101 protein-coding genes, 1 tRNA gene and 2 pseudogenes (2 of these 104 only partly in view) are annotated in these 114,171 nt (G+C 74.4%); 64 read left to right on the top strand and 40 right to left on the bottom strand.

Annotation, left to right across the window (positions count from 1 at the left end; all coding sequences use genetic code 11):
* On the bottom strand, positions 1-1,429 hold the 5' portion of the coding sequence (ftsH, locus tag MF406_RS08245; protein ID WP_242897543.1) for an ATP-dependent zinc metalloprotease FtsH. The gene continues 569 nt to the left of window position 1, outside the view; the window shows 1,429 of its 1,998 coding nt (coding positions 1-1,429); its start codon is at positions 1,427-1,429; its stop codon lies off the left edge, out of view.
* Between the two features lie 115 nt (positions 1,430-1,544).
* On the opposite strand from ftsH, the gene uvrB reads away from it, so the two are divergent.
* Both uvrB and MF406_RS08255 read left to right on the top strand, forming a co-directional pair.
* Positions 1,545-3,641 carry an excinuclease ABC subunit UvrB gene (gene uvrB / locus MF406_RS08250; RefSeq protein WP_242897544.1) on the top strand — a complete coding sequence of 699 codons (2,097 nt, stop codon included), beginning with the start codon at positions 1,545-1,547 and terminating at the stop codon, positions 3,639-3,641.
* 286 nt (positions 3,642-3,927) lie between these two features.
* A complete protein-coding gene (locus MF406_RS08255) occupies positions 3,928-5,157 on the top strand; it encodes a TerC family protein (protein ID WP_371744638.1) in 1,230 nt (409 codons plus the stop codon).
* An 89-nt stretch (positions 5,158-5,246) separates the two neighbouring features.
* Here MF406_RS08255 and MF406_RS08260 read toward each other — a convergent pair whose 3' ends face one another.
* Entirely contained in the window at positions 5,247-6,242 is a 996-nt protein-coding gene (locus MF406_RS08260) for a bile acid:sodium symporter family protein (RefSeq protein WP_242897545.1), read from the bottom strand.
* Entirely contained in the window at positions 6,242-6,529 is a 288-nt protein-coding gene (locus MF406_RS08265) for a YciI family protein (RefSeq protein WP_242897546.1), read from the bottom strand. Before MF406_RS08265 ends, MF406_RS08260 begins: the two co-directional genes overlap by 1 nt.
* Positions 6,530-6,901: 372 nt before the next feature.
* Here MF406_RS08265 and MF406_RS08270 point away from each other — a divergent pair, with 372 nt between their 5' ends.
* Both MF406_RS08270 and MF406_RS08275 read left to right on the top strand, forming a co-directional pair.
* Complete coding sequence (locus MF406_RS08270) at positions 6,902-7,291, top strand: OsmC family protein (RefSeq protein ID WP_242897547.1); 390 nt, start codon at positions 6,902-6,904, stop codon at positions 7,289-7,291.
* 460 nt (positions 7,292-7,751) lie between these two features.
* The gene (locus MF406_RS08275; RefSeq protein ID WP_242897548.1) at positions 7,752-10,625 is read left to right on the top strand and encodes an HNH endonuclease signature motif containing protein; all 2,874 of its coding nucleotides are present in this window, start codon (positions 7,752-7,754) and stop codon (positions 10,623-10,625) included.
* A gap of 69 nt (positions 10,626-10,694) precedes the next feature.
* Here MF406_RS08275 and MF406_RS08280 read toward each other — a convergent pair whose 3' ends face one another.
* Positions 10,695-11,366 (bottom strand): MBL fold metallo-hydrolase, encoded by a 672-nt coding sequence (locus MF406_RS08280; protein ID WP_242897549.1) that lies wholly within the window; start codon positions 11,364-11,366, stop codon positions 10,695-10,697.
* 146 nt (positions 11,367-11,512) lie between these two features.
* Here MF406_RS08280 and MF406_RS08285 point away from each other — a divergent pair.
* From MF406_RS08285 to MF406_RS08355, 15 genes and pseudogenes are all read left to right on the top strand, one after another.
* Positions 11,513-12,106, top strand: a pseudogene (locus MF406_RS08285) (YdeI family protein); the annotation flags it as partial.
* A gap of 286 nt (positions 12,107-12,392) precedes the next feature.
* Complete coding sequence (uvrA, locus tag MF406_RS08290) at positions 12,393-15,278, top strand: excinuclease ABC subunit UvrA (protein ID WP_242897550.1); 2,886 nt, start codon at positions 12,393-12,395, stop codon at positions 15,276-15,278.
* A gap of 51 nt (positions 15,279-15,329) precedes the next feature.
* On the top strand, positions 15,330-15,812 hold the full coding sequence (locus MF406_RS08295) for an OsmC family protein (protein WP_242897551.1): 483 nt from the start codon (positions 15,330-15,332) through the stop codon (positions 15,810-15,812).
* A 71-nt stretch (positions 15,813-15,883) separates the two neighbouring features.
* Positions 15,884-18,340 (top strand): excinuclease ABC subunit UvrC, encoded by a 2,457-nt coding sequence (uvrC, locus tag MF406_RS08300; RefSeq protein ID WP_242897552.1) that lies wholly within the window; start codon positions 15,884-15,886, stop codon positions 18,338-18,340.
* Positions 18,341-18,344: 4 nt separating this feature from the next.
* Entirely contained in the window at positions 18,345-19,541 is a 1,197-nt protein-coding gene (gene rapZ / locus MF406_RS08305; protein ID WP_371744640.1) for an RNase adapter RapZ, read from the top strand.
* Entirely contained in the window at positions 19,538-20,557 is a 1,020-nt protein-coding gene (gene yvcK, locus MF406_RS08310) for a uridine diphosphate-N-acetylglucosamine-binding protein YvcK (RefSeq protein ID WP_242897553.1), read from the top strand. Before rapZ ends, yvcK begins: the two co-directional genes overlap by 4 nt.
* Positions 20,558-20,577: 20 nt before the next feature.
* The gene (gene whiA / locus MF406_RS08315) at positions 20,578-21,558 is read left to right on the top strand and encodes a DNA-binding protein WhiA (RefSeq protein WP_242897738.1); all 981 of its coding nucleotides are present in this window, start codon (positions 20,578-20,580) and stop codon (positions 21,556-21,558) included.
* Between the two features lie 412 nt (positions 21,559-21,970).
* Entirely contained in the window at positions 21,971-22,684 is a 714-nt protein-coding gene (locus MF406_RS08320; RefSeq protein WP_242897554.1) for a FadR/GntR family transcriptional regulator, read from the top strand.
* Between the two features lie 37 nt (positions 22,685-22,721).
* On the top strand, positions 22,722-23,882 hold the full coding sequence (locus tag MF406_RS08325; RefSeq protein ID WP_242897555.1) for a DUF4185 domain-containing protein: 1,161 nt from the start codon (positions 22,722-22,724) through the stop codon (positions 23,880-23,882).
* A 133-nt stretch (positions 23,883-24,015) separates the two neighbouring features.
* Positions 24,016-25,299: an ABC transporter substrate-binding protein gene (locus MF406_RS08330; RefSeq protein ID WP_242897739.1), complete on the top strand. Its 1,284-nt coding sequence runs from the start codon at positions 24,016-24,018 to the stop codon at positions 25,297-25,299.
* 55 nt (positions 25,300-25,354) lie between these two features.
* Positions 25,355-26,281, top strand: a complete 927-nt coding sequence (locus MF406_RS08335) for a carbohydrate ABC transporter permease (protein WP_242897556.1) — start codon at positions 25,355-25,357, stop codon at positions 26,279-26,281.
* Positions 26,281-27,096: a carbohydrate ABC transporter permease gene (locus tag MF406_RS08340; protein WP_242897557.1), complete on the top strand. Its 816-nt coding sequence runs from the start codon at positions 26,281-26,283 to the stop codon at positions 27,094-27,096. The genes MF406_RS08335 and MF406_RS08340 overlap by 1 nt, the downstream gene beginning before the upstream one ends.
* 13 nt (positions 27,097-27,109) lie before the next feature.
* The gene (locus tag MF406_RS08345) at positions 27,110-27,922 is read left to right on the top strand and encodes an SDR family NAD(P)-dependent oxidoreductase (protein WP_242897558.1); all 813 of its coding nucleotides are present in this window, start codon (positions 27,110-27,112) and stop codon (positions 27,920-27,922) included.
* A complete protein-coding gene (locus MF406_RS08350; RefSeq protein ID WP_242897559.1) occupies positions 27,919-29,187 on the top strand; it encodes an enolase C-terminal domain-like protein in 1,269 nt (422 codons plus the stop codon). The genes MF406_RS08345 and MF406_RS08350 overlap by 4 nt, the downstream gene beginning before the upstream one ends.
* A gap of 59 nt (positions 29,188-29,246) precedes the next feature.
* Entirely contained in the window at positions 29,247-31,346 is a 2,100-nt protein-coding gene (locus MF406_RS08355; protein WP_242897560.1) for a hypothetical protein, read from the top strand.
* Positions 31,347-31,359: 13 nt separating this feature from the next.
* Here MF406_RS08355 and MF406_RS08360 read toward each other — a convergent pair whose 3' ends face one another.
* On the bottom strand, positions 31,360-32,211 hold the full coding sequence (locus MF406_RS08360; protein WP_242897561.1) for an SMP-30/gluconolactonase/LRE family protein: 852 nt from the start codon (positions 32,209-32,211) through the stop codon (positions 31,360-31,362).
* A 341-nt stretch (positions 32,212-32,552) separates the two neighbouring features.
* Between MF406_RS08360 and gap the strand changes: the two genes are divergently transcribed.
* The 6 genes from gap (at position 32,553) to MF406_RS08390 (ending at position 38,458) form a co-directional block, all read left to right on the top strand.
* The gene (gene gap, locus MF406_RS08365; RefSeq protein WP_242897562.1) at positions 32,553-33,560 is read left to right on the top strand and encodes a type I glyceraldehyde-3-phosphate dehydrogenase; all 1,008 of its coding nucleotides are present in this window, start codon (positions 32,553-32,555) and stop codon (positions 33,558-33,560) included.
* Positions 33,561-34,148: 588 nt separating this feature from the next.
* A complete protein-coding gene (pgk, locus tag MF406_RS08370) occupies positions 34,149-35,339 on the top strand; it encodes a phosphoglycerate kinase (RefSeq protein ID WP_242897563.1) in 1,191 nt (396 codons plus the stop codon).
* A complete protein-coding gene (gene tpiA / locus MF406_RS08375; protein WP_242897564.1) occupies positions 35,339-36,133 on the top strand; it encodes a triose-phosphate isomerase in 795 nt (264 codons plus the stop codon). Before pgk ends, tpiA begins: the two co-directional genes overlap by 1 nt.
* Positions 36,134-36,417: 284 nt before the next feature.
* On the top strand, positions 36,418-36,663 hold the full coding sequence (gene secG, locus MF406_RS08380) for a preprotein translocase subunit SecG (RefSeq protein ID WP_242897565.1): 246 nt from the start codon (positions 36,418-36,420) through the stop codon (positions 36,661-36,663).
* A 9-nt stretch (positions 36,664-36,672) separates the two neighbouring features.
* A complete protein-coding gene (locus MF406_RS08385; RefSeq protein WP_256463947.1) occupies positions 36,673-37,020 on the top strand; it encodes an RNA polymerase-binding protein RbpA in 348 nt (115 codons plus the stop codon).
* 115 nt (positions 37,021-37,135) lie between these two features.
* Positions 37,136-38,458, top strand: a complete 1,323-nt coding sequence (locus MF406_RS08390) for a CoA transferase (protein ID WP_242897567.1) — start codon at positions 37,136-37,138, stop codon at positions 38,456-38,458.
* Between the two features lie 104 nt (positions 38,459-38,562).
* Here the strand turns inward: MF406_RS08390 and MF406_RS08395 are convergent, their stop codons facing one another.
* Complete coding sequence (locus MF406_RS08395) at positions 38,563-38,835, bottom strand: hypothetical protein (RefSeq protein ID WP_242897568.1); 273 nt, start codon at positions 38,833-38,835, stop codon at positions 38,563-38,565.
* Here MF406_RS08395 and MF406_RS08400 point away from each other — a divergent pair.
* Together MF406_RS08400 and MF406_RS08405 are read left to right on the top strand one after the other, a co-directional pair.
* Positions 38,828-39,145, top strand: a complete 318-nt coding sequence (locus tag MF406_RS08400) for a hypothetical protein (protein WP_242897569.1) — start codon at positions 38,828-38,830, stop codon at positions 39,143-39,145. The genes MF406_RS08395 and MF406_RS08400 overlap by 8 nt on opposite strands.
* A gap of 59 nt (positions 39,146-39,204) precedes the next feature.
* The gene (locus MF406_RS08405) at positions 39,205-40,092 is read left to right on the top strand and encodes an arginase family protein (RefSeq protein ID WP_242897570.1); all 888 of its coding nucleotides are present in this window, start codon (positions 39,205-39,207) and stop codon (positions 40,090-40,092) included.
* Positions 40,093-40,279: 187 nt separating this feature from the next.
* Here MF406_RS08405 and MF406_RS08410 read toward each other — a convergent pair whose 3' ends face one another.
* The 5 genes from MF406_RS08410 to tkt form a co-directional block, all read right to left on the bottom strand.
* A complete protein-coding gene (locus tag MF406_RS08410; protein ID WP_242897571.1) occupies positions 40,280-41,254 on the bottom strand; it encodes a glucose-6-phosphate dehydrogenase assembly protein OpcA in 975 nt (324 codons plus the stop codon).
* Between the two features lie 91 nt (positions 41,255-41,345).
* Positions 41,346-43,016, bottom strand: a complete 1,671-nt coding sequence (gene zwf, locus MF406_RS08415) for a glucose-6-phosphate dehydrogenase (protein ID WP_242897572.1) — start codon at positions 43,014-43,016, stop codon at positions 41,346-41,348.
* Complete coding sequence (locus MF406_RS08420; protein ID WP_242897573.1) at positions 43,013-44,701, bottom strand: glucose-6-phosphate isomerase; 1,689 nt, start codon at positions 44,699-44,701, stop codon at positions 43,013-43,015. The genes zwf and MF406_RS08420 overlap by 4 nt, the downstream gene beginning before the upstream one ends.
* On the bottom strand, positions 44,698-45,831 hold the full coding sequence (gene tal, locus MF406_RS08425; RefSeq protein WP_242897574.1) for a transaldolase: 1,134 nt from the start codon (positions 45,829-45,831) through the stop codon (positions 44,698-44,700). The genes MF406_RS08420 and tal overlap by 4 nt, the downstream gene beginning before the upstream one ends.
* 173 nt (positions 45,832-46,004) lie before the next feature.
* Complete coding sequence (tkt, locus tag MF406_RS08430; RefSeq protein ID WP_242897575.1) at positions 46,005-48,191, bottom strand: transketolase; 2,187 nt, start codon at positions 48,189-48,191, stop codon at positions 46,005-46,007.
* A gap of 917 nt (positions 48,192-49,108) precedes the next feature.
* Here tkt and MF406_RS08435 point away from each other — a divergent pair.
* The 7 genes from MF406_RS08435 (at position 49,109) to MF406_RS08465 (ending at position 55,936) form a co-directional block, all read left to right on the top strand.
* Complete coding sequence (locus MF406_RS08435; RefSeq protein ID WP_242897740.1) at positions 49,109-50,011, top strand: heme o synthase; 903 nt, start codon at positions 49,109-49,111, stop codon at positions 50,009-50,011.
* A 119-nt stretch (positions 50,012-50,130) separates the two neighbouring features.
* Complete coding sequence (xerD, locus tag MF406_RS08440; protein WP_371744643.1) at positions 50,131-51,117, top strand: site-specific tyrosine recombinase XerD; 987 nt, start codon at positions 50,131-50,133, stop codon at positions 51,115-51,117.
* A gap of 289 nt (positions 51,118-51,406) precedes the next feature.
* On the top strand, positions 51,407-52,234 hold the full coding sequence (locus tag MF406_RS08445) for a ParA family protein (protein WP_242897742.1): 828 nt from the start codon (positions 51,407-51,409) through the stop codon (positions 52,232-52,234).
* A complete protein-coding gene (locus MF406_RS08450) occupies positions 52,224-53,357 on the top strand; it encodes a ScpA family protein (protein WP_242897576.1) in 1,134 nt (377 codons plus the stop codon). The genes MF406_RS08445 and MF406_RS08450 overlap by 11 nt, the downstream gene beginning before the upstream one ends.
* Positions 53,350-53,949, top strand: a complete 600-nt coding sequence (locus MF406_RS08455) for an SMC-Scp complex subunit ScpB (RefSeq protein WP_242897577.1) — start codon at positions 53,350-53,352, stop codon at positions 53,947-53,949. Before MF406_RS08450 ends, MF406_RS08455 begins: the two co-directional genes overlap by 8 nt.
* Positions 53,946-54,689 carry a pseudouridine synthase gene (locus MF406_RS08460; protein ID WP_242897578.1) on the top strand — a complete coding sequence of 248 codons (744 nt, stop codon included), beginning with the start codon at positions 53,946-53,948 and terminating at the stop codon, positions 54,687-54,689. The genes MF406_RS08455 and MF406_RS08460 overlap by 4 nt, the downstream gene beginning before the upstream one ends.
* A gap of 326 nt (positions 54,690-55,015) precedes the next feature.
* Positions 55,016-55,936, top strand: a complete 921-nt coding sequence (locus MF406_RS08465) for an LLM class flavin-dependent oxidoreductase (RefSeq protein ID WP_242897579.1) — start codon at positions 55,016-55,018, stop codon at positions 55,934-55,936.
* Positions 55,937-56,025: 89 nt separating this feature from the next.
* Here MF406_RS08465 and MF406_RS08470 read toward each other — a convergent pair whose 3' ends face one another.
* Positions 56,026-57,276, bottom strand: a complete 1,251-nt coding sequence (locus tag MF406_RS08470; protein ID WP_242897580.1) for a trans-acting enoyl reductase family protein — start codon at positions 57,274-57,276, stop codon at positions 56,026-56,028.
* 174 nt (positions 57,277-57,450) lie between these two features.
* Here MF406_RS08470 and MF406_RS08475 point away from each other — a divergent pair, with 174 nt between their 5' ends.
* Genes MF406_RS08475 through der form a run of 4 tightly spaced genes read left to right on the top strand, consistent with a single transcriptional unit; the run spans position 57,451 to position 61,872 of the window.
* Positions 57,451-58,581: a prephenate dehydrogenase gene (locus MF406_RS08475; RefSeq protein WP_242897581.1), complete on the top strand. Its 1,131-nt coding sequence runs from the start codon at positions 57,451-57,453 to the stop codon at positions 58,579-58,581.
* A complete protein-coding gene (gene cmk / locus MF406_RS08480) occupies positions 58,578-59,456 on the top strand; it encodes a (d)CMP kinase (protein ID WP_242897582.1) in 879 nt (292 codons plus the stop codon). Before MF406_RS08475 ends, cmk begins: the two co-directional genes overlap by 4 nt.
* Positions 59,453-60,397: a 1-acyl-sn-glycerol-3-phosphate acyltransferase gene (locus MF406_RS08485; RefSeq protein ID WP_242897583.1), complete on the top strand. Its 945-nt coding sequence runs from the start codon at positions 59,453-59,455 to the stop codon at positions 60,395-60,397. Before cmk ends, MF406_RS08485 begins: the two co-directional genes overlap by 4 nt.
* Positions 60,394-61,872, top strand: coding sequence for a ribosome biogenesis GTPase Der (der, locus tag MF406_RS08490; protein WP_242897584.1), 1,479 nt, complete (start codon positions 60,394-60,396; stop codon positions 61,870-61,872). The genes MF406_RS08485 and der overlap by 4 nt, the downstream gene beginning before the upstream one ends.
* Before the next feature lie 444 nt (positions 61,873-62,316).
* Here the strand turns inward: der and MF406_RS08495 are convergent, their stop codons facing one another.
* On the bottom strand, positions 62,317-62,502 hold the full coding sequence (locus MF406_RS08495) for a hypothetical protein (RefSeq protein WP_242897585.1): 186 nt from the start codon (positions 62,500-62,502) through the stop codon (positions 62,317-62,319).
* Between the two features lie 269 nt (positions 62,503-62,771).
* Positions 62,772-64,214, bottom strand: a complete 1,443-nt coding sequence (locus MF406_RS08500) for a serine hydrolase (RefSeq protein ID WP_256463948.1) — start codon at positions 64,212-64,214, stop codon at positions 62,772-62,774.
* Between the two features lie 225 nt (positions 64,215-64,439).
* On the opposite strand from MF406_RS08500, the gene MF406_RS08505 reads away from it, so the two are divergent.
* The 6 genes from MF406_RS08505 (at position 64,440) to MF406_RS08525 (ending at position 69,876) form a co-directional block, all read left to right on the top strand.
* On the top strand, positions 64,440-65,123 hold the full coding sequence (locus MF406_RS08505; RefSeq protein ID WP_242897587.1) for an HAD family hydrolase: 684 nt from the start codon (positions 64,440-64,442) through the stop codon (positions 65,121-65,123).
* A gap of 165 nt (positions 65,124-65,288) precedes the next feature.
* A tRNA-Pro gene (locus MF406_RS08510) sits at positions 65,289-65,362 on the top strand.
* 132 nt (positions 65,363-65,494) lie between these two features.
* The gene (locus MF406_RS08515) at positions 65,495-65,635 is read left to right on the top strand and encodes an SDR family oxidoreductase (RefSeq protein ID WP_242897588.1); all 141 of its coding nucleotides are present in this window, start codon (positions 65,495-65,497) and stop codon (positions 65,633-65,635) included.
* Positions 65,636-65,837: 202 nt separating this feature from the next.
* Positions 65,838-66,503 (top strand): nucleotidyltransferase domain-containing protein, encoded by a 666-nt coding sequence (locus MF406_RS08520; protein ID WP_242897589.1) that lies wholly within the window; start codon positions 65,838-65,840, stop codon positions 66,501-66,503.
* 32 nt (positions 66,504-66,535) lie between these two features.
* Positions 66,536-67,228: a DUF86 domain-containing protein gene (locus MF406_RS19080; protein ID WP_371744644.1), complete on the top strand. Its 693-nt coding sequence runs from the start codon at positions 66,536-66,538 to the stop codon at positions 67,226-67,228.
* Positions 67,229-67,773: 545 nt separating this feature from the next.
* Positions 67,774-69,876, top strand: coding sequence for a DEAD/DEAH box helicase (locus tag MF406_RS08525; RefSeq protein WP_242897590.1), 2,103 nt, complete (start codon positions 67,774-67,776; stop codon positions 69,874-69,876).
* Between the two features lie 57 nt (positions 69,877-69,933).
* On the opposite strand, the gene MF406_RS08530 is transcribed toward MF406_RS08525, so the two are convergent.
* Together MF406_RS08530 and MF406_RS08535 are read right to left on the bottom strand one after the other, a co-directional pair.
* Positions 69,934-70,344 carry a DUF4870 domain-containing protein gene (locus tag MF406_RS08530; protein WP_242897591.1) on the bottom strand — a complete coding sequence of 137 codons (411 nt, stop codon included), beginning with the start codon at positions 70,342-70,344 and terminating at the stop codon, positions 69,934-69,936.
* Between the two features lie 163 nt (positions 70,345-70,507).
* Positions 70,508-71,719 (bottom strand): Fic family protein, encoded by a 1,212-nt coding sequence (locus tag MF406_RS08535; protein ID WP_242897592.1) that lies wholly within the window; start codon positions 71,717-71,719, stop codon positions 70,508-70,510.
* Positions 71,720-72,115: 396 nt separating this feature from the next.
* On the opposite strand from MF406_RS08535, the gene MF406_RS08540 reads away from it, so the two are divergent.
* Both MF406_RS08540 and MF406_RS08545 read left to right on the top strand, forming a co-directional pair.
* Positions 72,116-72,355, top strand: coding sequence for an addiction module protein (locus MF406_RS08540; RefSeq protein WP_242897593.1), 240 nt, complete (start codon positions 72,116-72,118; stop codon positions 72,353-72,355).
* Positions 72,356-72,878: 523 nt separating this feature from the next.
* Positions 72,879-73,382 carry a ClbS/DfsB family four-helix bundle protein gene (locus tag MF406_RS08545; protein ID WP_242897594.1) on the top strand — a complete coding sequence of 168 codons (504 nt, stop codon included), beginning with the start codon at positions 72,879-72,881 and terminating at the stop codon, positions 73,380-73,382.
* Between the two features lie 107 nt (positions 73,383-73,489).
* On the opposite strand, the gene MF406_RS08550 is transcribed toward MF406_RS08545, so the two are convergent.
* Positions 73,490-74,170, bottom strand: coding sequence for a TetR/AcrR family transcriptional regulator (locus MF406_RS08550; RefSeq protein WP_242897595.1), 681 nt, complete (start codon positions 74,168-74,170; stop codon positions 73,490-73,492).
* A gap of 111 nt (positions 74,171-74,281) precedes the next feature.
* Between MF406_RS08550 and MF406_RS08555 the strand changes: the two genes are divergently transcribed.
* Entirely contained in the window at positions 74,282-75,076 is a 795-nt protein-coding gene (locus MF406_RS08555; protein WP_242897596.1) for an alpha/beta fold hydrolase, read from the top strand.
* Positions 75,077-75,083: 7 nt separating this feature from the next.
* Here MF406_RS08555 and MF406_RS08560 read toward each other — a convergent pair whose 3' ends face one another.
* The 4 genes from MF406_RS08560 to MF406_RS08575 all read right to left on the bottom strand — a co-directional run bounded on the left by MF406_RS08560 (position 75,084) and on the right by MF406_RS08575 (position 79,235).
* Positions 75,084-75,719, bottom strand: coding sequence for a hypothetical protein (locus MF406_RS08560; protein ID WP_242897597.1), 636 nt, complete (start codon positions 75,717-75,719; stop codon positions 75,084-75,086).
* 272 nt (positions 75,720-75,991) lie between these two features.
* Positions 75,992-76,975 carry a D-glucuronyl C5-epimerase family protein gene (locus MF406_RS08565; RefSeq protein ID WP_242897598.1) on the bottom strand — a complete coding sequence of 328 codons (984 nt, stop codon included), beginning with the start codon at positions 76,973-76,975 and terminating at the stop codon, positions 75,992-75,994.
* A 446-nt stretch (positions 76,976-77,421) separates the two neighbouring features.
* Positions 77,422-78,084: a response regulator transcription factor gene (locus MF406_RS08570; protein ID WP_242897599.1), complete on the bottom strand. Its 663-nt coding sequence runs from the start codon at positions 78,082-78,084 to the stop codon at positions 77,422-77,424.
* Entirely contained in the window at positions 78,081-79,235 is a 1,155-nt protein-coding gene (locus MF406_RS08575) for a sensor histidine kinase (protein WP_242897600.1), read from the bottom strand. Before MF406_RS08575 ends, MF406_RS08570 begins: the two co-directional genes overlap by 4 nt.
* Positions 79,236-79,448: 213 nt before the next feature.
* Between MF406_RS08575 and MF406_RS08580 the strand changes: the two genes are divergently transcribed.
* Both MF406_RS08580 and MF406_RS08585 read left to right on the top strand, forming a co-directional pair.
* On the top strand, positions 79,449-80,387 hold the full coding sequence (locus MF406_RS08580; RefSeq protein ID WP_242897601.1) for an ABC transporter ATP-binding protein: 939 nt from the start codon (positions 79,449-79,451) through the stop codon (positions 80,385-80,387).
* Positions 80,384-81,157 carry an ABC transporter permease gene (locus MF406_RS08585; protein ID WP_242897602.1) on the top strand — a complete coding sequence of 258 codons (774 nt, stop codon included), beginning with the start codon at positions 80,384-80,386 and terminating at the stop codon, positions 81,155-81,157. The genes MF406_RS08580 and MF406_RS08585 overlap by 4 nt, the downstream gene beginning before the upstream one ends.
* 71 nt (positions 81,158-81,228) lie before the next feature.
* On the opposite strand, the gene MF406_RS08590 is transcribed toward MF406_RS08585, so the two are convergent.
* Together MF406_RS08590 and MF406_RS08595 are read right to left on the bottom strand one after the other, a co-directional pair.
* Entirely contained in the window at positions 81,229-82,071 is an 843-nt protein-coding gene (locus MF406_RS08590) for an SDR family NAD(P)-dependent oxidoreductase (protein ID WP_242897603.1), read from the bottom strand.
* A 41-nt stretch (positions 82,072-82,112) separates the two neighbouring features.
* Complete coding sequence (locus MF406_RS08595; protein ID WP_242897604.1) at positions 82,113-83,075, bottom strand: alpha/beta hydrolase; 963 nt, start codon at positions 83,073-83,075, stop codon at positions 82,113-82,115.
* 82 nt (positions 83,076-83,157) lie between these two features.
* Here MF406_RS08595 and MF406_RS08600 point away from each other — a divergent pair, with 82 nt between their 5' ends.
* The gene (locus MF406_RS08600; RefSeq protein WP_242897605.1) at positions 83,158-83,832 is read left to right on the top strand and encodes a TetR/AcrR family transcriptional regulator; all 675 of its coding nucleotides are present in this window, start codon (positions 83,158-83,160) and stop codon (positions 83,830-83,832) included.
* Between the two features lie 11 nt (positions 83,833-83,843).
* On the opposite strand, the gene MF406_RS08605 is transcribed toward MF406_RS08600, so the two are convergent.
* On the bottom strand, positions 83,844-84,473 hold the full coding sequence (locus tag MF406_RS08605) for a dihydrofolate reductase family protein (RefSeq protein WP_242897606.1): 630 nt from the start codon (positions 84,471-84,473) through the stop codon (positions 83,844-83,846).
* Positions 84,474-84,538: 65 nt separating this feature from the next.
* Between MF406_RS08605 and MF406_RS08610 the strand changes: the two genes are divergently transcribed.
* Positions 84,539-85,534, top strand: coding sequence for a helix-turn-helix domain-containing protein (locus tag MF406_RS08610; RefSeq protein ID WP_242897607.1), 996 nt, complete (start codon positions 84,539-84,541; stop codon positions 85,532-85,534).
* A 156-nt stretch (positions 85,535-85,690) separates the two neighbouring features.
* On the opposite strand, the gene MF406_RS08615 is transcribed toward MF406_RS08610, so the two are convergent.
* On the bottom strand, positions 85,691-88,174 hold the full coding sequence (locus MF406_RS08615; RefSeq protein WP_242897608.1) for an MMPL family transporter: 2,484 nt from the start codon (positions 88,172-88,174) through the stop codon (positions 85,691-85,693).
* A 96-nt stretch (positions 88,175-88,270) separates the two neighbouring features.
* Between MF406_RS08615 and MF406_RS08620 the strand changes: the two genes are divergently transcribed.
* Positions 88,271-88,876, top strand: coding sequence for a TetR/AcrR family transcriptional regulator (locus MF406_RS08620; protein WP_242897609.1), 606 nt, complete (start codon positions 88,271-88,273; stop codon positions 88,874-88,876).
* A 108-nt stretch (positions 88,877-88,984) separates the two neighbouring features.
* Here MF406_RS08620 and MF406_RS08625 read toward each other — a convergent pair whose 3' ends face one another.
* A complete protein-coding gene (locus MF406_RS08625) occupies positions 88,985-89,719 on the bottom strand; it encodes an OBAP family protein (RefSeq protein WP_242897610.1) in 735 nt (244 codons plus the stop codon).
* On the opposite strand from MF406_RS08625, the pseudogene MF406_RS08630 reads away from it, so the two are divergent.
* Positions 89,718-90,572 (top strand): annotated as a pseudogene (locus MF406_RS08630) (phosphotransferase). The gene MF406_RS08625 and the pseudogene MF406_RS08630 overlap by 2 nt on opposite strands.
* 128 nt (positions 90,573-90,700) lie before the next feature.
* On the opposite strand, the gene MF406_RS08635 reads toward MF406_RS08630, so the two are convergent.
* Positions 90,701-91,894: a transposase family protein gene (locus MF406_RS08635; RefSeq protein WP_242894381.1), complete on the bottom strand. Its 1,194-nt coding sequence runs from the start codon at positions 91,892-91,894 to the stop codon at positions 90,701-90,703.
* Positions 91,895-92,071: 177 nt separating this feature from the next.
* On the opposite strand from MF406_RS08635, the gene MF406_RS08640 reads away from it, so the two are divergent.
* Positions 92,072-92,620: a type 1 glutamine amidotransferase domain-containing protein gene (locus MF406_RS08640; RefSeq protein ID WP_242897611.1), complete on the top strand. Its 549-nt coding sequence runs from the start codon at positions 92,072-92,074 to the stop codon at positions 92,618-92,620.
* A gap of 173 nt (positions 92,621-92,793) precedes the next feature.
* Here the strand turns inward: MF406_RS08640 and MF406_RS08645 are convergent, their stop codons facing one another.
* Both MF406_RS08645 and MF406_RS08650 read right to left on the bottom strand, forming a co-directional pair.
* Positions 92,794-93,006 carry a YbdD/YjiX family protein gene (locus MF406_RS08645; protein WP_242897612.1) on the bottom strand — a complete coding sequence of 71 codons (213 nt, stop codon included), beginning with the start codon at positions 93,004-93,006 and terminating at the stop codon, positions 92,794-92,796.
* Positions 93,007-93,029: 23 nt separating this feature from the next.
* On the bottom strand, positions 93,030-95,351 hold the full coding sequence (locus tag MF406_RS08650) for a carbon starvation CstA family protein (protein WP_242897613.1): 2,322 nt from the start codon (positions 95,349-95,351) through the stop codon (positions 93,030-93,032).
* Between the two features lie 571 nt (positions 95,352-95,922).
* Between MF406_RS08650 and MF406_RS08655 the strand changes: the two genes are divergently transcribed.
* The 4 genes from MF406_RS08655 to MF406_RS08670 all read left to right on the top strand — a co-directional run bounded on the left by MF406_RS08655 (position 95,923) and on the right by MF406_RS08670 (position 99,083).
* A complete protein-coding gene (locus tag MF406_RS08655; protein ID WP_242897614.1) occupies positions 95,923-96,486 on the top strand; it encodes a dihydrofolate reductase family protein in 564 nt (187 codons plus the stop codon).
* Between the two features lie 15 nt (positions 96,487-96,501).
* On the top strand, positions 96,502-96,915 hold the full coding sequence (locus tag MF406_RS08660; protein WP_242897615.1) for a DoxX family protein: 414 nt from the start codon (positions 96,502-96,504) through the stop codon (positions 96,913-96,915).
* 134 nt (positions 96,916-97,049) lie between these two features.
* On the top strand, positions 97,050-97,505 hold the full coding sequence (locus MF406_RS08665) for a hypothetical protein (RefSeq protein WP_242897616.1): 456 nt from the start codon (positions 97,050-97,052) through the stop codon (positions 97,503-97,505).
* A gap of 666 nt (positions 97,506-98,171) precedes the next feature.
* Positions 98,172-99,083, top strand: a complete 912-nt coding sequence (locus tag MF406_RS08670; protein ID WP_242897617.1) for an alpha/beta fold hydrolase — start codon at positions 98,172-98,174, stop codon at positions 99,081-99,083.
* A gap of 98 nt (positions 99,084-99,181) precedes the next feature.
* Here MF406_RS08670 and MF406_RS08675 read toward each other — a convergent pair whose 3' ends face one another.
* The 4 genes from MF406_RS08675 to MF406_RS08690 form a co-directional block, all read right to left on the bottom strand.
* Positions 99,182-100,285, bottom strand: coding sequence for a helix-turn-helix domain-containing protein (locus MF406_RS08675; protein ID WP_242897618.1), 1,104 nt, complete (start codon positions 100,283-100,285; stop codon positions 99,182-99,184).
* Between the two features lie 313 nt (positions 100,286-100,598).
* Positions 100,599-101,087, bottom strand: a complete 489-nt coding sequence (locus MF406_RS08680; protein WP_242897619.1) for an SRPBCC family protein — start codon at positions 101,085-101,087, stop codon at positions 100,599-100,601.
* Positions 101,084-101,467: a helix-turn-helix transcriptional regulator gene (locus MF406_RS08685; protein WP_242897620.1), complete on the bottom strand. Its 384-nt coding sequence runs from the start codon at positions 101,465-101,467 to the stop codon at positions 101,084-101,086. The genes MF406_RS08680 and MF406_RS08685 overlap by 4 nt, the downstream gene beginning before the upstream one ends.
* 265 nt (positions 101,468-101,732) lie before the next feature.
* Positions 101,733-102,488 carry a ZIP family metal transporter gene (locus MF406_RS08690; RefSeq protein ID WP_242897621.1) on the bottom strand — a complete coding sequence of 252 codons (756 nt, stop codon included), beginning with the start codon at positions 102,486-102,488 and terminating at the stop codon, positions 101,733-101,735.
* A 294-nt stretch (positions 102,489-102,782) separates the two neighbouring features.
* Between MF406_RS08690 and MF406_RS08695 the strand changes: the two genes are divergently transcribed.
* Positions 102,783-103,001: a DUF1918 domain-containing protein gene (locus MF406_RS08695; protein ID WP_242897622.1), complete on the top strand. Its 219-nt coding sequence runs from the start codon at positions 102,783-102,785 to the stop codon at positions 102,999-103,001.
* A 233-nt stretch (positions 103,002-103,234) separates the two neighbouring features.
* Entirely contained in the window at positions 103,235-104,230 is a 996-nt protein-coding gene (locus MF406_RS08700) for a ribonuclease Z (protein WP_242897623.1), read from the top strand.
* A gap of 19 nt (positions 104,231-104,249) precedes the next feature.
* Here the strand turns inward: MF406_RS08700 and MF406_RS08705 are convergent, their stop codons facing one another.
* The 4 genes from MF406_RS08705 to MF406_RS08720 all read right to left on the bottom strand — a co-directional run bounded on the left by MF406_RS08705 (position 104,250) and on the right by MF406_RS08720 (position 109,508).
* Positions 104,250-104,702 (bottom strand): YccF domain-containing protein, encoded by a 453-nt coding sequence (locus MF406_RS08705; protein ID WP_242897624.1) that lies wholly within the window; start codon positions 104,700-104,702, stop codon positions 104,250-104,252.
* Between the two features lie 113 nt (positions 104,703-104,815).
* A complete protein-coding gene (locus MF406_RS08710) occupies positions 104,816-107,080 on the bottom strand; it encodes a transglutaminaseTgpA domain-containing protein (RefSeq protein WP_242897625.1) in 2,265 nt (754 codons plus the stop codon).
* Positions 107,081-107,256: 176 nt separating this feature from the next.
* Positions 107,257-108,525: a DUF58 domain-containing protein gene (locus tag MF406_RS08715; RefSeq protein WP_242897626.1), complete on the bottom strand. Its 1,269-nt coding sequence runs from the start codon at positions 108,523-108,525 to the stop codon at positions 107,257-107,259.
* A complete protein-coding gene (locus tag MF406_RS08720; protein ID WP_242897627.1) occupies positions 108,522-109,508 on the bottom strand; it encodes a MoxR family ATPase in 987 nt (328 codons plus the stop codon). The genes MF406_RS08715 and MF406_RS08720 overlap by 4 nt, the downstream gene beginning before the upstream one ends.
* Positions 109,509-109,615: 107 nt before the next feature.
* Here MF406_RS08720 and MF406_RS08725 point away from each other — a divergent pair, with 107 nt between their 5' ends.
* A complete protein-coding gene (locus MF406_RS08725; RefSeq protein ID WP_242897628.1) occupies positions 109,616-110,062 on the top strand; it encodes a hypothetical protein in 447 nt (148 codons plus the stop codon).
* Here MF406_RS08725 and MF406_RS08730 read toward each other — a convergent pair.
* Both MF406_RS08730 and MF406_RS08735 read right to left on the bottom strand, forming a co-directional pair.
* A complete protein-coding gene (locus MF406_RS08730; protein ID WP_242897629.1) occupies positions 110,035-110,232 on the bottom strand; it encodes a hypothetical protein in 198 nt (65 codons plus the stop codon). The genes MF406_RS08725 and MF406_RS08730 overlap by 28 nt on opposite strands.
* Positions 110,233-110,505: 273 nt before the next feature.
* Positions 110,506-111,003 (bottom strand): DUF6328 family protein, encoded by a 498-nt coding sequence (locus MF406_RS08735; RefSeq protein WP_242897630.1) that lies wholly within the window; start codon positions 111,001-111,003, stop codon positions 110,506-110,508.
* 235 nt (positions 111,004-111,238) lie between these two features.
* Between MF406_RS08735 and MF406_RS08740 the strand changes: the two genes are divergently transcribed.
* A complete protein-coding gene (locus MF406_RS08740; protein WP_242897631.1) occupies positions 111,239-111,520 on the top strand; it encodes an STAS domain-containing protein in 282 nt (93 codons plus the stop codon).
* 352 nt (positions 111,521-111,872) lie between these two features.
* Here MF406_RS08740 and MF406_RS08750 read toward each other — a convergent pair whose 3' ends face one another.
* On the bottom strand, positions 111,873-112,076 hold the full coding sequence (locus tag MF406_RS08750) for a hypothetical protein (protein WP_242897632.1): 204 nt from the start codon (positions 112,074-112,076) through the stop codon (positions 111,873-111,875).
* Positions 112,077-112,521: 445 nt separating this feature from the next.
* On the opposite strand from MF406_RS08750, the gene MF406_RS08755 reads away from it, so the two are divergent.
* Both MF406_RS08755 and MF406_RS08760 read left to right on the top strand, forming a co-directional pair.
* A complete protein-coding gene (locus MF406_RS08755; protein WP_242897633.1) occupies positions 112,522-114,069 on the top strand; it encodes an L-fuculokinase in 1,548 nt (515 codons plus the stop codon).
* Positions 114,066-114,171, top strand: partial view of a hypothetical protein gene (locus MF406_RS08760; RefSeq protein ID WP_242897634.1) — the beginning only. Its footprint extends 812 nt past the window's final position; 106 of the gene's 918 nt are visible here — the first part of the coding sequence; the start codon lies at positions 114,066-114,068; its stop codon lies off the right edge, out of view. The genes MF406_RS08755 and MF406_RS08760 overlap by 4 nt, the downstream gene beginning before the upstream one ends.

The raw sequence follows: 114,171 nt of genomic DNA on the forward strand, positions 1-114,171 counted from the left end.
GCAGCGCGTGCCCCGACTCGTGGTAGGCGGTGCGGCGCCGCTCGGACTCGGGGAGGACGACGGCACGCTCCGCGCCGAGCTGGATCCGCTCGAGGGCGTCGGCCAGGTCCTTGGCGTGCACCGCGTCCTGGCCGAGCCGGGCGGCCTGCAGCGCCGCCTCGTTGGCGAGGTTGGCCAGGTCCGCGCCGGTCAGCCCGGGGGTGCTCTGGGCCACCCGGCGCAGGTCGACGTCGTCGGCGAGCGGGACCGAGCGGGTGTGCACCTTCAGGATCTCCTCGCGGCCCTTCTGGTCCGGCGGGGAGACGGTGATCTTGCGGTCGAACCGGCCCGGCCGGGTCAGCGCCGGGTCGAGGACGTCGGCGCGGTTGGTCGCGGCGAGGACGACCACGCCCTCCTTGCCGGAGAAGCCATCCATCTCGGTGAGGATCTGGTTGAGGGTCTGCTCCCGCTCGTCGTTGCCGCCCACCGACTGCGCGCCGGCCCGGGACCGGCCGATGGTGTCGATCTCGTCGATGAAGACGATCGCGGGGGCGACCTTGCGGGCCTCCTCGAAGAGCTCGCGGACCCGCTGCGCGCCGACGCCGACGATCATCTCGATGAACTCCGCGGCGCTGGCCGAGAAGAACGGCACGCCGGCCTCCCCGGCGGTGGCCCGGGCGAGCAGCGTCTTGCCGGTGCCGGGCGCGCCCTCGAGGAGGACCCCGCGCGGGGCCCGGGCGCCGAGCCGGGTGTACCGGTCCGGGTCCTTCAGCAGGTCGACGATCTCGGAGACCTGCTGCTCGACCTCGTCGATGCCGGCGACGTCGTCGAAGGTGACCCGCACCTCCTCGGGCTCGACCCGCCGGGACTTCCGCCGCCCGAACATCCCGCCCGCCATCGCCGACTGCCGGCGGAACAGCCAGACGTAGAACAGGACGAGCAGCGCCAGCGGCAGCAGGGAGATGAGCAGGTTGGACAGCACGCCGCGCTGCTGCGTGACCGGGGTGGCCCGGACGACGGCGCCCGCGTCCTCCAGGTCGGTGAGCAGGTCGTCCTGGGCGAAGGCCGGCCGCTCGGTGACGAACTGGTCGTAGCTGCCGTCCCCGTCCGGCACGTCGGCCGGCTCCTCGAGCATCCCCTCGATCGTCTGCCCGCGGGCGAACACCTCGGTCACGTTGTGGTCGGCGACCTGGTCGGTGAACTCGGTGTAGGGCACCTGGACGACGTTCGAGCTCGCCACGTCCTGGATCGTGGTGATGCCGAAGAAGACCAGCCAGCCGATCAGGACCCAGGTGAGCACCCGGCCCCACCGCGGGCCCGACGGTGCGCCGTCGTCGCTCGGCGGCATGCCCTCCGTCCGCCAGGGCCGCCAGCCGTCGTCCTGCCCGCCGGGGTCGGCTCGACGCCGCCGGGCGGAGCGGGTGCTGCCGGCGTCCTGCTGATCAGCCATGACGAGCTCCTGACCTTGGTTGTCGCACGAGCGTACTGTCCGCCCTCGGCGGACGCCGACCGGGCGCCGTCGGCCGCGCCCCCCGGGTGTGGGTGCGGCGCCGTACCGTTGACCCATGCGCCCCGTGACCGACCTGCAGCGAGCCGTGGCTCCGTTCGAGGTCGTCTCCGACTACCAGCCCTCCGGCGACCAGCCGACCGCCATCGCCGAGCTGGCCGAGCGGGTCCGGGCGGGGGAGAAGGACATCGTCCTGCTCGGCGCGACCGGTACCGGGAAGTCGGCGACCACCGCCTGGCTGATCGAGCAGGTGCAGCGGCCCACCCTCGTGATGGCCCCGAACAAGACCCTCGCCGCGCAGCTCGCGACGGAGTTCCGCGAGCTCCTCCCGCACAACGCCGTGGAGTACTTCGTCTCCTACTACGACTACTACCAGCCGGAGGCCTACGTCCCGCAGTCGGACACCTACATCGAGAAGGACTCCTCCATCAACGACGAGGTGGAGCGGCTGCGGCACAGCGCCACCAACTCCCTGCTGACCCGGCGGGACACGGTGGTGGTGGCCTCGGTGTCCTGCATCTACGGCCTGGGCACCCCGCAGGAGTACGTCGACCGGATGGTCCGGCTGGAGGTGGGCCAGCAGATCGAGCGGGAGGAGCTGCTCCGCCGGTTCGTGCAGATGCAGTACACCCGCAACGACATGGCCTTCACCCGGGGCACGTTCCGGGTGCGCGGGGACACCATCGAGATCATCCCGGTGTACGAGGAGCTCGCGATCCGGATCGAGATGTTCGGCGACGAGATCGACGCCCTGTCCACCCTCCACCCGCTCACCGGGGACGTCATCCGCACCGAACAGGCCGTCCACCTCTTCCCGGCATCGCACTACGTCGCCGGCCCGGAGCGGATGGAGCGCGCCGTCGCCGGGATCGAGGCCGAGCTGGTCGAGCGGCTGGCGGAGCTGGAGCGGCAGGGCAAGCTGCTCGAGGCCCAGCGGCTGCGGATGCGCACCACCTACGACATCGAGATGATGCGGCAGATCGGCACCTGCTCCGGGATCGAGAACTACTCCCGGCACATCGACGGCCGCGCCCCGGGCAGCGCCCCGAACACCCTGCTCGACTACTTCCCGGAGGACTTCCTCCTCGTCATCGACGAGTCGCACGTGACCGTGCCGCAGATCGGGGCGATGTACGAGGGGGACATGTCCCGCAAGCGGACCCTGGTGGACCACGGCTTCCGGCTGCCCTCGGCGATGGACAACCGGCCGCTGCGGTGGGAGGAGTTCCAGGACCGGATCGGACAGACGGTCTACCTCTCGGCCACCCCCGGGCCGTACGAGCTGAGCCAGGCCGACGGCGTGGTGGAGCAGATCATCCGGCCCACCGGGCTGGTGGACCCCGAGGTGGTGGTCAAGCCCACGAAGGGCCAGATCGACGACCTGCTCGGGGAGATCCGGGACCGGACCGAGCGGGACGAGCGGGTGCTGGTGACCACCCTGACCAAGAAGATGGCCGAGGACCTCACCGGCTATCTCCTCGAGCGGGGGGTGCGGGTGCAGTACCTGCACTCCGACGTCGACACGCTGCGCCGGGTGGAGCTCCTCCGCGAGCTGCGGCTGGGCCAGTTCGACGTGCTCGTCGGCATCAACCTGCTGCGCGAGGGCCTGGACCTGCCCGAGGTCTCCCTCGTCGCCATCCTCGACGCCGACAAGGAGGGCTTCCTGCGGTCCTCCACCTCCCTCATCCAGACGATCGGCCGCGCCGCCCGCAACGTCTCCGGCCAGGTGCACATGTACGCCGACACGGTCACCCCCTCGATGGCCCAGGCCATCGAGGAGACGAACCGGCGGCGGGCGAAGCAGGTCGCGTTCAACACCGAGCACGGCGTCGAGCCGACGGCGCTGCGCAAGCGGATCGCCGACGTCACCGACATGCTCGCCCGGGAGGACGTGGACACCGAGGAGCTCCTCGCCGGCGGCTACCGGGGCGCCGGCACCGGCCCGGGCCGCAAGGAGCGGCGCAGCGCGGGCGGCTCGGCGCGGGAGCGGCTCGCCGGCGCCGCGGCCAGCGACCTCGCCGACCTCATCCAGGACCTCTCGGCCCAGATGCACAACGCCGCCGAGGAGCTGCAGTTCGAGCTCGCCGCCCGGCTGCGGGACGAGATCGCCGACCTGAAGAAGGAGCTGCGGCAGATGACGGCGGCGACCGCCTGAGTCCGGGGCGCCGGCTGCGCGCCCCGGATGCCGCTTTTGCCCGAGTCGCATCTCACGGCTGGCACGCCCGGGCGGCTGTCGCGCGGCGTCGGGGCGTGACGTAGGCTGCGACGAGCGGAGGGGAGTATTCCCCCAACGGTGACGCCGTCATCACGGCGGGCGCGTGCCTGCTCGGTGCACCGGTCCGGACCTCGACGGCGGGCGCCTCCTTGAGCGGACGCGCCGGCCCGGCCGGGCGGAAGAGACCTCCGGTACCTGCCCGCACGTACCGGAGGAGCTTCTCGCAGTGGATGTTCACGCCCTTGGCTGGGCCGTCCTCATCGCCATCATCCTGGTGATGATCACGGTCGACATCGTCGGCCACGTCCGTACCCCGCACGCCCCGTCGCTGAAGGAGGCGGCCTGGTGGTCCGTGGCCTACGTGGCGATGGCCATCATCTTCGGCTTCATCATCTGGGCCGTCTACGGCGGCCGGTACGGCGGGGAGTACTTCGCCGGGTACGTCACCGAGAAGAGTCTGTCGATCGACAATCTCTTCGTCTTCGTGATCATCATCGCGGCGTTCCGGATCCCCCGGAAGTACCAGCAGGAGGTCCTGCTCGCCGGCATCGTCATCGCCCTCGTGCTCCGCGCCGTGTTCATCGCGGTCGGCGTGCAGGTGATCGAGGCATGGTCCGGGGTGTTCTACCTCTTCGGCGCCTTCCTCATCTGGACCGCGATCTCCCAGGCCCGGCAGGGCGTGGAGGATCCAGACGAGAAGGAGGAGTACCACGAGAACGGCTTCGTCCGGCTCGTCCGCCGGTTCCTGCCGGTCACCGAGGGCTTCGTCGGCGGCAAGCTGCTCCACCGTCACCACGGCAAGACCTTCATCACCCCGATGCTGCTCGCGGTCCTCGCCATCGGCAGCGCGGACGTCCTCTTCGCCGTCGACTCGATCCCGGCCATCTTCGGCCTCACCCACGAGCCGTACCTGGTGTTCGCGGCCAACGCCTTCTCGCTGCTGGGGCTGCGCCAGCTGTACTTCCTCATCGACGGCCTGCTCGACCGGCTGGTCTACCTGCACTACGGCCTGGCGGCCATCCTGGGCTTCATCGGGGTCAAGCTGGTCATCCACGCCCTGCACACCAACGAGCTGCCGTTCATCAACGGCGGCGAGGAGTGGCACGCCATCCCCGAGCCCACGATCGTCGTCTCCCTGGGCTGGATCATCGGCGTGCTCGCCATCACGGTGATCGCCAGCGTGCTCCGGAACCGCAAGGACGCCGCGGTGGCCGCCGCCGAGCGGGACGCCGTCGCCGCGCCGGAGGACGTACCCAGCAGCGCGGACAGCCGCCTGCAGCCGGGGCAGGCCGACGGCGGCCCGAGGGTGTCCGGCGACGGCCTCGGTCGGGGCGGTCCGGCCGACGGCGGTCCTGGCGGTCCGGCCGACGGCGGCCCGGACGGCCGGACCGCGGGTGGCGCCACCACCGCGCGGACCCGCCACGACGACGGCCCGGCCGCCAGGTCCGGGGACTGACGCCAGCGGCCGACGCCCGGCGCCGGCCGCCTCAGCCGACGGGACGGGAGCCGCGTGCGCCCGGACGAGCGCCGGACGGGGCGGCCGCCTCAGCCCGCGGGACGGGCCCGCGGCGGGACCGGCCCGCCCGGCCGCCGTCGGGCGAGGTGCCGTGCCAGCGCCGCGCACACGATGAGCTGCAGCTGGTGGAAGAGGATGACGGGGACGGCCACCGTGGCCGCGGCCGCCGTCGAGAAGAGGACGGCCGCCATCGGCAGCCCGGTGGCGAGGGACTTCTTCGAGCCGCACATGAGCAGCGCGACCCGGTCGGGCAGGTCCAGGCCCAGCGCCCGGCCGCCCCACCAGGTCGCGGCGAGCATGCCGGCGAGCAGCACCGCGGAGAGGCCGAGCAGCGCGGCCACCATCGGCCAGGACACCGCGTCCCACACCCCGGAAGCGGTCGCGGCCGTGACGGCGGCGAGGACGACCACCAGGATCGTGCCCCGGTCCACCCCGAGGGTGAGCCACCGCCGGGCGCGGACCCAGCCGCCCGCCCACGGCTGGAGGAGCTGGCCGACCGCGAACGGCACGAGCAGCTGCAGGAGCACGTCCCGCAGGCCGCCCAGCCCCACCGAGCCGGACCGGCCCATCAGCAGCAGGACCAGGACCGGGGTCAGCACCATCCCGAGCACGTTGGACACGGTGGCCGCGCAGACCGCGCCGGCCACGTTGCCGCGTGCGAGGGAGGTGAACGCGACCGAGGACTGCACGGTCGAGGGGAGCAGGCTCAGGTACAGCAGCCCGTCGGCCAGCGCCGGGCCGACCAGCGGCCCGGCGAGGGCGTGCAGGGCGAGGCCGAGCGCGGGGAACAGCAGGTACGTCGCGGCGAGGATCGCGCCCTGCAGGCGGACGTTCCGCAGCCCGGCGAGCACCTCGCGGGTGGACAGCCGCATCCCGTAGACGAGGAACAGGACCGGCACGGCGACGTCGGCCGCGACGGCCACCACGCGCTGCGCCGGCGCCGGGAGCGGGACGGCCAGGCCGAAGGCCAGGGTGGCGACCAGGGCCACCACGAAGGGGTCGACCCAGCGCAGCACCCGGCGCATCAGGTCAGCTTGCCGACCACCGGATCCCACGCCCGGGCCGTCCGGCTGGTGATCAGCCCCGCCCGGTGGAACGGGTCCGGGTCGAGCGCCTCCAGGGCGGCGTCGTGGTTGATCGCACGGACCATGAGCAGCGCGCCCGGGGCGGCGGCGTCGAGCCAGGGGCCCGAGACGACGAGGACCCCGGCGTCGTGCAGCCCGGCCAGGAACTCCCGGTGCTCGGGCCGCAGCTTGTCCAGGTCCTCGGTCCGGGTGGTGTCGTAGGCGTACTCGACGGCGAAGATCGGCATGGCGGCCAGGGTAGCGGTGGGTGGTCGGGGTCACGCCGGGACGGCGGTTCTCGTGGTGCCTCGCCGGGTGCGGCGACGGGGGTGCGCGGGCGGGACCGGCGTCCGGCCGCGGCCCGGTGGCTAGACCGGCACGGCGTTCGGCCGTGGTCAGGTGGCCGGACCAGGATCGGGTTCGGCCGGCGCCCGGAATCCAAACCGGCACGGCGTTCGACCGTGGTCAGGCGGCCAACGCCGGCGTAGGCTCGAGCGCGGACCGGGAACCCCGAACGGCCGCCGCTGGAGACGCCGTCGGGATGGCCGTCGGGGTCGTCGGCCGGCTCGTCCGCGCCCCGCTCGGGAGGAACGATGGGCACCTACCGTGCAGCGGTGCGCATGGCAGACCCGACCGCGCCGGGCGTCCCGCTGGGGTCCGTGACCGTCGAGCACCACCGCACCCCGCGGGCCGAGGTCACCGCCGAGGTGCTCTCCGGCGGCCACGTGCTGCACCTCGCCGTCGCCTGCTGCCTGTTCAACGACATCCTCGCGCTGGCCGCCGAGCGCGGCGTCGAGGTCACCGACCTCACCGTCTCGGCCGACGGCGGGTTCCGGCCCGCGCCCCCCGACCCGCCGGTGGTCAGCTACGACATCCAGGTCGCCGGCCGTGCGCCGCAGGACGTGCTGCGCCGCCTCGTCGCCGACGCCGAGGCCGACGCGTCGGTCCCGGGGCTGCTCCGCCGCGGCGCGGAGGTGGTGCCCGGCGAGGTCACGGTCCGCTCCGCCTGAGCCGCGGGCAACGCGCTCGCGAGCGGCCTGCCGCCCGGGCTGCTGAGCATTGAGTCGACCCGGCGCCGGCTGGCGACCTGTCGCTTCGATGCAGGGTCAGCCGCAAGAGTGGGCCAGTCCCCAGGGCTGGGGACAAGCCCGGGTGGATGTCGGTGGCCGGTCCCACAATGGACACATGTTCGAGGAAGAGCGAGGCGAGCCAGGAGCAGATGCTGCCGCTTGCCCCTCCGGCCGTCCTTCCGCCCAGTTCCCCAAGGGTGAGGACGGGCCGGGGCCCGATGTGGGTGGCCGGTCCCACGATGGACACATGTTCGAGGATGAGCGGGATGAGCCGGGGGCCGATGATGCTGCTGGCTCGGTGGGTGGTGCTGCCGGCCGCTCCGGTAGCACTGCCGGTCCGGTCCCTGACGGTGGGGACGGACCGGGGCCCGATGTCGTACCCTCCGCTTACGCTGGACATATGTTCGAGGCGGAGCGGGACGAGCCGGCAGTAGGTGCTGCCGCCGGCGCCTCCGGCCGTGCGGCCGGGCGGTCTCGGCGGGCTGCTCCTGGGCCGTTCGACAGTGGCTGGGACGGTCCGGGTCCGGAGGGGTGGCTGGTGTGGTCCCCGGCGGACGAGGCGGCCCAGGCGCGGGGGTTCTGCTGCGCGCAGGACGCCGAGTCGAACCAGCCGTGCCGGCACATGCGCCACTTCGCGGCGATGATGGCCGCCCAGGACCGGGTCGCCGCGGTGCGGGCGGCGGCCGCGGGGGAGCTGTGGGACGAGGACGACCTCGACGACCCGGACGGCGCCGACCCGGAAGATCCTCACGCCCGGGTGCGGGTGCGGGTGTGGCTGGTGGCCTACCAGGTTCTCGCCGACGCCGCGGTCGCGGCCGGGGTGGCCCGGACCTCGGAGATCACCGGGGACGTCGCCCTCGCGCCCGGTGAGGTGGAGGAGACCGCCGCCCGGCTGGCCCGGGCGGCGGAGGCGGCGACCCGGGCCCGCGGGGAGGAGATCACCCCGGAGGTGGCGGAGTTCTTCAAGTTGGCGGCGGCGATGGCACCCCGCGAGCCGCTGACCGACGCCGAGCGCACGGTGGTGCTGTCGGGTGAGGAGGTGGCGGCGGGGGTCGAGCTGTTCCTGGCGGTGGCCCGCGGCGAGACCGACGTGGTGATCCCCGACGAGCCCGGCCCGGCGCCGGTGACCGAGGCGCCGTACAGCCCATGGGAGGCGGCCGGGGCGGCCGGGGACGGCTGCCTGCTCACCACCATCGGGGTGGACACCGACTCCCTGGCCAGGTGCCCGGCCGGGCCCGAGCTCGCCGCCCTCCTCGCCGGGGTGAACCTGGCCGACCTGGACGGGTTCGCCGCGGTGGAGGCCCTCGCCGCGATACGCCGGGTGGAGGCCTGGGCCGCCGCGAAGTCCGCCGAGCTCGCCGACGCGGTCGCCACCCGGTGCCGAGACATCTACGACGCTAGAGCGGTGAAGGGTCCGGGCGGGACGGTGCTGGACGGCTCCGCCCAGGAGATCGCCATGCGCCTGGGCATCTCGGTGACGGAGGCGAACCGGCTGATCCGCACCGGACGGGGCATGCGGGGGGCGTTCACCGACACCGCCCAGGCGCTGCGGTCCGGGGCGATCGACTACCGCAAGGCCGCCACGATCATCACCACCCTGGCCGAGCACGCCCTGCCCGTCGCGGTCCTGGCCGAGGCCGAGGTGCTGCCCACCGCCCCCACCCGCACCCACGCCCAGCTCGTCAAGGACCTGGCCGCGGCCCTGGTCAAGGTCGACCCCACCGCCGCCACCGAACGCCACCACCGCGCCCGCGCCGGCCGCAAAGTGACCCACCCGCAACCACTGGCGGACGGGATGGCCTCGCTGTACGCGGTCCTGCCCGCCGAGGACGCCGTCCGGGTCGACCTCGCCCTGGAGGCCATGACCACCACCGCCCGCGCCCACGGCGACGACCGCACCCGCGACCAGCTCCGCGCCGACGCCCTCGCCGTCCTCGCCCACGGCGCCCTGACCACCGGCTGGGCCGGCCCCCCACCCGGAACCCAACCACCACACCTCAACCACCCAGGCGACAGCCCCGCAGGCGACGCCGGCGACGATGCCGCGACCGCTGGCGGTGACCACGACAGCGGCCACGACGCGGGCGACGAGACGAACGCAACCGACGCGATCGACGCAACCGACGACGGTGCGGGCGCGGGCGACGACGGTGAGATGCGTGCAACCGATGAGGACGCGGGCGCGGGCCCGCCCGGCCCGGGAGCCGAACCCAGCGTCGAGGACCGTGCAGCGCCCACGGCGGGTGCACCGCCTGACCCTGGCCCGCCGGGCACGCCGCCCGAATCTGGTCCGCCTGGCTCACCGCCTGACCCTGCCCTGTCACGCCCTGACTGGCCGACCCGCACCCAGGAGCCGTCGGCACCGCCGGGCTCACCGCCCGACCCGGCGCCCGCCAGCGGACGGCAGGCGTCCGAGCGAGACGGGACGGGTGCCTGGGTGGAGTGCCCGGGCACCGGGGAGATCCCCGACCTGCACCTGCTGCTGTCCTGGCGCTCAGGCATGCCGCTGGGCGACCCCGGCACCAACCGCACCCAGATCCGCGTGACCATCCCCCTGTCCGTCGCCCTCCCCCCGCAGGATGAGGCGCCTACCGGCACGAACGGTGACACCACCGGCATCACCACCGGCGGGAGCAGCAACGCCGCCGTCGGTGACGGTGACGGTGACCGGGCCACCGCAGGGATGACCGAGAACGACGCCACCACCGGCACCGGTAGTGGTGTGCCCGCAAGCACGGCCGGGCGGGACCTGGACATTGACCCCGAGCCGGGGGAGGTCGCCGAGCTCGCCGGGTACGGACCCATCAGCCCCGACGTCGCCCGCGCCCTCGCCGCCGGCGGGACCTGGCGCCGCCTGATCACCGACCCCCTCTCCGGCACCGTCCTCGACGTCGGCCGCACCCGCTACCGGCCCCCCGCCGACCTCGCCGAGCACGTCCGCACCCGCGACCGCACCTGCGTCCGCCCCGGCTGCACCACCCCCGCCGAGCGTTGCCAGATCGACCACACCCGCGCCTTCTCCCAGGGCGGCAAGACCGCCGCCGACAGCCTCGGCGCCCAGTGCACCACCGACCACGCCCTCAAGAGCGCCGGGACGTTCAAGACCACCCAGCCCACCCCCGGGGTCTTCGAGTGGCTCACCCCCACCGGCCACGCCTACCGCCGCAACCTCGACGGCACCACCACCCACCTCAACACCTGGCGAGGACGCCCCAGCACGATCGCCGCCGCCGGGAACCACGGCGACGACGAGTACGGCGACCCGCCGTTCTGATCTGGAACCGCCTGTCGCGGTCCTTCGAGGCAGGGGCCGCGTCGCTCCGCGGCTGGCGCGCGGCGGGGGTCACCAGCCGCGGGCGCGCCAGGCGGCGATCTGCGGCCGCTCAGTCCCGAGGGTGGTGTCCGTGCCGTGCCCGGGGTAGACCACGGTGTCGTCCGGGAACCGGCCGAAGACCCGCGCCTCCAGGTCGTACATGAGCGAGGTGAAGTCTTCCGGGCTGGTCGTCCGCCCTGGACCGCCCGGGAAGAGGGAGTCGCCGGTCAGCAGGTGCACCCGCCCGGGGTGCGGGCCGTCGGCGGGCTCGGTCAGCGCGAGTGCGACCGATCCCGGGGTGTGCCCGCGCAGGCAGATAACGTCCAGCGCGACGTCGCCGAGCCGCACCGTGTCCCCGTGCTGCAACCGCCGGTCCACCGGCACGGGCAGCGCATCGGCATCGTCCGAACCGGCCAGGACCGCTGCGCCGGTGGCCGCGACGACCTCGGCCAGGGCACGGTGGTGGTCCCAGTGGCGGTGCGTCGTGACGACGGCGGTGAGCGGGCCGCCGCCCTCGGCAACGAGGGCGAGCAACCGGTCGGCGTCGTCGGCCGCGTCGACGAGGAGCTGCTCCCCGCCGGCGGTGAGGAGGTAGGCGTTGTTGTCCTGCGCCGACACCGACGCCTTACGGAGCACCACCAACCCGAGGTCGTGCACTGCGGCGGGGCCGCCGGGGATCACGCGGGCGTCGTCAGTCGTCATCGTCCCTCCGTCCAGGATGCGCCACCGCGGCCGCTGCCGGCAGCACTGGCGCAGGGGTAGGCCGAGCCACCGGTCTCTAGAGGTATCACGCCGTCCGATCCACCGGCCGGTGTTGACCTGTCTGCCTGCGGCACGAGGATGGGGCAATGGCTGCCGACCTGCCCGAGCTGGTGCTGCCCGACGCCGCTGCCTGGCGCGCCTGGCTGGTGGCCAACCACGCCGACTCCCGCGGGGTCTGGCTGGTGCTGGGCAAGAAGGGCGGGACGGTGACCACGCTGACCTACGCCGAGGCGCTGGACGAGGCGCTCTGCTTCGGCTGGATCGACGGCCAGGTGGCCAAGCGGGACGCCGAGAGCTACCGCCAGCGGATGACCCCGCGGCGGCCGCAGAGCATGTGGTCGGCCCGGAACGTCGCGCACGTCGCCCGGCTGGAGGCGGCCGGCCGGATGCACGAGGCCGGCCGGGCCCAGGTGCGCGCGGCGCAGGCGGATGGCCGCTGGGAGCGGGCCTACGCCGGCTCGGCCAGCATCGAGGTGCCGGCCGACCTCGCCGCCGCTCTCGCCGCAGAGCCCCGCGCCCAGGAGATGTTCGACGCGCTCACGGCGACCAACCGGTTCGCGGTCATCTACCGGGCGACTACCGTCAAGCGGCCGGAAACCCGGGAGCGCCGAATCGCCGAGTTCGTCGGCATGCTCGCCCGCGGGGAGACGCCGTACCCGCAACGACGCCGGCCCCCGGGCTGGGACCAGCCGGTCGCTGCTGGCCCGCCGACCGGTGACCACCCACTGACCGTCGACGCGCCACCGAACGCCGACGGCCCACCGAACGCCGACGACCCACCGACCACCGACGCCCCACCCACCGCCGACGACCGGTAAGCGCCGGCACGCTCCCGCCGGCCGCCGTCGGCCAGGCCAGCACGCCCGGGCCGGGCACGCCTGGCAGCCGAGCGCTGGTGCCCGAGATCACCCCCGCCACCCTCGAACAGGCGTGCGGTTGTGGGTGGTGGGCGTCTATCATCTTCCGGTGGCCGACCAGCTCCTCGTGCGCGGCGCGCGCGAGCACAACCTCCGCAACATCTCCCTCGACCTCCCGCGGGACAGGCTCATCGTCTTCACCGGCCTGTCCGGCTCGGGCAAGTCGTCCCTCGCGTTCGACACCATCTTCGCCGAGGGACAGCGGCGGTACGTGGAGTCGCTGAGCTCCTACGCCCGGCAGTTCCTCGGGCAGATGGACAAGCCCGACGTCGACTTCATCGAGGGCCTGTCCCCGGCGGTGTCTATCGACCAGAAGTCCACCAACCGCAACCCCCGCTCGACGGTCGGCACCATCACCGAGGTCTACGACTACCTCCGGCTGCTGTACTCCCGGGCCGGCACCCAGTACTGCCCGGTGTGCGGGGAGCGGGTCACCGCGCAGACCCCGCAGCAGATCGTCGACCGGCTCCGGGAGATGCCCGAGGGCACCCGGTTCCAGGTCCTCGCCCCGGTGGTCCGCGGCCGCAAGGGGGAGTACTCCGAGCTCTTCCGGGACCTGCAGAGCCAGGGCTTCGCCCGCGTCCGGGTGGACGGGCAGGTCGTGCCGCTGGCCGAGGCGCCGGTGCTGGAGAAGAAGCTCAAGCACAACATCGAGGTGGTCGTGGACCGCCTGGTGGTCCGCGAGAACGTCCGCCAGCGCCTGACCGACTCGGTGGAGACGGCGCTGCGGCTGGCCGACGGGCTGGTCTTGGTGGACTTCGTCGACCTCGACCCGGAGGACCCCGGCCGCGAGCGGCGCTTCTCCGAGAAGCGTGCCTGCCCCAACGACCACCCCCTCACCCTGGAGGAGATCGAGCCGCGCACCTTCTCCTTCAACGCCCCCTACGGCGCCTGCCCGGAGTGCACCGGCATCGGCTCCCGGCTCGAGGTGGACCCCGACCTCGTGGTGCCCGACCCCGAGCTCAGCCTGGCCGACGGCGCCATCGCTCCCTGGGCGAGTCAGCCCGAGTACTTCCTGCGCCAGCTCCGCGCGCTCGGCGACCAGCTCGGCTTCTCCGTCGACGTGCCCTGGCGAGCGCTGCCCCAGCGGGCCCGCACGGCGGTGCTGCGCGGGCAGGACTACGAGGTCAAGGTCCGCTACCGCAACCGGTGGGGCCGGGAGCGGTCCTACACCTCCGGGTTCGAGGGCGCCATCGCGTTCGTCGAGCGCAAGCACGCCGAGACCGAGTCGGAGTGGTCCCGCGAGCGGTACGAGGGGTACATGCGGGAGGTGCCCTGCCCGGTCTGCGGCGGCGCCCGCCTCAAGCCCGAGGTGCTGGCCGTGCGGGTGGGCGACCTGTCCATCGCCGAGCTGTGCGACCTGGCCATCACCGATGCCAAGGCCTACCTCGACGGCCTCACCCTCGGTGCGCGCGAGGCCGCCATCGCCGGGCAGGTGCTCAAGGAGATCCACGCCCGCCTGGGGTTCCTCCTCGACGTCGGCCTTGGGTACCTCAGCCTGTCCCGGGCCGCCGCCACGCTCTCCGGCGGGGAGGCCCAGCGGATCCGGCTGGCCACCCAGATCGGCTCCGGCCTGGTCGGCGTGCTGTACGTGCTGGACGAGCCGAGCATCGGGCTGCACCAGCGGGACAACCGGCGGCTCATCGAGACCCTCACCCGGCTGCGGGACCTGGGCAACACCCTCATCGTCGTCGAGCACGACGAGGACACCATCCGCACCGCCGACTGGATCGTGGACATCGGCCCCGGCGCCGGGGAGCACGGCGGCCACGTGGTCCACTCCGGGGACCTGGCCGGCCTGCTCGCCACCGAGGAGTCGGTCACTGGCGCCTACCTCTCCGGCCGGCGGACCATCCGCACCCCGGCCCGACGGCGGCCGGTGGACAAGAAGCGCCAGCTCACCGTCGTCGGCGCCCGGGAGAACAACCTCCGCGGCGTCACCGTGTCCTTCCCGCTCGGCTGCCTCGTCGCCGTGACCGGGGTGTCCGGGTCGGGCAAGTCCACCCTCGTCAACGCCATCCTGTACCGGGTGCTCGCCGGCGAGCTCAATGGCGCCCGGTCGGTGCCCGGCCGGCACACCCGGGTCACCGGGCTGGACGGCCTGGACAAGGTGGTCCACGTGGACCAGTCGCCGATCGGCCGCACCCCGCGGTCCAACCCGGCCACCTACACCGGCGTCTGGGACCACGTGCGCAGGCTCTTCGCCGAGACCACCGAGTCCAAGGTCCGCGGCTACGGCCCCGGCCGGTTCTCCTTCAACGTCAAGGGCGGGCGGTGCGAGGCCTGCAAGGGCGACGGCACCATCAAGATCGAGATGAACTTCCTGCCCGACGTCTACGTCCCCTGCGAGGTCTGCGAGGGCGCCCGGTACAACCGGGAGACCCTCGAGGTCCGGTTCAAGGGCAAGACGGTCGCCGACGTGCTCGCCATGCCGATCGAGGAGGCCGCCGACTTCTTCGGGGCGGTGCCGGCGATCACCCGGCACCTGCGCACGCTGGTCGACGTCGGGCTGGGCTACGTCCGGCTCGGCCAGCCCGCGCCCACCCTCTCCGGCGGCGAGGCGCAGCGGGTCAAGCTCGCCGCCGAGCTGCAGAAGCGCTCCTCCGGGCGGACCGTCTACGTGCTGGACGAGCCGACGACGGGCCTGCACTTCGAGGACATCCGCAAGCTGCTCGGGGTGCTCCAGGGGCTGGTGGACAAGGGCAACACGGTCATCGTCATCGAGCACAACCTCGACGTGGTCAAGAGCGCCGACTGGATCGTCGACATGGGCCCGGAGGGCGGGTCCGCCGGCGGGACGGTGGTCGCCACCGGCACCCCCGAGCAGGTCGCCCGGGTGCCCGGGTCGTACACCGGGCAGTACCTGGCCGGGGCCCTGGGCCTGCCGGTCGACGGCGAGCTGGCGGTCGCCGCGTCCGGGCGCGCCAGCCGCTGAGGCGAGCCGAACCTCCTCGTCGCGGCCGGGCCCGGCCGCTACGGTGTGCCCATGGGTGGACTGCAGACGTACAACGTCACCGTCGACTGGACCGGGGCCGACGAGCGCGGGACCGCGAGCTACACGAGCTACTCCCGGGACCACGAGGTCCGCGTCGAGGGCAAGCCGACCCTGCTCGCCACCTCCGACCTGAAGGTGCGCACCGACGTCAGCCGGTACCGCGCCGAGGAGCTGTTCGTCGGCTCGATCTCCCAGGCCCAGATGCTGTGGTTCCTCCGCACCGCCGCCAAGCACGACGTCGTCGTGCTGTCCTACGCGGACAAGGCGACCGGGACCCAGCGCGTCGAGGGGGCCGGCTCCGGCCCGTTCGTCGAGGTGGTGCTGCGGCCCCAGGTATCCTTCGCCGAGCCGGGGCTGAGCGAGGAGGCCGCCGCCCGGCTGCACCGCGAGGCCCGCGAGCACAACCACGTCGCCCGCTCGGTGAGCTTCCCGGTCCGGGTCGAGCCGGCCGCCGTCGGCGTGCCCGTCGCCTGACCTCTCGCCGCGCCGTCGACGGCGCCTAGCGCCGACGCCCGCCCCCGCCGGCCGACGTAGGCTGGACGATCATGGCCGACCCGTCCACCTACCGGCCCCGCCCCGGCGAGGTCCCCGACGCCCCCGGCGTCTACCGGTTCAAGGACCCGCAGGGCCGGGTCATCTACGTCGGCAAGGCCAAGAGCCTGCGGAGCCGGCTGGCGAGCTACTTCCAGGACCTCAGCGCCCTGCACCCGCGGACCCAGCAGATGGTCACCACCGCCGCCGCGGTGGAGTGGACGGTGGTGGGCACCGAGGTCGAGTCTCTCGCCCTGGAGTACGCCTGGATCAAGGAGTTCGACCCGCGGTTCAACGTCAAGTACCGCGACGACAAGTCCTACCCCTTCCTCGCCGTCACGATGGGGGAGGAGGTGCCCCGGGTGCAGGTCATGCGCGGCGCCAAGCGCAAGGGCACCCGGTACTTCGGCCCGTACACCCACGCCTGGGCGATCCGCGACACCGTCGACCAGCTCCTCCGCGTCTTCCCGGTCCGCACCTGCTCCCCCGGGGTGTACCGCCGGGCCCAGTCGGCCGGCCGGCCCTGCCTGCTCGGCTACATCGACAAGTGCTCCGCGCCCTGCGTCGGGCGGATCTCGGTGGCGGACCACCGGGCGCTGGCCGAGGACTTCTGCCGGTTCATGGAGGGCGAGACCGGCCCGTACCTGCGGCGGGTGGAGCGGGAGATGCGGGCCGCGGCCGGCGCGCAGGACTACGAGCGCGCGGCCCGGCTGCGGGACGACGCCGCCGCGCTGCGCAAGGTCGTCGAGCAGAACGCGGTCGTGCTGCCGGACGGCACCGACGCGGACGTCTTCGGCCTCGCCGCCGACGAGCTCGAGGTCAGCATCCAGGTCTTCCACGTCCGCGGCGGGCGGATCCGCGGCCAGCGCGGCTGGGTGGGGGAGCGGGTCGAGGAGCTCGACGACGCCGGCCTCGTCGAGCACCTGCTCCAGCACGTCTACGGCGCGGCCGAGACGGCCCCGGTCGCCCCCCGCGACGCACGCGCCGCCGGCAAGGCCCGCGCCCGGCGCGCCGACGGGGAGGCCACCAGCGTCGACGACGTCCCGCACACCCCGACCACCGCCGTGCCGCGTGAGATCCTCGTGCCCGCCCTGCCGGAGAACGTCGCCGACCTGCAGGAGTGGCTCGGCCGGCTCCGCGGCGGACGGGTGCAGGTCCGGGTGCCCCGCCGCGGGGACAAGCGCACCCTCGCCGAGACCGTCCGCGCCAACGCCGAGCAGGCCCTGAAGCTCCACAAGGCCCGGCGCGCCGGCGACCTCACCACCCGCTCCCAGGCGCTGCGCGAGCTGCAGGACGCCCTCGACCTGCCCGACTCCCCGCTGCGGATCGAGTGCTACGACATCTCCCACACCCAGGGCAGCCACCAGGTCGGCTCCATGGTCGTCTTCGAGGACGGCGTGCCCAAGAAGTCCGAGTACCGGCACTTCGTCGTCCGCGGCGAGCACGGCACCGGCGCCCGGGACGACACCGCCGCCATGGAGGAGGTGCTGCGCCGCCGGTTCACCCGGTACCTGGCCGAGCGGGACGCCGACCAGACGGGCGGCGGCGGACCCGTCGCGGCCGGTGCCGCTCCGGCCGGTACCGACCGGGCCGGTGAAGGGACCGGTGCCCGGACCGCCGCCGACGGCGACCCGGCGGCCCGCGCCGTCGGCGCCGCCCTGGTCGGGGACGACCCGGACCGGGCGGACCCCGACCAGGTCCAGCCCGCGCAGGTCGACCTGGACGCCGTCGACGACGACGGGGTGCCGCTGCGGTCCGGGCCGGTGGACCCCGCCAGCGGCCGGGCCCGCAGGTTCGCCTACCCGCCCAACCTGGTGGTGGTCGACGGCGGGCAGCCGCAGGTCGCGGCGGCGCAGCGGGTCCTGGACGACCTCGGCATCGACGACGTCGCGCTCGTCGGCCTGGCCAAACGGCTGGAGGAGGTCTGGCTCCCCGGCGAGGACTTCCCCACCGTGCTGCCGCGCACCTCGCCCGCCCTGTACCTCCTGCAGCACCTGCGGGACGAGTCGCACCGGTTCGCCATCACCCACCACCGCTCCCGCCGCGCCAAGGCCATGACGCGGTCGGTCCTCGACGGGGTGCCCGGCCTCGGCCCGGCCCGGCAGGCCGCGCTGCTCAAGGCGTTCGGGTCGGTGAAGAACATCCGCGCCGCCAGCCTGGAGGAGGTCGCCGCCGTTCCCGGGATGGGCCCGGCCACCGCCCGGGCCGTCCTGGCGGCGCTCGGCGCCCCGCCGGCGGGAGCCGACGGCCCGGACGATGCCGACGGCGCCCGGCCCGGCAGCTCCGACGACGGTGCCCGCCCGGGCGGTGCTGCCGACGGCGCCCGCGTGGGCGGCTCGGCGGACGGCGCGCAGCCCGATCGCTCCGACGACGGTGCCCGCCCCGACGGTCCCGACGGCGCCGATCCGGACGGTGCTGACGGCGTCCGCCCCCGGGCCGACGCGAAGGCGGATGACCACCTGGCATCCTGACGGTATGGACGACGCCGGGCCCGAGCAGGCACCACCACCGACCACCCCGGCGGGCACCGAGCGCCCCGACGAGGCCCAGCCACTCGTCGGCGCACCGGCGGACGGGGGCGCCCCGACCGCGGCAGGCGCACCGGCGGACCTGCCGGCCCGGCCGGACGCCGACGTGCTGCCGGACGCGGACGCCGAGACGGACCCGGGCGTACTGCCGGACGCGGACGCTGCGGCCGACGCAGACGCACCGGCGGACCTGGCTGACCCGACGGACGCGGACCCGGCCCGCCCGCCGACCGTCCCCGAGGGCATCCCGCAGCTCGACGAGCAGGCCCGCCTGCCCGAGAACGACCCGCCCGAGCTGCTCATCATCACCGGCATGTCCGGCGCCGGCCGGTCCCGGGCGGCGGCCGCCCTGGAGGACCTGGACTGGTACGTGGTGGACAACCTGCCGCCGCGGCTGCTCGGCGCGCTCGCCCGGCTGATGGCCCCCGGCAAGGGCGGCATCCACCGCCTCGCCGCCGTCGTGGACGTGCGCAGCCGGGCGTTCTTCGCCGAGCTCGTGGAGGTCCTGGAGCGGCTGGGCCGGACCGGCACCGACTTCCGGATCGTCTTCCTCGACGCCGACGACTCCGAGCTGGTCCGCCGGTACGAGTCCAACCGCCGGCCGCACCCGCTGCAGGGCGAGGGCCGCCTCCTCGACGGCATCGCCGCCGAGCGCCAGCTCCTCGCCCACCTCCGCCGCCGGGCCGACGTCTTCATCGACACCACCGACCTCTCCGTGCACGACCTCGCCCGCAAGGTCCGCGACGCCGTCGCCGGCGAGGCCGACCGGCCCCTGCGGGTGACCGTCATGTCCTTCGGGTTCAAGTACGGCCTGCCGCTCGACGCCGACCACGTCGTCGACGTCCGGTTCCTGTCCAACCCCTACTGGGTCGGCGAGCTCCGCCACCTCACCGGCCAGGACGAGGCGGTGCGCCGCTACGTCCTCGGCCAGGACGGCGCCACCGAGTTCGCCGACCGGTACGTCGACGCCATCGCCCCGGTGCTGGACGGCTACGTCGAGGAGCTCAAGCCGTTCGTCACCATCGCGGTGGGCTGCACCGGCGGCAAGCACCGGTCGATCGCGATGGCCGAGGCGATCGCCGAGCGGCTGCGCCAGCGGGGGCAGCCGGTCCGGACCCTGCACCGCGACCTGGGCCGGGAATGACCCTGGACAGCCTCGCGCTCGAGCCGGGCGCCCGCGGGCCCGCCGTCGTCGCCCTGGGCGGTGGCCACGGCCTGTCCGCCACGCTCGGGGCGCTGCGGCACCTCTCGGCCAACCTCACCGCCGTGGTCACGGTCGCCGACGACGGCGGGTCCTCCGGCCGGCTGCGGCACGAGCTGGGCGTCCTGCCGCCGGGGGACCTGCGGATGGCCCTGTCCGCGCTGTGCGACGACGGCGAGTGGGGCCTGATCTGGCGCGACGTCCTGCAGCACCGGTTCCGCTCCGAGGGCCCGCTGGACAACCACGCCGTCGGCAACCTGCTCATCGTGGCGCTCTGGGAGCTGCTCGGCGACGAGGTCTCCGGGCTGGACCTGGTCGGCCGCCTCCTCGGGGTCCGCGGCCGGGTGCTGCCGATGGCCGCCGTCCCGCTGGAGATCGAGGCCACCGTCACCCGCGACGGCGCCTCCCGCACCGTGCGCGGGCAGTCCCAGGTCGCCGTCGCCCCGGGCCGGGTGGAACAGGTGCGGCTGCTCCCCGACGCCCCGCCCGCCTGCCCCGAGGCCGTCAGCGCCGTCCGCGACGCCGACTGGGTGGTCCTCGGGCCGGGCTCCTGGTACACCTCGGTGATCCCGCACCTGCTGGTCCCCGAGCTCGCCGCCGCCCTGCAGGGCACCGCCGCCCGGCGGGCCCTCACCCTCAACCTCTCGCCCCAGGCGGGGGAGACCGAGGGGATGACCGCCGCCGACCACGTCCGCAGCCTGCACGACCACGCGCCCGGCCTGCGGCTGGACGTCGTCCTGGCCGACCCGGCGGCGGTGGAGGACCTCGACGACCTCGCCGCCGCCGCGACCGCGTGCGGGGCCCACCTGCTCCTGCGCCAGGTCGCGGTGGGGGACGGCACGCCCCGGCACGACCCGCTGCGGCTGGCCGCCGCCTACCGGGACGCCTTCGCCGGCGTCCTCGGTGACGTGCCGCTGACCCGGCCGGGGCGTCCGGCGGACGGCGGAGGACCCCGCTGATGGGTGGGAAGATGTCCGGCATGTCGATGACCGCCGCCGTGAAGGACGAGCTCGCCCGGCTCCGGGTGGAGAAGGTGTCGGCCCGGAAGGCGGAGGTGGCCGCGACGCTGCGGTTCGCCGGCGGCCTGCACATCGTCTCCGGCCGGATCGTGGTGGAGGCCGAGCTCGACACCGGCATCGCCGCCCGGCGGCTGCGGCACACCATGCACGAGGTCTACGGCCACGTCAGCGACATCATCGTCGTCTCCGGCTCGGGCCTGCGCCGCGGCAACCGGTACGTCGTCCGGGTCGTCAAGGACGGGGAGTCCCTGGCCCGCCAGACCGGGCTGCTGGACACCCGCGGCCGGCCGGTCCGCGGGCTGCCGCCGCAGGTCGTCTCGGCCGGGGTGGCGGAGGCCACCGCGGCCTGGCGCGGGGCGTTCCTCGCGCACGGCTCCCTCACCGAGCCGGGCCGGTCCAGCTCCCTGGAGATCACCTGCCCGGGCCCGGAGGCGGCCCTGGCGCTGGTCGGCGCCGCCCGGCGGATGGACATCGTCGCCAAGGCGCGGGCCGTGCGCGGCGTCGACCGGGTGGTCCTGCGCGACGGCGACGCGATCGCCGCGATGCTGACCCGGATGGGCGCCCACGACACCGTGCTGGTGTGGGAGGAGCGGCGTACCCGGCGGGAGGTCCGCGGCACCGCCAACCGAATGGCGAACTTCGACGACGCCAACCTGCGTCGGTCCGCCCGGGCGGCCGTGGCCGCCGGGGCGCGGGTGGAGCGGGCCTTCGAGATCCTCGGCCCGGACATCCCCGACCACCTCGTCCAGGCCGGCCGGCTCCGGCTGGCGCACAAGCAGGTCTCGCTGGAGGACCTCGGCCAGCTCGCCGACCCGCCGCTGACGAAGGACGCCATCGCCGGTCGGATCCGCCGGCTGCTCGCGATGGCGGACCGGCGCGCGCAGGAGCTCGGCATCCCGGACACCGAGGCGGTCCTCACCCCGGACATGCTCGACCTCTGAGGACGACGGCGCCCGGCCGGCGGCGGGCCGCTGAGACGTATCCGCGAGCAGTCGCGTCCTGCGCGGTCGGGACGGCAGCACCGGTGGGTGGATCGATGGGTCGCGCCTGCCCCTGGGTCGTGGCGCACGCCGGCGGAGGCCGCGCGGCGCGCGTCTCCGGTGCCCGTCGCACCTCGCCACCGCCTGCACCTCCGCGTGGCCGCGCCTCCCCACCGGCTGCGCCGCCGCCCGGCCGCGAGAGAGGCGACGCCCCCGCGCGGGCTGGCAGACCGCCGTCACCGACGCGAGGCCGAGCGGTCGCCGCATGGCCGAGCGGCCGCCGCCTGGCCCAGTGGCCGCCGCCTGGCCGAGGGAGCGGCCGCCGCGGGCGTCCTTCTTGCCTGGCAAGAGATCAAGTGATTAGATCACTTCCATGTCAGGCGCTGAGTCGCACGTCACACCCCCGCCGCGGCCGGACCTCACGTCCAGCCTCGCCGGCGCCGTGGTGGAGATGATCAGCGAACGCGGGCTCGAGGCCGGGATGAAGATCGGGCCGCTCCGCGACCTTGCGGCACGGTTCGCCGTGGCCGTCCCGACGATGCGTGAAGCCCTGCGACGCCTCGAGGGCCTGGGCATCCTCACGTTCAAGCACGGCTCCGGCATCTACGTCGGCCCGAACTTCAACCGCAGCGTGCTCCTCAACAGCATCGCTCCGCGGCCGGACCGCGCACGGCTCGTCGAGCTCATCCGGGCCCGCCTGCTGATCGAGCCGCCGATCGCCGCGCAGGCGGCCACCGTGCGCCACCCGCGCGGGCTCGCCGCGCTGGAGCGGACCCTCGCGGAGGCGCGCGAGTGCCTGGCCCGCGGCGACGACAGGTTGTGGCGAGTGAACATCGACCTGCACCGGGCCATCGGCGTCACCGCCGGGAACCGGATCGTCGAGGAGATCTTCGACGCGATCCTGCTCATCCACGCCGAGGAGCAGCAGCAGATCCTCGTGCTCCACGGGGATCCGCGCTCCGATCACGCCGAGCACGAGCAGATCGTCCGGCTCATCGCCGCGGGTTCCGCGGACGAGGTGCAAGAGGTCGTCCGCCGACACCTCCGCGACGTCGCGGAGGTGATCGGCGGGCCCCACGAGCCGTAGGACCGACCAGCACGACGGATCACAACGAGGTGACAACGTGACAAAGAACCTGAGGGTGACTGGCGCGCTCTGCGCCGGAGCCCTGCTCCTGACAGCGACCACGGCGAGCGCGGCGGCGGCCGGCCCACCGGCCGCCGATCCGGTCGACGAGTGCTCGCTCACCTCGGCCACCATCACCGCCACCGCCCGGATCGAGCCGGGGCTCACCCAACTCTTCACGGCCTACGGCAACACGGGCGAGGGGTGGACCGGTGCCGACAGCACCTACTCCGTTCCGCTGCGGGACGGCACGACCGCGTGGATCTTCTCCGACACCTTCCTCGGCCCGGTCGAGGCCGACGGCGGCCGGCCCCTGTCCACGCCGTTCCTCAACAACTCGATCGTTCTCCAGGACGGCGGAAACCTCACCACCATCACCGGCGGCACGGCGGAGCACCCGGAGAGCCTGGTCGGCCCCGGCCCGGACACCGACTGGCACTGGTTCGGCGCAGGTCACCGCACGCGCACCGGAGACCTCCAGGTCGGGGTGCTCGGGTACGCCCGGTTCGGTGAGGGCCCCTGGGACTGGGCCTGGGCCGGGAACTCCCTGGCCACCGTCGACAGCACCACCTGGGACGTCGTCGCGATCGACCCGCTGCCCTCCGCCGCGGGGATCCAGTGGGCCTCCTGGTACCAGCAGATCGGCGGGCACGTCTACGTCTACGGCGTCGAGGACCTCGGCGCCGAGAAGTACCTGCACGTGGCCAAGGTGCTCGGCGGCGGCCTCACCGACCTCAAGCGCTGGCGGTACTGGGACGGTCAGGGCTGGAGCCGCGAGGAGACAGCCTCCGCGCGGGTGCTCGACGACGTCGCCAACGAGTACAGCGTCACCCCGTACCGGGACGGCTACCTCCTCGTCACGCAGGACACCTCTGTGCCCTTCAGCGCCGAGATCCACGCCTACGTCGCCTGCTCGCCCCAGGGCCCGTTCGTGCACGCGACGAAGCTCTACGACATGCCCGAGGTCGGGCCGTCGGGCACCTACGGCAACCCCAACATCATCGGCTACAACGCCCACGAGCATCCGGAGCTCCGCGAGGACGACACGCTGCTCCTGACCTACAACGTGAACTCCGTGGACCCCACCGAGCTCTACGACGACGTCTCGATCTACCGCCCCCGGTTCGTCGAGGTCTCCCTCGACGTCGACCCATCCTGACCGACCCCGTCGACCCGTCCTGACCGTTTCCGTCGATCCATCCTGGCCGATCCCGTCTGCCCGTCCTGACCAACCGCGTCAACCCTGTCCTGACCGATCCCGTCTGCCGCCCGGCAGCGACCACAACGAGGTGATGTTCGTGAAGAAGACCCTGTGCCTGACGGCCGCCGCCACGACCGCGGCCCTGACCCTGGCAGCCTGCTCCGGCGGCGGCGGAGGCGAGACCACCGCCGGCGGCGGCGGGCGCGCCGAGGACGTGATGCTCGGCTTCTACACCGACAAGGCCGCGTGGGAGCCCAGCTTCGACACGATGAACGAGGCCTCCGCGGCCGAGGGGCTGACGCTGGACTTCACCGGCTACTCCGACCCCACCGCCTTCGACTCCTTCGTCAAGCAGGCGTTCCGCACCGACCAGGTGCCCGACCTGTTCACCTGGCACACCGGCAGCCAGCTCGCCGAGCTCGTCGAGCAGGGCCTCGTCGCCGAGACCACCGACCTGTGGGCCGAGGCCGAGGCCAACGGCGACGTCCCCGAGGGCCTCATCGACAACTACACCTACGACGGCAAGCAGTACTGCGTGCCCCTGAACGTCGCCTACTGGACCATGTACTACAACAAGGCGACGTTCGAGGAGTACGGCCTCGAGGTCCCCGAGACCTGGGACGACCTCATGACGATCGCCGACACCCTGGTGGAGAACGGTGAGGTCCCCTTCCACCAGATGAACATCATCTTCGAGTTCGTCTGGTTCCAGGCCATGCTCGCCGGCAACGCGCCCGAGACCTACCGGGGCCTGCAGACCGGCGAGGCCTCCTACACCGACCCCGAGGTCGTCGAGGTCATGGAGCAGTGGGGCGAGATGATCGACAAGGGGTACTTCATCGATCCGGGCGTCAGCACCGACCCGCAGACCCTGCTGTCCACCGGGGACGTGGCGATGGCCTACTTCGGCACCTTCTTCACCGGGCAGCTCGACGGGATCGGGGCCGAGTCCGGCACGGACTACGGCATTTTCCCCGTCCCGAACATGAACCCGGACGTCGAGCAGCGGCAGATGATCCTCGAGACCGGCCCGCTGTGCGTGGGCACCGGCTCGGCGAACGAGCAGGCCGCCCTCGACTACAGCGCCTGGTGGCTGACCGAGGAGGCGCAGAACGAGTGGTCCTCCTCCCGCGGGGACGTCTCCTTCAACCCCAAGGCCGACGTCGCCGACCCCGAGCTCGCCGCCCTCGTGGAGGAGGTCACCGGTGAGGGCTCGGACTTCGAGATCCAGCAGCGGTACCTGGAGGCCAACCCCCTGCCGGTGTACACGCTCTCGACCGAGATCTTCGGCGACTTCGTCACGAACGCCCCCGACCCGCTGCCCGGCCTGGAGCGGCTGCAGGCCGAGGCCGAGGCGTACTGGGCCGAGCAGTGACCCGCGGCTCGGCGGCACCCCCGCTCCCCGCGCCCCGAACCGGAAGGGCACCGCGATGACGACGCTCACCGCTCAACGAACGGTCACCGACGAGCGCCCCCGCCTCAACAAGCCGCCGGACAAGTTCCGCTGGTCCGCCCGCGGCTTCGCCCTCCCGAGCCTGGCCATCGTGGCGGTGATGCTCTACCTGCCCTTCCTGTGGACGGCGTACCTCAGCTTCACCGAGTTCAACGGCCTGGGCGACCCCGAGTGGGTGGGCCTGGAGAAGTACCGGGAGATGTTCGCCGACGCCGGGTTCCTCACCTCGGTGCAGAACACGCTCATCTGGGTCGTCGGCACCCTCGTCCTCCCCGTCGGGCTCGGCCTGCTCATCGCGGTGCTCGCCCACGAGATCAAGGGCTCCTTCTGGTACCGGCTGCCGTTCCTGCTGCCCTACGCCATCTCCGGGGTCGCCGTCGGCGTGATCTGGACCTTCATCCTGCAGACCGACGGGGCGCTGAGCGAGGCGCTGCGGTTCCTGCACCTGCCCGGCGCCGAGCTGCGCTGGCTGCTCGACGCCCCGCTGAACACCCTGGTGATGATCGTCGCGGCCACCTGGCAGGGGGCCGGCGTCAACGCCCTGCTCTTCGGGATCGGGCTGCAGTCCATCCCCAAGGAACCGATGGAGGCCGCCCGGCTCGACGGCGCCTCCGGCTGGACGCTGTTCCGGACGATGACCTGGCCGATGCTCGCCCCGCTGACCACCGTCGTCGTCGGCCTCGCGATCGTCGGGTCCCTCAAGACCTTCGACATCATCTGGGCGATGACCAAGGGCGGTCCCGGCCGTGTCTCGGAGACCCTGGCGCTGACCATGTACAAGGAGACCTTCGTCAACAACGATTACGGGCTCGGCGCCGCGGTGGCGCTGTTCCTCACCGTCGTGACGGTGGCCGCCTCGATCATCTACCTGCGTCGTCAGCTCTCCGACTCCAAGGAGCTGTGATGGCCGACAAGATCCGCAAGGGTGTCCTCGTCGTCCTCGGGCTGGTGTGGCTCGCCCCGGTCTACCTCATGCTCGCCAACGCCGCCAAGACCGACGACCAGTACGGCGTGGTCTCGGTGTGGCAGGCGGTCGGGATCTCCGGCCTGCTGGAGAACGTGGCCACCGCCTGGGACCGCGGCAACATCTCCGAGGGCATCGCCTCGACGGCGCTGTACAGCGTCGTCTCCCCCGGCCTCGCCGTGCTCGTCGGCGCGGCCGCCGGGTTCGCGATCGTCGCGCTGCGGCTGAGGCACGGCTTCTTCTGGTTCGTGCTGATCTTCTCCAGCACGGTCTTCCCGCTGCAGATGATCCTCATGCCCCTGTTCATCGGCTACGTCGAGGCCGGCCTGTACGACACCCGGGTGGGGATGATCTTGATCTACACGGTCATCTCGGTCCCGTTCTCGGCGTTCGTGATGCGCAACTTCTTCTCCGGGGTCGCCCGCCAGGTCTTCGAGGCGGCGGTGGTCGACGGCGCGTCGACGTGGCGGATCTTCTGGCGCATCTACCTGCCCATGTCCGGCTCCGCGCTCGCGGCCGTCTTCATCCTGCAGGCCACCTTCGTCTGGAACGACCTGCTCCTGGGGCTGACGCTGACCCAGTCCGCCGAGACCCGCCCGGTCATGACGGCCCTGTCGGCCCTGCAGAGCACCTACGGCGGCTCCACCATGCCGACGGTGCTCGCCGGCGGCCTCATCGTGTCCGTCCCGACCGTCGCGCTGTTCCTGCTGACCCAGCGTGCCTTCACCCGGGGCCTGTCCCTGGGCCAGTTCTGAGGAGATCCACCACATGACCACTCACCTGCCGTGGCAGGACCGCACCGTCCTGGTTACCGGGGCCGGCGCCGGCATCGGCGCCGGCGTCGCCGAGCTGCTGGCCGCCCGCGGCGCCACCGTCGTCGGGATCGACCGGGACGCCGCGGCGCTGGACGCCGTGACCCAGCACCTGGATGCCATGCCCGGGCGGCTGCTGCCGGTGGTCGCCGAGGTCACCGACGGCGACCGGCTGGCCGAGGTGGCCGCCACGGTGCACGCCGAGCACGGCGGCCTGGACGCCCTCGTCTGCGCCGCCGGCGTCCAGCGCTACGGCACCGTCGAGAGCACGGACCCCGGCACCTACCACGAGGTCATGGCGGTCAACGTCGGCGGTGCGTTCAACGCCTGCCGGGTGGGCGTGCCGCTGCTGCGGGCGCGGGGCGGCGGGGCGATCGTCCTGGTCGCCTCCGTCCAGGCCTTCGCCGCCCAGCGCGACGTCGCGGCCTACGCGGCCAGCAAGGGCGCGCTGCTCTCCCTCACCCGTGCCATGGCGGTGGACCACGCCGCCGAGGGGATCCGGGTGAACGCCGTGTGCCCGGGCTCGGTCGACACGCCCATGCTGCGCTGGGCCGCCGAGCTGTTCCGCGAGGGCCGGCCGGTCGAGGACCTGCTCGCCGACTGGGGCCGGGCCCACCCGCTGGGCCGGGTCGCCCGCCCGGGCGAGGTCGCCGAGGCCGTGGAGTTCCTCCTCAGCGAGCGGGCCTCCTTCATCACCGGCGCGGATCTGAAGGTCGACGGCGGGCTCACCGCCGGTCTGGCCGTGGCACTGCCGGAGACCCGGCAGTGAGGGGCAGCGCCCTGCGCATCGCGGACGTGCGGGCGACGACCGTCACGGTGCCCCTGCAGGCGCCGCTGCGGCACAGCAACGGCGCGCACTGGGGGCGGTTCGTGCGCACGCTGGTCGAGGTCGAGACCGAGGACGGCATCGTCGGCCTCGGCGAGATGGGCGGTGGCGGCCAGAGCGCCGAGGCCGCGGTCGTGGCCCTGAAGGACTACCTGGTCGGGCACGACCCCGCCCGGACCGAGGTCCTGCGGTTCATGCTCGCCAACCCCACGGCCAGCCTGTACAACAACCGCACCCAGCTGCTGGCCGCCGTGGAATTCGCCTGCCTCGACATCCTCGGCAAGTACACCGGGCTTCCCGTGCACGCGCTGCTCGGCGGGGCGGTGCGGGATGAGGTGGAGTTCGCGTCCTACCTGTTCTTCCGCTACCCCTCCGCCGACGGCTCGGGCGAGGTCCGCACCCCCGACCAGCTGGTCGAGCACGCGCGGGCGCTGCGGGCCGAGCACGGCTTCCGGGTGCACAAGCTCAAGGGCGGGGTCTTCGAGCCCGGCTACGAGCGCGAGGCCTACCGGGCGCTGGCCGGCGCCCTCCCCGGGGACCGCTTCCGTTACGACCCCAACGGGGTGCTCAGTCCCGAGCAGGGCATCGAGTTCGCCCGCGGCATCGAGGACCTGGCCAACGACTACCTCGAGGACCCGTGCTACGGGTTCAACGGCATGCGCCGGGTCCGGGAGAACACCCGGATCCCGCTCGCGACGAACACCGTGGTGGTCGACTTCGAGCAGCTCGCCACCAACGTGCTGGCTCCCGCCGCCGACGTCGTCCTGCTCGACACCACGTTCTGGGGCGGCATCCGGCCCTGCCTCCGGGCGGCCGGGGTGTGCGAGGCCTTCCAGCTCGGCGTCGCGGTGCACTCCTCGGGCGAGCTCGGCATCCAGCTCGCCACGATGCTGCACCTCGGTGCGGTCGTCCCCAACCTCTCGTTCGCGGCCGACGCCCACTACCACCACCTGCGCGACGACGTCATCGCCGGCGGGAAGATGACCTACCGCGACGGGCGCATCGCCGTGCCGGACGGGCCCGGACTCGGGGTGACGCTCGACGCCGACAAGGTCGCCGAGTACGCCGAGCTCTACCGCGAGCTCGGTCCCTACCCCTACGACCGGGACCCCGGACGGGCCGGGTGGTACCCGATGCTGCCCAACCGCGACTTCGCCGACCCCACCGCGCCGGGCCGTCCGGCCGCGATGGACCACGAACCGTACTGACCGAGGAACGAACCCCCTGACCGAGGACTGGCGGCCGCGCGCCGCCAGGGAGGACATCGATGAGCCCCCGCACGATCCCCACCGTCGAGGACTTCACCAGCGCCGTCGTCGTCGACCGCTTCGACGACATGATCAACCCGCCGGGCCTGACCAACCACCTCGCCACCGCCCAGGTCGACCACGACGTGCTCGCGGTGCGGTCGCTGAACGTCCCCCCCGTCTCGCAGGGCGACTGCATCACCGGTCAGCTCTACCTCGGCGGCCGGCTGGCCCGGTCCTACGGCGAACCCGTCGAGGTCGTCTGGCGCCCGGACCAGGTGCGGCGCCGCACCACAATCGACGACTGGGTCGTGGAGACCACCACCGTCTGCCCGCCCGGCGAGGCCGGCGTCGTCGTCCAGATCGGGGCCACCAACGCCGCCGCCGTGGCGCGCGAGCTGCGCCTCGGTGCCTGGATCGACTCCACCGTGACCCGGTCGCCGGAGCCGTGGCTCGCCGCCCCGCCGCCGCAGGCGGCCAACGAGGTGCGGGTGGACGGCGCACGGCGCACCGGCCGACCGGCCGACCGCTCCGCGGTGAGCCTCCAGGGCCTGGTCGACGGAAGCGGGCGGGACGTCCGCGACGCCGCCGGCACGCCGCGGCTCGTCGAGGTCCGCCAGGAGGTCGGGCCGGGGGAGGCCTGCACGCTCGGCTACCTGCACATGGTGGGCGCCGGACCGGGCGCCGAGGCCGAGGTGCGGGCGGCCTACGAGCGCGTGGCGGCCGACGTGCCCGGCGCCGTGGCGGCGTCCCGCGTGGCCTGGGACGCCAGCCTGGCCGCCATGTTCACGCCGGGCAACGAGGAGTTCGGCGGCTCGCTGCCCGTGCTGGAGACGAGCAACGACGCCCTGCGGACCCTGTACTGGTGGGGCGCGATGGGCGTGCTGTGGTTCCGGCGCGACAACCCCGCCTCGGTGCTGGGCCGCACCTACGACACCCTCATGCCCCGCTACTGGCAGACCACCACGTTCATCTGGGACTACTCGCTCAGCTCGATGGTGCACGCCCTCCTCGACCCCGGCGTGATGCGCCGGCAGATCGCGCACTGGGTGGGGCTGGACATCGACGAGCACTTCGGCACCGAGTGGCTCACCGGCGGACCGGTGGGCAACTGGTACTCCGTCAACCACTACGCAATGACGCGCCTGGTCAACGACTACCTCCGGCTGCACGGGGACCACGCGTTCCTCCGCGAGGAGCTGACCACCCCGAGCGGGCAGACCCGTTCCCTCGGGGACCACGTGCGGTACTGGGCGCGGGCCTGGCACCGCCTGCGCTCGGCCTCGGGCCTGGCCGACTACGGCGAGATCGACAACCTCCTCGAGTGCGTGAGCACCTACGTGCACGAGGTGGCCAGCCTCAACGCGGCCAACGTGTGGTGCCTGCGCACCGCGGCGGAGATCAGCGCCGCGCAGGGCCAGGGCGACGTCGCCGCCGACCTGGTGGCCGAGGCCGAGGAGCTCCTCCCGCTGGTCAACGCGCTCTACCTGCCCGGGAGCGGCTACTTCCGCGCCCGCCAGCCCGACGGGACCCTGGTCGAGACGCGCCACTGCTACGACTTCTCCACCGTCGGCACCACGATCGCCGCGGACCTTCCCGAGCAGCAGCGGGACGAGATGGTGCGCTTCTTCGTCGAGGAGCTCCGCACGCCGTCGTGGATGCGTGCGCTCTCGCCCTGGGACGAGAACGCCGGCTACTCCCTGCGCGCGGACCACCAGTGGAACGGCGCCTACCCGGCCTGGCCCGCCGACTCCGCCCGGGCAGCGATCGCGCTCGGCCACCCGCGCGTCGCGCTGGAGTGGCTCGACGGGCTGGCCCGCACGACGAACCAGGGGCCGCCCGGGCAGGCGCACTTCGTCGAGGAGGCCGCCAGCCCGATCGACGGCGGCGCCCGCAAGACCCCGCCCCAGCTGCCCTACCTCATCGACTGGTCGTGCTCCTCGGCCGGCGCCTGGTGCGAGCTGGTCATCGGCTCCATCTTCGGCGTCGAGGTCTCCCTCGACGGCGAGGTCCGGGCGGGCGGCTGCATCGACGAGCTCGACGCCCGCGCGCGGCTGACGAACCTCGTAGTCCAGGGCCGCACGTACGACGTCGCCGGCGGAGAGGTCCTGCCTCACTAGCGTCCAAGGGTCGCTAACCGCCGAAGGGCACCACCGGCAGACCGGGGACGTCGACCGAGACGCGGAAGAGCGCGCCGGCCGCCGGGTGGGCGCCCGGACCGAGACCGCCGCGCGAGGTGGTGACGAACAGGTCGGTCATGTCCGCGCCGCCGAGGGTGCAGGCCGTGACGTGCGGAACCGGCAGGTCGACCCGCTCCAGCAGGTTCCCGGCCGGGTCGAAGCGCAGCACCTGACCGGCGCCGTAGACCGCGACCCAGATCGTCCCCTGCGCGTCGACGGCCAGGCCGTCCAGGTCGCCGTCCTCCCGGCCGCGCTCGACCAGGGGCCGCCGGTCGGTGAGCCGGCCGTCCGCGACGTCGAACACGTCCAGCCGGCCGGTGCCGCTGTCGACGTAGTACGCGCGCGACCCGTCCGGGGAGAACCCCATCCCGTTGGAGATCGTCACGCCGTCGAGCACCTGCTCGACCTTGAGGGCGGGGTCGATCCGGTACAGGCCCGCGGCCCCGGGAGCCTGGTCCCAGGCGCTGGTGCCGACGTACAGGCTGCCGTCCGGAGCCGCGGTGCCCTCGTTCATCCGGATCCCCGGCGCGCTGACCACTGGGACCAGGCGGGTGGGGGCGCCGTCGACGTCGTCCGCGAGCTCGACGCCGAGCTCGGTGGCCACCACGTAGCCGCCGACGCGACGCGGGCGGACGAACGCGGCCACCCGCCCGACGTGCCTGCGGTCCACGCCGCCGTCCGGCCGCAGGGTGAGCAGGTCCCCGACCAGCATGTCGACGAGGCGGAGCCCGCCCCAGGCCGGGGACCAGACGGGGCCCTCACCGTGGTCGGTGACGGCATCGGTGATCTGCTCGACGGCGCGCATCCGCCCAGTCTTGCCCACCGTGGACCGGTCCATCGACCGCCGTGCGCGCCGCCCGGGCCGACAGGAGGTCGAGCGATGCAGGGGTGCTCGCCCGACGCCGGCGCCGCCGGGCCCGAATGCGGCCCCGCGGAACGGGCCGCCGCCGGGTGAGTGCGCTCACACCGGCGGCCGTGCCGGACCATCGTCCCCGGGCGACTTGCCCTGGGATGAGTAGTCTGGAGGCTGTTGGCGACGGTCCGAGCGTGGCGCGCCGCGCACGCGGGCAGTCGCCAGGAGCACCACCTGCGGTGCTGACGGAACCGGACAACTCGTGCGCCCAGGGCGCACGCCAGGAGGACACAGTGACCATCCGCGTCGGTATCAACGGCTTCGGCCGCATCGGCCGCAACTTCACCCGCGCCGTGCTGGACTCGGGGGCGGACATCCAGATCGTGGGCGTCAACGACCTCACCGACAACAAGACCCTCGCGCACCTGCTGAAGTACGACTCGGTCTTCGGCGCCCTCAAGGAGGAGGTGTCCTACACCGAGGACTCCATCACCGTGGGCAAGCAGACCTTCCGGGCGCTGGAGGAGAAGGACCCGGCCGCCCTGCCCTGGGGCGAGCTCGGCGCGGACATCGTCATCGAGTCCACCGGCCGCTTCACCGACGCCACCAAGGCCAAGGCGCACATCGACGCCGGCGCGAAGAAGGTCATCATCTCCGCGCCCGGCAAGAACGAGGACGCCACCTTCGTCGTCGGCGTCAACCACACCGAGTACGACCCGGCGAACCACAACGTCATCTCCAACGCGTCCTGCACCACCAACTGCCTGGCTCCGATGGCCAAGGTGCTGGACGAGGAGTTCGGGATCGTCCGCGGCCTGATGACCACGATCCACGCCTACACCGCCGACCAGAACCTCCAGGACGGCCCGCACCGCGACCTGCGCCGCGCCCGCGCCGCCGCGCTGAGCATCATCCCCACCTCGACCGGTGCGGCCAAGGCCGTCTCCCTGGTCCTGCCCCAGCTCAAGGGCAAGCTGGACGGGTACGCCCTCCGCGTGCCGGTCCCCACCGGCTCCGCCACCGACCTGACCTTCCAGGCCGCCAAGCCGGTGAGCGTCGAGGCCGTCAACGCCGCGATGAAGAAGGCGGCCGAGAGCGAGGAGCTCAAGGGCATCCTGGCCTACACCGAGGACCCGATCGTCTCCGCCGACATCCAGGGCGACCCGCACTCGAGCATCTTCGACTCCGGGCTGACCAAGGTGATCGACGACCAGGTCAAGGTGGTCTCCTGGTACGACAACGAGTACGGCTACGCCTCCTCCCTGGTGAAGCTCACCAGCTACGTCGGCGACCGGCTCTGAGCCGACCGGCGCCGGGGCGGCGCTGAGGCGCGGCGCCCGCGCCGAGCCCTCGGTGCCGAGCGCGGGGCTCACGCTGAGCCATCGTCCGGCGCTGAGCGGAGGTGCACGACGCCGAGGCGGTGCCGCGCCCCACGCTGAGCCGATCCGCCCGGCGGCGGGCCTCGCGCCCGCTGCCGGGCGGGGAGGCGGCGACCGGAGCGGCGCCGGGCAGGAGCCGGGGCCGCCCGCGGGAACGCCACCCCTCGGCGGCGCCCCCGCCTGACGGCCTCGGCGCCCGCACGACGACGGCCCGCCGCGCGACCCGGCGGCGACGCCGGGCCCACCGGCCCACCCGCGTCAACCTCGCGGGCGGCGGCGACGCCGGCACCGCCGACGGTGCAGGCGGGCGGCGAACGGCGTCGGCGGCACCCGCTCGCGCCGTCGACGGCGCTGGCCAGGTCCCGGCACGGGCCTGCTGCGCCAGGCCGTGCCGCACTGCCCCCGGCCGTGCCGCACTGCGCCACGGCCGTCCCGCACCGGCCCCGCCCCCGGCCCGTCCACCCCGGCCCGGCCCCCCGACCCCCATCCGGCCCCACCGCAAGGAGAACCATGAAGACCCTGCAGGACCTGGGCGAGCTGCGCGGCAAGCGCGTGCTCGTCCGCTCCGACTTCAACGTCCCGCTCGACGGCACCACCATCACCGACGACGGCCGGATCCGGGCCGCGCTGCCCACCCTCACCGCGCTGACCGACGCCGGCGCCCGGGTGGCCGTGGTCGCGCACCTCGGCCGGCCCAAGGGCGTCCCGGACGAGAAGTACTCCCTCGCCCCGGTCGCCGCGCGGCTCGGCGAGCTCCTCGGCAAGCAGGTGACCCTGGCCAAGGACACCGTCGGGCCGGACGCCCGCGCCGTCGTCGAGGGCCTGGCCGACGGCGACGTCGCCCTGCTGGAGAACGTCCGGTTCGACCCCCGCGAGACCGCCAAGGACGACCTCGCCCGCGGCGAGCTCGCCGACGAGCTCGCCGCCCTGGCCGACGCCTACGTCTCCGACGGCTTCGGCGTCGTGCACCGCAAGCAGGCCTCCGTCTACGACGTCGCCCAGCGGCTGCCGCACGCGGCCGGCCAGCTCGTCGTGAAGGAGATCGAGTCCCTGCGCCGGGCCACCGACAACCCCGAGCGGCCCTACGCCGTCGTCCTCGGCGGCTCCAAGGTCTCCGACAAGCTCGGCGTCATCGCCAACCTGCTCGGCAAGGCCGACCGGCTGCTCGTCGGCGGCGGCATGGTCTTCACCTTCCTCGCCGCGCAGGGCCACGGCGTGGGCAAGTCCCTGCTCGAGGAGGACCAGGTCGAGACCGTCAAGGGCTACCTCGCCCAGGCGGCCGAGCGGGGCGTGGAGATCGTCCTGCCCACCGACATCGTCGTGGCCCCGGAGATCAGCGCCGACGCGCCCGCCACCGTGGTGGCCGCCGACGCCATCCCGGCGGACCAGATCGGGCTGGACATCGGCCCGGAGTCCGCGCGCGCGTTCGCCGCGAAGATCGCCGACGCCCGCACCGTCGTCTGGAACGGGCCGATGGGCGTCTTCGAGCTCGCCCCGTTCGCCGCCGGCACCCGCGCGGTGGCCCAGGCCATGTCCGACGCCCCCGGCTTCACCATCGTCGGCGGCGGGGACTCCGCGGCCGCGGTGCGCACCCTCGGCTTCGACGAGTCGACCTTCTCCCACATCTCCACCGGCGGCGGCGCGTCCCTGGAGTTCCTCGAGGGCAAGACCCTGCCCGGCATCGCCGTCCTGGAGGACTGATGGCCACCCGCACCCCGCTGATGGCGGGCAACTGGAAGATGAACCTCGACCACCACGAGGCCATCGCCCTGGTCCAGAAGCTCGCCTGGACCCTCGACGACGCCAAGCACGACTACGCCGCCGTGGAGGTCGTGGTCCTCCCGGCGTTCACCGCGCTGCGGTCCGTGCAGACCCTGGTCGACGGCGACAAGCTGGGCGTGCGCTACGGCGCCCAGGACGTCTCCGCCCACCAGGCCGGCGCCTACACCGGCGAGGTCTCCGCGGCCATGCTCGCCAAGCTCGGCGTGACCTACGTCGTCGTGGGCCACTCCGAGCGGCGGCAGTACCACGGCGAGGACGACGCGGTCGTCAACGCCAAGGCCAAGGCCGCCCTCGGCGCCGGGATGACCCCGATCATCTGCGTCGGGGAGGGCCTGGAGGTGCGCAAGGCGGGCAACCACGTCGAGCACACCCTCGCCCAGGTCGACGGCGCCTACGCCGGGCTGAGCCAGGACGAGGCCGCTCGCACCGTCGTCGCCTACGAGCCGGTCTGGGCGATCGGCACCGGCGAGGTCGCCACCCCGGAGAACGCCGAGGAAGTCTGCCAGGCGATCCGGGCCCGGCTCGCCGAGCTCTACACCCAGGGCCTGGCCGACAAGGTCCGGGTGCTCTACGGCGGCTCGGTGAAGTCCGGGAACGTCGCCACGATCATGGCGCAGGAGGACGTCGACGGCGCCCTGGTGGGCGGGGCCAGCCTGCAGGCCGAGGAGTTCGCCGCCATCGTGCGCTACCGGGACCACCAGGTCGGCCAGTAGCCCAACCACCAGGTCGGGCAGTAGCCGGCCCGGGTGCCGGCGGGCCTCCTCGCCCGCCGGCCCCGGCCTAACCCGAGCCACCCGCCGTCGGCCGGCGTCGCCGGGACGACGCCGGCCGCCGTCGGCGGGCGTCGCCGGGACGCCGGCCGCCGTCGACCCCGGACGCGGCCGGGCGAGAGCGCCGGCGATCCGTGCGTCTTGCCACGGCCGGTCGGGGTTGGCCGACGCCCGGCATCGCCTATCCTTGACCCCGGTCGCCGACCCCTAACGAAACGGAGCCGTCCGTGTCAGTGCTGCGGATCATCCTCGAGGTGCTGCTGGTGCTAACCAGCATCTTCCTCGTCCTGACCATCCTCATGCACAAGGGCAAGGGCGGCGGGCTGTCGGACATGTTCGGCGGCGGGCTCTCCAGCAGCGTCGGCTCCTCCGGCGTCGCCGAGCGCAACCTCAACCGGATCACGATCGGGGTCGCGCTCGTCTGGGCCGCCTCGGTCGTGCTCATCGGGCTGATCCAGAAGTTCGAGTTCTAGGAGACCGCAGTGGCTGGTGGAAGTGCGATCCGGGGCTCGCGCGTCGGCGCGGGCCCGATGGGCGAGGCGGTCCGGGGGGAGGCCGCGCCGCGGGTGTGGGTCTCCTACTGGTGCTCCCAGGGGCACGAGGTACGGCCCAGCTTCGCCAAGGAGGCCGACCTGGTCATCCCCGAGGTCTGGGACTGCCCGCGCTGCGGGCTACCGGCCGGCCAGGACCGGGACAACCCGCCCACCCCGCCGAAGAACGAGCCCTACAAGACGCACCTGGCCTACGTGAAGGAGCGTAGGTCGGACGCCGACGGCGCCGAGCTCCTCCAGGAGGCGCTGGCCGCCCTGCGCGAGCGCCGCGGGGGTTAGGTCCGCGGCAGCGCCGCCCGCCGGTTAACAGCGCCGCACCCGTCGGCGGCCGACGGCGCCCCGCCAGCTGCGGACGTCCTGAGCACAGTTGCACGGCGTCGGTGAGGATGGCCGCGTGGGATCGGGACTCTTGCAGCGCGCCTGGGCGGACCTGGGTGGTGATCCGGACCTGCTCCGATCGGTCGGAGTACACGGCGAGCACGGTCTGAGCAGCCGGCTGCCGGTCGGCGAGCTGGCCCTGGGTGCGGTGGCCGCCCAGGTGCTCGCCGCCCGTGAGCTCGCGGCGGAAGGGCGACCGGTGCCGCCGGTGGAGCTGGACGCCCGACACGTGGGCATCGCCTTCCGCAGCGAGCGGTTCCTCCAGATCGACCGGCGTCCCGCGCCGGCCGGCTTCGCTCCCTTGTCGCGGTTCTGGCCCTCGGCGGACGGGTGGGTGCGGCTGCACGCGAACTATCCGCACCATCGCCAGGCCGCGCTCAGGGCGCTGGGCGAGGACCCGCCTGCGGCCATCCGTCGGCGTGCCAGCGCAGACGTCGAAGGCGCCGTCGTGTCCGCCGGAGGGGTGGCAGCCGCGGTCCGCACCTTCCAGCAGTGGAGCGAGCACCCGGCCGGTGTCGCGGTGGCCGCTCAACCGCTCCTGGACCTGGCCCGGGTCGCCCCAGCGCCGGCCCGGGCCCATCGCCTGCAGGGGTTGCGCGTCCTGGACCTCACCCGCGTCATCGCCGGACCCGAAGCGACACGGATCCTGGCCGCGCACGGTGCCGACGTGCTGCGGATCGACGGACCCCACCTGCCCGAGGACCCCACCACGCTGCTGGAGTCCAGCCCCGGCAAGCGGTGCACCCAGCTCGACCTGGCCGTCGCCCGGGACCGGCGCCTGTTCGAGCAGCTGCTCGCCGACGCCGACGTCCTCGTGCACGGCTACCGTCCGGGGGCGCTCGCTCCCTTCGGCCTTGCCTCCGAGGTGCTGGCCGAGCGGTACCCCGGCCTCGTCGTCGTCAGCCTCTCCGCCTGGGGCACTCATGGGCCGTGGGCCGCCCGACGAGGGTTCGACTCCATCGTCCAAGCAGGCACGGGCATCGCCGCGGCCACTGCGGGGCCGGACGGCACCCCCGGCGTGCTGCCCGCCCAGGCGCTCGACCACGGCGCGGGCCATCTGCTCGCCGCGACGGTGATGCGTGCCCTGACCAAGGTCCGCCAGCAGGGCGGCACCTGGCACGGCCACCTGTCCTTGGCCCGGCTCGCCCACTGGCTGCTGACCGCCCCACGGCCCCCGGACGACGGGGCGCCGGAGGCAGATCCCCGCCCCGACCCCTACTGCGTCGAGCTACCCTCGAGCGCCGGCGTGCTTGCCGTCGTCCGCCCCATCGCAGCCCCACCCTGGCGCCATGGACCCCAGTCCGTGGCACCCGAGAGGGCGAGCTGGGGCAGCCGGTAGCGCTTGTCTTACGGTGGCATCAGGCGCTCCGGCTGGCAGCGCGGCGTCGCCGAGCAGGGTCATCCCTCGCCCGGTGCGCTCGGTCTCACTCAACTCGGCGACCGCTAGGGTTCCGTAACCCGATCCTCTCGCGGCACGCCTGAAGCAAGGTAACCTGCCTGAGCGGAGTCGCCGACCACGCGCGCAAGCACGGCGTCGCGGATCTCGACATCGAGCACGCAGTACGTAACGCCATCCGTGTGATCAGCCAAGGCGACCGCGACCTGTACATCGGCGCCGACCGGACTGGCCGGCTCGTTGAGGTGGTCGTTGTCGACGACGACGGTGAGCCCGTGGCAATCCACGCCATGGCTCTGCGTCGCAAGTTCTATGAGCATCTATGACCAACCGCCCGAGGTGATGATCATGCCCCGCACCCCCGAACAGCTCCGACAGGCCGCCGAGGACGCCGAGCGGTGGCTCGACTCGCTCGATCCGGCTGCCATCGCGTCGCCGGACGCGGACGCGAGCCACCTACGTCGCCTCGCGGCAGCGGTCCATGCTGCTGGCACCAGTCAGGCGGAGCTCGCCGAGGCCGTGGCCGCTGCCCGCGAGCACGGGCATACCTGGACGCAGATCGCCACCATGCTGGGAACCAGTCGGCAGGCCGCCCAGGAGCGCTACGGAGAGCCGGCTAAGCGCCCGTAGAGGGATCGATTGCAGTCGGGCCCTCCGCCGCCGATGGGTAGCTCGGCCAGACTGTCGCCGTGACGAAGCGAGCGAACGCTGTGCAGCTCCTGCGGGTCCCGTACGACTCCGGGCGAGCCGAGGCGCGGATGGGCGCCGGCCCGTCCGCGCTGACCCGCGCCGGAGCGGGTGACCGGTTACGCGCCCGGGGGCACTCCGTGTGCGAGCAGCAACTCGACCCGACGCCGGAGTGGCGCGCGGAACTGAAGACCGCGTTCGAGCTTCACCGGCAGATCGCCGCCGCGGCGCGCTCTGCACACCACGAGGGCCGGGTGCCACTGCTGCTGTCGGGCAACTGCAGCGGCACGATCGGCATGCTGGCCGCGCTGTCCGCGGCCACGTCGCGGCGAGTCGGGCTGGTCTGGCTGGACGCGCACGGTGACTTCAACACCCCCGACACCGACCCCTACGGATTCCTCGACGGCCAGGGTCTGGCCATGGTCGTCGGCCGCTGCTGGCGCACTCTGACCGCCACCGTCCCGGGCTTCACGCCACTACCCGAGCGGGCCGTCGTGCTCGCCGGCGCTCGCGACGTGGACGACCAGGAAGCGCCGGCGCTGCGCGACTCCGGAATCACCTGGCTCGACCCGAGCCAGGTTCGCGACATGCCCACGGTGCAGGAAGCAGTGCAACGGCTCGCCGATGTTGCCGACGTCGTGCACGTGCACGTCGACCTCGACGTTCACGACCCGACGATCGCCCCGGCGAACGGCTTTGCCGCGCCGAACGGGCTGACCGCCAACGAAGTCCACGAGGTCATCCGGCAGCTCGCCGAGTCCGTGCCCATCGCCTCCGGCACGCTCGCCTCCTACGACCCCTCCTACGACCCCGCCGGGCGGATGCGCGACATCGCCCTGGACCTCCTCGCCCTCATCGCCGAGCTCACCACGACCACGGCCCGGACCTGAAGGTGCGTCCCGGGCAGCGATCGTTCACCGGACGGTGCGGGACCGGTCAACGACCAACCTGACCTGTTCCGTAAGACGGTTCACGCGGCAGCGTGCACCTGGCTCCTGTTCATGCTCTCGACCAGGAGCATCGAGAAGCACGAGCACGTCGGCGACGGTCAAGGCTTGCGCGTTGGAGAGACAGGCCCTATGCGCGCACCAGCGGCAGCCCCTCGGTGAGCACCTCCCCGTAGGTCACGTCCGGGTCGAGCCGGCGCAGGTCCTCCATCAGGCTGTTGCGGACGTCCCGGAGCGGGATGTTGACCTGCTGGTCAACCCTGCCCGGCCGGGTCAGGACAGCGATCGACGACCCCTGCGGCCGGGTGAGCGTGATCGGCCCGGAGGGGCGCTCGAGCACCACACCGCTCACCGCGTCGTGGCCCTGCGCCCGCGTCCGGGCCGGGCAGCGCAGCCGCAGGCCCAGCCACGCCGCGAGCAGGTCCACCGAGGGGTGGCCCGCCGCGCCGGACACCGTCACGGCAGTCACCGGCTCCGCCGGCGGCTCGTCGAGGGCGGCGGCCAGCACCGAGCGCCACAGGGTCAGCGCCGCCCAGGCGAGGTCGGAGTCACCCGGGGCGTAGGCGCCGGCGAGCCGGGCGAGCGTCGTCACCGGGTCGGCGCACCGGGTGGAGTCGGTGATCCGGCGCTGGGCCATCCGCCCGATCGGGTCCGTGGACGGCGCGGGCGGCGCCGTCGTCGGCCACCACGCCACGATCGGGGCGTCCGGCAGCAGCAGCGACATGACGAGGGTCTCCGGCTGCTGGCCGGCGCCGCCGCGGGGCTTGAGGAGGACCACCTCGGAGGCGCCGGCGTCGCCGCCGACCCGGATCTGGGCGTCCAGCCGCGCCTCGCCGTCCGGCCCGTCACCGCCCTCCGGCCCCGTGGCGCTGGCCGGCGCGTCGGACCCGGCGGGGGCGTCCGGCAGCACCACCAGGACCCGGGCGGGGTGCTCGCGGGAGACGTCGTTGGCGGTGCGGATAGCCCGCTCGGCGGTCTGCTCGTCTGGGGCGAGCACGACCAGGGTGAGGACCCGGCCGAGGGCGACGACGCCGCCCTCCTCGCGCAGGGACACCAGCCGGTTGCCCACCGCCGCGGAGGTGGTGCCGCGCAGGTTGACGATCATCGGCTGCTCCTTCGGGACGCGGGCGGCCGGGCGCCGTCGGGCGCGGGGGACCGGGCGCCGTCGGACGCGGGGGACCGGACGCCGTCGACGGTCACGGCCGCCGCCAGGTGCGCCCGTCCCGGGCGAGCATGGCGTCGGCGCTGGCCGGCCCCCAGGTGCCCGGCGGGTACGGCTCGGGCCGGCCCTCGGCCGCCCACGCCTCGATGACCGGGTCGAGGATCTGCCAGGAGAGCTCGACCTCCTGCTGGCGGGGGAACAGCGGCGGGTCGCCGAGCAGGACGTCGAGGATGAGCCGCTCGTAGGCCTCCGGGGAGTTCTCGGTGAAGGCGTGGCCGTAGCCGAAGTCCATGGTGACGTCCCGGACCTCCATCGCGGTGCCGGGCACCTTGGCGCCGAACCGGATGGTCACGCCCTCGTCCGGCTGGACCCGGATGACCAGGGCGTTCTGCCCCAGCTGCTGGGTGGCGCCGAGGTCGAAGGGCAGGTGCGGCGCCCGGTCGAAGACCACCGCGATCTCGGTCACCCGCCGGCCCAGCCGCTTGCCGGTCCGCAGGTAGAACGGGACCCCGGCCCAGCGCCGGGTCTGCACGTCCAGCCGCAGCGCGGCGTAGGTCTCCGTGCCGGAGGCCGGGTCGATGCCCTCCTCCTGCAGGTACCCCTGGACGTAGGCCCCGCCCTGCCAGCCCGCCGCGTACTGCCCGCGGGCGGTGTGCGCGGCCAGGTCGGCCGGCAGCCGGACCGCGGAGAGCACCTTCTCCTTCTCCGCCCGCAGGGCGTCGGCCGAGAAGGAGACCGGCTCCTCCATCGCGGTCAGGGCGAGGAGCTGCAGCAGGTGGTTCTGGATGACGTCGCGGGCCGCGCCGATGCCGTCGTAGTAGCCGGCGCGGGTGCCGATCCCGATGTCCTCGGCCATCGTGATCTGGACGTGGTCGACGTAGTGCGCGTTCCAGATCGGCTCGAACAGCTGGTTGGCGAACCGTAGCGCGAGCAGGTTCTGGACCGTCTCCTTGCCGAGGTAGTGGTCGATCCGGAAGACCGCGTCCGGCGGGAAGACCTCGGAGACGACGGCGTCCAGCTCCCGCGCCGAGGCCAGGTCGTGGCCGAACGGCTTCTCGATCACCACCCGGCGCCAGCCCTCGCCGCCGCCGCTGGAGAGTCCGGACCTGTCCAGCTGGCGCAGCACGCGCGGGAAGGCGTCCGGCGGGACCGAGAGGTAGAACGCGTGGTTGCCGCCGGTGCCGCGCTCGACGTCGAGCTGGTGGACCGTCTCGGCGAGCCGGTCGAAGGCGGCGTCGTCGTCGAACTCGCCCTGGACGAACCGGAACCCCGAGGCGAGCTGGTCCCAGGTCCGCTCGTCGAACGGGGTGCGGGCGTACCGGCGGACGGCGTCGTGCACCACCCCGGCGAACTCCTCCTGCGACCACGACCGGCGCCCGAACCCGGTGAGCGCGAACGACGGCGGCAGCAGCCCGCGGTTGGCCAGGTCGTAGATCGCCGGCATGAGCTTGCGCTTGGCGAGGTCGCCGGTGACGCCGAAGATCACCAGGCCGGCCGGGCCGGCGATGCGGGGCAGGCGCCGGTCCCGCGGGTCCCGCAGCGGGTTGGCGGCCGGGCCCGCGCCGGCGACGGCGGGTGAGCCAGCGGTCCCGGGAGCTCCGGAGCCGCCGGGCGTCCCGGGAGCCGCGGTCGTCCCGGTGCCGGTGGGCGCCCCGGGGGTCGCGGGCCTCCCCGCGGCCGCGGCCCCGGGCAGGGTCTCGGTCATCGGGGGGCCGGGCCGGAGAGCAGGCCTGCCAGCCAGGGCAGGGCGTCGGCGGAGGTCACGTGCAGCCGCAGGACCGGCCGGCCCTGCTCGGCGAGCACCCGGGCGTCGCCGGCGGCCTGGGCGGCGATGAGCGCGGCGAAGTCGAAGTCCCGGCCGGGGATCTGCACCTGGTCCACCGGGCTGCCGGTGACCTGCAGGAACACCCCGGTGGCCGGCCCGCCCTTGTGGTACTGCCCGGTGGAGTGCAGGAACCGCGGCCCCCAGCCGAAGGTCACCGGCCGGCCGGTGCGGGCGGCGAGGGCCGGCCGCACCCCGGCGAGCAGGTCCGCGGCGCGGCCCTCCCGGTCCAGGTAGGCCATGACGGCGAGGTAACCGTCCTCCGGCAGGGTGGCCAGCAGGGCCGCCACGGCGTCGGCGACGGCGGTCTCCCCGTGGAGCAGCCCGGCCGAGGCCCGCACCTCCACCCCGGAGTCCTCGAAGGCGGGCGGCTCCGGCGGCGGGGTGGACTCCAGCAGGCCGCGGGTGGCGGCCTTGGCGGACTCCACGTTGGGCTGGTCGAACGGGTTGATCCCGAGCAGCCGGCCGGCGATCGCGACGGCGTGCTCCCACAGCAGCAGGGTCGCGCCCAGGGTGCCGGAGACGGTGACCTCGGTGGCCTCCGCGGCACCGGGGTCGGTGCCGCCGCCGTCGGCCTCGTCCGTCAGCGGGGTGAGGACCACCGGCAGGACGTCCGGGGCGGGGTCGGCCAGCTCGGGGGCGCCGTCATCGACGACGACCGGCAGCAGCCCGGTGCCGGACTTGCCGGTGGACTCGGCGATCAGCTGCTCGGCCCAGTCGCCGAGGTGGAGCAGGCCGGAGCCGGCGTCGCGGAGGACGATCTTGTCCCGGCGGGGGGAGGTCCCGCCCAGGGCGGCGCCGAGGACCAGCGCCGGGTTGGCGTCGGTGTCCTGGGCGAAGACGTCGGCGACGGCGGCGGCCTCGTCGAGGAGCTGGCCGACGTCGACCCCGGCCAGGGCGGTGGGCACCAGCCCGAAGGCGGTCAGCGCGGAGAACCGCCCGCCGACGTTCGGGTCGGCCTCGAACACCGCCCGGTACCCGGCGGCGGCCGCGGCCTGCTGCAGCGCCGAGCCGGGGTCGGTGACGACGACGAACCGGCTCGCGGCGTCGATCCCGGCGGCGGTGAACGCCGCCTCGAAGGTGCGGCGCTGGGAGTCGGTCTCCAGGGTGGTGCCGGACTTGGAGGAGACCACCACGACGGTGCGGGACAGGTCCGTCTCCAGCGCGCGGTGGACCTGGTCCGGGTCGGTGGAGTCCAGCACGGTCAGCTGGGCGCCGGCGGTGGCGGCGATCACCTCCGGCGCCAGGGAGGACCCGCCCATGCCGCACAGCACGACCCGGTCCACCCCCTCCGCGCGGAGCTCCTCCCGCAGCCGGGCCAGCGGCTCCAGCAGCGGCCGGGAGGTCTCGTGCAGGGCGGTCCAGCCGAGCCGGACCGCTGCCTCGGCCGCCGCGTCCGGGCCCCACAGGTCGGGGTCCTGCGCGGCCAGCCGGCTGGCGACCTTCTCCGCGACGAGGTCCGGCACGTGGGCGGCGACGGCGCGGCCGGCGTCGCCGGTGGCGGTGACCTCCACGACCGCGCCCTCCTCCGGTCCGGCCCAGGTGACCGTGGCGGGTCCGGCGCTCATCGGGCCACCGCCCGGGCGCCGTCGAGAGCGGCGGTGACGGTCTGCACCAGCTCCTCCCAGCTGGCCGCGAACTTCGCGACCCCCTCGGTCTCCAGCAGGTCGGTGACCTCCGGGAAGGAGATCCCCAGCCGCTCCAGCCCGTCGAGGACCTCCGCGGCGGCCTCGTAGGTGCCGCGGACGGTGTCCCCGCGCAGGTTCGCGTGGTCGGCGACGGCGTCCAGGGTGGGCTCGGGCATGGTGCTGACGACGTCGGGCGCCACCAGCTCCTCGACGTACATGGTGTCCGGGTAGGCCGGGTCCTTCACCCCGGTGGAGGCCCACAGCGGCCGCTGCACGTGCGCGCCGGCGTCGGCCAGCTCGGCCCAGCGGGGGGAGGAGAAGATCTCCTCGAAGGCCTGGTAGGCCAGGCGCGCGTTGGCCACCCCGGCCCGGCCACGGAGCCCGGCGGCCGCCTCGGTGCCGAGGGCGTCCAGGCGCTTGTCCACCTCGGTGTCCACCCGGGAGACGAAGAAGCTGGCCACCGAGCGGATCGTGCCCAGGTCGACGCCGGCCCGCTGCGCCCGCTCCAGCCCGTCCAGGTAGGCGGCGGCGACGGCGCGGTAGCGGTCGAGGGCGAAGATCAGCGTGACGTTGACGCTGATGCCCTCGCTGATCGCCTGGCTGATCGCCGCCAGGCCCTCGGCGGTGGCAGGGATCTTCACCATGAGGTTGGGCCGGTCCACGGTGGCCCACAGCGCCCGGGCGGCCTCGATGGTCGCCTCGGCGTCCCGGGCCAGCCGCGGGTCCACCTCGATGGACACACGCCCGTCCTGCCCGCCGGTGGCGGCGTAGACGTCGGCGAGCAGGTCGCAGGCGTCGCGCACGTCGTCGGTGGTGATGCTGAGCACCGCCTCGTCGGTGTCCGCGCCGCCGGCGGCCAGGGCCCGGACCTGCTCGTCGTAGTCCTCGCCCTTGGCCAGGGCGCCGGCGAAGATGGTGGGGTTGGTGGTCACGCCCACCACGTGCCTGTCCCGGACGAGGCGGGCCAGGCCGCCGCTGGTGAGGCGGCCCCGGGAGAGGTCGTCCAGCCAGATGGACACCCCGCACCGGCTGAGCTCGCCGAGGCGGTCGGTCGTGCTGCTCTCAGTCATGTCCTGCTCCAGGTTCTCCGGGCGTGCCCCGCGGGGCTGCCGGGGCTGGCGGCTGCGGGGGCTGCTGCTGACGGGACGGGGACGGCGGTCGCCGCCGGGGGCTTCCGCCGACGTGCTGCCGCCGCGGGGGCGGCGCCCCCGCGGGCGTGGCCGGGCGACCGGGGCACGGCGGCCTACTTCGGCCGGTCCGCGGTGCCGGCGAGGGTGGGCACGCCGACGGTGGCCGGGACCCCGGCCCCGCCCTGGGCGGCGGCGAGGGACTCCCGGGCGGCGGCGACCACGGCGTCGGCGGTCAGGCCGAACTTCTCGTACAGGACCTGGTAGGCCCCCGAGGCGCCGTAGTGCTCCAGCGAGACCGACCGGCCGGCGTCGCCGACCAGGGACCGCCAGCTCATCGCGATCCCGGCCTCGACCGAGACCCGGGCCCGGACCGCGGCGGGGAGGACGGCCTCGCGGTAGGCCTCGTCCTGCTCGGCGAACCACTCCATGCTCGGCACGGACACCACCCGGGCGGCCACGCCCTGCTCGGCGAGCTGCTCCCGGGCGGCCAGCGCGATCTGCACCTCCGAGCCGCTGGCGAGGAGGAGGACGTCCGGGACGCCGCCGCGGGCCTCGGCGAGCACGTACGCCCCGCGCAGCACGCCCTCGGCGCTGGCCAGGGTGTCCCCCTCCGCGGCGCCGTCGCCCCGGGCCGGGTTGGGCACGTCCTGCCGGGTCAGCACGATGCCGGCGGGCCGGTCGTGCCGCTCCAGGATGCCCCGCCAGGCCTGGGCGGTCTCGGCGGCGTCGGCCGGCCGGACGACGTCCAGACCGGGGATGGCCCGCAGCGCGGTCAGGTGCTCCACCGGCTGGTGGGTGGGCCCGTCCTCGCCCAGGCCGATGGAGTCGTGCGTCCAGACGAACGTCGACAGGGCGCCCATCAGGGCGGCCAGCCGGACGGCCGGGCGCATGTAGTCGGAGAAGACCAGGAAGGTGCCGCCGTAGGGGCGGGTGAGGCCGTGCAGGGCGATGCCGTTGACGATGGCGCCCATGGCGTGCTCGCGGATGCCGAAGTGCAGCGTCCGGCCGTACGGGTTGCCCGGGAACATCTCGGTGGAGCGCTCCACCGGGAGGAAGGACGGCTGGCCCTTCATCGTCGTGTTGTTGGAGCCGGCCAGGTCCGCCGAGCCGCCCCACAGCTCGGGCAGCGGGTCGGCGAGCGCGGCGAGCACCTCCCCGGAGGCCTTGCGGGTGGAGACGTCCTTGCCGGCCTCGAAGTCGGGCAGCGCCTCCGCCCAGCCGGCGGGCAGCTCGCGGGCGCGCAGCCGGTCCAGCAGGGCCGCGGCGTCGGGATGGGCCTCGCGCCAGCCGGCGAAGCTGGCCTCCCAGCGCTCCCGGTCGGCGCGGGCCCGGGCGGCGGCATTGCCGCGGGTGTGGGCCAGGACGTCCTCGGCGACGGCGAAGGTCTGGTCCGGGTCGAAGCCGAGGATCTCCTTCACCGCCCGGACCTCGTCCGCGCCCAGCGCCGAGCCGTGCACGGCGCCGGTGTTCTGCTTGTTGGGGGCGGGCCAGCCGATGATCGTGCGCAGCGCGATGATCGACGGCCGGCCGGTCTCGGCGCGGGCGGCCTGGAGGGCGGCGTACAGGCCCTCGACGTCCTCGTGGTACTCCCCGCCGCCCTGGGTGAAGTCCACCCGCTGGGTGTGCCAGCCGTAGGCGGCGTACCGAGCCAGGACGTCCTCGGTGAAGGCGACGTTGGTGTCGTCCTCGATGGAGATGTGGTTGTCGTCGTAGAGGACGACCAGGTTGCCCAGCTCCTGGGTGCCGGCCAGCGAGGAGGCCTCGGAGGTGACGCCCTCCTGGAGGTCGCCGTCGGAGGCGATGACGTAGACGTGGTGGTCGAACGGGCTCTCCCCGGCCGGGGCGTCGGGGTCGAGCAGGCCGCGCTCGCGGCGGGCGGCCAGGGCCATCCCGACGGCGGCGGCCAGGCCCTGCCCGAGCGGCCCGGTGGTGATCTCCACCCCCGGGGTGTGCCGGTACTCGGGGTGGCCGGGGGTCCGCGAGCCGTAGGTGCGCAGCGCCTGCAGGTCCTCCAGCTCCAGGCCCATCCCGGCGAGGTAGAGCTGGATGTACTGGGTGAGGGAGGAGTGGCCCGCCGAGAGGACGAACCGGTCCCGGCCCAGCCAGTGCTCGTCGGCGGGGTCGAGGTTCATCACCCGCTGGTAGAGCAGGTAGGCGGCCGGCGCGAGGGACATCGCGGTGCCCGGGTGGCCGTTGCCGACCTGCTGGACGGCGTCGGCGGCCAGCACCCGGACGGTGTCCACGGCGCGGGCGTCGAGCTCGGACCACTCCAGCGCGGGCGTCCCGGGTGAGCTGTTCACAGATCCTCGTCTCCGTCCTGGTCCACCCAGGACCCTCGGGGTCAGGGGCGGCGGACGAGCGCAGCCGCGCCGCGCGGCGCCCCAGGTACGGCCTCGACCTTACCCGCGCCGGTTCCGGCTCGCCTCGGCGGACCGGCCGGTGAGCGGGGCCGTCTCGGCGGGGGCGGGCGGGGTGGCTGCGGCAGCCTGGTGCGCGCCGTCCGGGGGCTGGCGCCCCGGCCGGCGCCAAGGCCGCGGGCCGTCGGTGCTCGGTGCGCCGAGGAGGCGGGCCAGCGGTGCTCGCGGCGCACCGAGAACGACAAGAGGGTTGCTCGCAGCAACCGTTTGGTCGTTCTCGGTATGGGTGCGCGGCGGTGGTGGTCGTGGTGCGCATCCTGTGTAGTCGTTGAAGCGCTTTCCCGGCGGCGGGAAAGCGCTTCAACGACTACACAGGATGCGGCCGCCCGCCCCGCAGCCAGCCCGCGCACCGCTCGTGGGCCTGGAGCCGCTGACGGGGGTTGCGGGCGGTCCGGGAGCCGACGGCTGAACAGCGCTGGGCCGAGGAAGAGCAGCACTGCGCGGAGCCACCGGGCGGGAGCGATCCGGACGTCCCCTGCGCGGCTGTGGCCCCGGCGGCAGGGTGCCCCCGTACCATGGGCCGGAGCAGGAGGGCGGTGCCCTCCAGTCGAGCGTGACGAGCGTCACCGGAAGTGAGGACCTGCGTGCCCAGCGCCCAGCCTGCCGCCGACCGCCCCGTGGACCGGACGGTGGCCGATGCCGCTGGCGTCCCGGGCCCGCTCGGCGACGGCGGCCGGTGGCCAGCCGCTCATGGGGCCGCCGGTGCTGGTGTCACCGGGCCGGCCGATGCGGTCGGCGCCGGGCAGGACCGTCCCGGGCCCTCGCCGTCGGCCGCTGCCTCGCCCGAGCCGGCCGACCCGCTGCACCCGACCGCCGGGCCGCAGCGGTCGAAACTGTGGGCCTACGTCGCGCTGACCAAGCCGCGAATCATCGAGCTGCTGCTGGTCACCACGTTCCCGACCATGTTCCTCGCCGCGCAGGGCTGGCCGGGCACCTGGCTGCTGCTCGCCACGCTGGTCGGCGGGGCGATGGCGGCCGGCGCGGCCAACGCCTTCAACATGTACTTCGACCGCGACATCGACCGGCTGATGAACCGCACCAAGCAGCGGCCGCTGGTCACCGGGGAGCTGACGCCCCGGCAGGCCCTCGTCTTCGCCGCCACGCTCGCCGCCGTGTCCGTGACGTGGTTCGCCGTGCTGGTCAACCTCGTCTCCGCGGCCCTCGCGCTGACCGCGATCGGGCTCTACGTCGTGCTCTACACGCTGGTCCTCAAGCGCCGGACCTCGCAGAACATCGTCTGGGGCGGGGTGGCCGGCTGCATGCCCGTGCTCATCGCCTGGGCGGCCGTCACCGGGTCGCTCACCTGGGCCCCGGTCGTGCTCTTCCTGGTCGTCTTCTTCTGGACGCCGCCGCACTACTGGCCGCTGTCGATGAGGTTCAAGAAGGACTACGCCCGCGCCGGGGTGCCCATGCTCCCCGTGGTCGCCGAGGACGTCCGCGTCGCCCGGCAGATCCTCGGCTACGCGCTCGCCACGGTGGCCACGACGCTGGTCCTCGTCCCGGTGGCCGGGATGACCTGGGTCTACGCCGTCCTCGCGGCCGCCGCCGGCGCCTGGTTCCTCGGCTCGTGCGTCCAGCTCTACCGCCGGGCGCGCCAGCCCGAGCGTGGCAAGCTTGCGGCGATGAAGGTGTTCCATGGGTCCATCACCTACCTGTCGGTGGTGTTCCTGGCCGTCGCGGTGGACCCCTTCCTGCCGCTGTGACGTCGGGCCGCGCGGCCGAGGCGACGGGCAGGGCGCCCGGCGCGCCCGCCGTCGCGGTGCCCGCTGACCCCGCCGTCGCGGCCGGTGGTCCGGCCGGTGCGGCGCCCGGTGAGCCTCCGGTGCCCGGCGCCGCCGCGGCACCCACCGTGCCTGCGGCGCTCGACGCCTCCCCCGCCCCGACGCGGCTGGACCGGCAACGGACCGAGTACCTCGCGCACCTGGCGGTCGAGCGCGGCGTCAGCGACAACACCCTGGCCGCCTACCGCCGGGACCTCGAGCGCTACTGCGCCTTCCTCGCCGCCCGCGGCCACGGCGCGCTCGCCGGCGTCCGCGAGCCGGACGTGGCCGCTTACGTCGAGGCGCTGCGCACCGGCGCCGACGGGCACTCCCAGCTGGCCGCCTCCTCGGCCGGCCGGGCGGTCACCGCCGTGCGCGGCTGGCACCGGTTCGCGCACGAGGAGGGGTGGACGGCGGAGGACCCGACGGCGGAGGTCCGCCCGCCGGCGTCGGGCAAGCGACTGCCCAAGGCGCTCGCGGTCGACCAGGTCGAGGCGCTGCTGGCGGCGGCGTCGGTGGGGGAGGGCCCGGTGCCGCTGCGCAACCGGGCGCTGCTGGAGGTGCTGTACGGCACCGGCGCCCGGATCAGCGAGGCGGTCGGGCTCGCGGTGGACGACCTGGACCTGGCCGGCGAGCTGCCCGCCGTCCGGCTGTTCGGCAAGGGCCGCAAGGAGCGGGTGGTGCCGGTGGGCCGGTACGCCGTCGAGGCCGTGGAGGCGTACCTGGTGCGGGCCCGGCCGGCGCTGGCCCGGGCCGGCCGGGGGAACGCCGCGCTGTTCCTCAACACCCGGGGCAACCCGCTCAGCCGGCAGAGCGCGTGGGCGGTGCTGCAGGAGGCGGCGGGCCGGGCGGGGCTGACCGAGCGGGTCTCCCCGCACACCCTGCGGCACTCCTTCGCGACCCACCTCCTCGCCGGCGGCGCGGACGTGCGGGTGGTGCAGGAGCTGCTCGGGCACGCCTCGGTGACCACGACGCAGATCTACACCCAGGTCACCGCGCAGACCCTGCGGGAGGTCTACGCGGCCGCCCACCCCCGCGCCCGCGGCTGAGCCGCGGGCCCCAGATCGGCCGCCGTCGGGTGGGGCCAAGGCCGGCCGACGTCGGGCGGGACCGCGGCCGGGCGTCATCGGGCGGGCCCAAGACCGGGCGACGCCGACCGGCGCTGGTCCCGGCGGAGCCGGCACCCGACCCCGCGACGGCGGGGACGACGACGGGGCGAGGCAAGCCCCCGACGCGCTCCCCGGGATGTTTGGGACGCCCATAGCCGTCGACTAGCGTGGCAGGGTGAGCAACGACCAGCCTGGCCTCCTCCCGGACAGCGCCGGCGTCGGCACGGAGGTGGCCGACTCGCCGGCGGACTTCCCGGTGCCCGCCCCGCTCACCGGTCACGGCCCGGCCCGGGTCATCGCCATGTGCAACCAGAAGGGCGGCGTCGGCAAGACCACCACCACCATCAACCTCGGCGCCGCGCTGGCCGAGTACGGCCGCAAGGTCCTGCTCGTCGACTTCGACCCCCAGGGCGCTGCCTCGGCCGGGCTGGGCGTGAACGGCCACGAGCTCGACCGCACGATCTACAACCTGCTGATGGAGCCGCGCGGGGACGTCCGCGAGATCATCGAGCACACCGCCGTCGACGGGCTGGACCTCGTCCCGGCCAACATCGACCTGTCCGCCGCCGAGGTGCAGCTGGTCAGCGAGGTCGCCCGCGAGCAGGCCCTGGCCCGGGTGCTGCGCCCGGTCCTGGACGACTACGACGTCGTCCTCATCGACTGCCAGCCCTCCCTCGGGCTGCTCACGGTCAACGCGCTCACCGCGGCGCACGGCGTGATCATCCCGCTGGAGGCGGAGTTCTTCGCGCTGCGCGGCGTCGCCCTGCTGGTGGAGTCCATCGAGCGGGTGCAGGACCGGATCAACCCGCGGCTGCGGATCGACGGCATCCTCGCCACCATGGTCGACCTGCGCACCCTGCACTCCCGGGAGGTCATCGACCGGGTCCGCGAGGCGTTCGGCGAGAAGGTCTTCGACACCATGATCGCCCGCACGGTGAAGTTCCCCGACGCCTCCGTCGCCACCGAGCCGATCACCACGTACGCGCCCGCCCACCCCGGCGCGGAGGCCTACCGGCGGCTCGCCCGAGAGCTCGTCGCCCGCGGCGATGCCGCCTGACCCACGCCTCGGGGCCGGCACGGCGACGGCGGCCGGCACCGCGTCGGCGGTCGGCGGCACGACGGCGGCCGGTACCGGGTCGGCGGTCGGTGGCACGGCGACGGCGGCCGGTACCGCCTCGGCCGGCGGCACGACGGCGGCCGGTACCGGGTCGGCGCCCGGCAGCACGACGGCGGCCGGCACCGCCTCGGCCGGCGCCCAGCCCCGCCGGGACGCCTTCGAGATCACCCTGGAGAACTTCAGCGGGCCGTTCGACCTGCTGCTCTCGCTGATCGCCAAGCACCGCCTGGACATCACCGAGGTGGCTCTGGCCGAGGTGACCGACGAGTTCATCGCGCACATCTCCGCCCAGACCGAGTGGGACCTGTCCCAGGCCAGCGAGTTCCTCGTCATCGCGGCGACCCTGCTGGACCTCAAGGCCGCCCGCCTGCTCCCGCGCGGCACGGTGGAGGACGCCGAGGACCTGGAGCTGCTCGAGGCGCGCGACCTGCTCTTCGCCCGCCTCCTGCAGTACCGGGCGTTCAAGGAGGTCGCCGCGCACCTGGGGGAGGCGTGGGCGGCGGGCGCCCGGTCCTACCCGCGCAGCGTGCCGCTCGAGCCGCACCTGGCGGCGCTGCTGCCCGAGCTGGTCATGCGGGTGGGTGCGGAGGAGCTGGCCCGTCTCGCCGCCCGGGCGCTGGCGCCGCGGCCGGGCCCGCCGGAGGTCGGCACCGCCCACCTGCACAGCCCCGTGGTCCCCGTCCCCGAGCAGGCGGCGATCCTGGTGGGCCGGCTGCGCCGGGTGCGCGTGGCCACCTTCCGCGCCCTCACCGCCGACGCCGCCAGCACCGCGGTGGTGGTCGCCCGGTTCCTCGCCCTGCTCGAGCTCTTCCGCGAGGGGGCCGTCGCCTTCGCCCAGGCCGACGCCCTCGGCGAGCTGACGGTCCGCTGGTCCGGCGCGGAGGAGGGCGACGTGGTGGTCCAGGAGGACTACGACGACGGTGCCCCGGCGGCCGGCGGGCCGGGCCCGGGAGCCATGGACCAGGCGGACGCTCCAGGTCCCGTCCACGCCGGCGCGGACCCCGAGGACGGGCCGGCCCCCGGCCCGGCCGGTGCCCGCCCCCAGGTGGCCGCCGATGCCTGAGCCGCGCTACGAACCGGTGCCGGACGACGTGCTGCCCGAGGCCCACCTCGCCGCCCTCGAGGCGGTGCTGATGGTCGTCGACGAGCCGGTGCCGGCCGCCGCGCTGGCCGCCGCGCTCGGGCTGCCCACCGGGCAGGTGGTCGAGCTCCTCACCGCCCTGGCGGCGGAGTACCGCGGCGCCGGGCCGGGCCGGGCCCGCGGCTTCGAGCTGCGCGAGGTCGCCGGCGGGTGGCGGATCTACTCCGCCCCCGCGCACGCCGACGTCGTCGGCCGGTTCGTCCTGGAGGGCCAGACCGCCCGCCTCACCCAGGCGTCCCTGGAGACCCTCGCCGTCATCGCCTACCGCCAGCCGGTCACCCGCGGCCGGGTGGCGGCGATCCGCGGGGTCAACGTCGACGGCGTGGTCCGCACCCTGCTCGCCCGCGGCCTGGTGGAGGAGGCCGGCCCGGACCCGGACGGCGGGGCCATGCGGTACCGCACCACCTCCTACTTCCTGGAGCGGATGGGCCTGGGGTCCCTGGCGGACCTGCCCCCGCTCGCGCCCTACCTGCCCGAGCTGGCCAGCCTGGACGAGATGGACGCCGACCTGTGAGCGACCCGCACGTGCCCGACGGCGTCCGGCTGCAGAAGGTGCTGGCCGCGGCCGGCGTCGGCTCCCGCCGCGCCTGCGAGGCGCTCATCGCCGCCGGCCGGGTCACCGTGGACGGGCGGACGGTCCGCGAGCTGGGCGTGCGGGTGGACCCGACGGTCGCCGTCGTCCACGTGGACGGCCTGCGGGTCCAGCTCGACGACAGCCTGGTCACCCTCGCGCTGCACAAGCCCGTCGGCGTGGTGTCCACGATGGAGGACGACCGCGGCCGGCCGTCCCTGGCCCAGTACGTCGCCTACCGGCCCGAGCGGCTCTTCCACGTCGGGCGCCTCGACGCCGACACCTCCGGGCTGCTGCTGCTGACCAACGACGGCGAGCTCGCGCACCGCCTCACCCACCCCTCCTGGGAGGTGACCAAGACCTACCTCGCCACCGTCGAGGGCCGGGTGCCGCGCGGGCTGGGCCGCCGGCTCCGCGCCGGGGTCGAGCTGGCCGACGGCCCGGTCCGGGTGGACGCCTTCACCGTCAAGGAGGCGACGGCGGCCGGCTCGCTGGTGGAGGTGGTGCTGCACGAGGGCCGCAACCACATCGTCCGCCGGCTGCTCGCCGAGGTCGGGCACCCGGTCACCCGGCTCAGCCGGACCCGGATCGGCCCGGTCGTCCTCGGCACGCTCCGGCCGGGCAGCACCCGCGTGGTGGCGGGGCGCGAGCTGGGTGCGCTCATGCAGGCCGTCGGGCTGTAGGGGCAGGCAGTCGGGAGCGGGTCCCAGACGGGCGTCGGCGCCGACAGGCACGGGCGAGCGTCGGTGCCGGCAGGTACCGCCAGAGTTCGCTGGTTCATGCCCAGTTCGCCGGTTCACGCCGAGTTCGCTAGCGCAAACTGTCGAACTCAGCACGCACTGGCGAACTCGAGCAACCGCGGTGCGCCGAGCTCGCCGGTTCATGCCGACCTCGCCGGTTCGAGCGTCGTCGGCGAGGTGCAGGGAGGCCGAGCGTCGTCGGCGACCGCCGTCGCACCGGCATCGCACCGCCGTCGCCCCGGCGGCCACCGGTGCGGCAGGCTGGGGCGATGGCCACCCTCTCCGTGCAGGCCCACCCGACCGACGCCGCCGCCTGGCTGGACCTGGCCCGCCGCGTCGAGGCCGCCGGCTTCGACGCCCTGACCGTCGCCGACCACCCCGGTGCGGCGCCCACCCCGTTCGTCGCCCTGGCCGCGGCCGGCGCCGTCACCACCACCCTCGGCCTCGGCTCCTACGTCACCAACGGCGGCGTGCGGGAACCGGTGCACATCGCCGCCGACGTCGCCACGCTCGACGTCGTCTCCGGCGGCCGGGCCCGCCTCGGCCTGGGCGCCGGGCACACCCCGGCGGAGTGGCGCGCGGTCGGCCGGGAGCGGCCGGACGTGGCCGGCCGGGTGGACCGGTGCATCGCCGTCGTGACCGCGGTGCAGGACCTGCTCGACGGCGCCGAGGTCACCGTCACCGCCCCGGGCCTGGCCGTCCGCGGCGCCGCCCTGGCCGCGCCCCGGCCGGTGCAGGAGCACATCCCGCTGACCGTCGGCACGTCCAACACCCGCCTGCTGCGTTTCGCCGGCGCCCGGGCCGACGTCGTCGGGCTGTCCGGGCTGGGCCGCACCCTGCCCGACGGGCACAACCACGCCGTCCGGTGGACCCCGGCGCAGGTGGACGCCCAGGTCGAGGCGGTCGCCGCCGGCGCCGCCGGGCGCACCGCCGCGCCGGCGCTGGAGGCGCTCGTCCAGCAGGTGCTCGTCACCGACGACGCCGGCGCCGCCGTCGCCGAGCTCGCCGAGCAGACCGGGACCGCGGCGGCGGACCTGCTGGCGGTGCCCTACGTCCTGGTCGGCACGGCCGCGGAGATCGTCGCCGCCGTGCGGGAGCACCGCCGCCGGTGGGGGATCACCCGGTACGTCGTGCGGCAGGACGCCGTCGACACGCTCGCGCCGCTGCTGCCGCGGCTCGCCGCCGCCTGAGCACTCGCCGCCCGAGCGCTCGCCGACGGCGAGCGGACCCAGGCTCGTCGCGGGGCGGCACCGCCGACCGCGGTCGGCGGGCCGTCCCGTCAGGCGGGGCTCGGCAGCCCCAGCCGGAAGCCGGCGTCGCGGAGCCGGTCGACGAGCGGGGCGCCGACGGCGGTGGCCGGGGTGAGCACGCCTGCCCGGTCGGGCAGCCGGTCGCCGTCGTGCACCAGCGCCAGCGCGCTCTCGGCCAGCATGGCGGCGGTGGCGCGGAAGGCGGGGTCGAGGTCAGCGCCGACCTCGACGGTGTACCGCGCGCCGCTCTCGGTCGCGGCGTGCACCTCGAGCCGGAACCGGCCGGGCCGCTGGGTCGCCGCGTCCGGGCCCGTCGCGGCGGAGTCCAGGAGGCGGTCCAGGACCGCCCGGGTCGGCGGCCAGGCCAGCAGCGCGGGGGCCACGACCGGCCCGGCCGCGGCCGCCAGCGCCGCCACCGCACCGGCCGGCCCGCGGCCGTGGACCATCAGCTCCCGGTACCGCAGGCCGCGGCCGTAGGCCCAGCCCTGCAGGGCGTTGCTGCGCCGCACCACCCGCGTGTTGAACGGCGCCATGACGAACGGGGCGACCCAGCCGCCCACGGCCGGGTGCCGGAAGGCCCGCCGCCGGTCCCGGGCGCCGGGTCCCTCCGGCTCGGCTGGCCGGTCCGGGCTCAGGCCGTACGGGTCCTCGACGACGGCGCGCAGGTCGGGCCGCTCGCGGAGGGTGTCCACCTGGCCGCGCACCGAGTCGATGGTGCCGGCGCCCAGGCCGCCGGCGAGCGAGCGGACGAGCAGCGTGGCCGCGGTGAGCCCGCCGGCGCCGTCGGCCGCGGCCTGCCGGGCGGCGAGGAGCACCGCGAGGTCGGAGGGGACGGAGTCGAAGCCGCAGGCGTGGACGATCCGGGCGCCGGTGGCCGCCGCGGTGGTGTGCCAGGCGTCGATGCTCGCCCGGACGAAGAGCACCTCCCCGGTCAGGTCGACGTAGTGGGTGCCGGCCTCGGCGCAGGCCTGGACGAGGCCGAGGCCCCGGGGGGCGTACGGCCCGGCGGTCGTCGCCACCACCCGGGCGGAGCGGGCGAGCGCGGCCAGGGAGCCGGCGTCGGTGAGGTCGGCGTGCGCCAGCGACCACCCCGCCGCCGCCGGGGGGAGGGCGGCGCGCACCGCTGCCAGCCGGTCCGCGGACCGGCCGGCCAGGACCACCCGGGTGCCGGGCGGGGCGTGCTCGGCGAGGTACTGCGCCACCAGCCGGCCGACGGCCCCGGTGGCGCCGAGGAGGGCGACGTCCGCGTCGCGGGGCTCATCCGTGCGGTGCTCGGCCATGCCCGCCAGGGTACGGGCGGACGGGGCAACGGCGGGCGGGCGGACGGGGTACGGGCGCACGGGGTAGGGGCCGACGGGGGCACGGCGGACGGGGCACGGCGGGCGGGCGTACGGGGGTTACGGCCGGACGGGGCAGCGGACGGGGCACGGGGGGCGGGGCGGTACCCTCGCCGGGTGCCCGACCACCCCCTCGCGCCCGGTCCCGTCACGACCCGGGGACCGGTCCGGATCGTCGGGTCCGGGCTCCTCGGGGCCAGCCTCGGCCTGGCGCTGCGCGCCGCCGGGGTCCCGGTCCAGCTCGCCGACGCCTCGCCCACCGCCCTGGCCCTGGCCCGGGACGTCGGCGCCGGCACGCCCGCGGCCGACGGCGACCCCGAGCCCGCCCTCGTCGTCGTCGCCACCCCGCCGGACGTGACCGCCGACGCCGTGCTCGCCGCGCTGGCGGCCCACCCGGGCGCCGTCGTCACCGACGTGGCGAGCGTGAAGTCCGTCATCGCCGCCGAGGTCGAGGCCGGCGCCGGCGCGGGTGGCGACCGGTACGTGGGCTCGCACCCGATGGCCGGGCGGGAGCGCTCCGGCGCGGCCGCCGCCGACGCCGACCTCTTCGCCGGCCGGCCCTGGGTGGTCGTCCCCGGCCCGCGCAGCCGGCCGGACGCCGTCCTGGCCGTGCGGTCCCTGGCGGCCGACGTCGGCGCCAGCCCGGTCACCCTGGGCGCGGCCGAGCACGACGACGCCGTCGCCCTCGTCTCTCACGTCCCCCAGCTGGCCGCGTCCCTGGTCGCCGCCCGGCTGAACGGCGCCCCGGAGGCCGCGCTGAGCCTGGCCGGGCAGGGGCTGCGGGACGTCACCCGGGTCGCCGCCTCCGACCCGCTGCTGTGGGCGACCATCCTCGCCGGCAACGCCGGCCCGGTCGCGGCCGTCCTGCACGCCCTGCAGGCGGACCTGGCAGAGCTCCTCGCCGCGCTGGACCGGATCGCCGTCGACGGCCCCCTGGCGGCCGGGTCCACCGGCCCGCTCGCCCGGTTGATCGGCGCGGGCAACACCGGCGTCGCACGGATCCCTGGCAAGCACGGCGGCGCCCCGCGGCGCTACGGCGAGGTCAGCGTCCTCGTCCCCGACGCCCCCGGCGAGCTCGGCCGGCTCTTCACCGAGGTGGGGGAGGCCGGGGTCAACATCGAGGACCTCCGGCTCGAGCACTCGGCCGGGCAGCGGGTCGGCGTGGCCACCCTCGCCGTGCTGCCGGCCGTCGTCGAGCCGCTGGAGGCCGAGCTGGACCGGCGCGGCTGGCGGGTGGTGGCCCGATGAGCGCACCTCGCGAGCAGACCGGCGGGCCGACGGCGGGCGGGCCGCAGGGGTCCGGGCCGCACGCCCCGGCGGGCGGGCCGCAGGGGCCGACGGCGGCCGGATCACAGGTGCCCGCGGCCGGCGCGCCGCACGTGCCGACGGCGGGCGGGGGCCGGCGCGGGAAGCGCGGCCTCGTGGTCGCCATCGACGGGCCCTCCGGGTCGGGAAAGTCCACCGTCTCCCGGCGGCTGGCCAGCGAGCTCGCCCTGGCCTACCTCGACACCGGCGCCACGTACCGGGCCGCCACCTGGTGGTGCCAGCGCCGCGGGGTCGACCTCGACGACGTCCCCGCCGTCGCCGCCGCCGTCCGGGCCCTGCCGCTGACCATGGTCACCGACCCCGCCGACCCCCGGGTGATCTGCGACGGCGTCGACGTCACCACAGCCATCCGCACCGCCGAGCTCTCCGCGGTGGTGTCCAAGGTCGCCACCAACCTCGAGGTGCGCGCCGAGCTGCGCCGGCGCCAGCGCGCGATCATCGAGGCCGAGGCCACCGACCCGGGCGCCACCGCCGGCGGGCGCGGGGTGGTCGCCGAGGGCCGGGACATCACCACCGTCGTGGCGCCCGACGCCGACGTGCGGATCCTGCTGGTCGCCGACGAGGACGCCCGCCTCGCCCGGCGGGCCCGCGAGCTGCACGGCGCCGCCGACGCCGCCAGCATCGCCGTCACCCGGGACGTCGTGGTGCGCCGGGACGCCGACGACGCCACGGTCTCGGCCTTCTTCACCGCGGCCGACGGGGTGGTCACCATCGACTCCTCCGGGCTCGGCCGCGAGGAGACGTTCGCCGCCGTGCTCGCCGCCGTCCGGGCGGCCACCGAGGAGGCGGGCCGGTGAGCGCGCGCGACGGCGGGCCCGGGGCCCGGCAGCCCGCGCGCCAGGGCAGCACCGCCACCCGCGGCCAGCGGGTGCGCCCGGAGGACATCTACCGGTGGGGACCGGTCTGGGCCCGGCAGGTGGGCCGGTTCCTCGACCACGTGTGGTGGAACACCACTGTCCACGGCGCCGAGAAGGTCCCGGCGACCGGGCCGGTCATCATCGCGTCCAACCACGTCGGGATCGTGGACGGGCCGGTGGTCTTCGGGGCGCTGCCGAGAGGTTCTCACTTCCTCACCAAGCAGGAGTTCTTCGACTCCCGGATCGGTTTCCTGATGACCTGGGCCGGGCAGATCCCGGTGGACCGGTCCTCCGGCCGCGCCGCCCTGGCCGTGGGCAAGGCGCTGCTCGCCGAGGGCCGCGTGGTGGGCATCTTCCCCGAGGGCACCCGTGGCCGCGGCGACGTCTCCTCGGTCCGCGCCGGGGTGGCGTGGCTCGCGGTCAACTCCGGCGCCCCGGTGGTGCCGGCCGCGTGCCTGGGCACCCGGCTGCCGGGGGACAGCCGCGGGAAGGTGCCCCGCCCGCGGTCGCGGCTGCACGTCGTCTTCGGCGACCCGATCGCCCTCGACCTCGCGCCGGGCACCAGCCGCCGCGACCGCATGGCCCAGGCGATGGCCCGGATCGGCGCCGGGCTGGCCGCCCACGTGGACCACGCCACCGCCCTGACCGGCGTGCCCCTGCCCGACTCGGCCGAGGACCCGGGCCGGCCGGACGACCCGGGCCGCGGGACGCCGTCGGCCGGCGACGACTCCCCGGCGAGCGGGCCGGACGGGCCGACGCCGCCCGGCTCGGACGGAGCGGTCCCGCCCGGGCCGCACGGGCCTACGGTGCCCGGCGCGGACGGGCGCCCGGCGAGCGGGCCGGCCGGCCCCAGCCCGGACACGGGAGAATGGCGCCCATGACACCCGACGAGCGCCCGCCCGAGCCGACCGCCGACCCCGCAGCGGAGGAGCGTCGCGCCGAGGCCCTGCGCGCCGGCCTGGCCGACTACGTGCTGGAGGACGAGGACCTCGCCGTCCTCGACGGCGCGGACACCGAGGCGGAGGCCGCGCCCGCCCACGGGCTGCCCGTGCTCGCCGTCGTCGGCCGGCCGAACGTGGGCAAGTCCACCCTGGTCAACCGGATCCTCGGCCGCCGCGAGGCGGTTGTCCAGGACGTCCCGGGCGTCACCCGGGACCGCGTCAGCTACCCGGCGGAGTGGGCCGGGCGGCGCTTCACCCTGGTGGACACCGGCGGCTGGGAGACCGACCTGGCCGGCGTCGACGCGCGGGTCGCCGAGCAGGCCGAGGTCGCCGTCGGCCTGGCCGACGCGGTGATGTTCGTGGTCGACGCGACCGTCGGGCCCACCGACACCGACGAGCGGGTGGTGCGGCTGCTGCGCCGCTCCGGCAAGCCGGTCGTCCTGGTGGCCAACAAGGTCGACTCGCCCGCGCAGGAGGCCGACGCCGCCCTGCTGTGGTCCCTCGGGCTGGGTGAGCCGCACCCGGTCTCGGCCCTGCACGGGCGCGGCTCGGGGGACCTGCTCGACGCCGCCGTGGCCGCCCTGCCCGAGGTCTCGGCCGTCGCCGGGGCGCTGCCGGAGGCCGGGCCGCGGCGGGTGGCCCTGCTCGGCCGGCCGAACGTAGGCAAGTCCTCCCTGCTCAACACCCTCGCCGGGGCCCAGCGCGTCGTCGTCCACGACGCCCCGGGCACCACCCGCGACCCGGTCGACGAGCTCATCGAGCTGGGCGGGCGGCCGTGGTGGTTCGTCGACACCGCCGGGATCCGCCGACGGGTGCACCAGACCTCCGGCGCGGACTTCTACGCCTCGCTGCGCACGCAGGCCGCGCTGGAGAAGGCAGAGGTGGCCGTGGTGCTCATCGACGCCTCGGTGCCGCTGACCGAGCAGGACACCCGGGTCATCCAGCAGGTGATCGACGCCGGCCGCGCCCTGGTCATCGCCTACAACAAGTGGGACCTGGTGGACGAGGACCGCCGGCCGCTGCTGGAGCGGGAGAACGAGCTCGACCTCGTCCAGGTGCGGTGGGCGCCGCGGATCAACATCTCCGCGCGCACCGGGTGGCACACCAACCGGCTGGTGCGGGCGCTGGAGACCTCGCTGGCGTCGTGGGACACCCGCATCCCTACCGGCCGGCTCAACGCCTTCCTCGGCGAGCTCGCCGCCGCCCACCCGCACCCGGTGCGCGGCGGGAAGCAGCCGCGCATCCTGTTCGCCACCCAGGCCGCCAACCGGCCGCCGCGGTTCGTCATCTTCGCTACCGGGTTCATCGAGGCCGGTTACCGCCGGTTCCTGGAGAACCGGCTGCGGGAGGCCTTCGGGTTCGAGGGCTCACCGATCCAGATCAGCGTGCGGGTGCGGGAGAAGCGCCGGCGGTGACGCGGGCGCTGGGGCGGTAGCGGGGGAGAGCCGGCCCGGTGGGGGAAGCGCCGGCCCGGATGGGCATCGCCCGCCGGCCCCGGCGACGTCCCGGGTGGATTGTGAACTGCGCGGGTCACCGGCGGGTGCGGCTCCACCTCGCCGGTGGACGCGGGTTTCACCCCGTCGAGCCGCGCGTCCGTGTGGTACTTGTGGCGGGTATCCAGGCCGTGATGAGCCTGTTGCTAAATAGGCTCGAGCGGTCGGACAGCCACAACATGTAGGGCCTGAACGCCTCCTCAGGCCCACATCTTGTGGTGCTCGTTAAGAGCATCCCCAAAAAGCAACAGGCTCTGATACCCGTCATAAGTACCACACGGACGGCCCGTCCTGGCGCCATGGGTCGCCGAGCCCGCGTCGTGCGGGGCCGGGTCGCCGGCAAGCGCCGGGGCGCGCGGAGGCGGGTCAGCGGTCGGCTGCGGTGTCCGCGTCCTCCTCCCCCTCGAAGGAGCTGGCGGCACCGGCACCGAGCCCCACGCCGGTCTCCTTGTTGGGGACGTCGGTCCCCGGCTTGTCGGGCACCTGGTCCGTGTCTTGCTCCGGGGCGTCGCTGGCCATCTTCTGGATGTCCTCGGGGTCGTGCTGCGTCATCGGTCGCTCCCTCCCTGGGTGGTCGCCCGGCGGTTGCCCGGCTGCGGGCGTCCGACGGCGGACACGGACAGTCTCGGCGCCGTCTGGGCGTCCGGCAACCGAGCCGGCTCGGGCCGCCATGCAGGTCGAAGCCGCCGGGCGCCGTCGGGTGCTGTTGGGACCGGGACGCCCTCGGCCGGGCGCCCGTCGTCGCACCCGCCCGGACGCCGTCGGGCCGCCGCCCGCCGTCGGCAAACCCATCGCACCCGGACGGTCGAACGCCGCGGACGTCAGCGGTCCCGCACCGCGTCGAGGAGCTCGAGCGCGACGTCGTAGACGCCGAACGGGAGGTAGTGGTTGGTCAGCACGACGACCACCAGCCCGTCCCGGGGCAGGCATGCCGCGAACGCCGCGAAGCCGGGCGTTGAGCCGTAGGCGCCGACGGCGGGGGTGCCGCGGGCGGCGGTGAGGTCGTGCAGCCCGAGGCCGATCTGGTGGCTGGGGAAGGTAGCCATCTCGGTCAGCGACGTGCCCGAGACCACGTGCCCGCCGCACAGCCGGGTCCACCACCGGGCCAGGCTGGGGGCGTCGGCGACCATCGCCCGCGCCGCGCCACCGGCACTGGCCTCGGAGAGGGAGAGCAGGTACCCGCCGCCGCGGCTCCAGGTGCCGGGCTCCAGGCCGACGCCGAACGGGATCGCTACCGGCTCGGTGGGCCGCTCGCCCGGCTGGAGGACGAGCCGGTCCAGCCCGGGCCCGGCCAGCACCCCGGCCCGCAGCGCGGCGTGCAGCTCCCGCCCGGTCACCGTCTCCACCACCAGACCGGCCAGGACGTAGTTGGTGGCGGACTCCGAGGGGATCGTGCCCTTGCGGAAGCGGGTGTCGCCGACGAGGCCGAGGACCTCCGCCGGCGTCCACGCGCGCATCGGGTCGGCGTGCACGGTAATGCTGTAGCCGACGGTCTCCCGGAAGTCCGGGATGCCGCTGCGCATCCCGAGCACCTCGCGGACGGTGGCGTCGTTGGTGTCGAAGCCCAGGCCGGCCGGCAGGTACCGCTCGATGGGCTCGTCAAGCCCGAGGAGCCCGGTCTCGGCGAGCCGGAGCACCTCGGCGGCGACGACGGTCTGGGTCAACGAGCCGATCGCGAACTGGTGCTCGCTCGTCATCGGGCGGGTGCCGTCCGCGGTGCCCACCGCGCCGGTCCAGGTGCCGCGCTCGGCGTCCACGACGACGGCGCTGTACCCGCCCCGGATCCCGCCCCTGGTCAGGGCCTGGGTGAGGACGTCGGTGAGGGCGGCAGCGTCGGCCGCCGGGAGCGTGGCCGGGACCGGGTCGACAAGCCCGGTGACCGGGAAAGGCGCCGGAAAGGCGGTGAGCTTCTCGGCGGTGGCGGTCGTGGTGGCGGTGGGCCGGTCGGGCGTCGGGGTGGGCGGCACCGTCTCCTCGAGCGCGGGGGTGCAGCCGGTGAGGAGGGTTAGGAGCAGGAGCCAGGCGCGGGGTCGGCGGTAGGGGCGCGGGACGGGCGGGAAGCGCCGGAAGCGTGGGGAGCGGCGGACAACCGTGGAGCGCGGGAAGACCGTGGCCCGGCTGTGACGGTGGCGGGGGGCGTCGGCGCGGGGAGGTGCGGCGCGGGCCCGGCCCGCCGGCGCTCCGGGTCGCCCGGGGGCGACGTGGCGGTGCCGCCGGTGGGCGCCGTGCCCGGCCGGAGGCGGGGTGAACACCAGGGCGTTCACGCCACGAGTGTCCCACCGGCGCTGCTGCGCGGGTAGTAGTGCCTGGCGGCGGGGACTCCGGGCGCGTGGGGTCACGCACGCGCTCGCCCGGTCGCCGTCGGCGGCGTCCAGGGTGGTCGGCTGATGGGCCGGCGGCGTCGGCCGCGGCGGGGAACTGTGGTGGCACGGCGGTGACAGTGAGCCGCCCGGGTGCGGGCCGCCGTCGGGCGGGGTAGCACTAGGGACATGACCGACAACGCCCCCGGGGCGGCCCTGCTGGACGCCGACGGCACGCTGGTGGACTCCAACTACCTGCACGTCGACGCCTGGTCGCAGGCGTTCGATGAGGTGGGCCACCCGGTGGAGTCCTGGCGGATCCACCGGTGCATCGGGATGGGCTCGGACCTGCTGCTGCCCGAGCTGCTCGGCACGGAGGGCGCGCGGGCGGTGGGGCAGCGGGCGAAGGAGGTCCATGCGCGGGTGTACGAGCAGGTCGCCCACCGCCAGCGGCGGCTGGACGGGGTGCCCGAGCTCGTGCGCGCGCTGCGGGCGAAGGGAGTGCGGGTGGTCGTCTCGACGTCGGCCGCGCCCAATGAGCTCGAGCGCATCCGCAAGGTCCTGGACCTGGACGGCGAGGTGGACGGCATCACCGCCGCCGCCGACGTCGAGGAGGCCAAACCCGCCCCGGACCTCGTCCAGGCCGCCCTGACGAAGGCGGGTGTGCCCGCCGACCGGGCGGTGTTCGTGGGGGATGCGGTGTGGGACGCGCAGGCCTGCGGGCGGGCCGGTGTTTCCTGCGTCGGGGTGCTCACCGGCGGCATCAGCGAGCCCGAGCTGCGCGAGGCGGGAGCGGTGGCGGTGTACGAGTCGGTCGCGCACCTGCTGGCCGAGCTGGATGGCTCGCCGCTGGCGCGGCTGTGGTCGGACTGAGGACGCCCCTTGAGCCAACGCTCTTGCTACCTCCTGGATACCCTCGCTCCCGATGCCCGGGCGAGGCGCCGATCGGCTGCATGCTCGTGGCGGCCGGCACAGCGCGCAGGTTCGAGCGGCAGCCACCACTGCGGTAGCCTGTCACCGGCCCGCCGAGCGGGCCGACGGGCTGTGGCGCAGCTTGGTAGCGCACTTGACTGGGGGTCAAGGGGTCGTGGGTTCAAATCCCGCCAGCCCGACGGAAATGCCTTGATGAGAGGCAACTTTCACCAGGGCTTCGTCGTGTCTGGGCCTCGGCTCGGGCCTGGCGCAAGGTCGACATCGCGCCTCCCGGCCGAGCCGCGAGGCCGTCCGCGGGGGACGCCATGGAGGTGGCAAGCGTGATGCCTCTTCAGCGCGTCAGGGAACCCCGCGAGCAAGCCGATGCCGTGCTATGGCTGGCCTCGGGCCGCGCCTCGTTCGTCATGGGAATCGCCATTGTCGTCGATGACAGCAACCTCGCGATGAACTGAGGGGGTCTGTCGCTGGTCTGTTGCAGCCCCGCACGCTGCAGCGAACAATGCCACCGCCCAGAGCGATTCGCCACAATGACCGTCCTTGCGACGCCACATCGTGGCAGCTCAACAATCACGCGCTGCTGTTGCATGAGGAACGGGAGTGCATGGAGAACGTGGCAACGAGCTGCCAGTATAGGATTTCGTCTGCGGTGGTGGTGTGGTTGCAGCGTACTTCCTCATCCCGATGCTCATGCACGACTACGCCGGAAACGTCGATGCCCGCCTCGTGCACGCGGACTCGCTCGAACTGCAGATCGCGCTGCTCGCCTACGCGGAGTGCTACGCCAGGTTGACACAGAGGGGGCGTACGTCAGGCACATACACACGGTGCAATATAGCAAACGAGCCGACCCTGGACGAGATGTCGTTCGGCCGATGGGCCCGCTACCGGCGCCACGCCCTCGGGCTGACTCGGGCGGATGTCGCCGCCCGCGCCGGCATGGCCCAGTCGAACCTCGCCGCCATCGACGCAGGGCGCCGCAGCGCCGAACCCCGGACCGTCGCCCGCCTGCGGGCCACCCTGTCTGCCCGGCCCAGCATCCTGTTCGACCGCAACCGTGCGGCCATACTCGACGCCGCCCGGCGGCACCGCGTCACGAACGGGCGGGTCTTCGGTTCCGTGGCCCGCGGGGAGGATCGCCCATGCGCATCCGACGTCGACCTGCTCGTCGAGCTGCCCAAGGACGACGCCGCGGCCGCCTACCTGGAGTCCGCCGATGAGGCGGCACGGATTCTCACCGTGCCGGTCGACGTCGTCCCGGACCGCGGATCCAGGGCGGACAGGGTGCTGACTGCGGCACGCCGTGAGGCAGCGGCCCTGTGAGCGCCGGCCGCTGACAGCCGCGCGACCCGCCAGTGCGCTCCGGCCACCTCGCCCGGAAGGGGCCCGACAGCACCCTGCCCCCTGTTGACGGCACCGACGAGGACACGACACAGTCCGGGGACGACTACTTCGCCCAGCACGGCTTCCGACGCAGTACCCGGCCCTTCGACCCCGAGCAGACGCGACGCAGACTCTCGGACATCCTCGAGCAGGCGCGAATCTGCGCCAGGATCGTCAGCGACGGTCGCCGGGCCTTCGACGCGGACACATTCGCGGCCCTCAAGACGCGTATGGCGGCACAGCGATCGATCGAGATCATCGCCGAGGCGGCCTCCAAGCTGCACTCCGACTACAAGAAGGGCTTCCCGGGCGTCCAGTGGCACAGCCTCTACCAGATGCGCACCCTGGCCGTGCACCAAGACGACAGGGTCCGTGACGACGTCATCTGGGCAACCCTCAGCACGAATGTGCCCGAGATGGTCTCCCGGCTCGGCCTGCCGGCTTGGCCGACGGCGGCATCGCACTGCCCGATGACCTCGAGGCCCCAGGCCCGGCTCGGTCGGATCAGATGCTCCCGCGGAGTAGTGCGGGGAGTCCGCGTACGTCAGCCAGGATCGCAGCGCGGCGCCTCGCGCAATTGTCGCGGACCTGCCTGCGCCGGAGGTACAGGACCAGCGAAACCCCGGCGCGGCACGGCACCGTCAGGACGCGCGGCGGGTCAATAGCCGGGGCCGGGCAAACCCGGCCAGGTCGAGCGCCGCCGAGGGATGGGTACGGCAGGAACTGCCATCCCCACCCCCACCCCTTCATACGAGGTGGTAGTTGCGTGCGTGGGTCGTCTATCCGAACCGCTGAGCCTCGGGAGGACTCCATCCCCCGTTCGGGTGCCCTTGCCCAAGGGTGAGGCCGAGGGTCTGCGGGCGCCGCGCCGCGGCTGCGCCGGCGGTGTGCCTAAGATCGCGCCGGCCGCGCGTCCCGGCGGGACGGACGCGTCGTACAATGATTGCATCACCGGCTGGTTCTGGGCGTCTCGTGCGCCGAGGCCGGTGTCCGGGCCGCAACCACGCGGCCCTACGACCCACGGTGGGCGCACCCTCCGGGCCGTCGCCCCGGCGGCGGATCTCTCGGGCCGGCAGACGTGCCCGGGGAGCATGCCGGAGCAGGCTCCTGGACGGCCCACCGGGCCGGCGCGGGCGGGGTGCAGATCATCCCTGCGGACGCCGGCGACGACTGAGGAGGACCCCTGTCTCGACGAGACCCGCGCCAGTCGGTGGCGCAACAGACGGCCCCGCCCCGCGGCCGGGTCCGGAAGACCGACAACGAGGGGATCATCCCGGTGCTCGCCCGGCTCGTCCGCGAGGTTGAGGCCGGCGTGCAGCGCCGTCGCGCGACGCCGTCGCTGCGCACCAAGTTCCAGGTCCTCGCCCTCCTCGTGCGGGAGGAACGGGCGAAGGTCAAGGCCGACCCGAGCCTGGGCGAGGCCCGGCGGGCGGAGCAGCTCAAGCGCCTCGACGGCATCGCCGTCATCCTCGCCAAGACCGCGGCCCGCGACACCACCCTGCTCGGCCTTCTCGACGGTGACACCGCCCTCACGGACGCGGCCAAGGACCTGCGCCGCACGCTGCTCCGCGAGGCCGGGATCGAGGTCACCGAGGACGTCGAGCCAGAGCCGGCGCCCGACCCCTCCGCCGAGCACCAGCCCGTCCCGCCGTCGGTCGTCGCACGTCAGCTGGCCAACCCCTTCCTCGCGCCGGACTACTCCGCGTTCGAGAACCGGAAGGTCCGGCCGCGCCGCCTCGCCGGCTGGGAGCTGCTCGGTCCGCTGTTCCGCTCCTTCGAGCTCGGCGGTACCTCGTCCTGCATGGACCTGCCCGAGCCCGCGCACGTCCAGGTCGAGAGCGGCCTGGAGCTGATGCCCCACCAGGCACGCGTCGTCGCCGCCGCGGCGGCCGGGCACCGCACCTTCCTCCTCGCCGACGAGCCCGGCCTGGGCAAGACCGCCCAGGCGCTCCTCGCCGCGGAGGCCGCCGGCGCCTACCCGCTGCTCGTCGTCGTCCCGAACGTCGTCAAGGCGAACTGGGCACGTGAGGCGGGAATCTGGACGCCCCGACGCCGTACCACCGTGGTCCAGGGCGACGGCGACACGGTGGACGGGTTCGCCGACATCGTCGTCGTGAACTACGAGCTGCTGGACCGGCACCTCGGCTGGCTCGGCGACCTCGGCTTCCGCGGCATGGTCGTCGACGAGGCGCACTACATCAAGAACAAGCGGTCCCAGCGTTCCCAGCACGTGCTCGAGATCGCCGAGCGGATCCGCGCCCGCGTCGGCCGCCCGCTGCTCATGGCGCTCACCGGGACTCCGCTCATCAACGACATCGAGGACTTCCGGGCGATCTGGCAGTTCCTCGGCTGGATCGACGAGAAGGAGCCGCGCGGCGACCTCATGGCCGCCCTGGAGGAGATCGGCCGCACGCCCGCCGACCCCGGCTTCTACCCCGCCGCCCGCCAGAGCGTGATCGAGCAGGGCATCGTCCGCCGCCGCAAGGTCGAAGTGGCGGCCGACATCCCGCAGCGCCGGGTCGCCGACCTGCCGGTCGAGCTCGACGACCAGGCCGCCCGCACGATCCGCACCGCCGAGGAGGCGCTCACCCACCGGCTCGTCTCCGGCTACCGCCGGGCGCTCGAGGCCCGGGGGAGCGACGTCGGCGCGGGGATCGACATGGACCTCGCCCGGCAGGTGGCCAGGCGGGAGCTGGCCGCGACGGCGGAGAAGAAGTCCGCCGAGAACGTGTTCACGATGATGCGGCGCCTCGGGCAGGCGAAGGCGGGCCCGGGGGCTGACTATGCCGCCCAGCTCGTGCGCAGCGTCGGGAAGGTCGTCTTCTTCGCCAAGCACGTCGACGTCATGGACGCCGCCGAGGAGATCTTTGCCGGACGTGGCCTGCGGTCCGTGTCCATCCGGGGCGACCAGTCGGCCCGGGCGCGGCAGCAGGCCATCGACTCCTTCACCAACGACCCCGACGTCGCCGTCGCCGTGTGCTCGCTCACCGCGGCCGGGGTGGGCCTCAACCTCCAGGTTGCGTCCAACATGGTGCTCGCCGAGCTGTCGTGGACGGACGCGGAACAGACCCAGGCGATCGACCGCATCCACCGGATCGGTCAGGACGAGCCCGTGACGGCGTGGCGGATCATCGCCGCGCACACCATCGACGCCCGGATCGCCGAGCTCATCGACAGCAAGGCGGGGCTGGCCGCGCGGGCGCTCGACGGCTCCGACGCGGAGATCACCTCCGCGGCCGAGGTCCAGGTGGAGGCGCTCGTCGCCCTCCTTGCCGGTGCGCTCAGCGGGGAGAGCGTGCCCGTCCCGGCGTGAGTCCCGACCCGGCCGCCGCCATCAGCGCCTCCGTCGGGGGCAGCAGAGGAGGCTGGATCAGCGGAGGATCGGCACCTGCAGCGGGTAGCGGTACGCCTCCCCGCGGCTGGCTCGCACCGCACCGATGATCGAGAAGACGACCTGCAGGACCGCGGCGGCGATCCACAGCACGATCGCGAGCGGGATGCCGATGAGGGTGATGAAGAGGATCCAGCCGACGATCGTGGCCACCCAGACCGTGATGTTGAAGTTGAAGGCGCTGGCCGCCGCGTTGCGGACGAGGTAGCCCCGCTCGCGCCACACCAGCCAGACGATGAGCGGGCCGAGGAAGCTGAGCCACCCGGCGCTGAGCACCATGGCGATCACGGGTGAGAGGTGCGCGAGGACCGCGATCGTCCGGTCGTCGCCCGAGGGGCGCGCCGGCCCGCCGGACGGGTCGCCGGGGCCGTACGGGGGATAGGTGCTCATGTCGTCCTCATCCGCTTGATGGTTCGGGGGCTGTGGGGCCAGTGTGTCCGGCCGGGGCGGCCAGCGCCCGGCGGGTGGGCGAGACGCGCACGTCGACGTCGCCGGCGATCGCCGCCCAGGCCGCCCCTGACCTGGATCCGGGCGGCGGCGGCCGCCGTCGAGGTCAGGTGCGCCGCAGCCGCTGGCCGTAGACGTCGAGCACCTCGATGATCCCGGGATGCTGCCAGATCCGGTTGCGCTGCTTGCCGGTGCGCTCCTCGAGCACGCCGGCGTCGGTTAGTTGAGCGAGGGCGCGCTGGGCTGCCATCTGGTTCAGCCCGAGGGTGGTGGTCAGCAGGTTGGCGTTGACGACCGGGTGGGCGACCAGGTGGGGCACGACCCGCCACGCCACGGCCTGAGGGCGTAGCCCGGCAAGCCGCCGGCGGGCGTCGCTCAGCTGGGCCGCGAGGTCGTCGATCAGCTCCGCACCGGAGGAGGCGGCGAAGCGGGAGGCGTCGGAGAACTGCTCGACTATGGGACGGCCGTTGCCGGCACGGTAGGTGGTCAGCGCGTCGAAGTAGCCGCCGGTGTTCTTGAGCAGTCCGGCCGACACCGGCGCGGTGGTCCAGCGCATCACGCCCTTGGCCCGCAGCAGCGCATGCACCAGGGCGCGGCCCGTGCGCCCGTTGCCGTCGGCGAACGGGTGGATGGTCTCGAACTGGGCGTGCGAGATCGCGGCCTGCACGAGCACGGGCAGGTCGTCGCGGCGCACGAAGCGCATCAGGTCGGCCATCGCGGCTGGCACCTGCTCGGGCTGAGGGGCGACATAGGAGGCGCCGCGGGGGGTCAGCGTGCTGGTGCCCACCCACACGAGCCGGTCACGGTAGCGACCGGCGTGCTCGGCCCAGCCGGGCTGGGCGCGCATCAGCTCGGCCTGCATGGTCAGGACGGCCCGCTCGTCGAGCTGGTCGGCGAGCCGGAGCGCGGCTTCCATGGCCCGCACGTTGGCGACGACGAGCTGGGCGTTACCGGAGGTGGACTGGTCGACCTCGGCCAGGGCGAGCTGGCGAGCGCCGACGGTGAGGTTCTCGATCTGCGACGACGACGTCGACTCGGTACGCAGCAGGATGGACGACATCGGCCCGAGGGTGGGGGAGTCGGCCCCGAGCACCGAGCGGGCGTAGGAGTCGAACCGCGACAGCGCCGCGGTGGCCTCCTCGGCGTCCGCTGCCAGGTCGGCCGGCAGGGTGGGCACGTACTCGGCGATTGCCGGCACGACGGCGGAGCGGTACGGACCCGAGGCGGCAGCGATCCTGGCGCGCGAGGCCAAGCCGTCGCGCTCGACGACCCAGATGTGGTCCTCGTGATGGAGGGCCGGGACAGGAAGTGTGTCCACGCCACCAAGGCTACTAACACTTTCCGGAGAAATGTTAGTAACGGCTGTTGCAGATCACGGGACTCGTCGTGGTGGCCTGCGGAGCACCCTCGAGCGCTCGACGGCGGTCACGCGGTCGGCCCTCCGGCTCGTCGACATCGTCGGCGACGTTGTCTGTGGCGCAGGCGCGACCTGGTGATGGCCTCGCTGCCGGTCACAAGCGCTCGGGCCGGCCTCGGCCTTGGAGGTGGGGTGTCGACGTTGTTGGCCTCCCCGAGCACCTCGAGGAGCGTCGTGGCGGCTGCGATCACGCCTCCGGGAGCCTGGGCTGGGTGCTCGTCGACAGGGGAGGGCAGCCGTCGCATGGCGGCGACGCCGTCCACAGCCCATGTCGGCCTGTCGACATACACGCGAAGCATGACTCCGAAGCTGGCGGACTACATCGCGGCGGGCAAGGCGCTCGATGCCGACGAGCGCGAAATCGCCGCGGTCGCCCTCCAACAGGTTGATGAGGCGGAGCAGGCCGAGATCGACGCCGCCTGGGACGAGGCGATCGACCGGCGGCTGGACGAGCTGGTGAGCGGCAAGGTCAAGCCTGTCAGTGGCCGGGAGACGATCGCAATCGCGCGGGCGCGGTCGGCCGCGCGGCACAAGTGACGCTTGACTGATCGAGGGCCGGGACGGCAATTGTGCGCACGCCGGCAAGCCTACTAACAGTTTCGGAGGAACTGTTAGTAACGACTATTGCAGATCACGGGACTCCTCTTGGCCGAGCACGCTCGAGCGCTCCGCGTCGCGATCACGCGGTGAACCCTCCGGCTGGTCGTAATCAATGACTTTGTCCGATGGTGCAGGCGCAACTGGGTAACCGGCGTGCCAACGGCCGCGAGGGCTCCGGTTCGACCCCCGAGGTGGGCGATCGACGACCTGGTCGGCCTCCTCGAACATTTCGAGAAGTGCCCGGGCGGTTACGGTCACAACTTCGGGAGGTTGCGACAGGTGCTCGTCGACAGGGGAGGGCGGCCACCGAGCGGTGCAGCCGCGAAGGCCGGTGGCAGCCAGCGACTCGCGTACCGTGCCAGGCGCTTCGACGGCCGAAGATGGCTCGGCGCGCCGCTAGGATCGATTGCGATACCCGACGCGCGGGGCAGATCTGAGACCGCGCAGACCCGAGGACCCCATGGCTGTTCCCTCCTCCAAGGACGAGCTCATCGCCACGATCGAGAAGTCCTTCACCCAGCTCAGCGCCGATCTCGACAGGGTGCCTCTCGCGAGGGTCCGGGAACCCGTCCTGGAAGGGCACGTCAATGGGACCACGATGAGTCCCGCGGACCTGGTGGCCTACCTGATCGGCTGGAACCAGCAGGTCCTCATCTGGCACCGGCGCCGCGCCGAGGGGCTGCCCGACGAGTTCCCCGCCCACGGAGCCAGGTGGAACGAGCTGGGACTGCTCGCCCAGCGCTACTACGCGGAGCACCAGAGCGAGTCCTGGGACGACCTGCGCACCCAGCTTACCGATGCGAAGAACCAGATCATCGCCCTGATCCACCGTTACTCCAACGACGATCTCTACGGCGAACAATGGTACGGCAGGTGGACCATGGGACGAATGATCTCGCTCAACACCTCCTCGCCCTACACCAATGCCCGTGGCCGCATCCGAGCCTGGCTCTGCACCCTCTGACCCTTCGGGCCCCGTTCGGCCATCCGCACCGGAACACGCGCGCACGCGCGGCACTCGTTCCCCACCCTGAGCAGTTCGGCACCATGAGCGCCTAGGCCGTCGGCGGCCTAGCCGCCATCGTTGGGCTGGTGGCGGTAGGCGGCCAGGAAGGTGCGCACGGCGGCGTCGGCGTAGCGCTCGAGCTCCGGCTCGGATAGCTCGTCGCCGGGGTGGAACATGGCCCTGTTCAGCGGAGCGGACAGGATGAGCCAGTTGAACTGCTCGGCGACCAGCAGCGGGTCGTCCACGCGCAGCAGGCCGCGTTCGGTGAGCTGCTCGAGTTGCTCGGCAAGGACAGTGTGCGCCCGCGCGGGACCCGCGGCGTACCAGGTCTCGGCGAGCTCGGGGAATCGGTCGGCCTCGGCGACGATGAGCCGGCGCAGCCGGAGCAGGTGCGGCTGCGTGACGTCGACGACGTGCCGACGCGCGAACCGGCGCAGGTCTTCCTCGAGATCCGTGCTGCGCCCGAGCCCGGCGACCATGTCGTGCGTGAGCGTCTCGGTCGCGCTGATGTCGTCAATGATGACGGCCTCGAACAGCGCCTTCTTGCTCGCGAAGTGCTTGTAGACCGTCTGCTTGGAGACGCGAGCCAGTGCCGCCACCTGGTCCATGCTCGCGCCGGCGAACCCCTGCTCGAGGAAGACCGTCCGCGATGCCTCGAGGATGGCGTGCTGCTTGCGCGCCGACCGTCCGATACCCGCTCCGGCGGCCGGAGCCGCGCCGTCGTCGTCCCTCCGGACGTCTGCCACGCCGTCGATACCCGTCGCCTCCTCAGTCTTCCCGAACCCTAGCCGATCGGTACTAGACGGACCAGTACTATCCCAGTACTGTACGGTCCAGTTCCAGGAGAGGAGGGTCCGATGGTGACCGACGGACAGGTGCTGTCTGCGGACGGCACACCGATCGCGTTCCAGGCCAGGGGCCAGGGTGAGGCCGTGGTGCTCGTGCCGGGCGCGCTGCAGGGCCGCACCCCGTTCCGCCCGTACGCCGAGCGGCTGGCAGGCCACCTGACCGTGCTGATCTATGACCGTCGTGGGCGCGGGGCGAGCGGCGACACCTCGCCGTACGCGGTCGAGCGGGAGGTCGAGGACCTGGAGGCCGTGATCTCCGTGGCCGGCGGTCACGCCTCGGTGTACGGCCATTCCTCGGGCGCTGCCCTGGTCCTTCACGCCGCCGCCGGCGGTCTGCCGATTCGGAAAACTGTGCTGCACGACCCGGCGTTCGGGTCCGGCACGGAGGAGGAGCAGCGAGCCGAGCGCGCGGAGGCCGAGCAGGTCGCGGCGATGCTCGCGGCTGGCCGGCGAGCGGACGTGGTGCGGCTCTTCTTCGAGGGGGCGGGGCTGCCGCCAGAGATCGCCGAGGCCGCGAGCCAGGACCCCGAGCTGGTCGGCAACGCGCCGACGCTCCTTTACGACCCGTACGCCATCACGAGCGTGCAGAGCAGGGCAGGACAGACACCAGCCGAACAGGCCGCCCGGGTGCGCATCCCCTCTCTGGTGCTGGCCGGCGGGGCGAATCCCGAGTGGATGATCGCGGCCAGCAGGACGGTGGCCGCCGCTCTGCCGGAGGGCAGGCTCCAGATCCTCGACGGGCAGGAGCACGTCGTTCCGCCGGAGGTGCTGGCGCCTGTCCTCATCGAGTTCCTCACTGCCTGATCGGCGGTCAGAACGTGATGCCCAGCCGGCGCAACCGTTCCCAGTACCCGGAGACGTACGGTGCCATGTCGGTGATCTGGGCCAGACCGAGAGCCGGGACGTCGATGCCGCGCCCGACGTACGAGATGGCCAGATCGTGGAAGTCCGCCGACGCGGCGACCAGGCCGTCCCGCTCCAACGTGCTGAACGTCGTCGTCGTGCCGTCGACGGCGACGCCGACCTCGTTCGCGATGGCTCCGCCTGTGATGAGCTCCAGCGCGTGCGGTACCCGCTGCTCACCGGCAGCGACGGCGAGCAACCATTCCACGGGCGGTCGAGGTCCGTCGGAGGTTGTGACGGTCAAGAATGGCGCAGCACGACGACGCTCCGCATCCTCGCCGTGATCGACGGAATAGCTGACCTCGCGGTCAAGGACTGACCCGTCCCCGTGAGACGTAGTCTCGGCGTGCTCGGCGTGCTCGGCGTGCTCGGCGTGCTCGGCGGACCGGAGGCAACGAGGACCCTGCCATGCGGCGGGAAGGCCGTAAGCCGGTACTGCGTGCTTCTCGAACGCCCTCACCATCCGGCCCAACATGTCGCGTCGAGAGGACGGGTCGTCCGGCCCGAGCGCTTCGTCGCCGCCCCTCATCGGCTGCTTGTCCACCCCGGTGATGCTTGCATCGCTGCAACGACACGTCCACCGTCGCCGCCATCTGTGCGGGTGGACAGAGCGGTGCGCGGCGGGCGAGGGGGACCCTCCGGGTGCGGGACCAGGCGAGGCGAGGGGGACCCTCCGGGTGCGGGACGGAGCGAGGATGAGCGAGGGGGACCCGCCGGGTGCGGGACGGAGCGAGGATGAGCGAGGGGGGTCCTCCGGGTGCGGGACGGAGCGAGGATGAGCGAGGGGGGTCCTCCGGGTGCGGGACGGAGCGAGGACTAGGCGCTCGCCCCAGAGGCGGCATAGTCGGCGCGGAACGATGCGGCCTGCTCGAGGAACACGCCGCGGCCGGTCATGAGGGCCAGCGACTCGAACTGCTTCGTGACACCGCGGTGGTAGTTCGGGGGACGCCAGTCGGTGTCGATGCAGTACTGGGCCGCGCAGTAGTACGACAGCCCACCCGGGAGCCGGTAGGTGTCGAAGGTCTCGGCGACCGTGGTCGCCGCGCCGTCGAACAGCTGCGCAGCGTCCGGGTCACCGGTGCGCGTGGCGTAGTCGTAGAGGCCGAACGCGGCGTAGATGTGCCCGTTGACGACCTGGGTCGGCGCCACCGCGTCGTCGACGTACTCCTCGAACCACAGGTGCCCGTCGACGACGTGGGCGAACCACGGGCCGCCCTCGCCCGGGCGTGCGTCGAAGGTCCTGGCCGTGGCGTCCGCGGCGTCCGTCCACCGGTCGTCGTCGGTCTCGGCGTGCAGGCGCACGAACAGCGAGAGGGCTTGGCCCTGCGCCATCCCGGAGTACCACGGCGCGGTGAGGGTCTGGGCCTCGTCGTCGTGGAGTTGGTAGTCGAAGCCGTAGGGGAACCAGAGCGCGCCGGCCCGCTCCTCGGCCCCGTCCAGCAGCGCCTCGGCGTTGGCGACCGCCCGGTCGAGGTACTCCCTGGTGCCGGTGGTCCGGTAGGACTCGAGCATGTACAAGGCATAGTGGGCCAGGGACACCGGGTGGTAGATCGGCCCGGCCTGGTCCGGCCATGTCACCTGCAGCACCCCGGCACCGTCGACGGGCCGGTCTGGGTCCTCCAGCGGCAGGACGGTCTCGGGGGTCCGGGCGTAGGGCTCCGGGGTGATCGCCCGCGGCTCGGCGCCGGTCATCGCGTAGTCCGGGACGTCGGCCACCGCGTCACCCGGGGCGGGCAGGCTGCTGCTGCACCCGGCCAGCAGGGCAGCGACCAGTATCAGGGCGGGCAGGGTCCGTTTCACCCTCCGAGAATACGATTTCTTCCCGTCCGGATCTCGGTACCTCGGCTCGGATCGGCGGCAGCTGTTTCGGCGCAGGTGGCGACTGCGCAGCGCCGGCCGGCCGGAGGCGCTCTTCTTCTCCTCGAGCCGTCCCATGGCGGTGTCGAATGTGCCGGGGGAGACGGACAGGACGAGCGCGCCCTTCCCCCCGAACGCGGCGCCTATCTGGCCGGGCTTCCGCAGGTGGAAGGCGCATCGAGGGCCTTCGGGTAGGTGCGACCTGCTGGCCCGGGGCCACGACAACCCGGCGATCGCACGCAGGCCGTCCTCGGCCCCAAGACCGTTCGAACCACGTCGCCGACGTCCTCGGCCACGCGCGCGGTCCCGAACCGGACCGCAGCCGCGGTCCTCGCGCGGCAGTCAGGGCTCGATGGCCCTGGGGAACCGCGGCCAGGAACCTGAGGAGCTCACGACGACGACGCCGGCAGCAGCCCGAGGTGGAGCGCGCGCAGCACCGCGCGGGTGCGGTCCCTGACGCCGAGCTTCGCCAGGACGGTGGAGATGTGGTTCTTCACCGTGCCCTCGGCGAGGAACAGCGCATCGGCGATCTCCCGGTTGGTGAATCCGCTGGCCAGCAGCCTGAGGATCTGGGTCTCCCGCGGCGTGAGCGGCTCAGGGGTGGGCAGGTGGGTGAAGTCGTCGGGCTGCGGACGGGACCCGATGGTGCGCAGCAGCCGCTCGGTGAGCGCCGGCTGGACGAGCGTTCCGCCGGCGGCGAGCGTGCGGATCGCGCCGACGAGCTCGTCCAGCGCGACGTCCTTGAGGAGGTAGCCGCGCGCCCCGGCGCGCAGGGCACGCAGGACGAGCTCGTCGTCGTCGAAGGTGGTGAGGACGAGGACCGGCACCTCGCTGCCGCGCTCGCGCAGGGCCTCGAGCGTGGCGATGCCGTCGCGGCCGGGCATGCGGAGGTCGAGGAGCAGGACGTCGGGGTCCAGCGCGGCCACCTGGGCCAGTGCCTCGTCGCCGTCGGCGGCGTGCCCGGCGACGGCGACCTCCTTGCTGATGGCGAGCAGGCTCTCCAGCCCCTGCCGCATGAGGGTCTGGTCGTCGGCGATGACGACGCGGATCACGCCGGAGCTCCCGCACGGACGGGCAGCTCCACGCGCACCCGGAAGCCGTCCGAACCGTCGAGCTCCACCCGGCCGCCGAGGGCCGCGGCGCGCTCCCGCAGGCCGTTGAGCCCGTTGCCGGGGACGACGGACGCGACGCCCCAGCCGTCGTCCCGGGCCTCCAGGCGTAGGGCTCCGTCGACCTCGGCGAGGGTGATCCACAGGTTCTCCGCCTCCGAGTGGCGGATGGTGTTGGTGGCGATCTCCTGCACGGCGCGGACGACGGCCGCCGCGTGGTCGTCGTCGGCCCCGAGCCCCGGCTCGACGTCGAGGTGCACCCGTGGGTGCGGGATCTCCTCGGTGACCTGGGCGAGCGCGCCGGCCAGGTCGAAGCTGCGCCGCCGCTCGGTGCCCACGACGGAGCGCACGTCGGCGAGCAGGTCCTTGGCGAGTCCACGGGCGCGGAGCACGTGCTCCCGGCCCAGTCCCTCGACGCGGTGGGTCGCCACCTCGAGCTCCACCGACAGGACGGTGAGCTGGTGACCGAGGAGGTCGTGCAGCTCGCGGGAGATCCGCAGCCGCTCCTGGGCCTGGCTCGACTCGGCGAGCAGCGCGCTCGTGCTGCGCAGCTCGACGTGCGCGACGCCCAGCTCCCGCAGGGCCTCCTCGACCCGACGCTGGCTCCACATCATCGCGGCGCTCGCGGCCTGGAGCAGGGCGTAGAGGAACGTCACGAGGAGCATCTCGACGGGCGGGTTCGGCCGCTCGACCAGCGGACCGAGCGCGGCGCCGGCGGCGAGCACGACTGCGGAGTTCCACAGCACGACCCCGGTGATCCCGCGAAGCTCCAGGTGCAGGCTGGCGATGGCCGCTGACAGGACGAGCAGGATGAGGCTCAGGCCTCCGCGGCTGGGGGAGAGCAGCACGATCGCGTTGCTCAGCAGCACCGGGGCGGCTATGAGCAGCAGCCGGCCGCGCGGCGTCGCCGGGGTCCGGCGGACGCTCGCCACCACCAGGGCGGCGAGGTAGCCCACGAACACGACGAGCCACGGCACGAAGTACGTCCACGACCCGACTGCGAGGACGCCGCTGCCCTCCACCACGCCGATGAGCACGCAGAGGACGAGCATGCTCGCACCGGCCCAGATCTGGACCCGGCTGCTGCCTGCCATGGCCTCACCCTACGGAGCACGTCGGCCCACGGTCAGGTGCCGGAAGTCATGGGCGGTACCGGTGACAACCGGCAGATGTGGCCGGCAGGTTCACGTTCCTAGCGTGGTCGGTGCACCGGTTGGAGGACGGGTGCCGTGCCGCGGCGGCGGCCACGTGGCTCGTGGCCGTCCGCCGCGGCATCCAGGACGAACATCCAGGACGAAGGAGGAACGATGCCGGTCGTCGAGATCGAGGACCTGCGCAAGAGCTACGGGGGCCGCGCCGTCGTCGACGGCGTGAGCCTCGCCGTCGAGCGCGGGGAGATCGTCGGGATCCTCGGCCGCAACGGGGCGGGCAAGACGACGACGGTCGAGTGCGCCGTCGGGCTGCGCGAGCCCGACGGCGGGCGGGTGCGCGTCCTCGGCGTCGACCCGCGCGAGGAACGCGCCCGGGTGCAGCAGGTGGTGGGCGTGCAGCTGCAGCGGGAGTTCCTGCACCCGAGCCTCACCGTCATCGAGCTCGTGCGGATGTACCGCTCCTTCTACCGCGACGGACTCGACCCGGACGGCCTCCTCGAGCGCCTCGGCCTGGCCGAGGTACGCGGCACCCGGTACGAGAACCTCTCGGGCGGCCAGGGACAACGGCTGAGCATCGCCCTCGCCCTCGTCGGCCGGCCGCGGCTGGCGGTGCTCGACGAGCTGACGACCGGTCTCGACTCGAGCGCGCGTCGCGGCATGTGGCGACTGATCGAGGAGATGCGCGAGGACGGCATCACGGTCGTCCTCGTCACGCACTTCATGGAGGAGGCCGAGCGTCTCTGCGACCGGATCGCGGTCCTCGACGCCGGGCGGCTCGTCGCGCTCGACAGCCCGGAGGGGCTCATCCGGCAGGTCGCAGGGGCCGACCGCCTGAGCTTCCGTGTTCACGCACCGCTCGAGCCGTCCCTGCTCACCGCCCTGCCCGGGGTCGAGGACGTGACGGTCGAGGCCGGGTACGTGACCGTCATCGGTCGCGGCGACCTCGTCCGGGAGGTGGCCGGAGCGCTCCTGCGCCACGAGGTGCCCGCGACCGACTTCCGCACGCACAGCGCCACGCTCGACGACGCCTTCCTCCGGCTCACCGGGCACGAGCTCGGCGAGCCGGCACCCGACCTCGAGAGGACTGCACGATGACGACGACGCTGCCGCCCGCGCACCGCGTCCCGGCGGCCGCCTGGGGCCACCTCCTGCGCGCCGAGGCGCTGATGGTCACTCGCGACACCTCCGGGCTCATCATCCCGATCGGCCTGCCTGCCCTGCTCCTCGTGATGAACGGCCTCACCCAGGACGGGGACCAGGTGCTGCCCGGGGGGTCGACCGTGATGAACGCGATCATCATGCCCCTGACCGTCGCGATGGTCATCGCCCTCGTCGGCGTGGTGAACATGCCCTCCTTCCTCGCGACCTACCGCAAGTACGGCATCCTGCGCCGCCTGGCCGTGACTCCGGCGCGGCCGGCGATGATCCTCGCCGCGCAGATGCTGGTCAGCCTGGCGCAGGTGCTCCTCGGGGTCGGGCTCATGCTGGTGGTCGGGGCGACGTTCTTCGGCGTCACGCTGCCGGTGAGCCCGGGCTGGGCACTGCTCGTCGGCGGGCTGACGGTGGCCGCGATGTACGGGATCGGGACGCTCGTCGCGGCCCTGGCTCCAACGGTCAACGCCGCGCTCGCGCTCGGTCTGGTCGCCTTCTTCCTCATGCTCGCGCTCGGTGGTGGCTTCGGGCCGATGGCCGCCCTCCCGGAGGTGCTCCAGACGGTGGGTGAGACGCTGCCGTACGGTGCGGGGAACTCCGCGCTCTCCGCGGCGTGGACCGGTGAGCAGCCGCAGACCGCACACCTCGTGACGCTCGGCGCCTGGGCCGCGGTGACCGGCGCACTGGCGGCCCGCTTCTTCCGTTGGGTCTGACCCCGGGCGCACGATCCCGCTCTCGGCGGAGGACGTGGCGAGGCCGCCGCCCGTGCGGGTGCCCGGCCCAGTCAGCTCCCCCGCGCCATGGCGATCATGCCCTTCAGGCCCATCCCGGCGCGGGTGCCGCCGTCGCAGAGGATGTCGGTGCCGGTGAGGTAGCCGGGCCGGGTGCTGGCGCAGAAGGCGAGGTGCTCGGCGATCTCCTCGGGACGGCCGTAGCGCCTGAGCGCGGCGTAGTCGACCAGCCGGCCCGAGCCGCTCTTCTCCTCGAGCCGTCCAATGGCGGTGTCGAAGGTGCCGGGGGAGACGGACAGGACGCGCGCTCCCTTCGCCCCGAACGCGCCGGCCATCCGCCGGGTGTACCAGATGACGAAGCTCTTGCTAGAGGCGTAGGCGGACCCGGGGCGGCCCGACGCCGGGCCGAGGTTCGCCCTCGCGGTGAGCTTCTCGACGAAGCGGGCCGGGTCGGTGAGGGCGAGGCGGTAGGTGCGGGTCGGGTGCAGGACCGACGGCAGCATGTGCCCGGCGATGGAGGCGACGTTGACGAGCGCGAACCCCTCGGCCGCCGCGTCGAGGGCCGCCCGGGTGAGGTGGACGGTGCCCAGCGCGTTGATCCGGACGATCGCGGCGGCGTCGCCCATCTGCGGGCTGACGCCGGCCGTGTACACGACCGCCCGCAGGTCACCGGCCGCGCGGGCAGTGGCGAACAGGGCGGCGACCGATGCCCGGTCGGTGATGTCGCAGACGGCGGGGACGGCGTCGACGCCGTCGGCCCGCAGCCCCGCGGCGGCGGCCTCGACGCGGTCCCGGTCCAGGTCGGCGACGACGACGCGGTGGTCCCGCCCCATGATCCGCGCGGTGGCCAGGCCCATGCCGCCGGCGCCGCCGGTGACGATCGCCGTCGGGCTCACCTCGTCTCGCCCTCGTGCGGTGAGGTCCCGGCCTCGCTCGGTTATGCCCCGGCCGTGCCGGGGTCGGGTGCGACCTGGCGAGCGAGCCAGTCGCGGGAGCGGGCGACGTAGCGCCGGGCGAGGTCGGTGCTCGCGGCGAGCGACTCGAAGCCGTGCGGGGCGCCCGGCACGACGTCGAGGGTGCAGTCCACGCCCGCGGCGGTCAGTGCCTGGGCGTAGTCGCGGTCCTCGGCGAAGAACAGCTCGATGTCGCCGGTCCCGATCCATGCCGGCGGCAGCCCGGACAGGTCCGCCCGCCGGGCGGGCGCGGCGTAGGGCGCGACGCCGTCGCCGCCGGGCTCCTGGCCGAGGTAGGCGCGCCAGCCGGCGTGGTTGGAGCTGTTGTTCCAGACGAAGTGCCGCACCGCGTCGAGCTCACGGTTCGCGGCGGTGCGGTCATCCAGCATGGGGCAGAACAGCCACTGCGCGGCCGGCTGCGGCCCGCCCTCGTCGTGCAGCCGCTGGACCAGGCCCGCGGCGAGACCCCCGCCGGCGCTCTGCCCGCCGACGGCGACCCGGGCCGGGTCGATCCCGCGCTCGGCCGCGTGCGCGACGAGCCAGCGCCAGACCGTGTGGCAGTCGTCCAGCGGGGCGGGGAAGGGATGCTCCGGGGCGAGCCGGTAGTCCGCGGAGACCACGGTGATCCCCAGCTCGCGGGCGATGCTGGTGCACCGGGCCTGGTCCTGGACGGCGGCACCGATCAGCATGCCCCCGCCGTGGAGCCACAGCAGCGCCCCGCCGTTCCCGCCCCCGGCGGGGGTGAAGACGTGCGCCGCCGTCCCGGGGCCGAGGTCGACCCGCTCGTACCGCACGTCCGGCGGGGTCTCCGGGTTCGGCAGCAGGGTCAGCGCCGCCCTGGTCAGCCTGCGCTGCCAGCCGTGCCGGACGGGCGGGTTGGGGAAGAACCGGAACGTGCGCCGCAGCTGCGGATCCAGGACGTCCGGCGTCAGCCGACGTGTCACCATGCTGCCTCCTTCGGTACTTGTGTCATCGCGACGATACGAGACACAGTGTCCAGCGTCGTGAGTGTAGCCGTAGGGTCGAGAGATGGCGCAGCAGCGTGCACCGGGCAGACCCAGGAGCCAGCGAGCGCGACGGGCGGTGCTGGCCGCCACCGCGGCCCTGCTCCGCGAGGTCGGCTACGACCGGCTCGCCATCGACGCCATCGCCGCCCGGGCGGGCGTGTCGCGGCAGACGATCTACCGGTGGTGGCCGTCCCGGGCGGACATCGTGGCCGAGACGGTCCGCGACCGGGCCGAGGGGCTGGTGGCGGCGCCGCCGGTGGGCACCGGCGACCTCCACGGTGAGCTGCGCACCTGGCTGGCGCAGGTCGTCCGCCAGCTTCAGGACGAGGACGCCGTCGCCCTCGTCCGCGCGCTGGTCGCGGCCGCCGCCGCCGACCCCGTCGACGCCGAGCGGCTGCACGCGGGCCTGACCGGCCCCGCGCACGACGGCGTCCTGGCCCGGCTGCAGGAGGGGGTCGCCCGGGGTCAGGTCCGCCCGGACGCCGACCTCGCCGCGGTGGTGGACGCCCTGTTCGGCTCCGTCCTGTACCTCGCGCTGATCGGCGAGCCGGTGACGCCCGACCGGGCAGACCGGATCCTCGACCTGCTCCTCGACGGCATCCGGCCGCCGTCGGCCGGCCCGCCGGGGGAGCGGGAGTCCGGTCCGCCGGCGGAGAGTGGCCCAGGTCGGCCCGGGGAGAAGGGCTCCGGCCCGTAGCGCACCCCGCCTCACCGGGTCGCGGTCTCCGCCTCCGCCCCCGCCGGCCCGACCGGCTGGCCGGACACCTCGTACCCGAGGACCAGCGTGCCCAGGCTGGTGGTCCCCGCCGCCGTGAGCCGGAGCCGCCGGGGCCGGGGCAGGTCGCGGAACAGCCGCTTGCCGGTGCCGAGGAGCAGCGGGTGGACGAACAGCCGGAGCTCGTCGACGAGGTCGAGCAGCATCAGCTGGTGCACGAGCGCGCCGCTGCCGAGCACGGCCAGGTCCCCCTCGCCGTCGGCCTTGAGCCGCCCGACGGCGGCCCCGAGCTCGCCGTCCAGGACGTGCGCACCGGCCCAGTCCAGCCGGGTGAGGGTGCGGGTCGCGACGTACTTCGGCGCCTGGTTGAGCCGGCGCGCCATCGGGACGTCGTCGGGCTGGTACGGCCAGTACGCCGCCATCTTCTCGTAGGTGCGCCGGCCGAAGAGATAGGCCGAGGTGCGGTCCGGGCCGCCGGCGTCGACGGCCTCGTGGACGGCCGCCGCGTAGGGCCGGCCCCAGCCGCCGTGGGTGAACCCGCCGTCGGTGTCCTCCTCGGGCGAGCCGAGGCCCTGCATGACGCCGTCGACGGTGAGGAACTCGATGACAACCAGTCGTCGCATGTCCCGATGCTGCCCCGGCGGAAGATGTGCTGGCTTGAAGGAACTTGACCGGGCATGCTGCCGGCATGGCCGGGGATCACCGCGAGACGGACCAGGCCCGCCGCACCGAGACGGACCAGGCCCGCCGCACCGAGACGGACCAGGCCCGCCGCACCGAGAGGGACCAGGCCCGCCGGATCGACCTCGTCCGGCACCGCCCCGCACCGGCGCTCGCCGGGCTGGTGGCCGGCGTGGTGGGGATGTCCGAGCGCGCGCCGGGCGTCGTCCGCCGCCGGCAGCCGGCCGGGACCCTGCTGCCCCTGGTGGTCTCGTTCGGCAACCCCCTGACGGTCGACGCGCTCGCGGACGGCACCGGCGCCGGCCGGTCCTACCGGTCGTTCCTCGCCGGGATATCCACCGGCCACGCGAGCACCCGGTTCGACGGCGGCCAGGACTGCGTGCAGGTCTACCTCACCCCGCTCGGGGCCCGCCGGGTCCTCGGCGTCCCGGGCAGCGAGGTGGCACGCCGGGTGGTGGCGGCGGACGACGTCGTCCCGGGGCTGGCCGCCCTGGCCGACCGCCTCGCGGCCGCGGCCACCTGGGCCGAACGGTTCGCGCTGGTCGAGGACGCGCTCGTCCGGCAGGTGGCACGCGCCGACGGCGTGCCCCCGGCCTGGGTGGCACGGCTGTGGCGGCAGATCCGGGCCAGCGGCGGGCAGGCCCGGATCGGCGACCTCGTCGCCGAGACCGGCTGGAGCCACCGGCACGTCACGACGGTGTTCCGGGCGGAGGTGGGCCTGACGCCCAAGCAGGCGGCCGGCGTCGTCCGCTTCGAGGCGGCGACCGCCGACCTCGGCCGGCTGCCGGTGGCCGAGATCGCCGCCCGGCACGGCTACGCCGACCAGAGCCACCTGACCCGCGACGTCGTCCGGTACGCCGGCGAGCCGCCGGCCGCCCTCGCCGCCGCCCGGCGGCCCACGCCGTGGACCGCCCTGGGCCGGGCGCCCGCCGCCCCGGGCCCCGCGGCCGGCGTCGGGCGGCAGCCGGCGGGGAGGCCGGCGGGCCGGCCCGGGCGCAGCTGACCGGCGGATCGGCGCAGGCGACGGGCAGACCGGCCCGGATCACCGGCGGACCGGCCCGGGCGCAGCTGCCCGACGGACCGGCGCAGGCGACGGGCAGACCGGCCCGGATCACCGACGGACCGGCCCGGGCGCAGGTGCCCGGCGGACCGGCTCGGCTCAGGGGAGGTGGTGCCGGCGCTCCAGGGCGGCGCCCTCCACGTCCACGTTGGGGATGATCCGGTCCAGCCAGCGGGGGAGCCACCAGGCGCTGCGGCCGAGGAGGTGCAGCAGGGCGGGCATGAGGAGCATGCGGACGACGAAGGCGTCGAGGAGGACGCCGACGGCGAGCCCGAAGCCCACCGATCGGATGATGGTGGACTCGGAGAACACGAACCCGCCGAACACCGACGCCATGATCAGCGCGGCGGCGATGACGACGGAGCGGCCCGCGCGGAACCCCTGGGCGACGGCGAGCCGGGCCGGGGAGCCGTGGACGTAGGCCTCGCGCATCCCGGAGGCGAGGAAGAGCTGGTAGTCCATCGCCAGGCCGAACAGGATGCCGACGAGGATGACCGGCAGGAAGCTCAGGATCGGGCCGGTGCTGTGGATGCCCAGGACGTCCGCGAGCCACCCCCACTGGAACACGGCGACGGTCGCGCCGTAGGTGGCGAACAGGGACAGCACGAACCCGCCGGTGGCGACGACCGGGACGAGGATCGACCGGAACACGCCGATCATGATGAGCAGGGACAGACCGACGACGACGAGGAGGTAGGTCGGCAGCACCTCCAGCAGGCTCTCGGAGATGTCGATGTTGATCGCCGCCTGACCGGCGACGCCGAGGGTGATGTCCCCGTCGACCGGGGGGAGGCTGCGCAGGTCGCGGACGAGCTGTTCGGTGCTCTCGCTGTTCGGGCCGTCCTCCGGGATGACCTGGAAGGCGGCGAGCGCGTTGTCCTCGGAGACGGCGATCGGGGCGACGGCGGCCACGTCGTCCTGGGCGGCGATCTCCCGGGCGATGGTGACCTGGGTCTCGAGGAGGTCCTCCTCGGCGACCGAGCCGGGCAGGTCGGCGGCGACCAGGAGGGGGCCGTTGGTGCCCGCGCCGAACTTCTCCTCCACCGTCATGAATGCGTCGTAGGAGGCCGACCCGACGGGCTCGGTGGAACCGTCGGGCAGGCCGAGCCGCATGGACAGGGCCGGGATCGCGATCACCAGCAGGCCGGCGACGGTGACGACGGCGGTGAGCACCGCCCGCCACGTCGGCATCGGGCGCACGCTCGGCGGGGGCCGGTGCCCGCCGTTGGCCAGCCGGGACCGGGCCTTCCGGCCGAGCAGGCGCCGCCCGGCGAGCCCGAGGAGGGCGGGCGTCATGGTGATCGCCAGCAGCACGGCGACGGCGACGGCGACCGCGCCGACGACGCCCATCACCCCCAGGAACGGCACGCCGGTGACGTTCAGGGCCAGCAGCGCGACGATGACGGTGGTCCCGGCGAACACGACGGCGTTGCCGGCGGTGCCGTTGGCCAGCCCGATCGACTCGACCACCGGCGCGCCGCCGAGGAGCTGCCGGCGGTGCCGGTTGATGATGAACAGGGAGTAGTCGATTCCGACGGCGAGGCCCAGCATCACCCCGAGCACGGGGGTGACGGAGGTCATGTCCACGACGCCGGAGAAGGCGAGGGTGGCGAGGACGGCGATGCCGACACCGAGGATCGCGGTGACCAGGGGCAGCACCGCGGCCAGCAGGGACCCGAGCATGACCAGCAGCACGACGGCGGCCACGGCCACGCCGACCGCCTCGCCCACGCCGAAGATCTGCGGCACGCCCTGGGCGATGTCGGTGGAGAAGGAGACCTCGACGCCGTCGACCGGCTCGGACTCGAAGTGCTCGATCACCGCCTGCTTGGACTCCTCGGCCAGCTCCAGGCGCGGCTCGGAGAAGGCGACGTTGACCACGGCCGTGGAGCCGTCCTCCGACACCGTCCGGATGCCCCCGGAGAGGTCGAGCAGCTCGGTGCCGAGCTCCGCCTCCTGCCTGCCCGCGTCCAGCTGCGCCTGCTGCTCCTCCAGCTGCGCCTGCTGCTGCTCGACCGTCTGGCGCTGGGCGTCGAGCTGGGCCTGCTGCGCGTCGAGCTGGGCGGTGGGCGCGCCGGCGGCCGCGGCCTGCTCCCGGGCCGCGTCGAGCTGGGCCTGCCCCGCGTCGAGCTGCTCCAGGCCGGCCTCGAGCTGCGCCCGTCCGGCGTCGAGCTGCGCCTGCCCGTCGGTGATCTGGGCGCGGCCCTCCTCCAGCTGCTGGCGCTGGTCGGCGAGCTGCTGCTCGGTGGCGAAGGGGTCCACCACCTCCGCCACGTCCGGGAGGTCGCCCGCGTCGCTGGCCAGCGCGGTGATTTGCTCGCGCTGGGCGTCGCTGAGGGGTGAGTCGTCCGTCGTCGTGAAGACGACCAGGCCGGAGGCGCCGCTGAAGTCGGGCAGCTTCTGCTCCAGCTCCTCGGTCACCTCGCCGGAGGCGGTGCCGGGGATGTCGAAGTTCGTGGCGAGGCTCTGGAAGCCGGCCAGGAACCCGCCTGCCGCGGCAGCCAGGACCACCAGCCAGGAGACGATCACGACCCACGCGCGTCGCGCGGACAGCTTTCCCAGCCGGTAGAGCAGTTCTGCCATGGTCCGGTGCCTCCCGTAGGTTGATGCCGCGTTGACGATACGGTACGTCTCATCAACGCCGTGGACCGAGCCGGGCCCGAACGGAGGATGTGAGGAATGTCCCAGCAGCACAGCGAGCGGCACCACAGCGGGCCGGTCCGCAGCGCGGCGGCCCGGAACGCCATCCTCGACGCCACCGCGCACCTGTTCGAGGAGCGCGGGTACGACCAGCTCACGATCGAGGGGATCGCCGCCCGGGCCGGCACCGGGAAGCAGACCGTCTACCGGTGGTGGCCGTCCAAGGGCGCCCTCATCGCCGACTGCCTCCTCGAGGGCCGCATCCTGCCGGACGCCGTGACCCCGACCGACACCGGCGACCTCCGGACGGACCTGACCGCCTGGCTGGACCGCATCTTCCAACTCCTGCAACAACCCGGCGGGGAGGCGCTCATGCGGTCCCTGATCGCCGCCGCCGCCGAGCACGCCGACGTCGGCCGGCGGCTGCGCGCCAGCCTCGGCGGGGACTCCACGCTCATCGCCCGGCTGGCGGCCGCCGTCCGGGCCGGGCAGCTCGCGCCCGACGCCCCGCTGCGCGAGATCAGCGAGGCGCTCGTCGGCGCCGTCCTGCTCCGCGCGCTGAGCCGCGAGGCGATCGACGCCGACACCACCGCGCGTCTCCTGGCCGCGCTCACCGGGCCGAGCCGTCCGGCGAGCGGGGGCTGACCCGGGTCAGCCCCCAGCGCGGCGGCGACTCCGATCAACCGCCGGCGCTCGAGCCCCGCTCGCGGCGCCGGCTCACGCGGCGCCGCCGTCGGGATCGGCACCTCGCCGTCAGCCAGCGGCGCCCGCGCTCCCCGCCGCGCCGACGTCGACGACTCCCGGGACCGGCGTGGCGCCGGGGAACCGTCCAGCGAGCGCGTCCACGCCGTGCTGCGGGTGGGCCTGCTCGACGAGGTCCTGCCGCTGCTCGCGGGTGCGCGGCGTGTCGAGGTCCATCGCGGCCTCCCGGTCCTGCTCGAGGGCGGGGTCGCACTCGCCGTCCCGGTTGAAGGACCACATGAGCATCGGGTCGCCCAGCGGCAGCGTGTGCCCCCCGCCCGCGTCGTGCCGGCCGGTGTGCCAGGTGTGCCAGGTCTTGCCGTAACTGTTCATGAGCCGCTTCATCAGCGCCTTCTCGGCGACCGCGGGCAGGCCGGGCGCGACGAGCTGGCCGGAGAGGATCTCGAAGTTGTGCGGGTGCCAGTAGGCCCGCTCCTCCGCCGGCAGCGTCTCGAAGAGGCGCTCGGAGATGATGTACTCGATGCCGATGAGGTTTGCGGTCTCGGTGTTCCCGTCGAACAGCGCGGCCTGGATGAAGTCGTCGTTGACCACCCGGCAGAAGTGGTGCGCCTCCATCTGCATCGACGGGTCGTCCTTGGCCGGGTGGAACCCGACGACGTAGACGTCGAACTTCGCCAGCGGCGCGGGCTCCTGGAGCAGGTTCGCGCCCTGCTCCAGGGTGGCCAGCCACAGGCCCTTGCCCTCCCCGGCCGGCTGCAGCGGGCTCGGTCGGTCCTTCGCTCTCATGGCGCTCCCTCCTCGACGAGGCGGCTCGTGCCCCGACGCTAACAAGGCGGTGGTGCTCCCGCAGGGCGGGCGGCTGGGAGGATCGGTACCCGTGAGCCGTCCTCCCATCGCCAGCGTCCCCACCGGCCCGGTCACCGTCCCCGCCGCCGTCCGGGCCGTGGCCGGCGACGGCGTCCTGGTGCCGGTGTGGCGCAACGAGCTGGGCGGCCTGACCTTCCGCGTCGAGGGAGCCGACGGCGCGGCGCGGTACGTCAAGTGGGTCGCCGCGGGCACGCCCGAGATCGACCTGCCGGCCGAGGCCGAGCGGCTGGCCTGGGCGCGGCGGTGGGTCCGGGTCCCGCGGGTGCTCGACGGCGGGGCGGACGCCGACGGCGCCTGGCTGGTCACCGCGGCGGTCCCGGGCCGCTCGGCGGTGGACCCGCGGTGGCTCGCCGAGCCGGCCACCGCCGCTGCCGCCGTCGGCGCCGGGCTGCGCCGGTTCCACGACGCCCTGCCGGTGGCGGAGTGCCCGTTCGACTGGGGCGTCGGCTGACGGCTCGCCCGGGCCGCCGAGCGTGCGGCGGACGACGCGGCGGAGCGGCTCGGGGACCCGCCGCCCGTCGACCGGCTCGTCGTCTGCCACGGCGACGCCTGCGCACCGAACACGCTGCTGAACGACGACGGCACAGTCGCCGGACACGTGGACCTCGGGTCGCTCGGGGTGGCCGACCGGTGGGCCGACCTCGCGGTCGCGGCCTGGAGCACTGAGTGGAACTACGGCCCGGGCTACGAGGGCGTCCTCTACGACGCGTACGGGGTCGAGCCGGACCCGGAGCGCATCGCCTACTACCGCCTGCTCTGGGACCTGACCTGATCCGGGCCGGGCGGGCCCGGCGGCGGGCGGCCGGCGGGCGGCGTGCCCGCGTCCGGGCGTGGTGCCTCATGTCAAGGTGCTCGCGAAACGGGACCGCGTGCCTCAGCTGGGTCTGCTCGCGTAGGCGGTCAGGAGGCGTCGCGGCGGGCGAGGGTCTTGGCTCGGGCGTGGCGTTCGAGCTGGGCCTGGATGGCGGTGATCCGGCGGGTCAGGTCGGCCGGGTTGAGCTCGGCCCGCACGGCGGTCAGCTCGGCGGCCTGCTCGGCGGTCAGCACCCCGGAGTCCAGGACCCGCTGGTAGGGGGTGCGGGGGGCGTCGTAGGTGCGCACGTGCCGCCCCGCGGGGGTCTCGCGCCAGCCGGTGACCTTCTTGGTCGGGAGCAGGTAGTTCTTGCGCAGGTTGACCAGCTCCCACAAGTCGCCCAGCAGCTCGAGCTCGGCGGGGGTGTCGTAGCGGTAGCGGAAGGCGTTCCTGCGCACGATGTCGCCGTTCTTCTGCTCCACGTGCGCGTTGTCGTTGGAGGTGTGCGGCCGGGACCGGGTCATGAACACCGCCCGCTGGGCGCACCAGGCCACCAGCTGGTGGTTGATGAACTCTCCGCCGTTGTCGGAGTCCAGCCCGACCAGGGGGTAGGGCAGGGTGTCGGCGAGGAGGTCGATGGCGGCCACCACCCACCGGTGCGCCCGGTTCTTGATCGCCAGGTTGGTGGTCCACCCGGTGACCACGTCGGTGCCGGTCAGGGTCCAGGCGTGCTCCCCGGCCAGGGAGTGCCCGCAGTGGGCGACCAGGTCGACCTCGAAGAACCCGGGCCGGGTCTCGGCCTCGTCGGTGGAGCGGCGCACCGCCAGCTCGCTGCGCAGCGTCGACGACGGCCTGGTGGCGGCCTTGGCGCCCGGGTAGCGGGCGGCCCGGGTCGGGGCCAGGTAGCGGTCGATCGTGGCCGGGCTCATCGCGAGCACCTCGGCGCGGACCTCCTCGGTGAGCCGGTCGGCCACCGCTGTCAGCTCGCCGTGGGCCTGCAGCACGTCCAGGGACTCGGCCAGGATCACCTTCAGGTACTTCCCGCACGGCTGCCCGCACAGGGTCCAGACCTCGATCAGGACCTTCAGCGCGTCGTAGGAGTACCCCCGCCCCCGCGGCTTGCGCACCACCGCCCGGGCCGGGCCCTTCCGGACCCGGGCCGCGGCCAGCGCGCGGCGGGCGTTGGCCCGCGACCACCCGGTGGCCCCGCACAGCTCATCGAGCATGCGGCCCTTGTCCTTCTTCCCCGCCGCGGCGTAGCTCGCCGTGTACCGCTTGGTGATCTCACGCCTGGCACCCATCGACAACCGACCCATCCGGCCAGCCCACCACCGCGGCCACGGTTCGCGAGCAGAACCCATCTGAGGCACGCGACCCGTTTCGCGAGCAACTTAGGTGAGTCTCGTCGCGGGAGGCGAGCGGCGCCGTCGGGACGTAACGTGGACGGCGCTGAACCGAGAGGATTGGAGAGCGAAACGATGGCAGACCTGACCGGCAAGCGCGTGGCCTTCGTCCTGACCAACGGGTTCGAGGACTCCGAGTTCACCTCGCCCTGGGAGGCGGTGACCTCGAGCGGGGCGGAGGCGGTGCTCGTCTCGCCCGAGTCCGGCACGATCACCGGCAAGAACGGCCACGAGGCGACGGTGGACCTGGCGAGCGACCAGGCCAACGCGGACGACTTCGACGGGCTCGTGCTGCCCGGCGGCGTGGTGAACGGCGACAAGATCCGGATGGACAAGGCCGCCGTCGCCCTGGTCCGGGCGTTCTTCGAGCAGCACAAGCCGGTGGCGGCCATCTGCCACGGCCCGTGGATCCTCGCCGACGCCGACGTGCTGCACGGCCGGACGCTGACTTCCTACCCAAGCCTGCAGACGGACCTCCGCAACGCGGGCGCCACCTGGGTGGACCAGGAGGTGGTCGTCGACCAGGGCCTGGTCAGCAGCCGGACCCCGGACGACCTGCCGGCGTTCAACAGCAAGCTGGTCGAGGAGCTGGCCGAGGGCAAGCACGCCCGCCAGGTCGCCTGACCCGACCAGCTGTCGCCCGGGAGCGCGTGCCGCGGCACGCGCCCCCGGGCGCTCGTGCACCCGGGCATCCGCGCCGGGAGCCGCGTCCGGGCATCCGCGCCGGGGGCACGTCGGCCGACCGGTCGCCGTCGGCCAGCAGGACCGGTCCGACGTCGGCCGTCCGGCCGCCGTCGTCAGCAGCACCGGGCCTGCGGCGTGCGCTCCTGCTCGTCGGCCCGCTGCCGCCAGAACTGCCGAGCGGTGAGCGGCGCCTCGCCGGGGTGCTCCCGGGCGTGGTGCGCGAGGTACTTGTCGTAGGCGGACTCCCCGCTGAGCTCGCGGGCGAACCACCGCAGCGACCGCCACGCCCGGCGCCCCCGGTCAGCCAGGGCGGCGGGCCGCCGCACGCTCGATCCTGATCCCCGCACGGCTACCCCCGATGCTGCCCGGCGGCCAGCAGCGACGCATCCCCCACCTCGGCGTACTCCGCCTCGAGCCGCTTCTCCAGCGGGGTGGCGATGAGGTGCTTGGGCGCGAAGTAACCGGACTCCACGTACGGGTCCTCCGAGGAGACGGACGTCTTCGTCCGGACCGCTCGGTAGACCGCCCGCGCGGCCGCCGCGAACAGCAGCAGCATGAGCACGACGAAGACGATCGACAACGTCCCCTGGATGGCCGTGTTGCGCACCACCGCCTCGGCGTCGGCGGCCGCCTGGGCGTCGGGGAAGTCCCCGGCCGCGACCATCGCCCGGTAGTCGGCGTGCTGCGCCCAGTACCCGATCTGCGGGTCCGCCGAGAAGATCTTCTGCCACGAGGCGGTGAACGTGACGGCGGTGATCCAGGCGAACGGCAGGGCCGGGATCCACACCCACCTCAGGTAGCCCTTGTTGACGACCATGACCGTGACCAGGCACAGCGCGGCCGCGGCGATCAGCTGGTTCGCGATCCCGAACAGCGGGTAGAGCGTGCGGATGCCGCCGAGCGGGTCGGTGACCCCCATGAGCAGCAGCGAGCCCCACGCCGCGACCACCACCGCCGTGCTGATCCAGCCGCCGACCTGCCAGGAGGGGTTCTTGAACCTGGGGATGAGGTTGCCGAGGGAGTCCGAGAGCATGAACCGGGAGACCCGCGTGACGGCGTCGACCGCGCTGAGGATGAACAGCGCCTCGAACATGATCGCGAAGTGGTACCAGAACGACATCAGGGCCTTGCCGCCGATGGCCTGGTGCAGGATGTTCGCCATGCCGACGGCGAGGGTCGGCGCGCCGCCGGTGCGCGAGACGACCGAGGGCTCGCCCACGTCGTCGGCGACGGCATCCAGCGCCTCGGCCCCGGTCCGGGTGACCGGCTCGCCGTCGACCTCGGTCTCCCACTCCACGTCGATGGGGTTGCCGGCGTGGTCGGTGACGGCCAGGTCGGCGACGGCGGCCGCGGCCCCCTCGCTGGTGCCCTCGGTCATGGCCTCGGGCATGTTCATCGAGAAGTACACGCCCTGGTTGAGGGAGACGGCGGCGGCCAGCGCCATGATCGCCACGAAGGACTCCATGAGCATGCCGCTGTAGCCGATCATCCGGACCTGGCTCTCCTTCTGCACCATCTTCGGCGTGGTGCCGGAGGAGACGGTGGCGTGCATGCCGGAGAGCGCGCCGCAGGCGATGGTGATGAACAGGAAGGGGAACAGGGCGCCGGCGAAGACCGGGCCCTGCCCGTTGCTGGCGAACTCGGTGACGTCGGGCATCTCGGCGATCGGCCGGACCAGGACGATGCCGATGGCCAGCAGCACGATCGTGCCGACCTTCATGAAGGTGGAGAGGTAGTCGCGCGGGGTGAGCATGAGCCACACCGGCATGACGGCGGCGAAGAACCCGTAGATGACCACGGCCCAGGTGAGGGTGACGGGGGAGAGGGTCAGGTGCTCGCCGAGGGGGCTCTCGGCCACCACGCTGCCGCCGAGGATGGCGGCCAGCAGCAGCACGAAGCCGATCACCGACGTCTCGATGACCCGGCCGGGCCGGATGTAGCGCAGGTAGACGCCCATGAACAGGGCGATCGGGATCGTGCAGCCGACGGAGAAGACCCCCCAGGGGCTCTCGGCCAGGGCGTTGACGCAGACCATGGCGAGCACGGCGAGCACGATCATGAGCATGACGAAGACGACGACCATCGCCACCGCGCCGCCGAACGGCCCGATCTCGTCCTTGGCCATCTGCCCCAGGGAGCGCCCGCCCCGGCGCATGGAGAAGAACAGGACCAGCATGTCCTGCACCGCCCCGGCGAGGATGACGCCGAGGATGATCCACAGCGTGCCGGGCAGGTAGCCCATCTGGGCGGCCAGCACCGGGCCGACGAGGGGGCCGGCGCCGGCGATGGCGGCGAAGTGGTGGCCGTACAGCACCCGGCGGTCGGTGGGGTCGAAGTCCTTGCCGTTGTTGATCCGCTCGGCCGGGGTGGCGCGGCGGTCGTCCGGGCGCATCAGCCGGCGCTGGATGTACAGGGCGTAGAACCGGTAGGCGATGGCGTAGGTGCACACCGCGGTGACGACGAACCAGATGGTGTTGACCTGCTCGCCGCGGACGACGGCGAGGGTGGTCCACCCGGCGGCGCCGAGCAGGGAGATGAGGACCCACAGGAGGATCTTCGGCAGGGTCCACCTGGGTGGTTCGTCCGTGCCGACCGGCACGCCCCGGGAGTTCCGCAGGACGTGCTGCTCTTCGGGCTGGTGACGTTCGGCTGCGTCTGCGGCGACGGCCATGTCGATCCCCCTCCGGTCAGCGGCAGGGTCCGGCACCGGACGGGCCTGCCTTGCGTGTCGTGCACCTCCCTGGTGCCGCCGCGCCGCCGGTGTGTGCTGCGTCACCAGAACGGGACGACCGTAGCACTCCGACGGCCGGTGGCCGTCCGTAGGTCGCGCGGCGCGCCGAGAGGGGCCGCTCGCCCGTGCTGCGGCGGACCGGGACGGGTCCGGCCACCGGCCGGTGGGGAGCCGAGCCGAGGCGCGGCCGCCCCGGCGCACCACCGGCCACGATGTCCGACCCGACTGCACCGCAGCCGTCCACGGCAGGTTGTCCGAATATGACGAGATCGGCGACCCCGAGATTGTCCATGCTGGTGCAGCCGAGAGCAGGTCCGGGCGATGAGATCTCGAGTCTGGCCGGGTCGATGTCGGTGACCGAAGGTGCTCGCCCATCGCCCGGTGCGGCGAGGACGGAGCCCACGGTCCTGGTCGCACCAGTCCGGACGGTCCGGAGCAGCGGGTGCCCGCGACGCCGGGCACCGACCGTGGCGCAGCTGTCAAAGAAGTGCGCTTCACACAAGGAGGAATCATGGCGGAGCTCATCGTCGACATGCTCATCAGCGTCGATGGCAGCGCGTACGGGACCCGTTCGCCCGGCTACTTCGGCCTCTCCGGGCCCGACCTGGAGCACTGGGTCGCGAAGGAGGACGCGATACCCCGACTCAACGTCATGGGCAGGAAAACCTACGAGATGATGGCGGATCTCCCGGCCGAGGACCGCGACGAGAGCTGGGAGACGATGTCGAAGAAGCCAACCATGGTGTTCTCTCGCACTCTCACGACGTCGGAGTGGCCCGGCGTCGAGCTGTGCGCGAACGACGTCGTCGAGGAAGTCCGCGACCGCAAGCGGCGCTCCGAGCACGACCTGCTCACCGTCGGCAGTCTGACGCTCGTCCACCAGCTGCTCAACGCCGGACTCGTCGATCACTTGCGTCTGCTGGTGTTCCCCCTAGTGCTCGGCGAGTCGGGTGAGAAGCCCCTGTTCGCCGACATCGGCGACTTCGCGCTCGAGCTGGTCGATCAGCAGGTGATGGATGCCGGGACGGTGCTGCTGCACTACCGGCCGGCCGGCGACCCTCCCTACGCCGAGTAGCAGCAAGGAGCGACGATGACCGCACCACCAGCAGCGATCCCGGCTCAGCCTCGCGGCAGGAGCCGGGTCCTGCGCATCTCCCTCTGGATCGTCCGCGGCCTCCTGGCTCTGCAGTTCCTCGTGGGAGGCCTGACCAAGCTGGTCGGCGACCCGGCCATGGTGACCATGTTCGCCGACATGGGCGCTGGCCAGGGTCTCCGCCTCCTGGTGGGGGCCTGTGAAGTGGCCGGCGCGATCGGGCTGGTGATCCCACCGCTGTACCGGCTCGCCGCATGCGGGCTGGTGCTGCTGATGGTCGGCGCCACAGCCACCAACGTGCTGTTCCTGCAGATCAGCCCGGTACCCCCGCTGCTGTTCGGGGCGCTGGCTGCCGTGGTGGCCGTCGTCGGCCTCCGCCGGCGGGACCGCCAGGCTCCGCGCGGTGGGTAGCGACCACAGCCACGTCGCGCTGACCCACGACGAGAACGGCCTGCCTGTCCGGCCAGGGCGGGACCTGCCCTGCACGACCGGCCTGGGAGAGGCCTCGCGATGACCACACCAAACGCACGCACCGAGGAGGAATCATGACCCAGAACGCCGACGACGGCACCACCCAGCCGGAGCCGTCACCGCAACCCGATCCCGACCTCACGACGCTCGACAGGCTGGTCGGCACGTGGACCGTCTCTGGCGAGGCGGAGGGGAAGGTCACCTACGAGTGGACCGAGGGCGGCTTCTTCCTGCTGCAGCACATCGAGCTCGGCGGGACCAAGGGGCTCGAGGTCATCGGCCACGAGAAGGGCTACGGCCAACCACCCAGTGCCGACATCAGATCGCGCTACTACGGCTTCGGCGAGGGCGAGACGCTCGACTACACCTACCAGCTCGAGGAGGACGTCCTCACCATCTGGATGGGCGAGCGGGGATCACCGGCCTACTACCAAGGCACCTTCAGCGACGACGGCAACACCCTGACCGGCGCCTGGCACTACCCGGGAGGCGGCGGCTACTCCACCATCACCACCAGGCTGACCAGCTGACCCATCACCCCGCACGGGCGCAGGTCCAGCTGCACCACCGGTCAGCCGGACCCGACCGACCCGAACGCACGCGCGCCGATCGGGACCTCCCGCCGTCGAGGGCGGCCCCGGGCAGTCGTCGACGACGCGTAGACCGGCCACCGATCCGGGGGGATCATGCTCGCTCTCCATCGAACCGGCCGATGCCGCGGCGTCACGACGGGTCACCGAACCGGCCGACGCCGCGGCGTCACGGCGGGTCGCCGGACCGGCCGACGCCGCGGCGTCATGGCGGGTCGCCGAACCGGACCGCCGGCGCCGACACCGACAGCACTGCTGCGGGCGGTTGTGCTGTCTGCTGCCGCCGCGGCAGCCGGTGGTGTCGCCACCGTGGTCTCTGCCCGGTTCGCTGCCGCGCCTGCCGTGTTCCTCAGCGCGGGGCTCCTGACAGCGGGCGCCGCCACCTTGGCTGGTGCGCGCAGGTTCCTGCGCCTCCGGCGCTGGACTGCGGCAGTGATGGCCCTCGGCGTCGTCGGACTGCAGGCGACGGCGTTCCTCGTCCCGTTGTCGAGCGGAACGCCGGAACCCGCTCAGACCGATCTCCGGTACTGGCAGCTCCCCACCGGCTCCCGACTCGGCTACCTGTCTCAGATGCCGCCACCGGTCGCTCCTGGCACTACGTCGCCGTTGGAGCACAAAGACCCGATCGTCGTGCTCCACGGCGGGCCCGGCATCCCCGACCTCGCCGAGAACGCCGCCTACTTCGGGCAGCTGGCTACCCTCGGCCATCCCGTCTACACCTACGCCCAGCTCGGCTCAGGACCCTCGACCCGCCTCGACGACCCCCGCGGGTACGGCCTCGAACGCGACGTCGCCGACCTGGAGAGCATCCGTCGCACCCTCCGGGCGCCGCGCCTGATCCTGGTCGGCCACTCCTACGGGGCCGCGCTGGCCGCGAACTACCTGGCCGCCTACCCCGACCGGGTCGCAGCGCTGGTCCTCAGCTCACCGGCACCCCTCGATCCACACGATCGCAGCAGCGACCGCGCCTCGGCCAGGCTCACCACCGGCCAAAGGATGAACACCTACCGCCTGGTCTCGGCCCCGCGCGCCCTGCTCGGCTACCTGCTGCTGCAGGTCAACCCGGCCGCCGCCCACGCCTACTTCCCCGACCCCGAAGCCGATGCCCGCAACGACCGGGTCATCACCGCAGCCGCGCCGGGTCTGCACTGCGACCGATCGCGATCGTGGCCGGCGACCCGAGGCTCCGGGTTCTACGCCCACCAGTACCCCCAGTCGGCAACGTCCCAGCGCCCGCCCGACATCCGCGATCGACTCAGCGCGCTGAGCCGGGAAGGACTGAAGGTCGAGGTCCTGCTGATCAAGGGCGGCTGTGACTACCTCAGCTGGCAGTCCGCTCTCGACTACCGCCGCGTCCTGCCGGAGACCCGGCTGGTGTACCTGCCCGTGGCCGGCCACAACACCTACGCCGATCAGCCCCAGACCGTGCTCGCCTGCATCCGCGCCTTCCTCGACCACCAAGACACCCCGGTACCGACGTACACCTCCGACGACCAGCCGCCCGGCTACCAGGGGTAATGCGGAGCCCTCCGCAGTCATGTCCGCTGGCGGACCTGCTCGGCGTCACCGAGCCGACGCTCCGCGTCTGGGCGAGCCGGCTGCTCTCTCGGGTCGTCTCAGCCCTGGGTGGCGTCGTCGGCCCGTCTGCGTCGATGCTTCGCCCGAGCGATTGCGGCCAGCTGGTGGAGGGCAGCGCCGGCCCCCGCCGGCAGGGTCAGTGCGTCGAGGTCGGCGGCCAGCAGCTGGTCGGCGTTCGGGAACGTGCGGTCGAGCCCCCAGAGGCGCAGACCGCCGACCGGGGTGCCGACCTGTCTGGCCAGCACACCCACGCAGTGCCTGGCCTCCGGGAGGCCGACGACGTCGGCGACGGCTGCTACGACATTGTCTTCCCAGGCGTTCCATCGGTGGCGCGGGACCGGTGGTCGCGCGGGCGCCCGCGACCCGGGTCCCAGGAGCCGACGCGCCGCTTGGACGATGTGCACGAGCTCCTCCCAGTGCGGGAGGTGTGCGGTGAGCTCCACTGCCCCATCCGTCCTGGCTCCGAGCTCGAGGACACCGACGTCCCCATGGACGGTCACCGTCCGTCGGTAGGTCTGGTCGAGGACCGACTCCACCCCGGGGACGACGTTGTCGGCGAGTCCGGCGACGACGGCTGGCCAGTCCACAGCGCGAGATGGGGTGACGCGGAGGGTGAGGCCGCCGTCGGCGACGAGGCGGTCGTGGCGGCGGCGTCGCAGCCGGAGCCGGCTCGGGGTGTCGTGGAATACCTGTCGCATGTCGCGGCCGAACTGGCTCAAGCTGCCGAAACCGGCGGCGAAGGCCACCTGGGCGACGGTGAGGTCGGTGTCGTCGAGCAACCGGCGAGCGAGGTGGGTGCGCGCGGACCGGGCCAGCATGGTCGGGGTGACGCCGAGGTTGTGGTCGAAGAGCCGCCGCAGCTGGCGGGCGGACAGCCCGACCCGCTGGGCGAGCTGCTCCTCGCCGCCGAGGTCGAGTGCTCCGTCGAGGATCAGGGCGACCGCCCGGCACACCAGATCCGGCGCGCCGGCCACCTGGGCGTCCAACGGCACCCGGTAAGGGCGGCAGCGGTGGCACGGGCGGAACCCGCCGACCTCGGCGGCAGCAGCCGAGGGGAGCGTGGTGGTGTTCTGCGGCAGCGGCCGTGCGCTGCAGGCTGGCAGGCAGTAGATGCCAGTCGTCCGGACTGCGACGACCTCCACCTCGTCCCTCCTCTCGGCTGCGGACCACCTCGCCGTCGTGCTGACGTGGCGTTCTCCTACCGGTCGGCGGCCGCGCAGCCTTCCGACAGTGGTCTCCACCGGCCGTACCGCACGCGCGAAGCCCGCCAACGCCCAGGAGGTGACACACCCACTGATCGACGGCGCCGAGGGTGGTGACCTCCACCTGGCCAAGACCGGGGACCTCCACCTGGCCAGGACCGGGGACCTGCACCTGGCCGCTGGCTCAGCCCGTGGCGGGCCGGGACGGGCCCGCCGACCCGTCCCGGCCGCCGTCGGCCGGGTCCCGCGCAGCTCAGGCGGTGCCCGTACGGGAGCCGAGCAGCTCCTCGAGCCGGTCGTAGCCCTCGTCCAGCCCCTGCTCCATGCCGCTGGCCGCCATGCCGTCGCGGGCCTCCTGGGTGGGGTAGACGGCGCGGCCGCGCAGCCGGCTGCGGCCCCCGCCCAGGTCCTCGAAGGTGAGGAACTCGATGCTCACCACGTCCGGGTAGCCGTCGAACTCGAAGGTCTGCACGGCGAACTCGTTCTCGCGGACCTTGTGGTAGACGCCGGAGAAGCCGTAGGTGCCGCCGTCGGGGTCGGTCTGGCGGTAGCGGTAGGACCCGCCGGTGCGGAAGTCGAAGCTCTCGACCTCCATCGTGTACCCGCGGGGCCCGAGCCACAGCTTGACCAGGTCCGGGTCGGCGTGCGCCCGGAAGACCTCCGCGACCGGGAAGTCGAACTCGCGGGTGTAGTCGATGAAGGGGACGCCGTCGGGGACGGTGAGGTGCAGGGCGTTGCTCATGTCTTCTTCTCCTCGGTGGGTGGGTGGTGCCGGGCGGTGGGCCCGCCCGGTTGGCTCTGTGCGTGCAGCACGGCGTCGAGGCCCCGGAACCGGCGTTCCTGCACCAGGCGGTACTGGTCGATCCACGCCGTCAGCGTCTCCAGCCGGGCCGGGTCCAGGTGCACCGGTCGGCGCTGGGCGTCGCGGGTGCGGGTGACCAGCCCGGCCTGCTCGAGCACCTGGATGTGCTTCGAGACGGCCTGCTTGCTGATCTCGAAGGGGGCGGCCAGCTCGTTGACCGTGGCCGGGCCACGGCTGAGCCGGGCGATGAGGCGACGGCGCACGGGGTCGGCCAGGGCCATGAAGGCCCGGTCGAGGTCGGCGTCGTCGGGCTCGGACATGTTGTCAACGATCTCCTTGATCAACCGATTGGTTGACTACAAAGTAGGGCGGGGGTGGCCGTCCGTCAAGGGGTTCGTCGACGGTCGCGGGGTGGACGTTCTCGGCGGGACCGGTGCACGTTTCGACGGGACCGTCCCGGCTGGGTGGCTTCCGCGATCACGCTGTCCCGGGCGCCGCTCGCCAGCACTGGCCTCACGTTGTCCCAGGCAGCCGCTCGCCAGCACTGGCCCCAGCCCTGACGCCTGGCCCGCGGCGGGCCGCTGTTCAGCCGCCGAGCCGGTTGATGGTGAACGCGACGAGGAACCCGGTCGCGGCGATCAGCCCGGTGAGCAGGTGGGTGCGCTCGAAGGCCTCGGGGATCATGGTGTCGGCGAGCATGGTGAGGATCGCGCCGGCCGCCACGGCGGTGATGACCGCGACCGCCTGCGGCGAGGCCGCCCCCAGGAGCTGGTAGCCGAGCGCCGCGGCGGCCGCGCTGGCGACGGCGATCCCCACCCACACCCCGAAGACGTAGCGCGCGCTGCGCCCGGCCGCCCGCATGCCGGCGGCGCTGGACAGTCCTTCGGGGAGGTTGGAGATGAACACGGCGGCGATGACCGTCGTGCTCACCCCGCCGCCGCCGAGCAGGCTCGCCCCCAGCACCACGGACTCCGGCACGCCGTCGAGCAGGGCGCCGACGGCGATCGCGGCGCCGCTGCCCGGCTGCTCCTCCTCCGACGGCTGCTGGGACTGGGACCGCTTGCGGTGCCGGGCACCGCGGCGGGCCAGGGCGGCGTTGGCCAGGACGTAGACGGACGCACCGGCGAGGAAGCCGACGACGGTGGCCGGCAGGCCGCCGCTGGCCTCGGCCTCCGCCACGAGGTCGAACGCGAGCGCGGAGATGAGCACCCCGGCACCGAAGGCCATCACGCTGGCGACCACCAGCCGCGGGATCCGGACGAACCAGGCCAGCGCCGCGCCGATGACCAGCGCCGCCCCGCCCAGCAGGCCCCAGGCGCCGGCCGCCAGCCAGCCGCTCATCGGTCGATCCGCTGCGCCACGGGCGTCCTTCCGTCGGTGCCGTCGGCCCCGGTCCTTGGTAGGGCCTCGCGGGAGCGGGCGCAACCCGGGGCCGGTGGTGGTCGGGGAGCGGGATGGCGGTGCGGTGACGCGGGCGCGCGTCGCGAGCGACGGTCGCCGCGCGCCGGCGCTGCGAGCCCCACGATGACCGCCGGACCGCCTCCCATCTGCGGTAAAGGTGCGGCACACTGAGAGTCACGCGCAAGCCACGACGCAGCCTGTCCAGCACGAGAGAGGAATGTGGAGGTACCAACCATGGATACCGGCGGTGGACGCGTCCGGACCGGGGACCGCATCGTCGTCCAGTCCACCCGCGTGGGCTACCCCGTTCGCGAGGGCGAGGTGATCGAGGTCCGTGGACCTGGCGGCACGGCGCCGTTCCTGGTCCGCTGGTCGGACGGGACGAGCGAGTCGCTCGTCTTCCCCGGGCCCGACGTGGTCGTCAAGCCGAGGGCGGCGGAGCCCGCCGGCTGACCGGGGCCGCGCGGCGGCGTGGCGCCGCCGGTCCACCCGGCGCACGCCGTCGTGCCGCCATCGCCCAGCACGACGGCGACCGGCGCCGCCCCACCGGGCCGGGGCCGCACCACCCGTGCACCGGCCGCCCCACCGTGCCCGGCTGGGGCGCCGTGACGGCCGGGGCGCCGCGCCGGCCGGGCGCCGGGCCGCACCCCGCTGCGGCCCGGTGCCCGGCTGGGCACACTTGCCTGGTGCGTGACCTCCTCGTCCTCGGGACCGCCTCGCAGGTGCCGACCCGCACCCGGAACCAGAACGGGTACCTGCTGCGGTGGGACGGGCAGGGTTACCTCTTCGACCCGGGGGAGGGGACGCAGCGGCAGATGATCCTCGCCGGGGCCCCGTCCTCGGCAATCACCCATATCTGCATCACCCACGTGCACGGCGACCACTGCTACGGCCTGCCCGGGGTGCTCTCCCGGATGGTCCTCGACGGCGTCGACCACCCGGTCCACCTGCACTACCCGGCGAGCGGGGAAGAGGTGGTCCGGGCGCTGGTCGCCCTGGCCACGCCCGGCCTGGACCTGCGCCGGCACCCGCACGGCGGGCCCGGCGAGGTCGTCCCGGGGCTGCACGTCGCGCCGCTGCGGCACCGGGTGGAGACCTACGGCTACCGGCTGGTCGAGCCGGACGGGCGCACCCTCCTGCCGGACCGGCTGGCCGCGGCAGGCCTGCACGGGCCCGACGTCGGCCGGCTCCAGCGGGCGGGCCGGCTCGGCGGGGTGTCCCTGGCGGAGGTGAGCGTCCCCCGGCGGGGGCAGCGGGTCGCCGTCGTCATGGACACCGCGGTGTGCGACGGCGCCGCCGAGCTGGCGGCGGAGGCGGACCTGCTCCTGGCCGAGTCGACCTTCGCCGACGAGGACGCCGCCCTCGCCGAGGCGTACCGGCACCTGACCGCCGGGCAGGCCGGTCGGCTCGCGGCCGAGGCGGGGGTGGGCCGGCTGGTGCTCACCCACTTCTCCGCCCGCTACCCCGACGTCACGCCCCTGCTCGCGCAGGCCCGCGCCCGCGCCGGGGCGGCGGCGGTGGTCGCCGCGGCGGACCTGGACCGGATCCCGCTGCCGCGGCGACGGGCCGCGCCGGGTGGCGGCCCGGCGGGCGGGCCGGACGAGGCTGGCACGCAGGACGAGCCCGACGACGCCGGCGGGCCGACGGCGAGGCGCGCCAGCGGTGGCGCGTCCGGGCGGTAGCCCGGGCCGGGGTCGGGCGCTACCGGCCCCACGCGCCCGGGCCGGCGACGCCGCCCGGCTGGCCGGTCTGGTACACCGGGACCCAGCCGGCGGGCACCTGCCCGGTGGGGACGATCTGCTTGCCGAACGGCACGACGGTCACCGGCAGCATCTTGAGGTTGGCCAGCGCGAGCGGGATCCCGACGATGGTGACCGCCTGCGCGGCGGCCGTCGTGACGTGCCCGATGGCCAGCCACAGCCCGGCGACCAGGAACCAGATCACGTTGCCGATCGCGGAGCCGGCGCCCGCCCCCGGCCGCGCGACGACGGTGCGGCCGAAGGGCCACAGGGCGAAGGAGGCCATCCGGAAGGACGCCACCCCGAACGGGATCGTCACCACCAGCAGGCAGGCCAGGACCCCGAAGACCAGGTACCCCAGCGCCAGCCACACGCCGCCGAAGACGAGCCAGATGAGGTTGAGGAGGATCGCCATCCGGCGAGGGTCCCACGGCGCCAGGCCCGGCGACCAGGTGTGCCGGACGGTGCGGCGCAGACGCCGGGCGGGCGGCGCGGCGTCGACCAGACTCCCTCCGGCTCAGGCCGGGCTCAGGCCGCCCGCTCCCAGCGCGCCCGCCGCCGTGCCCGCCGGAGCAGCCCGCGCAGCGGCTCGGTGCCGCTGCGCGGCCACAGCGCGGCCGCGACCCGCGCCGGCCACCGAGCGCCGCGGCGCGCCCGGCGCAGCACCGCGCGCACGTCCTGAGCCATACCCTCGGCCTCGGGCCCGGCCGGGGCGTACCGGGTCCGCTCGAGCCGGTCGGCGGCCCGGCCGAGCGCGGCGAGGGCCGGCGGGTCCAGGCCCGCCGCCTCGGCGTAGCGCGCCCGCGCCTGGCGCGGCGTGGCCGCCGGCGGGGCGGTGACCCCCAGGTCCGCCAGCCCGGCGACGAGCACTCCCCACTCGGCCTCCACCCGGTCGGCCTCGTCCCGGGCCCGACGCCGGCCGGCGGTGCGCCGGGACCACCCCACGGCGGGGACCACCGCGAGCAGCGCGACCACCACCAGCAGCGCCAGCCCGAGCGGGCGCAGCCGGGCCGCGGCGGCCCACCAGCCCACCGCCCCGGTGTCCCCGATGACGGGGTTTGTCGCGTCGTCCACCGGCGCCGGGGCGGTGGCCCCCGGCGCCGGGGTCGGTGCCGTCGCGGGGCCGGTGGCGCCGGCCGGCGCGAAGTACAGCGGCGCCGGCCCGGACCGGCCGCCCGGCGTCGGCTCGAACCGGGTCCAGCCCAGCCCGGCGATGTCCAGCTCGGGCCAGGCATGGGCATCCGCGGCGACCACGAGGTGAGAGCCGTCGGGCTGTACCTCCCCGGGCAGGAACCCCACCGCCAGCCGCGCCGGGATCCCCGCCGCCCGGGCCAGCATGACCATCGCCGTCGCGAACTGGGTGCAGTAGCCCTGGCGGGTCTGGAGGAAGTGGCTGACCGGGTCCAGCGGTGCCCCGTCCGGGCCGGGGACCTCCTCGGCGAGGGTGAGGGAGTAGGTGAAGATGCTGCTGCGCAGGTAGGCCTGGATGGCCATCGCGGCCTGGACCTCGTTGGTCGCCCCGGCGGTCAGCTCGGCGGCGAGCGGCACGACGACCTCGGCGGAGGCCGGGTCGACGGCGAGCGCCGGGTCCGCCGGGTCGTGCCCGGTCCCCGCGCCCACCCCGGGCGGCAGCGCCCCGCCCGGTCGCCAGTAGCTGGCCCGGTACGCCGCCGGCTGCTCGCCGACCACCCCCGCGCCGGCCGCGTCGAGGAGCAGGTCCGGGCCGCCGAGGTCGGCGCGGAGCAGCGGGGCCGGCAGGGCGATCTGCGGGGCCCGGACCTCGTTGGTCTCCACCTCGACCTGGTACCGCTCCACCGGCACCGCGGGGCTGGCCGGCCCGGTGGGCTCCGCCGGGCCGACCGCCGCGCCGTCGCCGGGGTGCCAGCGGCCCTCGGCGTACCGGTCGGTCACGGTCACCCGCAGCGGCACCGGCCGCGGGTCGTCGGTGCGGAACCGGAGCACCAGGGCGGTGCTGCGGCTGCCCAGGTCCTCGGCCAGGTCGAGGGTGCGGGTGAAGCTGGTCCCGCTCCCGCCCCGGCCCAGCCCGTCCAGCAGGGAGGTGGTGGGCAGGTGCGGCACGAGCGCCGGCGCCGCGGCCGCGGCCAGGACCGCCACGGCGCCGACCAGGCGGGCCCAGGACCGGTAGCGGCGCACGCTGCCCGCCGCCGCGGCCTCCACCGCCGGGGCCGCCCGCCGTGCGGGGCCGCCCGCCCCGTCGCGGGCCGCGCCGGGCCAGTCGCCCAGGCGCCCGATCGCCTGCCGGGCGAGCAGCACCAGCCATGCCACCGCGGCCGCGAGGAAGTAGCGCGGGTGCTGCGCCGTGCCCGTGCTGGAGGCGCTGACGACGGCGACGGCGAGGAGCGGCAGCCCGGCCAGGGCGGGGGAGCGGGCGGTGACGGCCAGGGCGTCAACCGCGATCCCGACCGCCGCCAGTCCGACCACGGTGAGGAGCACCATCCCGGCGTTCGCCGGCACCGGCACGGTCTCCATCTCGATCGTGCGCACCGCCTGCGCACCCAGCCGGGCGAGCTCGGGCAGCACGGCCGGGCGGGGGAGCCCGTACCAGAGGTAGGCGCCGGGGAAGAGCTGCCAGCACACCACCAGGCCGGCCACCGCCACCTGCAGCGCCAGCACGCCGCCGGCGCGCAGACCGCCGGCCCGGGCGAGGGCGCCGGTGGCGGCCACCACGGCCAGGGCCAGGACCAGCGGGCCGACCCACGGCTGGCTCTGGAACAGCTCGGTCACCGGCCAGCTCACCACCAGGGTGCAGACGGCCGCCAGCGCGGCGTCCACCCAGCGGGACCGGGCCCGGCCGCCGGTGCGCGGGGGTAGGGGTGTGTCCGGCGGCCGGGCGTCCGACGGCGGCCGGGCAGCCGACGTCGTTGTAGCGCCCGGCAGCGTCGTGGCGCCCGCCTGCGGCCCGGCGTGCGGCAGCGTCCCGTTGCCCGGCGGGACGGCGCCCGGCGGCGTCACCGGGCCACCGCCCAGGCGTCGTCGTAGCAGGCCGTCGCCCACGCGTCGGCCACCGGCTGCCCGGCCCGGACCACCGTGCTGCGCCACCCGGCGGCCCGCAGCCGGTGGGCCCGGCCCGCGGCGCCCGGCGACGGCGGGGCGCCGGCGAAGGTGGCCGCGTCGAGCAGGAGCAGCACCCCGGTCGTGCCGGGCGGGCGGGCCGCGGCCAGCCGGTCCAGCGCGGCGCCGTCGGCGTCCGCCACGGCGGCGTCCGCGACGGCGGCGACCACCAGGCCGCCGGCGACGGACCAGGTGGCGTGGACGATGTCGGACAGGTCCCCCTCGGCCGTGCCGGCCAGGGCGAGGTGGCGCAGCACGGCCTCCCGGCCCAGCGGCCGGTCGACGGCGGCGTCCCGGGCCGTCTCGGCGGTGACCAGGTGGAGCTGGAACCCCTGCCCGGCGAGGAGGGCGGCGACGGAGGCGAGGGCGCTGACCGCCCACTCGAAGGAGCTGGCCGGGCCGGTGCCGCGGTGGGCCGCCCGGCGCGGGTCGAGCACGAGGGTGGCGCGCTGGCGGGCCGGCCGTTCCTCCTGGCGGACCATGAGCTCGGCGCGGTGGGCGGTGGCCGGCCAGTGCACCCGGCGCAGGTCGTCCCCGCGGGCGTACCGCCGGGTGCTGACGTCGTCCTCGCCGTGCACCGCGACCAGGTGCGGGACCGGGCCGGGGCCGGTGACGCCGGTGCCGGGCGGGGCCAGCCCGGTGAGGTCGACCACCTCGGGCAGGACGAGCACCTCCGCCGCGCCGCCGAGGCGGCGGCGCTGCAGCGTCAGCCCGAAGGGGTCCTCCTGGCGCAGGTCCAGCGGGCCGACGTGGTGCACCCCGCGGGCCCGGCCCCGGACCGGGTAGGCGACGGTGTGCCGCCGGCCGGGGGCGAGGGCCGGGACGACGAACCGGGCCGGCCCGCCGAGGGTGGGGTCCAGCCGCTCCTGTGCGAGGTGGCTGAGGGAGGTGCGGCGGCCCTCGTTGCGGACCTCGGTGCGGACCTGGCCGGGCTCGTCCGGGCGCAGCGCCGCGGGGCTGACGGTGCGGGTGACGGCCAGGCGGGGCGCCCGCCGCCAGGACGTCAGGTAGGCCAGCACCGGCAGCAGCAGCAGCAGGACCCCGACCCGGGTCAGGTCGGGGAAGCCGAGGAGGGCGCTGGCACCGCCCAGGCCGAGCCCGGTGCCGACGAAGGCCTGCCCCCGGCGGGTCAGCCGCGGGGTGAGCCGCGGGGCCACGGTGGTCACCGGGGCGCCCGGGGGACGGGCACCTCGTCGAGCACCGCGGCGAGCACCTCGCGGGCGTCGAGGCGGGCGATCTCCGCCTCGCCGGAGAGCAGCACCCGGTGGGCGAGGACGGCGACGGCGAGGGCCTGGACGTCGTCGGGCAGGACGTGGTCCCGGCCCTCGATGGCGGCGTGCGCGCGGGCCGCGCGCAGCAGCTGCAGCCCGGCGCGGGGGGAGGCGCCCAGCCGCAGGTGCCGGTGCCCGCGGGTGGCGGCCACCAGGTCGACGACGTACTGGCGCACCGCGGGGCCGGCGTGCAGGCGCTGGACCGCTGCCATCAGGGCGGCCACGGTGCTGGCGTCGGTGACCGGGCGTAGCGCCGCGAGCGGGTCGCCGCCGCCGTGGGTGTCGAGCATGGCCAGCTCGGCGGCGGGGGAGGGGTAGCCCATGGAGATGCGGGCCATGAATCGGTCGCGCTGCGCCTCTGGGAGGGGGTAGGTGCCCTCCATCTCCAGCGGGTTCTGGGTGGCCATCACGATGAACGGCCGGGGCAGGGAGTAGGTCTGGCCGTCCACGGTGACCTGCCGCTCCTCCATCGCCTCCAGCAGCGCCGACTGGGTCTTCGGCGAGGCCCGGTTGATCTCGTCGCCGACGACGACGTTGGCGAAGACCGCCCCCGGCCGGAAGGTGAAGGCCCGGGTGTCCTGGTTGAACACGCTCACCCCGGTGATGTCGCTGGGCAGCAGGTCGGGGGTGAACTGGATGCGGCGGACCGTGCAGTCGACCGCGGCGGCCAGGGTCTTGGCGAGCAGCGTCTTGCCCACGCCCGGCACGTCCTCGATGAGCAGGTGGCCGCCGGCGAGCAGGACGGTCAGCGCGGTGCTGACGGCGGCGTCGTTGCCCTCCACCACCTGGCGCATCGCCTGGTGCACCTCGCCGACGACGGCGTGCAGGTGCGCCAGCTCGACGTCGAGCGCGAGGCCGGGCGCGGCCACCGATTCCATGTCCTGATCGTGCCTGATGGGGGCCGGATGCGGAACCGGTAGCGGGGAGGCGGCCGCGGAGCGGGTCCGGGACGGGCCCGACGATGGCGCCGCCGTACGCTCCGGTCATGTCCGGTGGGGTGCGTGGCGGGCGGGACCCGGGCCAGGCCCGAGGCGAGGGACGGCGGGGGCGGGACGGGGCGCCGTCGGGCGAGCCCGGGCACGGGCGGGACGAGGTGTCGGGCGCGCGGGACCAGGCGTCGGGCGGGCGGGCGCGGGACGAGCCGGCGGGCGGCCGTCGGCGGGAGGCTCCGGTGGCCGGCGAGGGGACCGGGGTCGCCGCGGCGGGCCTGGTGCTGCTCCTGGCGGTGCTGCCGGCCTACCTCACGTCCGGGCGGCTCGCCCCGGGCTGGGCGGTGGCGCTGCTGCTGGTGGTCTGGCTCGTGCTGGCCGGGTGCGCGGCCTTCTGGTTCCGCCGCCGCCCCCACCGGGTGCTCGCGCTGCCGTTCGCGGCGGCCGCGGTGTGGTTCGCGGTGCTGGCCGTGGGTCAGCTGGTGCTGGGCTGGCCGGCCTGACCGGCAGCGCGACGGGGCAGCAGCCGCGGGGTGCGGGCGGCGTAGGACCGGTAGGCGTCCCCGAACCGGGCAGCGAGCGCGGCCTCCTCGGCGCGGCTCTTGGCGGTGAGCACCGCGGTGAGGGCGAGGGCGGCGAGCAGCGGGCCGGGGCGGCGGCGGAGCACCGCCACCCCCCACGCCGCGGCGCCCAGGCCGGTATAGATCGGGTGCCGGGTGTAGCCGGTAGGGGCCGGTGGTCTGCAGCGCCGCGCCGGCCGGTGGCCGGACCCGCGGGGTGAGCCGGCGGCCCTGGGCGGCGGCCCCGGCCACGGCCAGCGCCGCGCCCGCCGCGGCGGACCCGGCGGCGGCCGCCCGCACCGCGGCGGGCAGCGCCCACCGGGGCCGGCCGGGCCAGGCGAGCCCGGCCAGGGCGGCGGCCTGGCCCGCCAGCAGGAGCGCCTCCACTACCGCCGTCGCCGGAAGAGCAGCGGGAGCGCGGCCCAGCCGACCGCGAGCAGCAGCAGCATGGCGCCGCCGGCGACGACCGCCGGCGTCCGGCCCAGGACGACGTCGAAGATGAGCACGACCGTCCCGACCACCACCAGGCCCAGGCTGGTGAGCCCGCCCAGCGCGGCCCGGTGCCCGGCCTGGACGAGCGCGCCCTTGAGCCGGCGCTGGAAGAGCAGGCGGTGCGCGCTCACCGGCGTCACGACGAGCACGGTCGTCAGCGCCGAGAGCACGACGAGGACGAGGTAGAGGCCGACCTGCTCGGGCAGCAGGTCGTCGAAGGCCGGCTGGAACGGCAGCGTGAGGAGGAACCCGGTGAGGATCTGGGCGCCGGTCTGGGTCACCCGCAGCTCCTGGAGCAGCTCGCTCCAGTTGCGGTCCGCGCGCTCGTCGGCGGTCTCGTGGCGGCCGTTGTGCAGGACCGGTCCGCGGTCGGCGGACGTGGCGCGGCTCACGTGACCTCCTCGCTCGTGCCGGGTGCCCGGGTCCCGGCGGGTCGGGACCGACCGGGGGCGCCGGCGGGTAGCCCGAGGATAGGCACCGCCGCGCCCGCCCGCGGCCCGGGACGGGCGTGGGAGGAGTGGGTGGCCGAGACGGGAGAAGCGGCCTATCGTCAGAAGCGCTTCTCGATCCAGCGGAGGTGTCGGTCACCGGCAAGCGTCCAGGCAGGCCGTCCGGGGAGGTGGCGCGGTGCAGCTCGTGATGAGGTTCGGCGAGGACGGCCGAGCACGCACGGCGGTGGCCAGCGGCCGGCTCGACGTCGCGGCCGCCACCGAGTTCCGCCTCCTGCTCCAGGGCATCCGTGACGTCGTCGGCGGCGCGGTCACGCTGGACCTGGTCCGCGTGGAGACCGTCGACGACGCCGGCCGGTGCACGCTGGACACCCTCGTGCACGAGTGCCGCGAGCACGGCGGCCGCGTGGTGCTGCCCGCCGCTCCGGAGGGCGAGCTGACCCCGGCCGCCGGCGCCTGACCGGTCGTCGGCTCCGCCCGTTCCCGGCTCGGCGGCCGGCGGCTCCGGTAGTTCCGGCTGGGCCGACGGCGGCTCCGGTAGTTCCGGCTGGGCCGACGGCGGCTCCGGTAGTTCCGGCTGGGCCGACGGCGGCTCCGGCGGGCCCGGCGGCGGCCCCACCCTCCATGCCGCGGCCTGGGGCGCGCCGGGCGAGCCGTCACCGCCGGCGCCGCCGGACCGGGAAGGGGCCCGTCACGACCGGGGGAGGCTGGGCCCTAAGCCGCTGATCCCGGCTGGTCGCCGTCAGCCTTGTCCAGTCAGCCCTACGGCGCAGCCTTTCCAGCCAGCCCTACGGCCCCGGGACGGGGCGAGATCACTCTCGCCTGTCGCGTCCGGCCGTGCTTCGCACGTACAGCCATCCGGCGGTGGCGAGCCCGGCGCCGATAGCGATTCCGATGCCGATCCCGAGTGCCACACCGATATCGGTGACCAGGCCGATGATCACGCCGAGGAGAAGCCCGACGACAGCTCCGCCGATAGCCCAGGTCATCTCGCGCTGCCCCTGCGGGTCACTCATATGCGGAGCGTACTGACCTGACACTCCTGGCGCGCCGGGAGACGCAATGCCGGTGAAAGCGCCGAGGATGCCGAGCGTAGGTCAGCGGATCGACCTCTGCGGCACGCCCCGGGCGAACCGCGTGCCGGGGCGGCGGCCATGCTGCCCGAGCCACGGTGGTGGTGACCATGTCGACGTCGCCAGAGGTTGGGCCGCGTCCGCAGCAGCACGAGCGGAGCGTCGGTGACGGCCCCGGCTGCACGGTTATGCCCGGAGCTGCGCGGCGGGGGCTTGGTGGAGGGGGCGCCACCTTTCGCGCCCAGGCTTCGGAAGGGCGGAAGGGCTCCAGGCCGTTCCCCGGGGGCCTGTCTCCAGCGAGTGGGGGGGAGAACCGGCTGGGCACCCACCTGTGAATCCACGAGCCGTTTCCTTGCCCGTGTGGTTCTTCGGCGAACAGACTGGTGGGGTGCGGAGCTTGGGCCTGGACGTGGGCAGCACCAACCTCAAAGCGGTGCTCGTCGACGTCGATGCCACGCCGGTCCACCCCGGTCCAGCCGCCCCCGCGCCGGCCGGAAACGGATCGGCCGGGACCGGACCGGTAGAGCCTGGGCCCGCGGAGCCCGGGCCGGCCCGTCCCGTCACCGTCGCCTCCGCGGCGGTGCCCACCCCCGGCGCGGGCGCGGCGTTGGTCGCCGCCGCCGTCGGCCTCGTCCGGGACGTGCTCGCCCGCTCCGACGTCCCGCCGGCGTGCGTCGGCGTCGCGGGGATGGCCGAGACCGGGGTGCCGCTGGACGGCGCGGACCGGCCGCTCGGCGACCTGGTCCGGTGGGACCCCCACCGCGCCAGCGCCGAGGCTGCCGCGCTGGCCGGCCGGCTCGGCGCGGCCGAGCTGTTCACCGCCACCGGCGTCCGGCCGAGCGGGAAGGTGCCGCTGGCGACCTGGGCCCACCTGCGCGCCCACGACCCGGGGCGCTGGTCGGCGATGCACCGCTGGGCCGGCGCGGCCGACCTCCTCGTCCTGGCCCTGACCGGCCGGCTGGCCACCGACCACACCCTGGCCGGGCGCACCATGGCCTACCGCCTGCCCGGCCCGGGCGACCCGTTCCCGCCCGGCTTCGACCCCGACCTCCTCGCCGAGGTCGGCCTGCGCCCCGACCAGCTGCCCGCCGTCGCCGTGCCGACCGAGACCGCCGGCCGGGTCCGCCCCGAGGCCGCCGCGGCCACCGGGCTGCGGGCCGGCACCCCGGTGGTCGTCGCCGGGCACGACCATGCCGTCGGCGCCTGGGCCGCCGGGGTCCGGACGCCCGGGGACGTGGCCGACTCCCTCGGCACCGCCGAGGCGGTGGTCCGGGTGCTCGGCGCCCGGCCAGAGCCGGCGGCGGTGGCGGCCGCCGGGATGAGCCTGGTCCGCACCGTCACCGGCTGCCACGACGCCCTGGTCGCCGGGTCGCCCAGCGCCGGGGAGATGGTGCGGTGGTTCGCCGAGCGCTACGCCGACGGCCAGCCCGTCCCCGAGCTCCTCGCCCGCGCCGCCGCCCGCCCCGGGCCCCGGACCGGCCTGTTCGTGCTGCCCTACCTGCGCGGGCGGCAGACCCCCGCGCCCGACCCCGGCGCCCGGGCGCGGGTGCTCGGGCGCCGCCCCCACCACGACCTCGTCGACCTCGCCGGCGCGCTGCTGGAGGGCCTGAGCCTGCACGCCCGGTGGATGCACACTGAGCAGGCCCGCCTCGCCGGGGCGGACCCGGCCACGGACGACGTCGTCGTGCTCGGGTCGGCCGCCGCCCCGGGCTCCCCGCTGCTGCAGGTCAAGGCCGCCGTCGGCCCGACCCGGCTGCGGAGCGTGGCCGACCCCGAGCCGGTGGCCGCCGGCGCCGCGCTGCTCGCCGCCCACCGCAGCGGCCTGACCGCCGAGCCGGCCCCGCTGGCGACCAGCGCCACCGGCCGGGTGCCGGAGCCGGCCTACGACGAGCACTTCCGCCGGTTCCGCCGAGCCGCGACCCGAGGAGAGCCATGATCCCCACCCCCGCCGCCGACGACGGCGCCCGGCCCACTCTTGGAGCGCTCGCCAGGTCGGCGGGCGGCCTGGCCATGGTGGCGATGGACCAGCGGGAGAGCC

Source organism: Georgenia sp. TF02-10, assembly GCF_022759505.1.
GTDB lineage: Bacteria > Actinomycetota > Actinomycetes > Actinomycetales > Actinomycetaceae > TF02-10.

Bases quoted from the DNA above. Each gene is read 5' to 3' on its own strand.
- MF406_RS08690 (WP_242897621.1), bottom strand. From the start codon at position 102,488: ATGAGCGGCTGGCTGGCGGCCGGCGCCTGGGGCCTGCTGGGCGGGGCG.
- MF406_RS08540 (WP_242897593.1), top strand. From the start codon at position 72,116: ATGACTCCGAAGCTGGCGGACTACATCGCGGCGGGCAAGGCGCTCGAT.
- MF406_RS08420 (WP_242897573.1), bottom strand. From the start codon at position 44,701: ATGAGCGCCGGACCCGCCACGGTCACCTGGGCCGGACCGGAGGAGGGC.
- uvrC (WP_242897552.1), top strand. From the start codon at position 15,884: ATGGCCGACCCGTCCACCTACCGGCCCCGCCCCGGCGAGGTCCCCGAC.
- tal (WP_242897574.1), bottom strand. From the start codon at position 45,831: ATGACTGAGAGCAGCACGACCGACCGCCTCGGCGAGCTCAGCCGGTGC.
- MF406_RS08695 (WP_242897622.1), top strand. From the start codon at position 102,783: ATGGATACCGGCGGTGGACGCGTCCGGACCGGGGACCGCATCGTCGTC.
- MF406_RS08335 (WP_242897556.1), top strand. From the start codon at position 25,355: ATGACGACGCTCACCGCTCAACGAACGGTCACCGACGAGCGCCCCCGC.
- MF406_RS08595 (WP_242897604.1), bottom strand. From the start codon at position 83,075: ATGGTGACACGTCGGCTGACGCCGGACGTCCTGGATCCGCAGCTGCGG.
- MF406_RS08340 (WP_242897557.1), top strand. From the start codon at position 26,281: ATGGCCGACAAGATCCGCAAGGGTGTCCTCGTCGTCCTCGGGCTGGTG.
- MF406_RS08395 (WP_242897568.1), bottom strand. From the start codon at position 38,835: ATGCTCATAGAACTTGCGACGCAGAGCCATGGCGTGGATTGCCACGGG.
- MF406_RS08450 (WP_242897576.1), top strand. From the start codon at position 52,224: ATGCCGCCTGACCCACGCCTCGGGGCCGGCACGGCGACGGCGGCCGGC.
- MF406_RS08545 (WP_242897594.1), top strand. From the start codon at position 72,879: ATGGCTGTTCCCTCCTCCAAGGACGAGCTCATCGCCACGATCGAGAAG.
- MF406_RS08270 (WP_242897547.1), top strand. From the start codon at position 6,902: ATGGCAGACCCGACCGCGCCGGGCGTCCCGCTGGGGTCCGTGACCGTC.
- MF406_RS08680 (WP_242897619.1), bottom strand. From the start codon at position 101,087: ATGAGCAACGCCCTGCACCTCACCGTCCCCGACGGCGTCCCCTTCATC.
- MF406_RS08400 (WP_242897569.1), top strand. From the start codon at position 38,828: ATGAGCATCTATGACCAACCGCCCGAGGTGATGATCATGCCCCGCACC.
- zwf (WP_242897572.1), bottom strand. From the start codon at position 43,016: ATGACCGAGACCCTGCCCGGGGCCGCGGCCGCGGGGAGGCCCGCGACC.
- tpiA (WP_242897564.1), top strand. From the start codon at position 35,339: ATGGCCACCCGCACCCCGCTGATGGCGGGCAACTGGAAGATGAACCTC.
- MF406_RS08620 (WP_242897609.1), top strand. From the start codon at position 88,271: ATGTCCCAGCAGCACAGCGAGCGGCACCACAGCGGGCCGGTCCGCAGC.
- MF406_RS08505 (WP_242897587.1), top strand. From the start codon at position 64,440: ATGACCGACAACGCCCCCGGGGCGGCCCTGCTGGACGCCGACGGCACG.
- MF406_RS08665 (WP_242897616.1), top strand. From the start codon at position 97,050: ATGACCCAGAACGCCGACGACGGCACCACCCAGCCGGAGCCGTCACCG.
- MF406_RS08655 (WP_242897614.1), top strand. From the start codon at position 95,923: ATGGCGGAGCTCATCGTCGACATGCTCATCAGCGTCGATGGCAGCGCG.
- MF406_RS08265 (WP_242897546.1), bottom strand. From the start codon at position 6,529: ATGCCGATCTTCGCCGTCGAGTACGCCTACGACACCACCCGGACCGAG.
- MF406_RS08345 (WP_242897558.1), top strand. From the start codon at position 27,110: ATGACCACTCACCTGCCGTGGCAGGACCGCACCGTCCTGGTTACCGGG.
- MF406_RS08555 (WP_242897596.1), top strand. From the start codon at position 74,282: ATGGTGACCGACGGACAGGTGCTGTCTGCGGACGGCACACCGATCGCG.
- MF406_RS08320 (WP_242897554.1), top strand. From the start codon at position 21,971: ATGTCAGGCGCTGAGTCGCACGTCACACCCCCGCCGCGGCCGGACCTC.
- MF406_RS08275 (WP_242897548.1), top strand. From the start codon at position 7,752: ATGTTCGAGGCGGAGCGGGACGAGCCGGCAGTAGGTGCTGCCGCCGGC.
- MF406_RS08465 (WP_242897579.1), top strand. From the start codon at position 55,016: ATGGCCACCCTCTCCGTGCAGGCCCACCCGACCGACGCCGCCGCCTGG.
- MF406_RS08585 (WP_242897602.1), top strand. From the start codon at position 80,384: ATGACGACGACGCTGCCGCCCGCGCACCGCGTCCCGGCGGCCGCCTGG.
- MF406_RS08685 (WP_242897620.1), bottom strand. From the start codon at position 101,467: ATGTCCGAGCCCGACGACGCCGACCTCGACCGGGCCTTCATGGCCCTG.
- MF406_RS08705 (WP_242897624.1), bottom strand. From the start codon at position 104,702: ATGGCGATCCTCCTCAACCTCATCTGGCTCGTCTTCGGCGGCGTGTGG.
- MF406_RS08330 (WP_242897739.1), top strand. From the start codon at position 24,016: ATGTTCGTGAAGAAGACCCTGTGCCTGACGGCCGCCGCCACGACCGCG.
- MF406_RS08360 (WP_242897561.1), bottom strand. From the start codon at position 32,211: ATGCGCGCCGTCGAGCAGATCACCGATGCCGTCACCGACCACGGTGAG.
- MF406_RS08635 (WP_242894381.1), bottom strand. From the start codon at position 91,894: ATGGGTGCCAGGCGTGAGATCACCAAGCGGTACACGGCGAGCTACGCC.
- rapZ (WP_371744640.1), top strand. From the start codon at position 18,345: ATGGACGACGCCGGGCCCGAGCAGGCACCACCACCGACCACCCCGGCG.
- MF406_RS08725 (WP_242897628.1), top strand. From the start codon at position 109,616: ATGTCCGGTGGGGTGCGTGGCGGGCGGGACCCGGGCCAGGCCCGAGGC.
- MF406_RS08720 (WP_242897627.1), bottom strand. From the start codon at position 109,508: ATGGAATCGGTGGCCGCGCCCGGCCTCGCGCTCGACGTCGAGCTGGCG.
- MF406_RS08410 (WP_242897571.1), bottom strand. From the start codon at position 41,254: ATGATCGTCAACCTGCGCGGCACCACCTCCGCGGCGGTGGGCAACCGG.
- MF406_RS08260 (WP_242897545.1), bottom strand. From the start codon at position 6,242: ATGCGCCGGGTGCTGCGCTGGGTCGACCCCTTCGTGGTGGCCCTGGTC.
- MF406_RS08650 (WP_242897613.1), bottom strand. From the start codon at position 95,351: ATGGCCGTCGCCGCAGACGCAGCCGAACGTCACCAGCCCGAAGAGCAG.
- MF406_RS08610 (WP_242897607.1), top strand. From the start codon at position 84,539: ATGGCCGGGGATCACCGCGAGACGGACCAGGCCCGCCGCACCGAGACG.
- MF406_RS08575 (WP_242897600.1), bottom strand. From the start codon at position 79,235: ATGGCAGGCAGCAGCCGGGTCCAGATCTGGGCCGGTGCGAGCATGCTC.
- MF406_RS08600 (WP_242897605.1), top strand. From the start codon at position 83,158: ATGGCGCAGCAGCGTGCACCGGGCAGACCCAGGAGCCAGCGAGCGCGA.
- MF406_RS08625 (WP_242897610.1), bottom strand. From the start codon at position 89,719: ATGAGAGCGAAGGACCGACCGAGCCCGCTGCAGCCGGCCGGGGAGGGC.
- MF406_RS08530 (WP_242897591.1), bottom strand. From the start codon at position 70,344: ATGAGCACCTATCCCCCGTACGGCCCCGGCGACCCGTCCGGCGGGCCG.
- uvrB (WP_242897544.1), top strand. From the start codon at position 1,545: ATGCGCCCCGTGACCGACCTGCAGCGAGCCGTGGCTCCGTTCGAGGTC.
- MF406_RS08640 (WP_242897611.1), top strand. From the start codon at position 92,072: ATGGCAGACCTGACCGGCAAGCGCGTGGCCTTCGTCCTGACCAACGGG.
- MF406_RS08750 (WP_242897632.1), bottom strand. From the start codon at position 112,076: ATGAGTGACCCGCAGGGGCAGCGCGAGATGACCTGGGCTATCGGCGGA.
- MF406_RS08280 (WP_242897549.1), bottom strand. From the start codon at position 11,366: ATGACGACTGACGACGCCCGCGTGATCCCCGGCGGCCCCGCCGCAGTG.
- cmk (WP_242897582.1), top strand. From the start codon at position 58,578: ATGAGCGCACCTCGCGAGCAGACCGGCGGGCCGACGGCGGGCGGGCCG.
- MF406_RS08495 (WP_242897585.1), bottom strand. From the start codon at position 62,502: ATGACGCAGCACGACCCCGAGGACATCCAGAAGATGGCCAGCGACGCC.
- pgk (WP_242897563.1), top strand. From the start codon at position 34,149: ATGAAGACCCTGCAGGACCTGGGCGAGCTGCGCGGCAAGCGCGTGCTC.
- MF406_RS08615 (WP_242897608.1), bottom strand. From the start codon at position 88,174: ATGGCAGAACTGCTCTACCGGCTGGGAAAGCTGTCCGCGCGACGCGCG.
- der (WP_242897584.1), top strand. From the start codon at position 60,394: ATGACACCCGACGAGCGCCCGCCCGAGCCGACCGCCGACCCCGCAGCG.
- MF406_RS08580 (WP_242897601.1), top strand. From the start codon at position 79,449: ATGCCGGTCGTCGAGATCGAGGACCTGCGCAAGAGCTACGGGGGCCGC.
- MF406_RS08470 (WP_242897580.1), bottom strand. From the start codon at position 57,276: ATGGCCGAGCACCGCACGGATGAGCCCCGCGACGCGGACGTCGCCCTC.
- MF406_RS08355 (WP_242897560.1), top strand. From the start codon at position 29,247: ATGAGCCCCCGCACGATCCCCACCGTCGAGGACTTCACCAGCGCCGTC.
- MF406_RS08455 (WP_242897577.1), top strand. From the start codon at position 53,350: ATGCCTGAGCCGCGCTACGAACCGGTGCCGGACGACGTGCTGCCCGAG.
- whiA (WP_242897738.1), top strand. From the start codon at position 20,578: ATGTCGATGACCGCCGCCGTGAAGGACGAGCTCGCCCGGCTCCGGGTG.
- yvcK (WP_242897553.1), top strand. From the start codon at position 19,538: ATGACCCTGGACAGCCTCGCGCTCGAGCCGGGCGCCCGCGGGCCCGCC.
- MF406_RS08605 (WP_242897606.1), bottom strand. From the start codon at position 84,473: ATGCGACGACTGGTTGTCATCGAGTTCCTCACCGTCGACGGCGTCATG.
- MF406_RS08295 (WP_242897551.1), top strand. From the start codon at position 15,330: ATGGGTGGACTGCAGACGTACAACGTCACCGTCGACTGGACCGGGGCC.
- MF406_RS08660 (WP_242897615.1), top strand. From the start codon at position 96,502: ATGACCGCACCACCAGCAGCGATCCCGGCTCAGCCTCGCGGCAGGAGC.